Source organism: Shinella daejeonensis (genome assembly GCF_024281235.1).
Lineage (GTDB): Bacteria > Pseudomonadota > Alphaproteobacteria > Rhizobiales > Rhizobiaceae > Shinella > Shinella daejeonensis.
The window spans coordinates 1-113117 of record NZ_JAHWXY010000008.1; the positions used below are offsets into that span (position 1 = coordinate 1).

A 113117-nucleotide genomic window follows, 5' to 3' on the forward strand; every position below is an offset into this window, starting at 1 on the left:
TTCCTCTATCACCTCGAAGACAACACGGTGGCGGTCGGCTTCGTGGTGCATCTCAACTACAAGAACCCGTATCTTTATCCCTTCGAGGAGTTCCAGCGCTTCAAGACGCACCCGGCGATCCGCGGCACCTTCGAGGGCGGCAAGCGGCTCTCCTATGGTGCCCGCGCCATCACCGAGGGCGGCTACCAGTCGGTGCCGAAACTGTCCTTCCCCGGCGGCGCGCTGATCGGCTGCTCGGCCGGCTTCGTCAATGTGCCGCGTATCAAGGGCAGCCACAATGCGGTGCTGTCGGGCATGCTGGCGGCGGAAAAGCTGGCCGACGCCATCGCGGCCGGTCGGGCCAATGACGAGCCGATCGAGATCGAGAACGGCTGGCGCGACAGCGCCATCGGCTCGGACCTGAAGAAGGTGCGCAACGTCAAGCCGCTGTGGTCGAAGTTCGGCACGGCCGTGGGCGTCGCGCTCGGCGGGTTCGACATGTGGACGAACACGCTGTTCGGCTTCTCGGTCTTCGGCACGCTGAAGCACGGCAAGACCGACGCGGCCTCGCTGGAGCCGGCGGCCAAGCACAAGCGCATCGACTATCCGAAGCCCGACGGCGTGCTCACCTTCGACCGTCTCTCCTCGGTGTTCCTGTCGAACACCAACCACGAGGAAGACCAGCCGGTCCACCTTCAGGTGAAGGACATGGCCTTGCAGAAAGCGTCGGAACTCGATGTCTATGCCGGCCCGTCGACCCGCTACTGTCCGGCGGGCGTCTACGAATGGGTGGAGAAGGACGGCGAGGACGTCTTCGTGATCAACGCGCAGAACTGCGTGCACTGCAAGACCTGCGACATCAAGGATCCCAACCAGAACATCAACTGGGTGCCGCCGCAAGGGGGCGAAGGGCCGGTCTATCCGAACATGTAATGTTCGGGGAGGCGGGCTCGCACGGACCCCCGCATCAAGAGTGCGGCGAAGGCCCGGTCTATCCGAACATGTGAGTGCTGCGTTAGAGCGCGAATTTGTTTTGCTGCTAGATAGTGGCCAACGGTTCGATTCCGCTCAACCGCTTCACACTACAAGTCTCTGTGCGCTCAGGCCCCCGCAACCAGAATTGAAGAACAAGCCCCGTTGGAAACCCGACGGGGCTTTTTGCCGTTCTCGGCCAACAACATCATCGCGCCCAACGGGTGGAAACGTGCGGGAACTCAGTCAGCCGGGTGCATCCGTTTGTTGTTCGCGGGCTGACAAGCCGCGTGATCCGGTGACGAGGTGCTGGCGTATCGAGGCCGTGATCCCGGGGATCGATACGCCGGCGGGTCCCGGATGCGGACGGAATTGGCCGGGAAGAGAGGTTCTCCGGAGGGCTGCGGCTGTGCAGCCCATGGCAATGAGACCGGGCGGTGGCAGGCAGAACGGATCAGCGTCGCGCCGCGGCTTCCTCCAGGAAGGCGTTGAACTGTTCCTCGGGGACGAAGGAGCCGCCGGTCGTCCAGACCACATGCGTGGCTTGCGGCAGGTGGTCCCCGATACCGAGCCTCTGGCAGAAAGCGCGTCCCTGCGGATGGCGAACGAGGAAGTCGGGGCCTGCGAAGCCGGCCGCGGCCGAGGGTTCGAGGCGGATAGCCTGGGTTTCATGGGCGAGCAGCAGCCAGCGGAAGAGCGATCCGTCGTCGACCGTGAAGATGCCGGCCAGCATCTCCCGCATGACGTTTGCGACGAAGGCGGACATGCGGGCGACGGCCATGCCGTCGGCTTCCGTCCGGTTGGTGAGGCCGACATCGTAGACGGAAAGCAGATCCGTCGAGCCGCTCATCATCTGGACGAGCGCGCAGGGCGACTGGACCGGCTCGACGAAGAAGCAATGGACGTGATCGCCGAAGGCCTTCTTCGCGCCATAGGCCACGCCGCCGGGCGCGCCGCCGATGCCGCAGGGCAGATAGAGAAACAGCGGATGTTCGGCGTCGACGGCGATGCGGCGCTCCCGGAGCTGGTCGGCAAGCTCCTGCGCGGCGGCGCTATAGCCGAGGAAGAGCTGGCGCGACTGCTCGTCGTCGACGAAATAGATCGTCGGATCGCTTTCGGCGGCAAGACGCGCGTTTTCCACCGCCGTCGTATAGTCGGCCTCGTGCCGCACCACCTCGACGCCGAGCCGCGCCAGCCGCTCCACCTTCCAGGCCTTGGCGTCCGATGACATATGGACCGTGGCCCCGAAGCCGAGCGCGCGCGCCGCGATGCCGACGCTGAGACCCAGATTGCCCGTGCTGCCGACGGCGATCGTATGGCGGGAGAAGAAGGCTTTCGCCTCCGGGTCGGCGAGGCGGCGGATGTCCTGCCCGTCCTGCAAGAGGCCTTCGCGGATCGCCAGCGCCTCGGCGAAGGAGAAGACCTCGTAGACGCCGCCGCGCGCCTTGATCGATCCGGCGACCGGAAGTGCATTGTCGGCCTTGACGAAGACGCGGCCGTAGCCGACGCCGCCGTAGCCGAGCGCGTCGGACAGGCTGTCGAGCCCGATCAGTTCCGAGCGGATCCGGCCGTCCGTCGCCTGAAGCTCGGGAAAGCAGGCCTGAAGCAGCGGCGCGAGGCGCTTCCAGTTGGCTTCGGCCTCGTCCACCTGCGCCGGCTGCACCGGAAGGTCCGGATCATCGATAGCCCCGTCGCGATAGGCGGGATTGAGCCAGAGCGCCGGGCGGGCGGCGAGGACATCCGGGCGGGCGGGATCGTCAGGCAGAAGATGGGACATGGGAAAATCCATATTGGCGAAGCGTTGCAGGTGGCTTCAGACGGCCGCTCCGGCGTCGGAAATGCCGTCGATTGCGATGAACCCGGGTCGAAGCGACCTGAGTTCATAAGCGTGATCTCCTCCAGAAAGATAGAGCCGGATGCAGGCGGAAGGCCGCTGCCGGCTTTTCCTCATCCGCTCTTGAGCGGTTCCGGTTTTCACAGGCTCGGTAGAACCTCTCTCTTTTAGTCGCATTTCCGGCCGCCAAACCGCTGCGCACTTTTGCTGGAAATGCTCTAGCCCAGGCGTTCGGAGGCGTAGGATCCGGGCGAGGGCGGGAAGACGATGGTCCTGTTGCCGTTCAGGAAGACACGGCCGTGGATATGGGCGTGGATGGCCCGCGCCAGCACCTGGCTTTCCACGTCGCGGCCGAGACTGACGTAGTCGTCGGAGCTTTGCGCATGGGTCACGCGAACGGTGTCCTGCTCGATGATCGGACCCTCGTCGAGATCGGCGGTGACGTAATGCGATGTCGCGCCGATCAGTTTCACGCCGCGCTCGAAAGCCTGCTTGTAGGGATTGGCGCCCTTGAAGGAGGGCAGGAAGGAGTGATGGATATTGATGATGCGGCCGGACATCCTGCGGCACATTTCGTCGGACAGAACCTGCATGTAGCGGGCCAGCACGACGAGTTCCGCGCCGGCCTCCTCGACGATGCGCATCTGTTCGGCTTCGGCGTCGAGTTTGTTTTCCTTCGTCACCTTGATGTGATGGAAGGGAATATCATGGTTCACCACCAGCTTTTGATAGTCCATGTGATTGGAAATGACGCCGACGATGTCGATCGGCAGGGCGCCGATGCGCCAGCGATACAACAGGTCGTTGAGGCAATGGCCGAAGCGCGAGACCATCAGGACGACCTTGCGCTTGGCCGTCTCGTCGAAAAACTCGGCGTCGGCCTCGTATCTTGCGGCGGTATCGGCAAAGCCGTCGCGCAGCTCCTCGAGCGTGCGGCCTTCTTCCGACTGGAAGCTGATACGCATGAAGTAGCGGCCGGTGCTCTTGTCGTCGAACTGGGCGCTATCGGAAATATTGCAGCCGTTGCTTGCCAGATAGGTGGCGATGGCGGCGGTCACGCCCCGGATGGACGGGCAGGCGACGCGCAACGCATAACGATTGGAAGGAGCGGGCATGAAGCAGTCCTTTCGGGCCGGTCAATCGGCTTTGACGGGATGCTGGCGGCGAAAGGCCGTCAGCGTGTTCGACAGGAGGCAGGCGATGGTCATGGGGCCGACGCCGCCCGGAACCGGCGTGATGGCGCCTGCGTGGCGGGCTTCCTCGAAAGCGACATCGCCGACGATGCGGGATTTGCCGTCGCGCTCGACGCGGTTGATGCCGACATCGACGACCACCGCCCCCGGCTTGATCCAGTCGCCGCGCACCAGCCCCGGCCGGCCGGCGGCGGCAATGAGGATATCCGCCATGCGGCACAGTTCCGGCGTGTTCCGGCTGCGCGAATGGACGGTGGTGACGGTGCAGTTCTCGGAAAGCAGCAATTGCGCCATCGGCTTGCCGACGATGTTGGACTTGCCGATGACCACGGCGTGAAGACCGGACAGATCCGCGCCGAGGCGGTCCTTCAGCAGCATCAGGCAGCCGAGCGGCGTGCAGGGCACGAGCGCCGGCTGGCCGGTGGCGAGCCGGCCGGCATTGGAGATATGAAAGCCGTCGACGTCCTTGTCGGGATTGATCCCCTGGATGACGGCGCCGGCGTCGATATGGGCGGGAAGCGGCAGCTGGACGAGGATGCCGTGGACCTCCGGATCGGCGTTGAGCCGGCCGATCAACGTCATCAGTTCGTCCTCGGTCGTTTCTTCCGGCAGTTCGTATTTGAAGGAGCGCATGCCGGCCGCGACGGTCTGGCGATGCTTGGAGCCGACATAGACGGCGCTTGCCGGATCGGCCCCCAGCAGCACCACCGCAAGGCCCGGAACGTTTCCGGTCTCGTCCTTCAGCCTGGCCACGTCGACGCTGATCGTTTCCAGCAGTCCGGCTGCGAAGCGCTTTCCGTCGATGACGGCGGCGCCGGCCATTCTGTCCATTCCCATTGGGAGCCCTTTCGCATTGCGTGCGGCCCGCATGGCGCGGTTCGCGCCGGACCCGAGGCCCGCTTTCTCCGTAAGATGCGCCGCGTCCTTCGGGGGACGCGGCGACTGGCTGAGCGGGCGGAAAACCCGCGATCAGTGGGCGTAGACGGGGAAGGCCTCCGTCAGGCCGGCGACCTTCGCCTTCGCCTTCTCCACGACGGCGTCCGTCGTGCCGGCGGCTTCCGATTCGAGGACGTCGGCGATGATATTGCCGAGCGTGCGGAATTCATCTTCCTTCATGCCGCGTGTCGTGGCGGCCGAGACGCCGAGGCGCATGCCGACCCATTCCGGCGGGCGCGGGCTGTCGTTGGGGATCGGATTCTTGTTGGCGGTGATATTGGCACGCGCCAGAAGATCCTCGGCCTGCTTGCCGATCAGGCCCTTGCTCGACAGATCGACCAGAACGATGTGGGTGTCCGTGCCGCCGGATACGATACGAACGCCGCGGGCGATCAGCGTCTCGGCGAGAACCCGCGCATTGGCCTTGACCTGTGCGGCATAGACCTTGAAGTCGTCCCGCAGCGCTTCGCCGAGGCAGACCGCCTTGGCGGCGAGCACGTTGCTGTGGAGAGATCCCTGCACGCCGGGGAATACGGCCGACTGGAGCTTCTTGAACCAGGCCTCGTTGTTGGTGAGGATGAGGCCGCCGCGCGGACCGCGCAGCGTCTTGGTCGTGGTGCAGGTGACGATATCGGCATGCGGGAAGGGCGACGGATGGGCGCCGCCGGCGACGAGGCCGGCGATATGCGCCATGTCGACGAGGAACCAGGCGCCGACCTTCTTGGCGATCTTGCCCATGCGTTCGAAATCGAGTTCGCGCGGATAGGCCGAGCCGCCGGTGATCAGGAGCGTCGGGCGCACCTCTTCGGCGATCCGCTCCATCTCGTCATAGTCGATGACCTCGGTTTCCGGATCGACATTGTAGTTATGGGACTCGAACCAGCGGCCCGAGAGATTGCCCTTCATGCCGTGGGACAGGTGGCCGCCGGCGGCCAGGTCGAGAGAGAGAACCTTGTCGCCCGGCTTCAGCAGCAGGAAGAAGACGGCGAGGTTCGCCTGGGTGCCCGAATGCGGCTGTACGTTGGCATAGGCGCAGCCGAAAAGCTCTTTCGCCCGGTCGATCGCCGCCTGCTCGACGACGTCGACGAACTGGCCGCCGCCATGGAAGCGGTTGCCGGGGTAGCCTTCCAGCGTCTTGTTCGTCATCTCGTGGCCAAGCGCGTCCAGAACGGCGCGGCTGACGATGTTCTCGGAGGCGATGAGTTCGATCTGGTCCTGCTGGCGCCGGCGCTCGTTGTCGAGGGCTTCTGCCACGAGCGGGTCGCGTTCGTGAACCGGGGTATTGAAATAGGCTTTCGTCTGTTCGCTCATGACCTGTCTCCGGCGAAAGGGGAATGGTGACTCGGCGGCAGGCTAGCGAGGCAATCGATCCAGAAAAAGTTAATAATATTTGCACATGCGTTCTGATTTGCTAATGATTTAACGGATCGCTCAGGTGGAGGGAAGAATGGATCTGGCTCGATTGCGCGCGCTGCGGGAATTGTCGATCCGCAAGACGATGGCGGCGGTGGCGGAGGCGCTCTATGTCTCGCCCTCGGCGGTTTCCCAGCAGATCGCGCTTCTGGAGGAGGAAGTGGGGATCGACCTTATCGAGCGCCGCGGTCGCGGCGTCGAACTGACGCTGGCCGGCCGCCAGCTCGTGGAGCGGGCGGAACGGATCCTGATCGAGCTGGAATCCGCGCGCGCCGATATCGCGGAGCTGAAGAAGGTCATCGCCGGACAGCTGCGCGTGGCGGCCTTTCCCTCCGTGGCGGCGGCGGTGGTGGCGGGAGCGATCCAGGACCTCCACAGTCTCCATCCCCGCCTGACCGTGCAATTCGATGAAATGGAGCCCGCCGAAAGCCTGGCGGCCTTGCGGAGCTGGCAAACCGATATCGCGATCATCGATGATCTCAATGTGCCGCCGGGCGCGCTGGATCCCAATATCGAGACGATCCCGCTGATGGAGGACGTCTTCAATGTGATGGTCTCCCAGACGCATCCGCTGGCCGAGCAGCCGACCGTCATGCTGCGCCAGCTGCGCAACGAGCGCTGGGCTCTCGACACCGCGTCGTCGACCTATAACCGGATGATCACCGACGCTTGCCAGGAGGCCGGCTTCACGCCCGATATCGTTGCGCGCTGCAAGGGGTTCGAGGTGACGATCGCGCTCATTCGCGAGGGTTACGGCATTTCGATTCTGCCGGGCCTGAGAATTAGCTATGATCTCGAGGACGTCTGGGTGTGCAAGATCGAGCCGGAAATCCGGCGAAAGATTTCTCTCGCGTTCCGCAAAGGCGAGAAGCGCAGCCCGGCGGTTCAGGCTTTCATCGCCCGGGTCAACGAGCGGGTCGGCTCCCGCCGCCGGCTGTTTGCAGAAAGGCAGGAGCCGAAAGAGGCCGGCTGAGTCTGTCGGAAGCCGGGGGCCTCCTCCTGGAGTCCGCAGCAAGATTGAACATTTTTGCTAAATAGTATGTAAAGCAGAATTAAGTAGACCTGAATAAACCGCGTTCTTATCGTCAATTTGTCGATTGCTATGGGTTCGCGGACTGGATTAGGAAAGCGAGCTTAGGCCAACCGCGGGAACATTCGCTCCAGACGGCAAGAGCCGCTGTTGCCCTATCACCCATTCGTATTTCGGCAAGAGACCCGGGCTTTGCATCGTGATGCAGGCCGTTCGCGACATAACAGGGGAATGCAATGAAACTGATCAAGCTCCTTACGGCTGGCGTGTTCGCCGGTCTCGCCTTCACCGCGGGTCAGGCGTCGGCCTCCGTTCTCGATACCGTCAAGCAGCGCGGCACGCTGAATTGCGGCACCGACAATACCGCTCCCGGTTTCGGCTATCTCAATACGACGACGGGTCAGCTCGAAGGCCTTGACGTCGACTTCTGCAAGGCCGTTGCGGCCGCCGTCCTCGGCGATGCCTCGAAGGTCAAATTCGTCACGGTGACGGACAAGAGCCGCTTCGACGCGGTGCTGACCAACCAGGTCGACGTCGTCTTCGCCCATACGACCCTGATGCCGGCCCGCGAATCCTCGATTGCGGTCGACTTCCTGCCGATCAATTTCTATGACGGCACGGGCATCATGGTGAAGACCGATTCCGGCGTCGAGACGCTCGACGATCTCGACGGCGCCACCTTCTGCACCACGCAGGGCTCGATGACCGAGACCGTGCTGACCAGCACCTTCAAGGCGCGCGGCTGGCAGGATTCCAAGGTCCTCACCTATGAGAACCTCGAAAAGCTCTTCGCGGCGCTGAACTCCGGCCGCTGCAACGCCATGAGCACCGACAAGTCGGCGCTGGCCGCCTGGGCCGGCAATTCGCCGAGCCCCTCCGACTACGTGATCCTTCCCGACACGCTCGACAAGTCGCCCTTCGGCGGTTTCGTCGTGGCCAATGATTCCAAGTGGCGCAATGCGCTGCGCTGGACCATCTACGGCCTGTTCCAGGCCGAGGAGTCGGAGATCACCCAGGCCAATCTCGACGAGCATCTGACGAGCGAAGATCCCTTCGTCCAGCGGTTCCTCGGCGTGGGCGGCGGTCACGGCAAGGACTTCGGCCTTTCCGACGATTTCGTGGCGCAGGCGATCAAGGCGGTGGGCAACTACGGCGAAATCTACGCTCGTAACCTCGGTCCGGACACGCGGATGTATCTGGAGCGCAAGGGCACGCCGAACGCTCTGTGGACGCAGGGCGGGGCAATCTATTCGCCGCTTTGGAACTGATCCTTTCTCCTTGCTGAGCCGAGGCGGGTTACCCGCCTCGGTTTCTTTTTCGGTTCCCGGGAACGCGATATGGAAATGCATCAAGCGAACGTGGCCGGACCAGCGGCCGATGACGGTCTCCTGATCGCCCGGCGACGGCGCAACCGCATCCGGTATGAGGCCATCCAGTTTTCGATCATTGCCGCGGCGATCGTCCTGCTGATCCTTTTCGCCATCGCGGTGAAGGAAGGCCTCGCCCGGCACGGGATCCGGTTCAGCTTCTCGTTTCTCTGGGAAGCCGCCGGCTTCGACATCAGCGAAGGAAAGACCTTCGTTTTCGATGGCGGCTTCTGGCCCGCCTTTACCGAATTCACCTCGGACCGGCTGATCCTCCAGGCCTTCATCACCGGGATCGTCAATACGATCAAGGTCGCCGTCCTCGCCATCGTTCTCAGCACGGTGCTGGGGGTTCTGCTCGGCGTCGGCCGGCTTTCCACCAATTGGGTGGTGCGCAACCTTTCGTTCTGGTGCGTCGAATTCGTGCGCAACACGCCACTCCTGATCCAGCTCGTCTTCTGGTATTTCGCAGTGGTGCTGCATTTCCCGCCCATTGCTGCCGCCGCCAAATTCTACGGCGTCGTCATCAGCCAGCAGGGCCTCTATTTTCCCGCTGTCGTCTGGCAGGGTGCCGGTTCGCCGCTGGCCCTCGCGCTGGTGGCGGCAACCCTGGCGGCAGTCCTCGGACTGATCTTCGGCAAGCGCGGATCGATCCGCTGGATCTGTGCCGGCGCTGTCGTCCTGTTCGTCGGCGTCCTGTTCGCGACCGGAGGAATTGCGCTGGATTTCCCCGTGGCGTCGAAATTCCGGGCGCGCGGCGGTATCGGCATGAGCCCTGAAATGGCGGCTCTGCTGCTGGCGGTCGTCGTCAACACCGCATCCTATATCGCCGAAATCGTCCGTGGCTCGATCGATGCGCTGCCCAAGGGGCAATGGGAGGCGGCGGCCTCCCTCGGGCTGAACCGTCGCGACACCGTCAATGAGATCATCCTGCCGCAGGTCTTCCGGGTCGTGCTGCCGTCCTTCGGCAACCAGTATATCAGCCTGACGAAGAACACGGCGCTTGGCATCGCCATCGGCTATCCCGAACTTTTTAACATCTACGGCACCATCGCGAACCAGACCGGCCACAGCCTGGAAGGCATCGTGATCGTCATGATGTCCTATCTCATCCTGAGCTGGGCGATCAGCGCGGCCGTCGGCTGGGCCGATCGCCGGCTGGCCAAACGCGGAGCGACGCGATGATCGCCAGATCCCTGAAATGGACACGGCACAATCTTTTCGGCAAGCCGTTCGACGTCCTGCTTTCCCTCACGGTCATTCCCGGCGTCCTCTGGATGGTCTATCAGGCCGTGAGCTGGGCGTTGACGGCGGCGCGCTGGGACATCATCCCCCAGAGCCTTCGTGTCCTGATGATCGGGGTCTTCCCGGCCGATCAGGCTTGGCGCGCCTGGATCGCGATCGTGATCATCGCCATCCTTCTCGGTGCGGCGCTCGGCTGCGTCTTCGCCTTCAAGGGCCGTCATGCCGGCGCGCTGGTGCCGGTCTGGGCGGGATGCGCGGCGCTGGCGGGCATCGAGAACGTCACGAACGTGCTGCTGATCGCCGTCACCATCGCGGCCTTCGCCGGCGGCTGGGCGGTGGCGTCCCGGTTTCCGCCGGTTCGCAAGGCGCTTGTGCCGGCAAGCTTCATCGGCCTGATCGCTATTTTCGCGGTCATGGCGCCGCCCGGCGCCGGCCTCTGGGGCGGCCTGCTGCTCAGCATCCTGCTGACGCTGGTGACCGCCGTCCTGTCGTTGCCCATCGGCATCCTGCTCGCCTTCGGCCGCCGGAGCCGCTTTTCCGGCCTCCGCTGGATCTGCACGGGCTACATCGAGGTGATGCGCTCCGTGCCGCTGATCATGGTGGTCTACTGGATCTGGATCCTCATCCCGGTGCTGACGCCGCAGTTCAATCTGGCCGACGTCGTGCGCGGCATGATCGGCTTCACCCTCTTCTATTCGGCCTATGTCGCCGAATATGTCCGCAGCGGCCTTCAGGCTGTGCCGCGCGGCCAGACGGAGGCGGCCCGTTCCCTCGGCATGAGCGAGTTCGACATCAATCGCTCGATCGTGCTGCCGCAGGCCATTCGCGTGGTGGTGCCGCCGCTGGTCGGCAATGTGCTCGACATCTTCAACATGGCGCCGCTGGTCTTCATCATCGGTCTTACGGATTTCCTGCGCGCCGGTCAGATGATCCTCGCCAATCCGCAATTCGGCGATCGCACCTATGAAGTCTATTCGTTCCTGTTCCTTACCTATTTCCTCGTCGGCTCCCTGATCACCTTTGTGGCCCGCAAGCTTGAGGCGCACCTCGCAAGAGGCAGCCGATGACCGAAACGAACCCTGCCGGAGTCTGCTCCATGAACGCCATCGTCGAAATGAAGAACCTCAACAAGTTCTACGGAAGCCATCACGTTCTGAAGAACATCGATCTTTCCGTCGAGCGCGGCGAGGTCGTGGTGGTGCTCGGCGCCAGCGGCTCGGGAAAATCGACGCTGATCCGCTGCGTCAACGGTCTGGAGATGTACCAGAACGGCAGTCTGCTGGTCGACGGCTATCCCATGCCGGTCGAGGAGGATCGCCGGCTTGGCGGGGAGAGCGAGCTTGCCGCCATCCGCAAGGGCGTCGGAATGGTGTTCCAGCAGTTCAACCTGTTCCCCCACAAGACCGTCGTCGAGAACATCACCATCGCGCCGATGCGTGTGCGCAAGAAAACCAGGGCGGAAGCCGAAGCGACGGCGCTGAAGCTGCTCGACCGCGTCGGCCTGACGGAGCATGCGCACAAATATCCGGGCCAGCTTTCCGGCGGCCAGCAGCAGCGCGTGGCGATCGCCCGGTCGCTGGCGATGGAGCCGCATCTCATGCTCTTCGACGAGCCCACCTCCGCGCTGGACCCGGAAATGATCGGCGAGGTGCTCGACGTCATGCGTGAACTGGCGAGGGACGGCATGACCATGATGATCGTCACGCACGAGATGAACTTCGCGCGCGAGGTCGCCGACCGGATCATCTATATCGATCAGGGCTCCATCCTCGAAGTCGGCAAGCCCGACGCCTTTTTCGACAATCCGCAAAACGAGCGCGCCCGCTCCTTCCTCGCCCGCGTGCTCAAGCACTGAGCAGCGAAACGCCAGTCCGCCCGTCTCAGACGCGGATGCGTTCGAGGAGCGACTTGGAGACCGGGATGCCGAGGCGGTGGCTGGTTTCCCTTTCGCGGTAGCGGCGTTCGCCGGGCAGGCGGGCGTCTTGTTCGCGGAAACCCTGGAAGAGGCTCTCGGCCGCGTCCAACGGGTCTTCATCTCCCAGGATGCCGGGGGAAAAGGCGATGATCAGTTCGCCATGGCAGGGCGCAGCACTGGCGCCGGCGTCGAATTCCATCGAAACCCGGCTGGTGCGGTCGGCGATGAAGGGGCCGGCCATCAGTTCGATCATCGTCGCGAGCGCCGATCCCTTGTGGCCGCCGAAGGGCAGCATCGCGCCGGCGAGGATTGCCGCCGGATCCCGTGTGTCCTCACCGTCGGAATCGAGCCCCCAGCCCTCGGGCGTGGTCCGTCCCTCCTGACGGTAGCGCGCGATTTCGGCGCGGGCGGCGGCCGATGTCGCAAAATCGAAAACATAGGGCGGCGCGTCGCGGCGCGGCCAGGCGAAAGCGAGCGGATTGGTGCCGAGAAGCCCCTGTCGGCCGCCGCTCGGCGCGACCCACGCATGGGTCGGATTCATGGAAAGTGCGACAAGTCCGTGGTCGGCGATCGCCTCGACCACCGGCCAGAGCGCCGTCGAATGGAAGCCGTTGTTGACGGCGAGGATCGCCACGCCGAGCGTGCGGGCCTTTTCGACGAGGGAAGAAAGCCCTCGGTCCACCGCCAGGCAGGAAAACCCGTATTGCGCATCGATGCGGGTGATGGCGGCGCTCACATCCACGGGTTTGGGATCCGGCGTCCGGTTGAACCGCGGATGGGAGATGGTGTCGCGCGTGCCGGGCAACCGCTGCAAGCCGTGGGAGAGGCAGCCGTCGCGCTGGGCCGCCGTCAGGATCCGCGCCATCGAGCCCGCATGGTCGGCTCCAAGGCCGTGCGAGAGCAGGAAATCCGCCGCCAGCGCCAGAACCGCGCTTTCCGGCAGCCGGATGACCTCGTTCGAACCGTCTTGCGTCATGACAGCACTCCACTCCTCGTCTCTTGCCGCGCGATCGCGCCCGTTCTCCTTACCCCGCTTCCCGCGGTCGTCCAACTATGCGATCCGCCACCTTCAACCGATGCGGAAGGGTGCGGGATAGAAATGCTCCTCCAGGTTCACGCCGTCGCCGCCGCGATCCACCACCACGAAGTCGGTGACCGTATCGAGCGGCGTCAGGATGCCGTGCCAGACGTTGCGGCGGATGTTGACGCCCTGGCCGGGCGCGGTGCGGAAGGCGAGCGGAGCGGCGGGGCCATGCTCCGTCTCCTCCGCCACGACGACGAGGAAACCGTTGCCGGAAAGCGGAATGAAGGCCTGGCTGCCCAGCGGATGGCGTTCCACCATGTCGAGCGTGAGCGGCAGCGCATAGGGCTCGCCGCGCAAGAGGCTGATCAGTACCCGCGCCGCCTGTCCGGCCGTCTCGACGGTCGCCAGATCGTGATAGCGCATGCATTTGCCGGCGTTGATCGGAAAATGGGCGGCGCCGTCCCGTTCGATGACCTCGCCGAAGGGCGCAAAGGCGGCCCGCGTCAGCGGCTGGATCGAAATCGCTTTCATGCCACTGTCCTTCCTCATGCCGGCAGCATGTCGGAAAGGCGGAAAAAGGCGATCCTTTCCACCTGCCGGCACGCCGTTTCGAATTCGCTACCGCGGTCGTTGGCGATACGGCGCTCGAAGGCCGCAAGGATCTGCGCCTTGTCGAGCCCCCTGACCGCGATGATGAAGGGGAAGCCAAAGGTTTCGACATAGCGGGCGTTGAGCTGGGTAAAGCGCTGGCGCTCCGCGTCGGTCAGGGCGTCGAGCCCGGCGGACGCCTGTTCGGCGGTCGAGCTTTCCGTCAGCCGCCTGGCCTCGGCCAGCTTGCCGGCAAGATCGGGATGGGCGGTGAGAACGCCAAGCCGCTCCTTTTCGCTGGCCGCGCGGAACTGCCGGGTGAGCGCCGCATGCAGGCCGCCGGCGGTATCGTTTGCCGGGGAAAGCTCGTCGGCGAAAGCGCGCCGGGCGATCCAGTCGGAATGCTCGAAGACGCCGCCGTAGCGGGCGACGAAGGCCGCCTCGGAAAGTCGCGAGGGCCGTTCGGCGTCCGGGCGCGGCGGATGGGTTTTGCGCCAGTGTTCGGCGATGTCGATGCGCCGGGCGATCCACGCCTTTTCGTGGCTGCGGACATAGTCGACGAAGCGGGCGAGGGCGGCCGTCCGGCCGGGTCTGCCGGCAAGGCGGCAATGCAGCCCGATATTCATCATGGACGCACGGCCGGCGGCGCCTTCGGCATGGAGCGTGTCGAACGTATCCTTGAGATAGCTGAAGAACTGGTCGCCGCAATTGAAGCCCTGCGCCGTCGCGAAGCGCATGTCGTTGGTGTCGAGCGCATAGGGGATCACCAGTTGCCGGCGTCCGGCATGCTCGTGCCAATAAGGCAGGTCGTCGGCATAGCTGTCCGACACATAGGAAAAACCACCTTCCTCGGTGATAAGATCGACGGTATTGAGAGAGGAACGACCGGTGTACCAGCCGCGCGGGCGTTCGCCGGTCACCAGCCGGTGCAGGCGGATCGCCTCGCGGATGGCCTGCCGCTCCTCGTCGGGCGCCATGTCCTTGTGCTCGATCCATTTGAGGCCGTGCGAGGCGATTTCCCAGCCGGCGGCCTGCATGGCGGCGACCTGCGCCGGCGAGCGCTTCAGGGCCGTCGCGACGCCGTAGACCGTGACCGGCACCTGCCGCTCGGTGAACAGGCGGTGGAGACGCCAGAAGCCGGCGCGCGCGCCGTAGTCGTAGATCGATTCCATGTTCCAGTGGCGCTGGCCGGGCCAGGCGGCCGCGCCGACGATCTCCGACAGGAAAGCCTCCGAACCGGCGTCGCCGTGCAGCAGGCAGTTCTCGCCGCCTTCCTCGTAGTTGACGACGAATTGCACGGCGATATGCGCCCCGCCGGGCCAGGCGGCATCGGGCGGGGTCGGGCCATAGCCCAGCAGATCGCGCGGATAGCGCATGATACGGTCCTCCCAATAATGACGATGGGCAAATGTCTAGCCGCAAGCCGTGCTGGACATTCCCCTCGAAAATTTTGAAAGTCTCGAAGGAACCCGCTGCTTTTCCGGGGAAGCCGGGTGGCGGATAGTGGAAGCTGGAGAGCGCGGCGTGGAGGAGAAGACATGCAGGCACAAGTGCAACCGGGCGGCCGCCTGACAACCCATGTGCTGGATACGGCGCGCGGCAAGCCGGCCGAGGGTCTTCGCATCGAGCTGTTTTGCATCGAGGACGGCGCGGGCCGTCATCTCAAGACAGTCGTGACCAATGACGACGGACGCTGCGACGCGCCGTTGCTTGCCGGCGAAGCATTCAGGGCGGGAGTCTATGAACTGCGTTTCCACGCGGGCGACTATCTCGGCCGGGACGATGCCGGAACGCCGCTTTTTCTCGACGTGATCCCCATTCGCTTCGGCATCGCCGATTCATCGGCGCATTATCATGTGCCGCTGCTGATCTCTCCCTTCAGCTATTCGACCTATCGGGGGAGCTGATCCATGGCCGTCCGCATTCGAAACACCATCCGCTTCCTGCTGAATGATGGCGAAGTGTCGCTGTCGGATGTCCGGCCGGGGGAGACGCTGCTCGACTTCCTCAGGCTGGAGCGCCACCTCAAGGGCACCAAGGAAGGCTGTGCCGAAGGCGACTGCGGCGCCTGCACGGTGCTGGTCGGCCGGCTCACCCGCAACGGCGGCCTCGTCTATGAGAGCGTCAATGCCTGCATCCGCTTCGTCGGTTCGCTCGATGGCTGTCATGTCGTCACCGTCGAGCATCTTGCCGGCCGGGACGGTGCTCTGCATCCGGTGCAGCAGGCGCTGGTCGATTTCCACGGTTCGCAATGCGGCTTCTGCACGCCGGGCTTCGTCATGTCGCTCTACGGCCTGTGGATGCAGTCGCCCGAACCGACCGACCGGCAGATCGAGGAGGCGTTGCAGGGCAACCTCTGTCGCTGCACGGGCTATGAGCCGATCATCCGCGCCGCCCGGGCCATTTCCGGCTACGGTCCGGCGGGGGCGGACCCGCTGCTTGCGGAGCGCGAGCGGACCGTCGTCCGTCTGTCGGCTCTCAGGGACGGCGCCCGCGTCGAGATCGGCGAAGGCCGCGACCGGCTGGTCGTTCCGGCCGGTTCCGACGATTTCGCCGAGGTTCTGGAGAGCGAGCCGACGGCCACCGTGGTGGCCGGATCCACCGACGTCGGTCTCTGGGTGACCAAGCAGATGCGCGACATCGCGCCGACGATCTTCATCGCGGGGCTCGATGACCTGAAGGCGGTCTCGCTGAAGGACGGGGTCGTCACCATCGGGGCTGCCGTCACCTATACGGAGGCCGCCGGCTTCCTGTCGCAGTGCATCCCCGAACTCGGAACGCTGATCGCCCGCATCGGCGGTCAGCAGGTGCGCAACATGGGCACCATCGGCGGCAATATCGCCAACGGGTCGCCGATCGGCGACATGCCGCCGGCGCTGATCGCGCTTGGTGCGCGGCTGACGTTGCGCAAGGGGGTCGTGCGGCGTACCATTCTCCTGGAGGATTTCTTCATCGCCTACGGTCGGCAGGATCGCCAGCCGGGTGAATTCGTGGAAGCCGTCGAAGTGCCGCTTCCGGCTGCCGGCGAGGCCTTCGCCGTCTACAAGGTGACCAAGCGCCGCGACGAGGACATCACCGCGACCCTCGGCGCTTTCCGTCTCGCGCTTGCCGCCGACGGTACCGTGGCTTCGATCCACATCGCCTATGGCGGCATGGCGGCGACGCCGAAACGGGCTTCTGCCGTGGAGGCGGCGCTGGTCGGCCGGCCCTGGACGGAGACGACGGTGGAGGCGGCGATGCAAAAATATGCCGAGGACTTCACACCGCTGACCGACATGCGCGCCACCGCCGAATATCGCGCGCTGGCGGCAAGGAACCTGCTTCTGCGTTTCTATATGGAAACGACGGACGCCGGAACGCCGGCGCGGGTGTTCAGATATGAGGCTGCGTGAGCCATGAACAAGCACATCCCCAATTCCAATGCGAAAAAGATCGCCGGCGGCGTCCATTCCAGCCAGCGCCACGATTCCGCCCACAAGCATGTCGCCGGCACCGCCATTTACATCGATGACATCACCGAGCCTGCCGGCACGCTGCATGCGGGCCTCGGCCTGTCGGACGCAGCCCATGCCGTCCTGAAATCGGTCGACCTGTCGGCGGTGCGCGCCGCGCCGGGCGTGGTCGCCGTGCTGACCCATGCGGATGTGCCGGGGGTCAACGATATCTCGCCCTCCAATATGCAGGACGATCCGGTGCTCGCCGACGGCAAGGTCGAATTCCACGGCCAGCCGATCTTCTGTGTGATCGCCGGGACGCGCGATCAGGCCCGCCGCGCCGCGCGGCTTGCGAAGATCGAATATGAAGAACTGCCGGCGGTCATCGACATCTGGGATCTCGACGTCGAGACCCATCGGCAGGTCACCACGCCGCTGACGCTGAAGCGCGGCGATGCGGCAACGGCGCTGGCCGATGCGCCACGCCGCATCACGGGTCGCATGCGGCTTGGGGGGCAGGATCATTTCTATCTCGAAGGACAGGTCTCCCTTGCCGTTCCGGGCGAAGATGACGAGGTCACCGTCTATTGCTCGACGCAGGGACCGAGCGAAACGCAGCATATGATCGCCCACGCGCTCGGCGTGCCGAGCCATGCCGTGACGGTGGAGGTGCGCCGCATGGGTGGCGGTTTCGGCGGCAAGGAGACGCAGGCCAACCAATGCGCGGTGCTTGCCGCCATCGCCGCCCGGAAGCTGGGCCGCGCCGTCAAGCTGCGTCTCGACCGTGACGAGGACATGACCGCCACCGGCAAGCGGCACGATTTCGCCATCGACTATGACGTCGGCTTCGACGACGAGGGCCGCATCCTCGGCATCGACTACACGTTCGCGCTCCGGGCCGGTTTTTCCGCCGACCTGTCAGGCCCGGTGGGCGACCGGGCGCTGTTTCATTGCGACAACGCCTATTTCTTCCCGCATGTGCATGCGAAATCCGCGCCGCTCTATACCAATACCGTCTCCAATACGGCGTTTCGCGGTTTTGGCGGCCCGCAGGGCATGGTGGGAGCCGAGCGCGTCATCGACGAGATCGCCTTTGCCGTCGGCAAGGATCCGCTGGAGATCCGCAAGCTGAATTTCTACGATGCGATGGGCGTGGCGGGGACGCGCAATCTTACTCCCTATCACCAGAAGGTCGAGGACTGCATCATCCAGCGCATCGTCGCCGAACTGGAGGAAAGCGCCGATTACGCCGGCCGCCGCCGGGCGATCGCCGAGTTCAATGCCGCAAGCCGTCTCGTCAAGCGGGGCATGGCGCTGACGCCGGTGAAATTCGGCATCTCCTTCACCAAGACGGAATCGAACCAGGCCGGCGCGCTGGTCCATGTCTATACCGACGGCTCGGTGCATATGAACCACGGCGGCACCGAAATGGGCCAGGGCCTGCACCTGAAGGTGGCGCAGGTGGTCGCGGAGGAATTCCAGATCGACATCGACCGGGTGAAGATCACCGCCACCACCACCGCCAAGGTGCCGAACACCTCGCCGACAGCCGCCTCGTCCGGTGCGGACCTGAACGGCATGGCGGCGCAGAATGCGGCGCGGCAGATCAAGGACCGGCTGATCGACTTCGCCGCCAGGACGCACCGGATCGCGCGGGACCAGGTGGTGTTTCTGCCCAACCGGGTGCGCATCGGCAATCTGGAAATCTCCTTCAACGAACTGGTTCGGCAGGCCTATATGGACCGCGTCCAGCTTTCGGCAGCGGGCTTCTACAAGACCCCGAAGATCCATTGGGACCGCGCCAGGGGCCGCGGCCACGCCTTCTACTATTACGCCTATGGCGCGGCCTGTTCGGAGGTTTCCGTCGATACGCTGACCGGCGAATATGTGGTCGAGCGCACCGACATCCTGCATGACACCGGCCGCTCGCTGAACGCGGCGATCGATATCGGCCAGATCGAGGGCGGCTTCATCCAGGGCATGGGCTGGCTCACCACGGAGGAACTGTGGTGGGACGGCAAGGGGCGGCTTCGCACCCATGCGCCCTCGACCTACAAGATCCCGCTGGCCTCCGACCGGCCCAAGGTCTTCAATGTGGCGCTGACCGACTGGTCGGAGGCCTTCGAGCCGACGATCCATCGCTCCAAGGCGGTGGGTGAGCCGCCCTTGCCGCTCGGCCTTTCGGTGCTGCATGCGCTTTCGGATGCGGTGGCGAGCGTCGCGGATCACCGCATCTGCCCCCGCCTCGATGCGCCCGCCACGCCCGAACGGGTGCTGATGGCCGTGGAGCGCCTGAAGGCGGCGGCCAGGCAGGGATAGCAAGGTCCCGGCCATATGTCGGGCGTTTGAGTGGAAACGAGGAGAAAGGGTGCTGCCATGCCGGCATCGCGCGAGAATATCCGGGATTTCCTGCGCCGGGATCCGGCCGCCGTGCTGGTCGAGGTCACGGGCGTTGCCGGTTCCACGCCGCGCGATGCCGATGCCTGGATGCTGGTGTCGGAAACCGCGATCTTTGCGACCATCGGCGGCGGCCAGCTCGAATATATGGCGATCGATCAGGCGCGCCGGGCGCTCAGGTCCGGCCGGGCGGCGGACCCCATGGCCGTGCCGCTCGGTCCGGAGATCGGCCAGTGCTGCGGCGGCCGGGTCGGCCTCGCCTTCACACCGGTCGACGCGGCGCTCGCCGAACGACTGATCGCCCGCAGCGACCGGGAGATTGCGGCGCGCCCGCATGTCTACGTCTTCGGGGCCGGCCATGTCGGCGATGCGCTCGCCATGGCGCTCTCGCTTGCCCCGTTGCGGGTGGTGCTGGTCGATACGCGCGAGGACGAACTCGTCGCCTCCTGCGTGCCGAATATCGAAACCTGCCTGACGGCGATGCCCGAGGCGGTGGTGCGCGATGCGCCCTGCGGCAGCAGCTTCGTCATCCTGACGCATGATCACGCACTGGATTTCCTGATCGCCGCCGAGGCGCTGCGGCGTGCCGATGCCGCCTATGTCGGGATGATCGGCTCGAAGACCAAGCGCGCCACCTTCCGCAACTGGCTGACCCGCGAGACAGGCCGGCCGGAAACCTTCGAACGCCTGATCTGCCCGATCGGCGGAACGGCGGTCAAGGACAAGCGACCAAGCGTCATCGCAGCCCTTGCCGCCGCCGAGATCGTGACGGCCGCGCTGACGTTTGCCAAGGCCGGCGAGATGGTTCGATCGGGCTGACGGCGGGGTGGAGCCGATGCTTTTCCCGCCGCGCCCGCGGCCTCGTCAGCTTTCGGCTTCCGCGTCCTGCGGGCCGCCGGCCAGTATGCGACCGATCAGGCGCTGGCAGCGCTCGGCCATGAAATCGATCATCAGCCGCACCTTGGGATCCTGGAAACGCTTGTGCGGATAGATGGCGGCAAGCTGCACCGGCGTCGGCGGCGTCTCTTGCAGGATTTCCGTGAGCGTCCCGTCGTCGAGATGGTGCTTCACCTCGAACAGCGGCTTGTTGATGATGCCGCGTCCTTCCAGCGCCCATTGGGTGAGCACGTCGCCGTCGTCGCTGTCGTAGGGGCCGCCGACCTCGAACTTGCGTGCGCCCCCGGCGGTCTGCAAGGTCCAGTAATATTCCTTCGATCCCGGATAGCGCAGCAGGAGACAGTCGTGGCGGTCGGCGATCAGCGCATCCGCGTCGGCCGGCATGCCGCGCCGCTCCAGATAGGCCGGTGCGGCGCAAAGCACCCGCTCGCAATTGAGGATGCCGCGCATGCGCAGGTTCGAATCCTCCAGCACGCCGAGCTTGAAGGCCACGTCGACGCCCTCGCTCAGGATGTCGATATTGTGGTCGGACAGGCGCAGCCGCACCTCGATATCGCGATAGCGGTCGTGGAATTCGGGAACGCCCGGCGCGATCAGCCGGCGGCCGATGCCGAGCGGCGCGGTGATGCGCAGCGAACCCTTGGGGTTGCGCGAGAGGTCGGCGATGGCCGCCTCCGCCTCGTTCACCGCCTCGATGATCTTGACCGCGCCGTCGTAGAACACCCGGCCATGTTCGGTCGGCGAAAGCTTGCGGGTCGTGCGGTTGAAAAGCCGCACGCCGAGATGCCGTTCCAGTTCCTTGACGCGGTTGCTCGCCACCGCCGGGGTGACGCGCTGATCGCGCCCGGCCGCCGAAAGGGTTCCAAGTTCGACCACGCGAACGAAGACCCGCACATTATCGAGATAGGACATGGGTTCCTCTACCATATCGTATTGCAGGGCACAGCCGGACCTATCTTATAGTTTTTTTTGAAAGTGTTGGGGAATCACCGGGATTTCCGTGAAAATCATCCGGTGGCAGAAGACGATGTAACGTCTGGGAGGTCTTCATGTACGAATATGCCATCGCCTGGGACTGGCTGACATTCGCCATGCGCTGGCTGCATGTCATCACCGCCATCGCCTGGATCGGCTCGTCCTTCTATTTCGTCGCGCTCGATCTCGGCTTGAGAAAACATGCGGAACTGCCGCCCGGCGCCCATGGCGAGGAATGGCAGGTGCACGGCGGCGGCTTCTATCACATCCAGAAATATCTGGTCGCGCCGGACCACATGCCCGAGCATCTCATATGGTTCAAATGGGAAAGCTACGTCACCTGGCTGTCCGGTTTCGGCATGCTCTGTCTCGTCTATTACGCCGGCGCGGATCTCTATCTGATCGATCCGAATGTGCTCGACGTCTCCAAGCCGGTGGCGATCGCCATTTCGCTCGCCTCCATCGCGCTCGGCTGGATTTTCTACGACCTCATCTGCAAGTCGCCCTTCGGCAACGACAACACGCGGCTGATGGTCCTGCTCTATTTCATCCTGGTGGCGGTCGCCTGGGGCTATACGCAGTTGTTCACCGGCCGCGCCGCCTTCCTGCATCTCGGCGCCTTCACGGCGACGATCATGTCGGCCAATGTCTTCTTCATCATCATCCCGAACCAGAAGATCGTGGTGGCCGATCTCATCGCCGGCCGCACGCCCGACGCCAAATACGGCAGGATCGCCAAGCAGCGTTCGACGCATAACAATTATCTGACGCTGCCGGTCCTGTTCCTCATGCTGTCGAACCATTATCCGCTGGCCTTCGCGACCGCTTACAACTGGATCATCGCCTCGCTCGTCTTCCTCATGGGCGTCACCATCCGCCATTACTTCAATACCCGCCACGCCAATGCCGGCAATCCGACCTGGACCTGGCTGGTGACCGCCCTGCTCTTCGTCGCGATCATGTGGCTGTCGACGGTGCCGAAGGTGCTGACCGGCGAAGCGGACGAGACGAGGACGAGCGCCGCGAACACGCCCTTCCTGACGGCGGAGGCCTTTCCGCAGGTGCGCGACACGGTGCTCGGCCGCTGCGCCATGTGCCATGCCCGGGAGCCCGGCTGGGAGGGGCTGATCGTGCCGCCGAAGGGCGTCGTGCTGGAAACCGATGGCGACATCGCCGACCACGCCCGCGAAATCTACCTTCAGGCCGGCCGGTCGCACGCCATGCCGCCGGCCAATGTCACCCAGATTTCCGATAACGAGCGCCGCCTGCTCGCTGCCTGGTATGAAAACGCCGTCGACGGAGGAAAAACCCGATGAGCGATCTGATCATTCGCGGCCGCGTGCTGACCTTCCTGTCCGAACCGCAGGGCATCGATGATAGCGGGGCCTATCGCTACATCGAGGACGGCGCCGTGCTGGTGCGCGACGGCAGGATCGTCGAGACGGGCGACCATGCCGACATCCTCCGGCTTGCCGGTGCGGATGCGCGGGTGGCCGATCACCGTCCGAACCTCGTTCTGCCCGGTTTCATCGACGCGCATCTGCATTTCCCGCAGACGCAGGCGATCGCCTCCTACGGCGCGCAGCTTCTCGAATGGCTGAACACCTATATCTTCGTCGAGGAACAGCGGTTCCAGGACCCCGGGCATGCCGCGCTCGTCGCCGGCCGTTTCATGGATGAGCTGCTGGCGAACGGCACCACGACCGCCGCCGCCTATTGCTCGGTGCACCCGCAAAGCGTCGACGCCTATTTCACGGCGGCCGAGGCGCGGGGCATGCGGATGATCGGCGGCAAGGTGATGATGGACCGCAATGCGCCCGAAGGGCTGCGCGACACGCCGCAGCAGGGTTATGACGAGACGAAGCGGCTCATCGGGACCTGGCACGGCCGCGGCCGCGCCCATTATGCGATCAGCCCGCGCTTCGCCATCACCTCGACGCCGGAACAGCTGGAAATGAGCGGGGCGCTGGTCGCCGAGCATCCCGATTGTCATATACAGACGCATCTGTCGGAAAACCACGACGAGATCGCCTTCGCCACCGCGCTCTATCCGGAGGCGAAGGACTATACGGATATCTACGCCCGCTACGGACTGCTGACCGACAGGATGCTGCTTGGCCATTGCATCCATATGAGTGACAGGGAGATTTCGGTTCTGGCGGAAACCGGGGCCGTCGGCGTCTTCTGCCCGACGTCCAACCTGTTCCTCGGCTCCGGTCTGTTCGACCGTGACCGTTTCGACCGGCTCGGCGCGCGCTGGGCGGTGGCGAGCGATGTGGGGGCTGGCACCAGTTTCTCCATGCTGGAGACGATGGACGAGGCCTACAAGGTGCTGCACCTGCAAGGCCAGCGGCTGACGCCGTTCAGTTCCTTCTATCGCCTGACGCTTGGAAATGCCCGGGCGCTCGGTCTCGATGCCCATATCGGATCGCTCCATGCGGGCGCGGACGCCGATATCGTCGTTCTGGATGCGCGCGCCAAACCGGCGATGGAATTCCGCATGCGCCGGGCCGCCTCGCTTGCCGAGGAACTGTTCATTCTCCAGACGATGGGCGACGACCGCTGCGTCGCGGAAGTCTATGTCGCCGGCGCGGAGATGAAGGCGAAGACGGTGCCGGCGCGCGTTTACGAAACGGCCTGAGGCCGCCGTCCGCCCATCGCCCGGGTCAGGTCGTCGGCCGCCGTCCGGATTGCCGGGCCGAGCGTGGCGATCCGTTCGTCGGGCAGCCGCACGGCCGGTCCGGAAATCGAGATCCCGGCGATAGCCTCGCCATATTCATCGAAGATCGGCGCGGCCACGCAGCGCATGCCAAGCGTATGCTCCTCGTCGTCGATCGACCAGCCGCGCGCCCGGATCGCCGCGATGTCGGCCAGAAGGGCGGGCAGCGTATCGCAGGTCTTGCCGGTGAAGCGCTGGAGCGTGCGTCCGGAAAGCAGCGTCTCGACCCGGTCGTCCCGCCATGTCGAAAGGATCGCCTTGCCGATGCCCGAGGCGTGGATCGGGCCGCGTCGGCCGGGACGGAAGAAGGCGCGCATCGGCGCATGGCTTTCCACCTGCGAGATGAAGACCACGTCGCCCTCGTCCTCGATGGCGATATTGGCGGTCTCGCCGCAGTCTTCCATCAATTGCTTGAGAAAGGGCCGGCTGACCGTGCCGATCTTGCGGAAGCGCAGATAGGCCGTGCCGATCTCGAAGGCCTTGACGCCGATCGTCCAGGCCCCGGTCTCCGCGTCATGCGCCACCATCCCGTGACCGGAAAGCGAGGTCAGAAGGCGATGGACGGTGGAAGGCGCCATGCCGGAGCGCTCGGCAAGATCGGTCAGCACCGCGCCGTCGGCATTGGCGACGAGTTCCAGCAGCGTCAGGCTGCGGTCCAGCACCTGCACCGAGGAGGGGGCGGCATTCTCGCCGGCCTTGCGGCCCGGTCTGCCCCGCGTCTTTTCCCGATGCTCCGCCATCCGTCTTCTCTCCGTTGTTCCGGGATGCAGGCCCGGCCGTTCCGTTCATCGATCCGTCGCCATGGCATAGCCGTCTCGCGGCGATTATTCCAGATTCGTTGAAAATGTTTATTTCCATAGAATGGAATTGATTTCCATTTTGCTGTTGCGGTGTTGGCCGGATGCGCTAACCTCGGGGCAAGAGATGGAGGAAACCCCCATGACGAAGATGCGTGCGGTCGATGCGGCAGTCCTGATTCTGGAGAGGGAGGGCGTCGAATGCGCCTTCGGCGTCCCCGGTGCCGCGATCAATCCCTTTTACTCGGCGCTGCGGGCGCGGGACACGATACGTCATGTCCTTGCCCGTCATGTCGAGGGCGCAAGCCATATGGCCGAGGGCTATACGCGGGCGAAAGCCGGCAATATCGGCGTATGCATCGGCACCTCCGGCCCGGCCGGAACGGACATGATCACCGGCCTCTATTCCGCCTCGGCGGATTCGATCCCGATCCTCTGCATCACCGGCCAGGCGCCGCGCGCCCGGTTGACCAAGGAGGATTTCCAGGCCGTCGACATCGCCCGGATCGCCGAGCCGGTCACCAAATGGGCCACAACCGTCATGGAGCCGGCGCTGGTCCCCTTCGTTTTCCAGAAGGCGTTCCACCTCATGCGCTCCGGCCGTCCCGGCCCGGTGCTGATCGACCTGCCGGTCGACGTCCAGCTTGCGGAAATCGAGTTCGACATCGAAACCTATGCTCCGCTTGCGCCCTATAAGCCGGCGGCGACCCGCGCCCAGGCGGAAAAGGCGCTGTCCATGCTCAACGCGGCCGAGCGGCCGCTGATCGTCGCCGGCGGCGGCATCATCAATGCGGACGCCTCGGACCTGCTCGTCGAATTTGCCGAGATCACCGGTGTCCCGGTCATCCCGACGCTGATGGGGTGGGGCGCGATCCCCGACGACCATCCGCTGATGGCCGGCATGTGCGGCCTGCAAACCTCGCATCGCTACGGCAATGCGACGCTGCTTGCCTCCGATTTCGTCTTCGGCATCGGCAACCGCTGGGCGAACCGCCATACCGGAACGGTCGAGACCTATACCGAGGGCCGCACGTTCGTTCATGTCGATATCGAGCCGACTCAGATCGGCCGGGTCTTCGCGCCCGACTTCGGCGTTGTCTCGGATGCCGGCGCGGCGCTGAAGCTCTTCCTCGACGTCGCCACCGAATGGAAGGCGGCCGGCAGGCTCCGGGACTGGTCGGGCTGGGCGCAGGAATGCCGCGCCCGCAAGCGCACCATGCTGCGCAAGACCCATTTCGACCAGACGCCGCTGAAGCCGCAGCGCGTCTACGAGGAAATGAACAAGGCCTTCGGCCGCGACACCTGCTATGTCTCGACCATCGGTCTCAGCCAGATCGCCGGCGCGCAGTTCCTGCATGTCTACAAGCCGCGAAACTGGATCAACTGCGGCCAGGCCGGTCCGCTCGGCTGGACGCTGCCGGCTGCGCTCGGCGTTCGCGCCGCCGATCCGGATCGGCCGATCGTGGCGCTTTCCGGCGACTATGACTTCCAGTTCATGATCGAGGAACTGGCCGTCGGCGCACAGCACAAGCTGCCCTATCTGCATGTCGTCGTGAACAATTCCTACCTCGGCCTCATTCGCCAGGCCCAGCGCGGCTTCAACATGGATTTCGAGGTTTCCCTCGCCTTCGATAACATCAATGCCTCAGGGGATGCGGAGGCGGGCTATGGCGTCGACCATGTCGCCGTCGCCGAAGGGCTGGGCTGCAAGGCGATCCGCGTGCGCTCCGTCAACGAATGCCAGGACGCCTTCGCCCGCGCGATGGCGCTGATGGAGGAACACCGCGTGCCGGTGGTCATCGAGTTCATCCTCGAACGGGTCACCAATATCGCCATGGGCGCGGAGATCGATGCCGTGGTCGAATTCGAGGAACGCGCCGACAAGGACGGGGACGCTCCCACCGCAACGCTGGCCTTGCTCGACTGACGGCCGGACAGGAGAAAGACATGCCGAAATTCGCGGCCAATCTCACCATGCTTTTCACCGAAGCGCCGTTTGCGGAGCGTTTCGCGCTTGCCGCCGAAGCCGGCTTCAAAGGGGTGGAATATCTCTTCCCCTATGATTTCGACAAGGCGGCGCTGCGGCAGGCGCTCGACGACAACGGTCTTGAGCAGGTGCTGCACAATCTGCCGGCCGGCGACTGGGCGGCGGGCGAGCGCGGCATCGCGATCCTGCCCGACAGGACCGAGGAGTTCCGCCACGGCGTCGCGCTGGCGGCCGACTATGCCGCAGCGCTCGGCTGCGCCCAGGTCAACTGCCTCTCCGGCATCGTGCCGGAAGGCGTGGATGCGGCGATATTGCGCGCGACCTTCGTCGAGAACCTCGCTTACGCCGCCGCCGAACTTAGCCGGCACGGCATCCGTCTGCTGATCGAGCCGATCAACCGTTTCGATATTCCGGGTTTCTATCTGAACACCGTCGAACAGGCGGCCGGGATCATCCGCGAGGTCGGTGGCGACAACCTGTTCATTCAGTACGACCTCTATCACCAGCAGCGCACCGGCGGCGAACTGCTGGGCACGTTCGAACGTCACCGCGGTGACATCGCCCATATACAATTGGCCGACAATCCCGGCCGCCACGAGCCCGGCACCGGTGAGATCGCCTGGCCTTTCGTTTTCGCACGGCTCGCCGCGCTCGGCTACGACGGCTGGATCGGCTGCGAATACAAACCCCGCACCACCACGGCGGAAGGGCTCGGCTGGTTCGCCGGCGCGGACCGGCGCGACAGCGGCGCGGATATCATCGAGATGAGGAACTAGAGACCATGGCGAGAATCGGATTCATCGGCCTCGGCATCATGGGGACGCCGATGGCGCGTCATCTTCAGAATGCGGGCCACACGATCATCACCTCGAAATTCGTCGTCCCGCCGCGACAGGAACTGGTCGACAACGGCCTGCAAATCGTCGAGACGCCGAGGCTGCTTGCCGAAACCGTCGACACGATCATCCTGATGCTGCCGGACACGCCGGAAGTGCAGGACGTGCTCTTCGGTGAGAACGGCGTCGCCTATGGTCTTTCGGCCGGCAAGCTGGTCATCGACATGAGTTCGATCTCGCCGATCGAAACGAAGGCGTTCGCCGGCAGGGTCCGCGAGACCGGCGCCGAATATATCGACGCGCCGGTGTCCGGCGGCGAGGTCGGCGCGAGGAACGCCTCGCTCTCGATCATGGCCGGCGGCGCGCAGGAAAGCTTCGACCGCGCGTTGCCGCTCCTCCGGCTCATGGGCAAGAATATCACGCTGGTCGGGGATTGCGGCGACGGCCAGGTGACGAAAGTCGCCAACCAGATCATCGTCGCCCTGACGATCGAGGCGGTGTCCGAGGCGCTGGTCTTCGCCTCCAAGGCCGGGGCCGATCCCGCCCGCGTTCGCGCCGCGCTGATGGGCGGCTTTGCCTCCTCCCGTATTCTCGAAGTGCATGGCGAACGCATGATCAACCGCACCTTCGAGCCGGGTTTTCGCATCTCGCTGCACCAGAAGGACCTGAATCTGGCGCTTCAGGGCGCAAAGGCGCTCGGCGTCGCCCTGCCGAACACCGCCATGACGCAGGAGCTGTTCAATTCCTGCGCCGCGCATGGCGATAGCGGGCTCGATCATTCCGGTCTCGTCACGGCGCTCGAGCGCATGGCGAACCACGCCGTCGCATGACGGCGGGCCGGGCGGGGAGGGGAGCCCCGTCCGGCCAGGTTTTCCAGCCGATCGGAAGGCGATGCCTCTTGTTTCTTCCGCTCATCGGGGAGAAAGTGCCGGCCGCGAACGGGGGCCGCCGCCATGCCGTTCGCGACGTTGTACCGGAGGAAACCCATGCCGACCATCGCCGACCCCCGCGCCTTTCTGGAGGCGCTTTTTCATGCCGCGGTCGCCGCCGCCGACCCGGAAAAGGTGCTGGCTGCCCATCTGCCGGAAAAGCCGAAAGGCCGGACCGTGGTCGTCGGGGCCGGAAAGGGTGCGGCGCAGATGGCGCGCGCCTTCGAAAAATTGTGGCGCGGTCCCCTGGAAGGGGTGGTCGTCACCCGTTACGGCTACGCCGTGCCCTGCGAGCGTATCGAGGTCCTGGAGGCCGCCCATCCGGTGCCGGATGAAAACGGCCTGGCCGCGGCCGCCCGGCTCCTGCAAACGGTGCGCGGCCTCGGCCCGGACGATCTGGTCGTCGCGCTCGTCTGCGGCGGCGGATCGGCGCTGCTGCCGGCGCCGCCGGAGGGACTGACGCTTGAAGACGAGATCGCCGTCAACCGGGCGCTGCTGGCCTCCGGCATGCCGATTGCCGGCATGAACGCCGTGCGCAAGCAGGTGTCTCGCATCAAGGGCGGCCGGCTTGCGGCCCTTGCCCATCCGGCCCGCGTCGTCTCGCTGGTCGTTTCCGATATTCCGGGCGACGATCCCGCGCTCGTCGCCTCCGGCCCCACCGTGCCCGACCGCAGCACCCGCGCCGATGCGCTCCGCCTGATCGAGCGCTACGGCCTTGCGCTGCCGGAGGCCGTATTGCGCCATATTCGCGAGGGCGGCGAGGATGCGCCGACGCCGGACGATCCGCGCTTTGCCGGCCACGAGGTCCGCGTCGTGGCCTCCGCCGCCGTTTCGCTGGAAGCCGCAGCCGCCCTTGCCCGCCGTCAGGGCGTCGAGGCGGCGATCCTCTCCGATGCGATGGAAGGAGAGGCGTCCGAGGTTGGCCGGGTGCATGCCGCCATCGCCGCGGAGATCGCCCGCCGTAACCGGCCGTTCTCTAAGCCGGTCGTGGTGCTGTCCGGCGGCGAGACGACGGTGACGGTGAAGGGCAAGGGCAAGGGCGGCCGCAACGGCGAGTTCCTCCTGTCTTTTGCCTGCGGCATCGACGGGCTGGATGGTGTCTCGGCGCTGGCCGCCGATACTGACGGGATCGATGGATCGGAGGACAATGCCGGCGCCTTCGCCGATGGCGGCACGGTCGGCCGCCTTGCCGGCAAACGGCTGGATGCGGCGGAATTCCTCGCCCGCAACGATAGCTGGACGGCCTTCGATGCGCTCGGCGATCTTTTCGTGCCGGGGCCGACCGGCACCAATGTCAACGATTTCCGCGCCATCCTCGTGCAGTAAGGCGTCTTTCTCCCGGGCGAGAGTGCGGGGAACATCGCCGAAAGGCTGCCACGCGCGTGCGCCCTGAAACGATAAACGGCCCGGGATCCTTCGATCCGGGCCGTTCGCATGCTTGCCGGCAGTGACGGTCAGGCGGCCGGCTGACGCGTCTTGCGCAGATAGGGCAGGACCGTCTCGAAGGCGCCGAAACGGGCAATGGCGTCCTCGTTGGAAACCGCACCGGTGATGATCACGTCATCGCCCTGCTGCCAGTTGGCGGGGGTGGCGACCTGATGCTTGCTGGTGAGCTGGATGGAGTCGATGGCGCGCAGGATTTCCGCGAAGTTGCGGCCGGTGGTCATCGGATAGGTCAGGACAAGCTTGATTTTCTTGTCGGGTCCGATGACGAAGACCGAACGCACGGTGGCGTTGTCGGCGGGCGTGCGGCCTTCCGCGCTGTCGCCCGCGCCGGCCGGCAGCATGCCGTAGAGCTTGGCGACCTTGAGGTCGTTGTCGCCGATCAGCGGATATTCGACGTCGAAGCCGGTGGCGACACGGATGTCGTCCTTCCACTTGCCATGGCTTTCGACCGGATCGACGGAGATGCCGATGATCTTGACGCCGCGCTTGCGGAATTCGCCTTCGATGCCGGCCATCGCGCCGAGTTCGGTGGTGCAGACTGGCGTGAAATTCTTGGGATGCGAGAAGAGGACGGCCCAGCCGTCGCCGATCCAGTCGTGGAAGCGGATCGGGCCGACCGTCGTCTCGGCGGTGAAATCGGGGGCGGTGTCGTTGATACGCAGGCTCATGGTCTTCATCCCTTTCGCTGTCTTTCGGCGCTTGCAGGCGCTGCCCGGGGAGAGCGGATCTCCGTCGCGGCAAGGCGTCCGCGGCAAGCCGTTCAGGCGCTAGATAAACCGAAAAGACCGGGTTGCCTATAGCCGGCGGCCTTGCGCCGGCCCGGCCGGGAACGCAACTTTTGCGTCCTTTCGCGCCCTGCCGCCAAGCCGTTCGGCCAGACCCGCCGCCGGCGCGAAAAACGACCTCTCGGCCGCCCGAATTTGGAAAGGCGATTTTATTTCGCCCCGTCCGGGAAATCCGGCTTCGGCTCAAGAATGTCGGCGCGCCCGCTGGTCAGGTCGAGGATCATCCGCAGCGTCGCCTCCACCGTCGCCTCAGGCACCCGGAACGACAGCGTCGCGCCCGTGTCATGAAAGGTTTCCTGGTCCTTCAGCGCGTCGTCGAGGGTGGCAAGGCGCGCCTGCACCAGCGCAAGATCGGAAAAGCCGACCGACACGGTGATCGTCCTGCGTGCGACGACGGGCGTGCGCGCGGCGGCGCGCAGGCAGGACGCGGCAGTGCCGCCATAGGCGCGGATCAGCCCGCCGCTGCCGAGCAGGATGCCGCCGAACCAGCGCGTGACGACGACGAGCGTGCGGTCGAATTCCTGTCCGTCGATCGCCTGGAGGATCGGCTTGCCGGCGGTGCCGCCGGGCTCGCCGTCGTCGCTGAAGCGATAGGCCTGCCCGATGCGCCAGGCCCAGCAATTGTGGTTGGCGGAAGGATCGGAAATCTCGCCAAGCCGCGCTTTGGCCTCCGCTTCGTCCTCGACCGGAAAGGCGGCGGCGCGGAACCGGCTCTTGCGGATCTCCTGTTCGTAGGTTTCGGTGCGGTCGAGCGTATACAAGAAACGATATCCGGTGGCGTGGCGTTCGCTTCTTCCTTGCCGTGTCCGGGTGGCGGCATCAAGCCGCCGGGTGGCAGGAAACCGGTCTTTTCGCCCGTTTCCGCCGCAATGCCCGCCCCGGCGGCGGCGATTCATCCGGCTTTAAGAGTTTGCCGACACATGATGACGGGAACGGGCGAATGGATGTCCCGGGCCTGCTGTTTGAAGCCGGGCCTGCTGTTTGAAGAAGGTAAGCGCATGTCATCGAACAATCCGGCCATCTTCGTCTCGATGGTCGTCGCCACGCTCGGCCGGTCGAGCGAATTCGACGAGCTTCTTGCATCGCTTGCCGCCCTGAAGCGTCGCGATTTCGAGGTTATCGTCGTCGACCAGAATCCCGACGACCGCCTCGTTCCGATCATCGCGCGCTTTCAGGGCGTTCTCGATATCCGGCACCTGCGGCCAAAGATCCGGGGCCTGAGCCGGGCGCGCAATCTGGGAGCCGCCGAGGCGAAAGGGCAATGGATCCTCTTTCCGGACGACGATTGCTGGTATGCGCCCGATTTCCTCGACCGTTTCGCCGCGCTCGTCGCAAGCCGTCCGGCCGATTTCTACTGCGGCCGCGCCATCAATGCCGAGGGCGAGACGATCATGGCGCGCTTTCCCGCCGAGCCCGAAACGATCCGGCGCGAGAATGTCTGGACGACCCTGATCGAATGGGTGTTCTTCGTGCGCCGGGAGACCTTCGCCCGCTCGGAGGGTTTCGACGAGCAGCTGGGTGTCGGTGCGGGAACGCCCTGGGGCGCCTACGAGGGTCCCGACCTGGTGCTCAAGCTTCTCAAGGGTGGGGCGAGCGGTGTCTACGAACCCTCGCTGACCGGCTATCATCCGGACGAACGCGCCGGGCCGCCCTCGCCGGAAGCGGCGCGCAAGATGCGCAATTACGGCGCCGGTCTCGGTTATGTGATGCGCCGCCACGGCTACGGCTTCCTGACGTTCGCGCCGCATCTCCTGCGCCCGCTCGCCGGCATGTTCGTTTATACGGCGACGGGCCGGCCGAAGCTTGCCTATCGCTCGCGCCAGCTCCTGCTCGGCCGCTGGACGGGCTGGCGATCGGCCGCCTGACCCGTGAAACCGGAAACGACCTTAGAACGAAACCGCCGCCTCTATGCCGAGGCCCCGTATCTCGCCTGACGGGCGTCCGGTCCTGTCCGGCGCCAGCGGGGTGAGGCGCACGGTCTTCACATCGCCCGGCGCCAGATGGAACCAGTTGTCGGAAGGGCTGAAGCCCTTCGCCTCGATCATCACCGACTGGGCGAAACGATCCGCCGACAAGGCGAGCGCCCAGCCCGTCGCATCCTGTTCCAGCACCGCCGTCACCACGGCCGGGAAGATCGCGGCGCGCCGGCCTTGCGGAAAATGGAAGGCTTCGGCGAGCGTCGCGCCGTCGGCGTCCTTCAGCCGCGCCACCGTGACGTCATGGGCGGGCGGGCCGAAACGGAAGGCATAGGTCGTGTCGAAGAACGCGCCGAACAGCGCGGTCGCCGGCAGCGTGGCGTTAGAGCGGGGCGCAAGCGCCAGTTCCCGCCGGCCGCTGACGACCGGCTGCCGGCCGTGGCGAAGGCAGGAAAGCTCGATGGCGAGCGCCATGTCTTCGGGCTTTTCGTTGAGGACATGCAGATCAAGCCCGTTGGTGCCTTCGTCGGCAAGCAGGATCTGAACCGGCCGGAAGGCGCGGCGCAGGGCGTGCCAGGCGGGTTTCGGCATGCCGGCCGCGTCGACGACGCCCCAGCCGGGACCGGCGAGCAGGTCCTGAAAGGTCCAGACCAGCGCGCCGTTGCAGGTGGAGCCGGGTCGGCGCCATTCCGCGAAGGTCGCCTCCATCACCGCGCCGCTTGCCGCGCGGGAAAGATCGAGATAGCGCGCCGGATCCTCCCGGCGCAGGCGGGCGGGATCGACGTCATAAAGCAGCGCCAGATAGTGGTCGCGAATATCCTCGAAATCCCAGGATGCGTTGCGGTCGCGCGGCACCCGGGCCTTCCAGCGCGGATCGTGCACGGCCGGCACCGGCAGATGCGCATCGAGCGTCTGCTGTTCCGGCACATTGGCGAAGGCCAGGCTCTCGGCGGCGAAGCGCACATTGGCCCGGCGCGCGTCCTCCAGCGGCCGGCAATAGGCTCCGACGCCATAGTAATGGGTGACGCCGGCATCGGGTGAGAAGGGCATCGCCCCGCCGCTCGGCGAATTCTCCACATAGGGTACGTCCGCCCGATAGAGGGCGGCCAGTTCCGGCAGGATTTCGGTGGTGAGCGGGCCGCGACGGGCGCTTTCCGGCAGGCCGAGCATCGCCGCCTGCTGATCGATCTCGCTGCCGCCGCACAGGATGGAAAGCGACGGCGCGGCGGCTGTCGCATCGAGGAATTGCCCCACCTCGCGCCGCACGTCGGCAAGAAAGGTGTCGTCGCCGACCGGATAGTCGAAATTGGCGAACATGAAGTCCTGCCAGACCATCAGACCAAGCTCGTCGCAGAGCGCGAAGAAGTCCGGGCTCTCATAGACCATGGTGCCGCCGATGCGCAGCATATTCATGCCCGCCCGGGCCGCAAGTTGGAGCAGCGGCGCGTAGCGCGCCCGTTCGCCCGGCAGGTCGACGATGTCGGCGGTGGTCCAGACCACGCCGCGACAGAAGATGCGGACGCCGTTGACGTGGAGGGCGAAGTCGCGCCCGTCCGCTCCCCGGTCGATCTCGATGCGGCGAAAGCCGGTGCGGCCAAGCGGGCGGCGGGTGTCGCCGATCACCAGTTCGACCGGATGGAGCGCCGGGCGACCATGCGTATGCGGCCACCATGCCTCGACCTGCGGGATCGCGAGACGGGCGGAGAAGCACCCGTCCTCGCCGCGTCGCAGCGTCGCCGCGACGCCGGCGCATTCCACCGTCGGCGGGTCGTCGCAATCCAGCGTGAGGCGCACGTCGAGCTGCCCCGTTCCGTCTTCGAGCAGGCGGGCGGCGATATGCACGTCGCGCGGGTCGCGCGGTTCCTGCCGGACGAGGCGCACCGGTCGCCAGGGGCCGGCGGCATGGATTTCCGGGCACCAGCCCGGCATCCGGCCGAGCAGCGTGGTGCGCACGAGCCGCAGGCCTTGCGGCGTGATCATCTGCGGCCGCCAGCGCGCGCGGGGCCTGCGTTTTTCGATATGGGGTCTCAGCGCCCGGAAGCAGAGGGCGAGACGGTCCTGGCCGGAAAGCTCGATCGGCAGGCGATGGCGAACATACATGCTGCCCGACGAGAGGATCGGTACGCCATTCCAGTAGACCTCGCACAGCGTGGCGAGTCCGTCGAGGACAAGCTCCGCCGCGCCGGGAGGCTCGCCGGAAAGATCGAGCAGATACCAGGCGTCGAGATGGTCGAGCGGCGCGGGCGCGGCGCGATCGAACCGGCCCGCCCGTTCCAATGCGCCGGCGACGGTGCCGGGAACCGGCGCATCGATTGCGCCGTCGAGACCGGCAAGCCCGGCAGGATCCGCCACCGCTCCCGCCGGGGTCGTCAGCAGCCTCCAGCCCTCCGAAAGGCTCTTGCCATCCGCCGTCATGGCTTCTTCCTCAATCGAGACGCGCCGAAAGCGCGGCCATCAGCCTGTCCCAGGCCTCCACGGCCGGATCGAGCGCGGTGCCGAGCGGCTCGAATTTGCGGCGGGTCACGGCGCGAGCGAGCTGGAACTGCACCGATTTGGCGGTTTCGGAGATCTTTTTCGCGGCCTCCGCAGCGTCGCCGAGGCGGCCGTCCGGTGCGATCCAGTCGAAATGGGTTGCCGCCAGCTCGAAATTCGCGCCGAGCTGACGCAGCGTGTTGAACGCATATTTGTGGAAGAAGCCGAAGGGTCGCCCGGCCACGTCCTCCACCTGCGCGGGAAAGATGCTCGCGAAGGCGGCGACGGGATTGTCCTGCGGCCGGCGCTTGAAATGGAAGGCGAGCAGGCGGGCCGCCTCGCGGCGAAGATGGGCCTCGTCGGGGCGTGTGGAGGGGAGTTTCGCGAATTCCGCATAGGGCAGGAAGGGCAGGTCGTCCGGCCCGTCGTTGCGGTGGAACAGGCCGTCGAAATCCTCGCCCTCCAGGCGGAAGAAACCGCCGTTGTGAAAATAGTCGAGCACGCGGCCGTCGAGGTCGAGCCGGTTGATCGCCACCGTCGTCTTGCCGTGCTCCTGGCGGTAGGAGACGCCGCGGGTATCCGGCATGTAGTAGCTATCCATCTCCACAAGGCAGATCCGCCCGCGCGCAAGCTGCGCCAGCAGATGCGCCTCCACCCGGTCGTAGACGGCAAGCTCCGTGCAGCGGATGCCGTAGAGGGTTTCGAGATCCTCCAGCGGCACCTTGAAGAAGGTGAACTGGTCGCCCTCGAAATCCTGGGTCAAGGTGAAGCCGAGCATGGCCTCCGGCGCGGCGCCCCAGGCGTTCAGCACCTCGATCCACAGGTCGACGTAGCAATTCGTCTCCGGCCACATGCGCTCCGCGTCGTGGAGGGCGTGCGGCCGGTAGGTCTCGGGCGAAAGCCCGGGGAAGACCGTATCCATGTTCAGCCCGGGTATCCGAGCGCCTCGCGAACGGCTTGCGGCCATTCGGCGATCTCCATCCCGTGGCGCGAGAACAGTGCGAGCGCGATGCGTTCCAGGCCGAAACCGACGCAGGCGGTGTGCGCCACGCTGCCGTCTTCGAGCGTGAGGCCCCATTTCGCGCCGAAGGCGTCCTGATGATAGTTGAAGCTCATGCAGGCCGTCGGCTTGGCCGCCGAGGTGACGGGAATGAGCAGTTCGAACTTGAGGTTCTGGTCGCGCTGGTTGTTGGCCAGCATGCGCCCGGCACGGCCGAAGAACGGATCGTTGGCGACGTCGATCGCCACGTCGAGCCCGACCTTGTCCATCATCTCCAGCCCGCGATCCATCCAGCTCTGGCGGAAGTTCGTGACGTGTTCCTGCGTGCCCATGCAGACATATTCGCGCATGCGGAACAATTGCTGGCGGGCCGGATCGTTCGACGGTTCGTGGCGGAAGCAATAGGATTGCAGGTCGTAGAGCCCGCCGCCGGCCGGCAGCGGCCCGCGCCTGGCGATCGTCGGATAGAGCGGATAGCAGGCCGCCGGCGTCAGCACGATATCGGTGGCCTTCTGCTCCTGCGTCCAGTCGCTGCCGACCTCCATGCATTGCAGCAGGCTCATGTGGTCGAGGTCGCCGCCGCAGAAACTGTGCACGGTGCCGGCAAGCTGGGGAAAGCTCTTCATGTAGCCGCTGGTTTCGAAATGCGCGCGGTTCATGCCCGGCGGAAAGCGCATGGCCTCCGCGCCGTCGCCGCCGCCATAGGCGTCGATCATCCGCTCGAAGCGGGCGATCACGTCCTCGAAGGCGCCGCCGCGGCCGTAGAGGCCTTCGACGCCGGTGTCGATCAGCAGACCGGCGTCGAACAGGCGGTCGAGAAGGGAAGATTGCATATCCATGGTTTCACCCCGTCAGGCTGGTGTCCTGCTTGTGAACGAGCAGCAGGTTCGATGTATTGCCGAGAATGCGGTCGTTCGAGATCATGAGCTGCGCCGAATGGGCGTCGCGCAGATGCCGGCCGAGACTGTAGGGCGTGCCGTTCTTGTAGCCCATGATGCCGCAGATCAGCATGGCGTGGTTGACGATGGAAAGGATCGTCTCCGAGGAGGCGACCTTCACATTGTTCATCGTGACGGCGAAGCCCATGGAGGAAAGCCGGTCGGCATCCGCCCTGGCGGCCTCGTATTCCCCAAGGCCGGCGATGGTGTTCGACCTCACCAGTTGCAGAAGGTTGGAGGCTTCCGCCAGCCGCAGCGCGCCGGGCGGCGTGACGCCGGGGGTCTTGCGCGCGGCGGCGCGGACGAAGGCCTGCGCGCGGGCGACCGCGTTGACCGCGATGCCGTACCAGACCGCGCTCCACAGGAGATGCGAGGTGGCGAGCATTGACTGGGCGGCGATTTCGGCAAACGGTTTCGGCAGGATCTGCTCCGCCGGCGCTTCGCCCTGAAAGAGATAGCCGTCGGAACAGGTGCCGCGCATGCCGAGCGTGTCCCAGACATGGGTGCGCTCCAGCGTGTATTGGTCCCGGGTGAAGACGGTCATCACCTGATCGGCGGAGGCCGCATCCGCATGGGAGCGGGAGGTGACGAGAATCGCGTCGGCATGCGCGCCGTAGGAAATGACGGTCGCATCCTTGGTCAGCCGGCAACGGCCATCCGCAACCTCGATGGCGCAGATGCTGTTGCGCAGGTTGCCGCCGATGCCGCCTTCCGTCGTGGCGGAGGCGAGCAGCAGCTGCCCGTCGACGATGCGGCGCATGAAGGCGCGGTGCCAGTCGCTGTCGGCCCCGTGCGACACCAGGCTCGAAAGCTTGATGTGGTGCATGGCGAACACCATCGCGGCTGCCGAGCAGCCCTGGCCGATCAGCGAGCAGATCTCGGCGATATCGGAGAGGCCGGCGTCCTCGCCGCCCAGGTCCTCCGGAATCTGGATGGAAAGCAGGCGCTCGGCGATCATCGCGTCGACCGCTTCCTGCGGGAAGCGCGCGTCGACGTCCACCGTGTCGGCGTGCGCAGCGGCCACGGCGGCAACGCGCTGGGCGCGTGCGGCGAGGCTCGAACCGGCGCTCATGGTCATGCGACGGCTTCCCTGTCGCCGACCAGACTTCCCACCGCATCCGTGATGGCGGCGATGTTCTGGAAGGATTTGCGGTTCAGCAGGTTGTCGGGAAACTCCACGTCGAAGGCTTCCTCGACCGCCAGCATGACCTGCACGGAGGCGAAGGAGGAAAGGCCCGCCGCATAGAGATCGGCAGTGTCGGCAATCTGGTCGACCGGCATCGCAAGGCCGCCGTGTTTCGTCAGAATGTCACGAATCGTCTGTTGCATGGCCGTCGTCTCCTTCTTGCCGTTCGGTGTCCCGTGCACGTGGCAGGCGTATTCTTGCGGCAAGCAATAGCGCCGGGATCATAAGATCGGCTGAAAGGATATGGATAAGAATCGGTGAAAGGGAATTTCAGGACAACCACCGGGTGAGGGCGCTTCCGGCCGGGAAGACAGCGTTTTCCGGGAGGGCCCGCACTTTCCTTGCGCCGCGGGAGCGGAGAATTGAAGCTTTGTTAACCATCTTCTGGGAGCCTGTACCTATCGGTCGTCGTGCGTCCCGCCCGCACGGCGATATCCCTCAAACAGGCATGCCGGCCCATCTGGCGGCCATTCGGGCACGCGATGGATATCGACGTCTTTCAATTGCCGGCGATCATCTGGAGAAGGTTTCACTATGTGATCCTTTGCGTGCTGGTCTGCGTCCTCCTCGCACTCGCCTTCGTGCTGACGCAGAAGCCGTTCTATCGCTCGACGGCGGAAATCTACATCGACGTGCAGCGGGGGCCGGTGGTCGGCGCCGATACGGGGATCACGACGGATGCCCAGCAGGTGGTCGCAAGCCAGATCTACGTCCTGCAATCGCGCCATGTCCTCAGCGATGTGGTGAAGCGGCTGGAGCTCGAAAAGGATCCCTATCTTGCCGGCGGTCTGCGCGCCGCCGCCGGCGGCGATCCCGTCGATCGCGTGGTCAATGCGCTTCTCGACAACCTGATCGTCGAGCGGGCCGGCGATTCCTACGTCTTCTCCATTACCGTCAAGCATCGTGACGGCGAAACGGCCGCCCGTATCGCCAATGCCATCGGCGAGAGCTATCTGCATCTGTCCGACGCCTCCCATTTCGATGCCAGCGTCCGCACCTCCGAAAGCATCGCCGGACAGACGGTGGAATTGCGCAAGCGCGTGCTCGATGCGCGTGCGGCGGTGGAAAGTTTCCGTACGGAGAGCGGCCTGCTTAGCACCGGCCAGCAGGGTCTCATTACGGATCAGGAGCTTGCCGCGCTCAACCAGCAACTCATCGTTGCGCGCCAGCAGGCCGAACAACAGAAGACGGCCTATGAACAGGCGCACCAGCTCAACCTTTCCGCCGTGGAATCGGGAGCGATTCCGGAGGCGTTGCAATCGGCCGCGCTCACCGCGTTGCGCAATCGCTATGCCCTGATGCTCGACCGGCAGGCCGAGCTTGCCGCCAATCTCGGCAATGGCCATCCGCAGATGAAGGCGGTGCGCTCGCAGGTCGCCAGCATGAAATCGGCCGTCGAAGGAGAACTCGGCCGCATTCGTGAAATGACCGAGAACACCTACGAGCGCGCCAAGGCCAATCTCGATTTCGTGCAGAAGCGTTTTGACGAGCAGACCGCCGCCAACGGCGACAACGGCAAGCTTCGCTTCCGCCTGGCGCAATTGATCAGCGAGGCGGACGCCCTCGATGCGGTCTACAAGGCGTTTCTGACGCGCGCCGAGGAACTCGGTCGCCAGCAGGGTCTCGACAGCGGCAATTCACGGATCATCTCGCAAGCGGTTCCCTCCGGAAAGCCGATCCGTGCGCCACGCCTGCTGGTGCTGATCGCCGCGGTGCTGTTCGGCACGGCGGCCGGAGGGGCTCTTGCCGTGCTGCGGGAGATCCTGGCTGGCGGAAAACGCCCGGAAAGGGATCTGGAGGCGAAGACCGGCGCGCCCGTGCTTGCGGTCATCGAGAAGGAGCGGCAGGCCCCCGCCCGGCAGGGCTGGAGCGGAAAGCTCGCCCGCGTCGTCCCCTTCATCCGCGAGCCGGCCGGCCATGACGGTCCGCCGCGTATTTCCGGTTTCACCCGCGCAGCCTATCTTCTGGACGCGCAACTGACGGCGGACGGTCCCGTCGCCGTCGCGGTGCTGTCGGCTGGCGGCGCGGGCCGGGGCGTGGCCGCCATCGGCATCGCCGGGGAATTGCGTGCGCTCGGCAAGGACGTGCTCTTCGCCGACGGCCGTTTGCGCGCGCCCGAGCGCGGCCTGCTGCCGCGTTCGCACGGTTCTGTTCGCATCTCCACGGCGACCGCCCGGCTGCGGGACGGCGGGGAGCGTCCCGACCGGACGCAGGGCCTCGCCGATCTGTTGCAGATCCGGCGGCTTGGCGCGGGCGGCCTGCGTCAGGTGACGGCGCTGTCTTCGGCCCGCGTCAGCACGGCCGTCCGGGATATGCATGCCGATATTCTCGTTATCGATTGCTGCGGCACGCCGGCGGAAGCGAACCTGCCGGCGATCCTGCGCCGGGTCGATGCGATTGTCGTCGTTTCCGCCGCCGGTGCGGCTGGCGGTGAGACGCTCGACGCGCTCGTCGCCGAGATTGCGCCGTGGCGTGACCGCCTCGTCGGCAATATCCTTGTCGGCGACCGGGCGGCTTAGGGAGGCGGAGATGACCTATGCGTCCCCGGCCGGACGCCTGGACCTGGCGATGGCCCGCGACACGCCGGCCGCCGCGGCCGCGCGGCTTGTCGCGACGTTTGCGGTTATCGGCGGCCTCGTCTTCAACGCCGGCCTGTGTTTCGTCAACACCCGCGTCATGGGGATTTCCGAAAGTCATGTGATGATGGCGGAAATGGTCATCGTCGCCGCCGCCTTCCTTGCGGCGATGACGCGCCGGTCCGCGCTCTATCTGCTCGTCGCGGTCTTCGTCAGCTACATGATGCTGCTTTTCATGCTGCGGGGCGGTCAGATCAACCTCAAGTCGCTCCGCGACATCCTGATCCCCTTCGCCTTCTTCTTCCTCGGCCGTCGCATCGCCGATCCGCGCGTCGGCGACCGGCTGGTGATGGTCAGCGCGGTGATCGTCGTCGCCTTCGGCCTCTTCGAATACCTGTTCCTTGAGACCTTCCTCGATTACTTCAACGTCATCGGCTATTATCTCGCGCGCGGCTCGGTCTCGCTCAAGCAGACCTATGGCGAGACGCGCGGCCTGTTCATTTCCGGGGAACGGCCGGAAGCGCGGACCATCCTGCCCTTCCTCGGCCAGCATCGGGTGTCGTCGGTGTTCCTGGAGCCGGTCTCCATGGGAAATTTCGCGGTGGTGATCTATAGCTGGGCGCTCTTTCGCGGCCGGGCTTTCGCCGGCCGTTTCCTCGTCTTCGCCCTCGCCTTTGCGGTGGTGGCGCTGGCGGATGCCCGTTTCGGCCTCTACACCTGCCTCCTGGCGACGCTGCTCTATCCCGTCTATCGCTTTCTGCCGCGGCTTCTGTGGGGCGTGCTGCCCTTCCTGCTGCTCGCGGTGCTGGCGATCTATGGCATCACCTCCGTCGAGGGCGGCGGGCCGAACGATATCTCCGGCCGCTTCGCGGTGACGGCGCATATCCTGACGCAATTGTCGCCGGGTGTGGTGTTCGGTGTCGAGACGACGGATATCTTCGTCGCCGATTCGGGCCTGGCCTATTCGCTGACCGCCTTCGGCCTTTTCGGCTTCATCGCGCTGTGGATGCTCTTCGTGCATACACCTTTCGCCGATGCGAAGGCCTGGCGCTTCCATTCGATGATGATCGTCTATCTGCTGCTGCTGATGCTGATCAGCGACTCGTTCTATTCGATCAAGACGGCGGCGCTTCTGTGGTTCCTGCTCGGCGTTTCGGCGGTCGTGCGCTGGAGCGACCGGCCGGGCTGACAAACTGGCCGGCTACCGCCGAAGCGCCATGCAGCCGGCCTTGTCCGCGCCGGAAAGGACGGCCGCCGTCTGCGGCCTGTCCTCGCCATCGACGGGCTGGATGTTGAGCGGCTCCTCCTTCGGCCACCAGTCGCCGCCCGCCCAATAGGTCCATCCCAGCCAGACGTCGGCTTCGCGCGCCATCAGGTCCGTCATGCGCGAAAGCCCGTCGAGGCAGGCCTTGTCGGCCGAGCCGCCGAACTCGCCGAGAAAACCTCGCTGGCCGTTGCGGCGCAGCCATTGCGTGAAGCGTTCCAGCGCGGCGACCGCGTCGTCCGCCCGTGCGCATCCCGGCGTCGTGCCGGAAAAATCGTCGTCGAGATATTGATGGACTTCATAGGCGTAATTGTCCTGCGGGTCGCGGACGCCGAGCATGACGGTGCCGTTCGCCCCGCCCGGCCGCTCGTTTTCCCAGCTGTGGGCGCCCGACCAGATCGTCCCGGGCACAAGAACGAGGTTCTTCGCGCCCGTTTCGCGGATGGAGGCGATGGCTGCATTGGCGGCGGAAAGCCACTGCGTCGCGGTGACGTCGTAGGGTTCGTTCATCAGACCGAAGAAGACGCCGTCGTCCTTGCCGTAGTCTTCGGCGAGGCGACGCCAGAGGTCCGCGAAAGCGGCGTCGGGAAGGTCGGGCGTGCCGATCTGCGCCTTGCCGTAATAGCCGTAATTATGCGGATCGAGGATCACCGTCAGGCCGGCGCGGCGCAAGGCGGAGACAGCCTCGGCGAGCCGTTCGCGTTCCGCCGTGTCGAAGGCGCGGCCGGGATGCGGCTGCAAGCGTTCCCAGAGAAATGGCAGGCGGACGGCATTGAAGCCCTTGCCGGCGAAATAGGCGACCGCCTTTTGCGTGGGGTAGATATAGTCGCGTCCGTGGACACCCGCGCCGTCGCCGAATTCCGCACCCGCGAGATTGACCCCGCGCAGGCAGGCGGCCTGTGCCTGAAGCGGCAGCGCCAGTGCTATGGCGAAAGACAGTAGCCGGCTAAAGAAAATCTTGAGGGAAGGGCGCATGGTCGTCTCCGTTTCGGCGATGGCCGGGAGGGGTGCGCAGGCGCTATGCGCGACCGCCTCTTTCGGCAAGCCCGGTGGCCGGCAGGCGGCGGCGGCTGTCCTGAAGGATCGTGTGATAGACCTCCAGGTAGCGGTCGGCCACCCGTTCCCAGGAATAGGTTGCCGCTGCCGTCATCGCCGCGCGGCGATAGCCGGCCGGATCCTTTTCCAGCAGCGCGAAGGCGGCGGTCATGTCCGCGGCGGCCTTGCGGGCGTCGGAAAAGTCGCAAAGCCGGATTTCCGGATGGTTTCCGGCAAGATCGGCATAGGCGGTATTGGGGTGGAGAAGCGGCATCAGCCCGGCGCTCATCGCCTCGACGGCGACGAGGCCGAAACCCTCGTATTGCGAGGCGGAGGCAAAGAGCGAGACCTTGCCCAGAAGGTCGCGCACGGCGGCGTCCGGCAGGCCGGCGTGCAGGCCGATCCGGTCGCGCAGGCCCCGCGCCGCGATCATCGCGGCGACATCGTCGAGCGAATGATCGCCGGGCACGCCCACCACGTCGAGATGCCAGTCGGCATTTTCCGCGACAAGCTGCGTCATGGCGTCGAACAGCCGGTCGAGCCGCTTGTTGACGGAAAAACGGCCAATGGTCACCAGACGCCGTTGCGGCGCCGGTGCGCCGGCATCGGCGAATTTCGCCGTATCCGCGCCGTTGTCGATATGGACCACGCGCCGGCCGGCGACGGTTGCGAAGGTGCGGGCGTCCTGCGCGCTGCAACCGACGATGCCGCGATAGCCAAGCGAGGAAACGCGGGTGATCGTGTTGAACCAGATCTTTTTCAGGCCGGAGAATTTCGCCGTGTGGAAGAAGCCGCCATGGGTCGTGGCGACAAGCGGCCGGCGATGCAGCGGCCACCCCCAGGCAAGCGCGTCGAAGAAGAAGTCGACCGCATGGACATGCACGATGTCGGCGTCGCGGATATAGCGGAACACCTGCGGCGCGAGCGGGTAACGGCGGCTGCCGGAAAAGGGGATGCGCACCACCTCCACGCCGTCGATCGTCTCGCGGGCGGGCAGCGTGCGGTCGGGTGCGGAAAACAGCCGGTCGAGCGTGACGACGCGGACGCGGAAGCCGCGTGCCAGCAACTGTCCGGAAAGCTGGCGAACCACATCCTCCAGCCCGCCCCGGTTGGGCGCATATTGCCGCACGACCTGCACGGCGAGCGGTGCGGAGCGGGCGGGCGGCGGCGGAGCATGCATTCCGGTCATCCAGTCTCTGGCGGTTTCGGCCTATCCCGGCGAAGTGCGTCGATGGGGCGGGCCGGCGGGCGAGCAGGTCGCCCGTCCTTCCGGCCGATCAGAGACGATACGGTCTTAAGACCATGTTAAGACGGGATTGCCGTCGCCTCTCCGTGCAAAACAGGATTAAGAGTTTGCAAGCGCAAGCCCCTTGGGGAGAGGGGGACGCGTGGCGCGCCGCGCGCCGCTCAATGCGCCTCGTCCCAATTGTGCGCGGCGCGGGCGTCGACCTTCAGCGGCACCTTCATGGAAAGCGCCGGCATCGAGGCGTTCTCCATCACCTCGACGACGACCGGCACGGTTTGATCCACCTCGCCGTCCTCGACCTCGAAGATCAGTTCGTCGTGCACCTGCAACAGCATGCGTGCGCCAAGCCCGGCCTGTTGCAGCGCCGGTTCCATCCGGATCATCGCGCGGCGGATGATGTCGGCGGCCGATCCCTGGATCGGGGCGTTGATCGCCGCGCGCTCGTTGAAGGCGCGCATGGACGGATTCGAGGAGGCGATATCCGGATAATGGGCCCGGCGGCCGAAGATCGTCTCGACATAGCCGTGTTCGCGGGCGAAGGCCTTGGTCTTGTCCATATAGTCCCGGATGCCGGGGAAGCGCTCGAAATATTTCTTGATGTATTCGGCGGCTTCCGAGCGCTCGATGGAGAGCTGGTTGGCGAGGCCGAAGGCGGAGATGCCGTAGATGATGCCGAAGTTGATCGCCTTGGCGCGCCGGCGGATTTCCGCGGGCATGCCTTCGACCGGCACGCCGAACATTTCCGAGGCCGTCATGGCGTGAATGTCGATACCGTCGGCAAACGCCTGGCGCAGCTGGGGGATCTCGGCGACATGGGCGAGCACGCGAAGCTCGATCTGGCTGTAGTCGGCCGAGATCAGCTTGTGGCCGGGCGCGGCGATGAAGGCGGTTCGGATCTTGCGGCCCTCGGCCGTGCGCACGGGAATGTTCTGGAGGTTGGGATCGGAGGAGGAAAGCCGTCCGGTCGTCGTCGCCGCCAGCGCATAGGACGTGTGCACCCGTTTCGTGTCGGGATGGACGAAGCCCGGCAGCGCGTCGGTATAGGTGGATTTCAGCTTGGTGAGCTGCCGCCAGTCGACGATCCGGCGTGGCAGCGGAATGCCCTGCGCGGCAAGGTCCTCCAGCACCTGCGCCGAGGTCGACCACTGGCCGGTCCGCGTCTTCGAAGCGCCGGGCAACCCCATTTTTCCAAACAGGATGTCGCCGAGCTGCTTTGGCGAGCCGATATTGAAGCGCTCGCCGGCAAGCTCGTAGATCTCTTCCTCAAGGGCTGCGGCGCGCTGCGCCAGCTCGCCGGAAAGGCGCGAGAGCACCTGCCGGTCGATGGTGATGCCACGCTCCTCCATGCGGGCGAGGACGGGAGCCAGCGGGCGCTCCAGCCGCTCGTAGACGGCCGTCAGGCGTTCGCCGGCAAGGCGCGGCTTCAGCACGTGCCAGAGCCTCAGCGTCACGTCGGCGTCCTCGGCCGCATAGGTGGTCGCCCGTTCCAGATCGACCATGTCGAAGGTCTGCGCGTTCCTGCCGGAGCCGGCCACTTCCTTGTAGGGGATCGGCTTGTGCCCCAGCCAGCGCTCCGAAAGCGCGTCCATGCCGTGCGTGGTCGTGCCCGCGTCGAGTGCATAGGAGAGGAGCATCGTGTCGTCGAAGCTCTCAAGCTCGATACCGTGGCGGCGCATCACGAGATAGTCGTATTTGAGATTCTGGGCGACCTTGAGGACCGAGGGATCCTCAAGCAGCCCCTTCAGCCGATCGAGCGCCGCGCGCATCGGGATCTGTCCTTCGACCAGCCCGCCGCCGAGCAGGTCGCCGTGCCCGGTCTTGTGACCGAGCGGCACATAGGCCGCGCGGATCGTCGCGCCGGAAGGATCAAGGCTGTTGTCGGCGATCGCCAGCGACAGGCCGCACAGTTCCGCCTGCATGGGGTCGATCGATGTCGTCTCCGTGTCGAAGCCGACGATGCCGGCCTCGTGCGCGTCGGCGATCCATCGGTCGAGCGTTTCCAGATCGCGGATCGTCACATAGGCCGACCGATCGATCGGAAGCGCTGCGAAGCGCGCGGCCCGCGCCTTCGCCAGCGCGCCGGGCGTGGCCTCGTCCGGCAGGTCCGTGTCCGGCGCGACTGCGGGCGTCTTTCCGCCGGCGTCTTTCCTGTCGAGATCCGGCCCGCGCGCCTGCGCGCCCCATTCGACCGGGACGTCGGCCGGATCGATGGCGCTGGCATCGCAGTCGCAGGCCTCCGCCACCCGCCGGGTCAGCGTGTTGAACTCCATGGTTTTCAGGAAGGCAATCAGCTTTGCGCCGTCCTGCGGATGCAGGATCAGCGCGTCGAGCGGCACGTCGAGGGGTGTCTCCGTCTCCAGCGTCACAAGCCGTCGCGACAATAAAACCAGTTCGCGGTTTGCGATGATGTTTTCGCGCCGCTTGACCTGCTTGATCTCTTCGGCGCGGGCCAGCAGCGTGTCGAGATCGCCATATTCGGCGAGAAGCTGGGCGGCCGTCTTGGGGCCGATGCCGGGAACGCCGGGAATATTGTCGGTCGAATCACCGGTCAGCGCCTGTAGATCGATCATCTTTTCAGGCGGCACGCCCCATTTCTCGATCACCTCGGGAACGGAGATCTGCTTGTCCTTCATGCCGTCGTACATCGACACCTTGTCGGTGACGAGCTGCATCAGATCCTTGTCGGAGGAGATGATGGTGACATCCGCGCCTGCCGCCTCGGCAAGCCGCGAATAGGTGGCGATCAGGTCGTCGGCCTCATAACCCTCCTTCTCGATGCAGGGCAGGTTGAACGCCCGCGTAGCGTGGCGGATGAGGCCGAACTGCGGAATCAGGTCTTCCGGCGGCGCGGTGCGGTTCGCCTTGTACTGGTCGTAGAGATCGTTGCGGAAGGTCTTCGAGGAATAGTCGAAGATGACGGCGAAATGGGTCGGCGCCACCCCGAGATCGGTGTTGCGGGCATCCTTCAGGAGCTTCCACAGCATATTGCAGAAACCCGACACGGCATTGACGGGCAGTCCGTCCGATTTGCGGTTGAGCGGGGGAATGGCGTGGAAGGCGCGGAAGATGAAGCCCGAGCCGTCGACGAGGAAGAGATGATCACCGTTTTTCATGCGGAAATGGATAGCGCGGGCGGCTGGCGGCGTCCATCTTTCATTCGTATTTCGGCTCGCCGAAGGGTCACGCCAACGTTACCGATTTGTAATTTTCACGCGGACCGGAATCCCTTGAAAAGCCACATTCCCGGCCACAAATAACAACCATCGGCAGATTAAAAGCCGTTGTCTGGCATTCCGGCCCGTCCCCCGCCGCGCCAGACGAGGACAAAGGCCTTATCCCCCCTCTCCGGGCCTTTGTCCATTATTCGAAGACGCCGCCGCGACGCGCCTCCCGTCGCCGGCGGCGTCTTCAATTGCGCGGGTCGCTGGCTGTCATTCTTCCCGTCCGTCCGCTCGCATCCCTCGCGTTCCGGCCCCCGAAGCGCCTGCGTTCTTGTCTTCCCCCGGAAACAGGCATAGCCTTGCCCCATGGATTTTGACCGGAGGGAGTCGGCAGCCTATCTCGCCAGCCTGTTGGCGAAGGAGGCTTCTCGCGCCTTGCAGGAGCATGCCGGGGACGCCGGTCTTGCGCCCGGCCAGTTTCCCGTCCTGCTCGAACTGTGGAACGGCGACGGGGTGACCCAGCGCGAGCTTGTCGACCGCCTCGATATCGAACAGGCGACGATGGCCAGCACGCTGGCCCGCATGGAGCGGGACGGGCTGGTGTCGCGCCGCCGGCATCCGACGGACAGGCGGGCGCAACTGATCTTCCTCACGGCGCGCGGCCGCAATCTGCGGGAAACGGCCGTGACGGCGGCTCAGGCGACGGAAGACGCCCTGTTCCAGGGCTTTCGCCAGTTCGAGCGCGCCCTTCTCCTCGAATATATGCGCATGACGCTCGCCAATCTCGGCCGCCGCCGCAGATCGTGATGCTCCATGTGCGACATCGGGTTTGCCCTGCCCTGCGCGATCGGTCTAATGTTCGCTTGTCATCAAGGGATTCGATCATGACCAACCTTCTGCCCGTGCTTGATCGCGCCAGCGCGAACGTTTCGGCGAGCCTCGAGCGCCTGTTCGAACTCGTGCGCATCAGGTCCATCTCCACCGATCCGGCCTATAAGGCGGAATGCCGGCGCGCCGCGGAATGGTTGGTGACGGAACTGCGCTCGCTCGGCTTCGACGCGACGGTGCGCGACACGGCCGGCCACCCGATGGTCGTCGCCCATCATGAAGCGGGCCGGCCGGATGCGCCGCATGTGCTTTTCTACGGGCATTACGATGTCCAGCCGGTCGATCCGCTCGATCAGTGGGACCACGATCCCTTCGAGCCCGCCGTGCGCGACATGCCGGGAGGCCGCCGCATCATCACCGGCCGCGGCACCTCCGACGACAAGGGCCAGTTGATGACCTTCGTCGAGGCTTGCCGTTCCTACAAGGAAACGACGGGGTCGCTGCCCTGCCGCGTGACGATCCTGTTCGAGGGCGAGGAGGAGTCCGGTTCGCCCTCGCTGAAACCTTTCCTGGAGGCGAACGCGTCCGAACTGACGGCGGATTTCGCGCTCGTCTGCGACACCAGCATGTGGGATGCCGATACGCCGGCCATCGCCGCCGGCCTGCGCGGCCTCGTCGGCGAGGAAATCGTCGTGCGGGCGGCCGATCGCGACCTCCATTCCGGTTATTTCGGCGGTGTCGCGGCCAATCCGGTTCATATCCTGGCCGATGTGCTCGCCGGCCTGCACGATGCGGATGGCCGCGTCACGCTCGACGGCTTCTACGAGGGGGTCGAGGAGACCCCGGCCGCCATCCTTGCCGACTGGGAGGCGCTCGGCTGCACGGCGGAGAGCTTTCTCGGCGAGATCGGCCTTTCCATTCCCGCCGGCGAGAAGGATCGCTCGGTGCCGGAACTGACCTGGGCGCGCCCGACCGCCGAAGTGAACGGCATCACCGGCGGCTATACGGGCGAAGGCTTCAAGACGGTGATCGCCGCGGAAGCATCCGCGAAGATCTCCTTCCGCCTCGTCGGCAAGCAGGACCCGGCGCGGATCCGCGACAGTTTTCGCGCCTATGTGCGCTCGCGCCTGCCGGCCGACTGCTCCGTGACCTTTCATGCCCACGGTGGCTCGCCGGCCATCCAGCTTCCCTACGATTCGCCGCTTCTCAACAAGGCGAAGGCCGCGCTCTCCGCGGAATGGCCGAAGCCCGCCCTCGTCATCGGTATGGGCGGCTCGATCCCGATCGTCGGTGATTTCCAGAAGATGCTCGGCATGGAATCGCTGCTTGTCGGCTTCGCGCTTTCCGACGACCGGATCCACTCCCCGAACGAGAAATACGAACTGCGCTCCTTCGAAAAGGGAATCCGGTCCTGGATCCGCATCCTGGCGGCGCTCGAAAACCGTTGAAGCAACCGGAAAGACCGAAAGGCGGAGGGCGTTCGGCGTTCGGCCGGAAAGGAAGGCGATGGCATTTTCAGGATGGATCAAGCCGCAGGCGCAGCGCCGGCGGCCTCCCGTGAAGGGAGCGACGGCATGAAGCGGATCGGAAAATTCTTCTGGCCGCTCGTCAGTACCATCGCAATCATCGTTTCGATCTATATTCTCTACAAGGACCTTCGCGGCCTGTCGCTCGACGAATTCCTGGCGAGCCTTCAGGCCATCCCCTATTCGGGGTGGTTGCTGGCGATGGGCGCGACGTTTGTCGCCTATGCGGCGCTCGCCGGCTACGACCATCTGGCGCTGGAGCATATCGGCCACCGGGTCTCGCTGTGGTTCATCACCGTCACCTCCTTCACCACCTATGCGCTTTCGCACAATATCGGCGCCTCGGTCTTCTCCGGCGCGCTCGTGCGCTACCGTGCCTATACGTCGAAGGGACTTTCGGGGTCGGAGGTGGGCCTTCTGGTCGCCTTCTGCTCCTTCACCTTCTTTCTCGGAACGGTGATGATGTTCGGGCTCGTGCTGGTTCTGGAACCCGAGATCATCGAGCGTTTCGCCGATTTCCTGCCGATCGAAGCCGCATTTTCTACCGGCTGGCTGATCCTCGCGCTGGTCGGGCTCTATGTCGTCGGCAGCCTCGTCGGCTTCCGGCCGCTTCGCACCCGCTGGTTCAAGCTGGAATATCCGAAGCCCTCGCTGGTTTTCCGCCAACTCGCCATCGCCCCGGTCGAACTGCTCGGCGCGGCGGCGATCATCTATTTCGTGCTTCCGGCCGAAGGCAATCCCGGCTACTTCGTCGTGCTGGGCATTTTTCTCGCCTCCTTTTCCGTCGCCCTGCTTTCCCATGCCCCGGGCGGGATCGGCGTTCTGGAACTGGTGTTCATCGCCGGCCTGCCGGAGATGGATCCGGCGGACGTGCTGGCGGCGCTTGCCGTCTTCCGGCTCTTCTACCTGATCGTTCCCTTCGTGATCGCGCTTTTCGTGATTCTCGTGTTCGAACGGGCGAACTTCCTGGCGCGCTTGAAATCGGGTGATGAATAGGCAGAATGCGATCATTCCGGTTCATCTGTCGTTCAGCCGAGATATTCCATTCTGTCACCCGTCTTGATTGCTTGCAGTAGGTGAAAACCAGGAGATCGATATGAAGAACATGATCAAGGGCGGTATTGCCGCGGCACTTGCCGCCGCGATGTTCGCAACGACCTTCGTTCCGGTGCAGGCGACGGCCGTGCCGCTGCCGAAGATCGGGGTTTCGCAGTCGACGGACGTCGAGCAGGCCCAGTACCGCCGCGATCGCCGGGGCTGGCACCGCGGCCATCGCGGTTACCGTCACCATCGTCCCGGCTATCGCCGTCATTCGGACGGCTGGTGGTATCCGCTGGCCGCCTTCGGAGCGGGCGCGATCATCGGTGGGGCCATCGCCAACGACGGCTATGCACGGCCTCCCCGCAACGCCGGCATCAATCCGCGTCACACCGACTGGTGCTATGCGCGCTACCGGTCCTACCGGGCCTACGACAATACGTTCCAGCCTTATAACGGGCCGCGCCAGCAGTGCTATTCGCCCTATTTCTGAGAACGAAGATTTTCGGGCGGCCCGGGGCCGCCCGAAAAGCATCGGGCCCATCGTGTTCGCTCCGGCCCTCCAGGCTTCTCCCGCATCTTCCTCCTGCTTAACGCCCCCTTAAATCGCCGTAATTAAGGTTCAGACGACGGCGACAACGACGAGGGCATATCCACCGCGCATGGCAGGCAACCGTAAATCCGGGCGTATCGAACCTTCGTTCGAGAGCGCCGCGCCTCGCGACGATGACGATTTCCATCTCGATGCGGACGAGCGTGTCGTCGGCGGACCGGGCAAGCGCAAGGCGAAAGCCGCCGGCGGCAGGCGTGGCCGCCGCGATCCGGCATCATCGCGTGGTCGCCGCGGTTCTGCGGGCGGTTTTCCGCGTCTTCTGCGCCGCCTCGTCTATTGGTGCCTGGTGCTCGGCCTGTGGGGCGCGATGGGCCTTGGCGGCCTTTTCCTCTATTATGGCGCGCGCATGCCGAGCGCCACGAGCTGGTCGATTCCCGATCGCCCACCGAATGTGAAGATTCTCGCGGTGGACGGCACCGCCATCGCCAATCGCGGGACGACGGGCGGCGAGGCGCTCTCGCTGGAAACCATGTCGCCCTATATTCCGCAGGCCGTCATCGCCATCGAGGACCGGCGCTTCTACTCCCATTTCGGCGTCGACCCGCTGGGCCTTGCCCGCGCCATGCTTGCCAATGTCACGTCCGGCCGGATGGTGCAGGGCGGCTCGACGCTGACGCAGCAGCTCGCCAAGAACCTGTTCCTGTCGCCCGAGCGCACCCTGGAGCGCAAGGTGCAGGAAGTGCTGCTCGCCTTCTGGCTGGAACATAAGTATTCCAAGGACCAGATCCTCGCGATGTATCTGAACCGCGTGTTCTTCGGTTCCAATTCCTACGGCGTCGAGGCAGCGTCGCGGCGCTATTTCGGCAAGTCGGCGCGCGACGTGAACCTCGGTGAGGCGGCGACGCTCGCGGGCCTGCTGAAAGCGCCTTCGCGCTTGTCGCCGGCGCGCAATCCGGAGGCGGCGGAAGCGCGCGCGCAGGTGGTTCTTGCGGCCATGCGCGAAGAGGGTTTCGTCACCGACAGCGAGATCAAGACCGCGATGTCGCAGACGCCGGCCCGCGCGCGTAGCTATTGGTCGGGCGCCGAGCACTATGCCGCCGACATGGTGATGGCCCAGCTTTCCGGCATGATCGGCGACGTCACCGAGGATCTGGTGATCGACACCACCCTCGATCTCGACCTGGAAAGGAAGGCCGAGGAATCGCTCGTCGCCATCCTCGATGCGGACGGTGCGAAACTCGATGTGTCGCAGGCCGCGCTCGTGTCGATCGACGGGACGGGTGCGATCCGCGCGCTGGTCGGCGGCCGCGACTATGCCGCAAGCCAGTTCGACCGCGCCTCCCGGGCCAAGCGCCAGCCGGGTTCGGCCTTCAAGCCTTTCGTCTATGCCGCCGCGCTGGAGGCCGGCCGTTCGCCGCTTTCGGTGCGTAATGACGCGCCGGTGAAGATCGGCAAATGGACGCCCGAGAACTACGACCAGAAATATCGCGGCGAGGTCACGCTTTCTTCCGCGCTCACCCATTCGCTCAACACCATCGCCGCCCAGCTCGTCATGGAGGTCGGTGCGGAGGAGGTGGTGAAGCTTTCCCGCCGGCTGGGTATCGAATCGGAGCTTCAGGCCAATGCCTCCATCGCGCTCGGCACGTCGGAGGTGACGCTGGTGGAACTGACCGCCGCCTATGCGCCCTTCATGAACGGCGGCTACAAGGCGACGCCGCATATCATTCGCCGCGTTTCGACCGCAAGCGGCCGGGTGCTTTATGAAAACACCTATGACAATCCGCCCCGGGTGCTGGCGCCGGAGATCGTCGCCATGATGAACGGGATGATGACCCGCGTCATCACCGAGGGAACCGGCCGGAATGCCCGTATCCCCGGCTGGCAGGCGGCCGGCAAGAGCGGCACGACGCAATCCTTTCGCGACGCCCTTTTCGTCGGCTACACCAGCAATCTGACGACCGGTGTCTGGTTCGGCAACGACGACGGCAAGTCGATGCGGAAGGTGACGGGCGGCGGCTTGCCCGCCAAGGCCTGGAGCAGCTTCATGACGGCGGCCCATGCCGGCCTTGCGCCTTCTCCGCTTTTTGGAACCGTGCCCTCCGCCCCGCCGACGCCGGATCCGCCGCGCGAGGAAGGCCGGGATCCGCTCTACGATCTCGTCTCCCGGGCGCTCGGCGTCGGTGACCGTCCGCTGGACGATGCGGTCGCCGGACAGGAGCCGGGTTCCACGGTGGCGATCGGCGACGGCCCCGTTCCGCCCGCAGAGGTGGGCGGCGGATCGTCGGGCGCGAAACGCACGACACTTCTCGATATTCTCGTCGGCGGCTAGAGGATCCGTTTCACCGCAATGGCGCACCGGCTCCGCTTGACGGGACGGGGAGGCGCAACCACATTGCCGGAGAAGCGGAAGGGCGGTTCCGCCGGAGGGCTGATTTCAGGCGCTTTGCGCCGCCGCGCTCTCTTGCAGTCGTCCGGGCCGCTCCTTATATACGCCGCAAGAGCGCGGTTTGAACTGCGCTTTCGCGTAAGGACCATACGACTAGGTGCTGCCAAACGAATGCCTGAACGGGTTCCGGCAGTTCGCTTCAAGGAGAGAATGAATGGCTAAAGTAATCGGTATCGACCTCGGAACGACCAATTCCTGCGTCTCCGTCATGGACGGCAAGGATGCGAAAGTCATTGAAAACGCCGAAGGCGCCCGCACGACGCCCTCCATGGTCGCCTTCAGCGACGATGGCGAGCGGTTGACCGGCCAGCCGGCCAAGCGCCAGGCGGTCACCAATCCGGAGAATACCCTTTTCGCCGTCAAGCGCCTGATCGGCCGCCGCTACGACGACAAGCTCGTCGAGAAGGACAAGCATCTCGTTCCCTACAAGATCGTCAAGGGCGATAACGGCGACGCCTGGGTCGAGGCGCAGGGCAAGGACTATTCCCCCTCCCAGATTTCCGCGATGATCCTTCAGAAGATGAAGGAAACCGCCGAATCCTATCTCGGCGAAAAGGTCGAGAAGGCCGTCATCACGGTTCCCGCCTATTTCAACGACGCCCAGCGTCAGGCGACCAAGGACGCCGGCAAGATCGCCGGCCTTGAGGTTCTGCGCATCATCAACGAGCCGACGGCGGCAGCCCTTGCCTATGGCCTCGACAAGAAGGACGGCCGGACCATCGCCGTCTACGACCTTGGCGGCGGCACCTTCGACATCTCGGTTCTGGAGATCGGCGACGGCGTCTTCGAGGTGAAGTCCACGAACGGCGATACCTTCCTCGGCGGCGAGGACTTCGACATGCGTCTCGTCGAATATCTCGCGGCCGAGTTCAAGAAGGATCAGGGCATCGACCTGAAGAACGACAAGCTGGCCCTTCAGCGCCTCAAGGAGGCCGCCGAGAAGGCGAAGATCGAATTGTCTTCCGCGCAGCAGACCGAGATCAACCTGCCGTTCATCACGGCGGACGCCTCCGGTCCGAAGCACCTGACGATGAAGCTGTCGCGCGCCAAGTTCGAAAGCCTCGTCGACGATCTCGTCCAGCGCACCGTCGCGCCATGCAAGGCGGCCCTCAAGGATGCCGGCGTTTCGGCGGCCGAGATCGACGAAGTCGTTCTCGTCGGCGGCATGAGCCGCATGCCGAAGGTGCAGGAGGTCGTCAAGCAGCTGTTCGGCAAGGAGCCGCACAAGGGCGTCAACCCGGATGAAGTGGTCGCCATGGGCGCCGCCATCCAGGCCGGCGTCTTGCAGGGCGACGTCAAGGACGTTCTGCTGCTCGACGTGACGCCGCTGTCCCTCGGCATCGAAACGCTGGGTGGCGTCTTCACCCGTCTGATCGACCGCAACACGACGATCCCGACGAAGAAGTCGCAGACCTTCTCCACCGCGGAGGACAACCAGTCGGCCGTGACCATCCGCGTTTCGCAGGGCGAGCGTGAAATGGCCGCGGACAACAAGCTGCTTGGCCAGTTCGACCTCGTCGGCATTCCGCCGGCCCCGCGTGGCATGCCGCAGATCGAGGTCACCTTCGACATCGACGCCAACGGCATCGTGCAGGTCTCGGCCAAGGACAAGGGCACCGGCAAGGAGCACCAGATCCGCATCCAGGCGTCCGGCGGTCTGTCCGATGCCGACATCGAGCAGATGGTCAAGGATGCCGAGGCCAATGCCGAAGCCGACAAGCAGCGCCGCGAGACCGTCGAGGCGAAGAACCAGGCCGAAAGTCTGGTCCATTCGACGGAGAAATCGCTCGGCGAATATGGCGACAAGGTTTCCGCCGATGACCGCAAGGCCATCGAGGAGGCGATCGCCGCCCTGAAGTCGGCCGTCGAGGCGTCCGAACCGGATGCGGAGGACATCAAGGCGAAGACCAACACGCTGATGGAAGTCTCCATGAAGCTCGGTCAGGCGATCTATGAAGCCCAGCAGTCCGAGACGGCCGAGACCGCCGAGGGCGGCGCGGAGGCGGGCGATAACGTCGTCGACGCGGACTATGAAGAAGTCAAGGACGACGACGATCGCAAGCGGTCGGCCTGACCTGCCGAAACTGTAGAGAGCCCGTCCGCGATTTATCGCGGGCGGGTACTTTGGTAAGGCGTCACGGCGCAGATTCCGGCATATACGACGATCCCGTGACATTGCGGCGGCTTTTGGCGGATGCCGGGCGGCCGGAGCAGCAGGACAACGTGTCGAAGGGATCGGCTGCGGCGGCGGCTTTTGACAAGCGACGCGGTGTCGGCGCGCAAGAGGCTCGAAGAACACGGGTGTCGATATCTCTTTGTTAGGATCGCCAACGAATGGCAAAAGCTGATTTTTACGAGACGCTCGGCGTCTCCCGGACCGCCGATGAGAAGGAACTGAAGAGCGCCTTCCGCAAGATGGCGATGAAGTACCATCCCGACAAGAATCCGGGCGACGCATCGGCCGAGCAGACGTTCAAGGACGTCAACGCGGCCTATGAAACGCTGAAGGACCCCCAGAAACGCGCGGCTTACGATCGTTTCGGCCATGCGGCCTTCGAACAGGGCGGCATGGGTGGCGGCGCCGGCGGTTTCGGCGCAGGCGGATTTTCGGACATCTTCGAGGATATTTTCGGGGAAATGATGGGGGGCGGCCGTCAGCGCCGCTCTGCCGGCGGCCGCGAGCGCGGCGCTGACCTGCGGTACAATATGGAGATCTCGCTGGAGGAAGCCTACTCCGGCAAGGCCGCGCAGATCCGCGTCCCGACGTCGATCACCTGCGATGTCTGCACCGGTTCGGGCGCCAAGCCCGGCACCAGTCCCAAGACCTGCGCCACCTGTCAGGGCTCCGGACGCGTGCGGGCGGCGCAGGGCTTCTTCTCGATCGAGCGCACCTGCCCCACCTGTCACGGCCGCGGCCAGACGATCAGCGATCCCTGCGGCAAGTGCCACGGCCAGGGCCGCACGACCGAGGAGCGCTCGCTTTCCGTCAACATTCCGGAAGGCATCGAGGACGGCACGCGCATCCGGCTTTCCGGCGAGGGCGAGGCGGGCCTGCGCGGCGGTCCTTCTGGCGACCTTTATATCTTCCTGTCGGTGAAGCCGCACGAATTCTTCCAGCGCGACGGCGCGGATCTTTATTGCGCGGTGCCGATCTCGATGACGACGGCGGCGCTCGGCGGCACCTTCGATGTCGGCACGCTCGACGGTTCGAAGTCGCGCGTCAGCGTGCCGGAAGGCACCCAGGCCGGCCGCCAGTTCCGGCTGAAGGGCAAGGGCATGCCCGTCTTGCGGTCCAGCCAGGTCGGCGACCTCTATATCCAGATCCAGATCGAAACGCCGCAGAAGCTCACCAAGCGTCAGCGTGAACTCCTGCGGGAATTCGAGGAGATATCCTCCCAGGACAATAATCCGGAATCGTCGGGCTTCTTCGCCCGCATGAAGGAATTCTTCGACGGCTGAGGCGGCATTCTCACGGGATCTTTCCCCGTGGGTCTGCTTTTGCGGGTCTTCGCTCTACCCGGCGGGGATGGACCAGGCCGTGCCGCTTACTTGCCGACGGACGACACCATCATGGCGTCGCCGTTCTCGATGGAAACCCAGCGGCCCGCATGGAAGCTCGCCTGCCGCTTCAGGTAGCGGTAGGGCGTCGCGGTCCAGGGCTTCACCGCGTCGTCGAGATTGTCGAGGATGAAGTCGCCTTCCGTGGTGCGCACGGTCAGAACGGCATGGCCCTCGCCGTCCGGCTTGCGCACGACCGTGATGAGCAGGTCACCGACGGAAAATCCTTTTTCGATCAGCATCTTGCGCTTCAGGAGTACGAAGTCCTCGCAGTCGCCCGCCTCTTCGGGATAGGACCAGAATTCGTCCTGTCCGTAGAGGTCCCTGTCGGTCATCGGAGTGATCGTGCCGTTGACCTCGGCGTTGACCTCGCGGATGACGGACCAGCCATAGGCGGTGACCCGGGCCGGCGTATTGTTGCGCACGCCGGCCCGGCATTCGTCGGCGTGGGTTTCGCAGAATTCGTAATGGCCGATGGGTTGCGAGGTGATCGCGCCGACCCGCATGGACTGCGCGGAGGCGGCCGGTGCCGTGTAAGCGGAAGGAGAAGAAACGAGCAGGGCGAAAATCGCCGCAATCCCCGCCTTCGCACCGAACATCTGCGCCATGAACCGTCCCCTATCGTTAACAAAAGGTTAAGGTTCGGGAGGCGGTGCCGTCAATCGTCAAGTTCGGATATGCGATATTATGGTTAAAATGCGCCGTGAGGCGGGCGGGATCGCCTCATCCGGTTCTTGCCAGCGCCTCGGCCGCTTCGAGGATCTTCGCGATATCCTGCGGCCGCGCGAGCCGATGGTCGCCATCCCGGATCATCGTCATCACGACATCGTCGCCGGCAAGATGCTCCATCAGCCGCACGGCGTGGGCATAGGGCACGTCCGGATCGGCCATCCCCTGGAGGATATGGACGGGGCAGCCGGTCTCGATGATCCCGGTCAGGACCCGGTTCCTGCGGCCGTCCTCGATCAGCCCCAGCGTATAGATGTTCGGATCGGGGCCATAGGGGGTGGGTTCCTCCAGCCGGCCGTCTTCGATCAGCGTGCGGCGTTCCGCCTCGGTGAGCTTCGGCTCGATCAGCTCGGAGGTGAAGTCCGGTGCGGGCGCGATCAGCACGAGGCCGGCGATCCCGACGCCGCCACGCCTGGAAAGTTCGCTTGCCGCGCGCAGGGCGATCCATCCGCCCATGGACGAGCCGACGAGGATCGCGCGGCGGGTGCCGATCGTCTCGCGGGCATGGTCGATGACGGCCAGTGTTTCTTCCAGCCAGCGTGAGATGGTGCCGTCGACGAAAGCGCCGCCGGACGCGCCGTGTCCGGAATAATCGAAGCGTATGCAGCCTGTGCCGAGCCGTTCGGCAAGGCCGGCGATCTCCACCGCCTTCGTGCCGCTCATGTCCGAGCGATAGCCGCCGAGCCAGATGAAATGGGCAAGCGTATTGTCCGTTTTGGGCGTAACGACCTGCATGGCGATTTTCCGCCCGTCGTCTTCCATCGTCAGGAATTCGGGATTGGTCTTGTCCGTTGCAGGTGCCGTCATGCCGCTTTTCCTCCGTCTGTGCCGATGCGCAAGGGCTTGCGCGCAGATGATCGCGCTCCAGCTAGACCAGATTCGTTTCCGCAAGGACAGGTGGTGATTTTTTCCGCGCGCCATGCTATTGACTTCCCGCGCGTGCTCGTTCCATAGGCCGCCGACCGCCTGCGGGGCGGGGTGGCGACCCGGGCAGCGCGCCTATTCAGACCTTTAATTGAAACAGTTCGAGGAGAACACGACCATTCGCAGACCCTTCAAAGCGGAAGGCCCCGTCAAGGACGGCCCGCGTTCCAACAAGGAGATCCGGATTCCCCGGGTCCAGCTTATCGATGCCGAGGGCACGAATCACGGCACCGTTTCCACCGATCAGGCGCTCCAGATGGCCGAAGAAGCCGGCCTCGATCTCGTGGAGATCGTGCCGAACGCCGAACCGCCAGTCTGCAAGATCCTCGACCTCGGCAAGCTGAAATACGCCAACCAGAAGAAGGCGGCCGAAGCGCGCAAGAAGCAGAAGGTCGTCGAACTCAAGGAAGTCAAGATGCGTCCCAACATCGACACCCATGACTATGAGGTGAAGATGAGGGCGATGAACCGCTTCTTCGCCGAGGGCGACAAGGTCAAGGTGACATTGCGTTTTCGCGGCCGCGAAATGGCCCACCAGGAAATCGGCATGAAACTGCTGATGCAGGTGAAGGAAGATACCCATACCATCGCCAAGGTCGAGTCCGAGCCGAAGCTCGAGGGCCGTCAGATGATGATGGTGCTTGCACCGAAATGAGCTTTTATGCGCGGCGTGAAAGCGCCCTGCGCGAAGCCGCCCTTTTTCGGGCGGCTTTTTCTTGCCGTCGCCTGCGTGACGCAGGATTCCGGTTGCGCTTGTAGAGCGCTTCGGTTACAAGACGCACCGTCTGAACGGTCCGGCAGGGCATGCCGTGGCCGTTCTTTACGCTGGGGACGCGTCTCGTCAACCGTCCCGAACCAAAAGAATGGAGTAGCAAAATGCCCAAGATGAAGACGAAGTCGTCTGCCAAGAAGCGGTTCAAGATCACCGCGACGGGCAAGGTCATGGCGGCTGCCGCAGGCAAGCGCCACGGCATGATCAAGCGTACCAACAAGTTCATTCGCGACGCGCGCGGCACCATGGTGCTGGCCGACGCCGATGGCAAGAAGGTCATCAAGAACTACCTGCCTAACGGCGGCGGCATCTGAGCCGGTTGGAACGATATAAGGAGATCATGACATGCGCGTGAAAAGAGGCACCACCGGCCACGCCAAGCACAAGAAGGTCCTGAAGGCCGCCAAGGGTTTTTACGGCCGTCGCAAGAACACGATCCGCGCCGCCAAGGCAGCGGTGGACCGTTCCAAGCAGTACGCCTACCGCGACCGCAAGGCCAACAAGCGCAATTTCCGTTCGCTGTGGATTCAGCGCATCAATGCCGCCGTGCGCGAGCACGGGCTGACCTATGGCCGTTTCATCGACGGTCTGAACAAGGCTGGCATCGAAGTCGACCGCAAGGTCCTGTCTGACATGGCGATCCATGAGACGGCCGCTTTCGGCGCGCTCGTCGCGGCCGCCAAGACGGCGCTGGAGTACCTCAAGGAATCCGGCACGGAAAACGAGTTCGAAGCCGCCGTAAGCTGACCGGCGCGCCACAACTCGCAGAGTTTATTTTGTTGTGAAGCCCGCGCCGGGAAACCGGCGCGGGTTTTTGCTTGAGAGGGCCGACGCAAGTGCAGGGCAGGGACGGAACGCTGAAGGATTTTGCCATTCCCCCGCAGGTGACGCCAGCGGATGTCGAGAGGCTTCTGGCCGTGCTCGCGCGCGGTGCGCGGCGTATCGAGCGGGTGGAGCTTTCCTCCGGCGCGGTGTGGATCAAGCGCTATGGCCGGAAAAGGGCGCTCGTCGGGATGCGGGCGCAGAACGCTCTGGCCCGCCTGTTTCGCCAGCCGTTTCTGCGGGCCTCCCCCCGGCTGGCGCCGTCCGCGATGGTCGGGCGGGAAATACGGCGCATCGCGCTGTTCCGGGAGCGCGGCCTGCCGGTCCCTCATGTTCTCTACCGATCCGCAGGCGCGGTGGTGCTTTCGGACGCCGGCAGCACCGTCAGCATGCGGCTTGCCGCCCTCAGGACGAGCGACCCTGTCGCCCATGAGGACCTGCTCGTCGCCTGCGCGGCCGATCTCGGCGCTCTCCACGGCAAGGGCCTGTGCCACGGCCGGCCGCACCCGCGCGACTTCTTCCTGGAAAACGGCCGCATCGGCTTCATGGATTTCGAGGAGGAGCCGGAAGCCGTCATGCCGCTCGCCATGGCCCAGGCACGCGACCTGTGGCTGCTTTTCCTCCAGCTGACGCAGCGGGCGCTTGAAGGCGATGCGACCCTCGACCGGGCCTTCGCCGCATGGGAGACGGCGGCGCCGGCGGCTGCGCGACGGGAGCTTGGCGCTCTGGTCGGCTTCCTCGGCAAGTTTTTATCCCTCACCCGATTGATCGGGCGGATGCACATGGGTAGTGATCTGCGACGCTTCCTTGCCGCAACCCGCTATCTGTCGCGGGTTTGCGAGATCCCTCGCCCGGCTGGTGCCAGCAAAGCAGGTAAAGATGACTGAACTCGATACTCTTGAACATCAGCTCATGGCCGACGTGGCCGCCGCCGGGGACGAGGCGGCCATCGAGGCGGTCCGTGTCGGCGCCCTCGGGAAGAAAGGCTCGGTCTCCGAGCTTCTGAAGACGCTGGGCGGCATGTCGCCGGAAGAGCGCCAGACACGCGGTGCGGCGATCAACGCGCTGAAGAGCCGCGTGGCCGATGCGATCGGCGCGCGCAAGACGGTGCTGCGCGATGCGGCGATCGAGGCGCGTCTCCTGGCGGAGACGGTGGACGTCAGCCTGCCGGTGCGCGCATCGCCCGCCGAGCGCGGCCGCATCCATCCGATCAGCCAGATCGTCGACGAGATCACCGCGATCTTCGCCGATATGGGCTTTTCCATCGCCGAAGGCCCGGATATCGAAACGGACTATTATAATTTCACGGCGCTGAATTTCCCCGAGGGCCATCCGGCCCGTGAAATGCACGACACGTTCTTCTTCCCGGCCGATGAGACGGGCGAGCGCAAGGTGCTGCGCACGCATACCTCGCCGGTGCAGATCCGCACGATGGAGGCGCAAAAGCCGCCGATCCGCATCATCATCCCCGGCAAGACCTACCGGCAGGATTCGGACGCCACCCATTCGCCGATGTTCCATCAGGTCGAAGGCCTTGTGGTCGATACGAAGGCGAATGTCGCCAACATGCGCTGGGTGCTGGAGGAATTCTGCAAGGCCTTCTTCGAGGTCGATGGCGTCACCATGCGCTTCCGCCCGTCCTTCTTCCCGTTCACCGAGCCGTCCTTCGAGGTCGACATCCAGTGCGACCGCTCGTCAGGCCCGATCGTCAAGTTCGGCGAGGGTACGGACTGGATGGAGATTCTCGGCTGCGGCATGGTCCATCCGAACGTGCTGCGCGCCGGGGGGCTCGACCCGGACGAATATCAGGGCTTTGCCTGGGGCATGGGCCTCGACCGCATCGCCATGCTGAAATACGGCATGCCGGACCTGCGCGATTTCTTCAACGCCGACGTCCGCTGGCTCAGCCACTACGGCTTCCGCCCGCTCGACATGCCGACCCTGTTCGGCGGTTTGAGCGCATAACCGGCACCCAAGGAGAAAACCATGAAATTCACGCTCTCCTGGCTGAAGGATCATCTCGACACCGACGCCACGCTCGACGAGATCTGCGAGCGCCTGACGGCGATCGGCCTCGAAGTGGAGGAGGTCGACGACAAGGCGGCCTTCAGGCCGTTCGTGATCGCCAGGGTCGTCTCGGCCGAACAGCATCCGAATGCCGACAAGCTGCGCGTCCTGATGGTCGATACCGGCAAGGGCGATCCCGTCCAGGTCGTCTGCGGCGCGCCCAACGCGCGTGCCGGCCTCGTCGGCGCGTTCGCGGCGCCCGGCACCTATGTGCCCGGCATCGACGTGACGCTTGCCATCGGCACCATTCGCGGCGTCGAGAGCCGCGGCATGATGTGCTCGGAAAAGGAGCTGGAAATCTCCGACGACCACGACGGCATCATCGACCTGCCCGATGACGCGCCGGTCGGCGAAAGCTATGCCGCCTATGCCGGCCTCGATGATCCGGTCATCGAGATCAACCTGACGCCGAACCGTCCGGACTGCACCAGCATTTTCGGCATCGCCCGCGATCTTGCGGCCTCCGGCCTCGGCACGCTGAGGACCCCGAAGCCCCCGTCCTTCGAGGTGGAAGGCGAGACGCCGGTCAAGGTAAGGCTCGATCTCGGCGGCGACGGTCACCTGTGCCCCGGTTTCGCGCTCCGGATCGTGCGTGGCGTGAAGAATGGTCCAAGCCCGCGCTGGATGCAGCAGCGGCTGCTCGCTATTGGCCTTCGTCCGATCAATGCGCTCGTCGACATCACCAACTACATGACCTTCGACCAGGGCCGTCCGCTGCACGTCTTCGATGCGGCGAAGGTGAAGGGCAATCTCACCGTGCGCCGGGCGAAGGATGGCGAGACGGTGCTGGCGCTCGATACCCGCGAATATACGCTCAACCCCTCCAATATCGTCATCGCCGACGACAACGGTATCGAATCGATCGGCGGGGTCATGGGCGGCGAGAAGTCCGGCTGCGATGGGAACACCACCGACGTGCTGATCGAATCGGCGCTCTGGGACCCGATGAACATCGCCCGGACCGGCCGCTCGCACGGCATCATCACCGATGCGCGCTACCGCTTCGAACGCGGTGTCGATCCGGAATACATGGTGCCGGGACTGGAGCGGGCGACCGAACTGGTGCTGGAGCTTTGCGGCGGCACGCCGGCGGAGGCCGACGTGGTCGGTTACAGGGGATATTCCGCAAGGGCCGTCGATTTTCCCGTCTCCGAAGTGAAGCGCCTGACGGGTCTCGATGTCTCGTCAGACGAGAGCGTGGATGTCCTCACGCGCCTCGGCTTCACGGTGACGGGATCCGGCGAGCGCGTCTCCGTCGCCGTTCCCTCCTGGCGTCCGGATATCGACGGCAAGGCGGATCTGGTGGAAGAGGTCATGCGCATCCACGGCGTCGACAAGATCCGCCCGGCCCCGCTCGAAAGCCATGGCGCGGTGAACGGCCGCATCCTGACGACGCTTCAGATCCGGTCGCGCCTCGCCAGACGCGCGCTCGCCGCGCGCGGCATGCTGGAAGCTGTCACCTGGTCCTTCATCCCGAAGGCGCAGGCCGAGCTTTTCGGCGGCGGCGCGGCGTCGCTCTCGCTTGCAAACCCGATCGCCGCCGACATGTCCGACATGCGCCCCTCGCTGTTGCCCGGCCTTTTGTCCGCCGCCCGGCGCAATGCCGACAAGGGTTATGGCGATGTCGCGCTTTTCGAAGTGTCCGGGACATATGAGAACGACCGTCCGGAGGGCCAGCGCCGCGTCGCCGGCGGTGTGCGCCGCGGCACCGCTTCGCTTGCCGGTTCCGGCCGCCTCTGGTCCAATGCGACGAGGGGGGGCGGCAAGCCGGTCGACGTCTATGACGCCAAGGCCGATGCGCTTGCGGTGATCGAGGCCTGCGGCCTGCCGATGGGCAATGTCCAGATCAAGCCCGGCGCGCCTGCATGGTATCATCCGGGCCGCTCCGGCACGATCCGTCTCGGTCCGAAGATCGTGCTCGGCACCTTCGGCGAGTTTCATCCGAAGGCGCTTGCCGCGCTCGATGTGTCCGGTGCGCTTTGCGGTTTCGAGATTTTCATCGACGCCATGCCGGAGCCGAAGAAAAAGGCGACCCGCACGAAGCCGGCGCTCGATCTTTCTCCGTTCCAGGCCGTCCGGCGCGACTTCGCCTTCGTCGTCGACAGCACGGTGGAGGCGGGAGCGATCGTGCGCGCCGCAACCGGTGCCGACCGCAAGCTGATCACCGCGGTCAACGTCTTCGACGTCTTCGAGGGGGCATCGCTCGGCGAGGGCCGGAAGTCGATCGCGATCGAAGTGGTCATCCAGCCGACCGACAAGACGCTGACCGACGAGGATTTCGAGGCTCTGACGGCCCGCATCGTGGGGAATGTCGTCAAGTCGACGGGCGGTGTCCTGAGAGCCTGACCGCATCCGCTGAATGCCGGAAAGCGGCCGGCCATGACAGACGCGGGCGCGCGACATTGCGCGCCCTTTCTCGTTTCGAAAAGTTTCCGGGCCTATGCCCCGGCCTCATCGAGCATGGCCATCTGTCCGGCGTCGAGCTTCAGCGTGGCTGCTTTCACGAGGCTGTCGAGCTGGGCGAGACTGGTGGCGCTGGCGATCGGCGCCGTCACCGCGGGCTTGGCCATCAGCCAGGCAAGGGCGATTTCCGCGGGCTTTGCGCCCGTCTGCGCGCTGACGGCGTCGAGCGCGGCGAGCACCCGCAGGCCCTTGTCGTCGAGATAGGCGGGGATATCGCCGCCGCGCGCCTTGCCTTCGGCGTCGGCGGCCGCGCGGTATTTTCCGGTGAGGAAACCCTTGGCGAGGCTGAAATAGGTGATGACGCCCAATCCCTCCTCAAGGCACAGTTCGGCCAGCGGGCCTTCGAAAGCGGCGCGGTCGTAGAGGTTGTATTCCGGCTGGAGCGCGCCGTAGCGCGGCAACCCCGCGCGGTCGGCGGCCTCGAAGGAGGCGCGAAGCTGGCCGGCGTCGAGATTGGACGCTCCGAAGGCGCGCACCTTGCCGGCCTTCACCAGATCCGCATGGGCCTCCAGCGTTTCCTCATAAGGGGTCTCAGCATCCGGCCAGTGCGAAAGATAGAGATCGATATGGTCGGTCTGGAGCCGCTTCAGCGAGTTCTCGACGGCCTCGACGATCCACTCCCGGCGCAGGTCGGTGCGGCCCTGCCCCATGTCCGATCCGACCTTGGTGACGATTACCACCTTGTCGCGGGATATACCGGACCGCTTCAGCCATTTGCCGATGATCGCCTCGGATTCGCCGCCCTCATGACCGGGCGCCCAGCGGGAATAGACGTCGGCGGTGTCGATGGCGTTGAAGCCCGCGCCGGCAAAGGCGTCGAGCAGATCGAAGGACGTCTTCTCGTCGGCGGTCCAGCCGAAGACGTTGCCGCCGAAGACGAGGGGGGCGATGGATAGGCCGGTCTTGCCGAGGGGACGAAGCTGCATGGAATACCTCCAGGGTCGGGGATTGAACGGCGATGCGGGGAACATAGGTTGGCGCGGGCGGGATTGCACGCCGGAAGGGGTGATTTTTTAACCCCGCAGGGCGCGGGCTTGCGAGGAACGGGCCTCATGGCTAGTCTTCCTGCGCATTCGAATGAGGAGGGCGTCATGCTGCGTTTCGGAATCCTGTCTACCGCCAGAATCGGCCGCGAACTGGTCGTGCCGGCCATTCAGGATGCGGAGAATTGTATCGTGACCGCCGTCGCGAGCCGGGACGGCGCCAGGGCCCGCGCCATGGCGGATCGGTTTTCCGTGCTGCACGCCTTCGGTTCCTATGAGGAAATGCTCGCGTCCGATACGATCGACGCGGTCTATATTCCGCTGCCGACCTCGCAGCATGTCGAATGGTCGATCCGGGCCGCCGACGCCGGCAAGCATGTGCTCTGCGAGAAACCCATCGCCCTGAAGGCCGACGAGATTTCGCAACTGATCGCCGCGCGCGAGCGCAACGGCGTGTTGATCTCCGAAGCGTTTATGGTCACCTACAGCCCGGTCTGGCACAAGGTGCGCTCGCTGCTCGCCGAAGGTGCCATCGGCCGCCTGCGCCATGTGCAGGGAGCCTTCACCTATTTCAACCGCGATCCGTCCAACATGCGCAACGTGCCGGCGCTCGGCGGTGGCGGCCTGCCGGATATCGGCGTCTATCCGACGATCACCACGCGTTTCGCCACTGGTCAGGAGCCGCTGCGCGTGCAGGCGAATACCGATCGTGATGCGGATTTCGGCACGGATATCTATTCCAGCGTCCGCGCCGATTTCGGGAGCTTCGAGCTGTCCTTCTATATTTCCACCCAGCTTGCCCACCGGCAGGTCATGGTGTTCCATGGCGACAAGGGTTTCATCGAGGTGAAGTCGCCCTTCAACGCCGACCGCTACGGGGCGGAGGAAATCGAACTTTCCAGCCAGAACCGCGGCGGATCCCGGGTTTTCCGTTTCCCGGACGCCCGCCAGTACCGGCTTCAGGTCGAAGCTTTCACCCGCGCGGCGCGTGGAGAAAACGCGGAAGTGGTGACGCTCGAGAACTCCCTCGGCAACCAGAAGCTCATCGATGCGATCTATCGCGCCAGCGAGAAGGACGGCTGGGAGCCGGTCTGACGGGATCAGGCCGCCTGCGTCGTGCCGGTCTGCTGGTCCGCGATAGCGGCCCTTGCGGCCGGCCGGCGGCCGGAAGCGGGCACGGGCAGGCTCATGTAATGGATGCGCAACTGCTCGATGCGCGCGCGGGCGAGTGAATCGAGGATCACCCCGGCGGAAAACATCAGGAAGGCGATCATCATCAGCGCCATCGAGAAGATCCAGGTTGGCAGCCGTTCTACGAATCCCGTCTGGAAATAAACGGCGACCACCGGCGCCATGAAGAAGAGACTTGCCAGCATGAAGCCGCTGGCGATCGCCGCAAAGGAGGCGAAGGGCCGCGTTTCCTTCATCAGCATGGCGAACATCCAGAGGATCCGCGCGCCGTCGCGGAAGGTGGAAAGCTTGGAATGCGATCCCTCGGGCCGTCGGCCGTAGTCGAGTTCCACCTCGGCCACCGGCAGGCGCAGCCGCAAGGCGTGCACCGACATTTCCGTCTCGATCTCGAAACCGCCGGAAATGGCCGGGAAACTCTTGGCGAAACGGCGGGAGAAAACGCGGTATCCGGAAAGGATATCGGTGAATTCGTCCCCGAACAGCTTGCGGAAAATGAGGTTGAACAGGCGGTTGCCGAAGGCGTGGCCGTGACGCCCGGCGTCGGCGTGCACGCCGCGGCGCGTGCCGACCACCATGTCGGCGCCCTCGGCGATCAGCGTATCGATGAGGCTCGGGGCGTCGCCGGGCGCATAGGTTCCGTCGCCGTCGGCCATCACGTAGATATCGGCCTCGATGTCGGAGAACATCCGGCGCACGACATGGCCCTTGCCCTGCCGTGGCTCTCTCAGGACCGTCGCGCCGGCAAGCGTCGCCCGCAGCGCCGTCGAATCGGTGGAATTGTTGTCGTAGACATAGATCCGGGCGGAAGGCAGGGCGGCGCGGAAAGCGCTCACCACGTCGCCGATCGTGCCGGCCTCGTTGTAGCAGGGCAGCAGGACGGCGATATCGGGATGTTCCGTCACGGCCTGGTTCTCCATTGCGCGAACCGCCATGCGCCGTCCGCGGTTTTACTATTTCTTGAGAAGGTTAAGGCTAGGTTTCGCGCAACTTCCAGGAGTAGAAAAAGGAACGGATGTGCCGAACATCACGCCTGCCGTCCTGTCTTCGGCTCCCCCCGCTCTAACGGACGACAACGGGGTGGTGCTGCGGGTGACGGCGTTCTATGCGTTGGCCGCCATTGTGCTCGTGCTGGCGCTTTCGCTGCCCTTCGCCACCGATTATGTCGGGCCGGACAACGACGATGTGATGCGCCTCGTGATGGTGCGCGATCTGCTGGCGGGGCAGGGCTGGTTCGACACGACGCAATATCGCCTCGGCCTTGCGGGCGGCACGCTCATGCACTGGTCGCGCCTCATCGACCTGCCGATCGCCAATCTTGTCGGTGTCTTCTCGATCGTTCTCGATCAGCCGCGGGCGGAAGCGCTGGCGCTTGCCGTCTGGCCGGCGCTGCTCATCGTGCCGCTGCTTTACGGCATCGGGCTTGCGGCGTTCCGGCTGGGCGGCAGGGCGGCCATGCATGCAAGCCTGGTGCTGACGGTTCTGCTGGTTCTGGCGATCGGCCGCTTCGATCCGGGTGCCATCGATCATCATAACGTGCAGCTCGTGGTGATCGCGCTGCTTGTCGCCATGCTGCTCGATCCCGCCATGCGCGCGCGCGATCACGGGATCGCCGGTGTCCTTGCGGGGCTCGCAATCGCCATCGGCGCGGAGACGACGCCGCTGGTGGCCGTCGTCTGCCTCGCCCTGGCGCTGCGCTGGCTTGTCCGGGGGGCGGTCTTCCGCGCCGCAGCCGCCGCCTTCGGTCTCGCGCTGGCTTCAAGCGTCACGCTCGTCTTCTTCGCCACCGTCCCGCCTTCGCGCTATGGCGCGGTCACCTGCGACAGCCTTTCCTACGGGTTCTATGCGCTTGCGGTCTTCGGCGGCGGCGCCTTGTTCCTTCTGGCGGCGCTGGCAAGCCGTCGGCCGTTTGCCGGCCGGCTTCTGGCGCTCGCCGCGGCCGGCGGCGTCATGGCGGCGGCGGTGCTCGCCATCGCGCCGCAGTGCCTTGCCAACCCGCTCGATACGCTGGATCCGCTGCTGAAGACCTTCTGGCTTTCGGGGGTCGTGGAGGCGCAATCGGCCCTCGCCCAGTTCCGTATCGATCCGGGTTCCCTCGGCGGTTTCTACGCGCCGGGGCTTCTGGCCCTTGCCGTCTGCCTCTGGCGTATCCGGCGCAAGGATCGCCGCGAGGCGCATATCCTGCTCTTCGCCCTGATCCTCGTCGCCTTGGCGATCGCGCTGATCCAGATCCGCGGCGCGATCTTCTCCAATCTCCTGTCGGTGCTGCCGCTCGGCCTGATGATCGCCGACCTGCGCCGCGCCGCCAATGCCGAGCCGGAAAACTCAAGACGGGGCCTTGCCTTCCTCGGGTTGACGCTTGCCTCCGTGCCGGCCGTCTGGGCGATTGCCGGAATGTTGCTGCCCGGTCCTTCGCGGGTGCGGCTGGAGACGGCCCTTTCCGGATCGGTCCGCTCGTCCTGCATCGACCCTGCGGCCGTCGGGGCGATCGCGGCGGAGCCTGCCGGCGTGGTGGCCGCGGCCTCCAATCTCGGTGCGCCGATCCTGCGTCACAGCGTCCATCGGGTGCTTTCCGCGCCCTATCACCGCAACCAGGGCGGCATGCTGACGGAACTGCATATCGGCCTGTCGGAGCCCGGCCGGGCCGAGGCTTTCCTGCGTGGTGCGGGGGTGACGCTCGTCGCCCTCTGCACCGTCGATTCGCAGGTTCGCGATATCGCCGACGCCGAGCCGGACGGCCTTTACGCCACGCTCCTCAAGGGCGTCGTGCCGGCCTATCTCGACCCCGTCGGGATGGCCGCCGGGTCCGCGCTGCGGCTCTACCGGGTGCGGCCTGACGATTGACATCGTCTGGGGATGCCCGCGCGACGCCGCTGTCTTCCGGCGGCAAAGCCGGTAAACTTCCCGCCATGAGCTTCTTTGCCGACAATGATTCGTCTTCCAATCTCACCGAATATTCGGTGTCGGAACTCTCCGGCTCGATCAAGCGCACGGTGGAGCAGGCCTTCGATCAGGTGCGGCTGCGGGGCGAGGTTTCGGGCTATCGCGGCCCGCATTCCTCCGGACACGCCTATTTCTCGCTGAAGGACGAACGGGCCCGCATCGATGCGGTGATCTGGAAAGGCAATTTCTCGAAACTGCGCTTCAAGCCGGAAGAGGGCATGGAGGTGATCGCCATCGGCCGCGTCACCACCTTCCCCGGCTCCTCCAAGTATCAGATCGTCATCGATACGCTGGAGCCGGCGGGCGCCGGCGCGCTGATGGCGCTGCTTGAGGAGCGCCGCCGCAAGCTCGCCGCCGAGGGCCTGTTCGACGCCGCGCGCAAGAAACCGCTTCCCTTCCTGCCGATGGTGGTCGGCGTTGTCACATCGCCGACCGGAGCGGTCATCCGCGATATCCTGCACCGTATCGCCGACCGTTTTCCGCTGCATGTGATCGTCTGGCCGGTCAAGGTGCAGGGCGAGGGCTCGGGCGAGGCGGTAGCGGCGGCCATCGACGGCTTCAACGCCCTTTCGTCGGAGGGCCTGGTGCCGCGGCCGGATGTGCTGATCGTCGCGCGCGGCGGCGGCAGTCTCGAGGACCTCTGGAGCTTCAACGACGAGATCGTCGTGCGGGCGGCCTCGGCCTCGGCGATCCCGCTCATTTCGGCGGTCGGTCACGAGACGGACTGGACGCTGATCGATCATGCCGCCGACCGCCGTGCGCCGACGCCCACCGGAGCCGCCGAGATGGCGGTGCCGGTCAAGGCGGAGCTTGAGGCCCGGATCGCTTCTCTCGCTGCGCGGCTTGCGGGCGCGGCCATGCGGCAGATGGACAATCGCCGGCAGGGCCTGCGTGCGCTCGCCCGTGCGCTTCCCTCGATCGACCAGCTTCTCGCGCTGCCGCGCCGCCGTTTCGACGAGGCCGGCGCCGGCCTCGGGCGCGGCTTGCAGATGAACACGCTGAACAAGCGCCGCTCCTTCGAGCGTGTCGGCGCGCATCTGCGATCCGACATGCTGCTTGCCCGCCTTGCCGAGCGCGGCCGGAGGGTGGCGGAGCACATGCAGCGGGCCGAACGGCTGCTGGAGCGCCGCCTCGATCAGGCGCATGCCCGTCTTTCGGCCCTCGACGTCTCGCTGCGCGCCGCGCCGGCGCGGTTTTCCGGCGCGGCGGAGCGGCGGCGCGAGCGGCTGGATATGCTTGTCCGGCGGGGTGAGAGCGCGCTTTCCGGCGACTTTGCCCGGCGGCGGGCGCTGGTGCTGGCGCAGGGCCGGATGCTCGAATCGCTTTCCTGGCGCAATGTCCTGAAGCGCGGCTATGCGGTGGTGCGCGATGAGACCGGCGCGCCGGTGAGCGGGGCGGCGGGCCTTGGCCCGGGCCGCGCTGTCGCCATCGAATTTTCCGATGGCCTCGTCGAGGCGGTGACCGGCTCGGGCGGCGGAACGCCCCGCCGTAAGGCAGAAAAGCCGGAGACGGGCAAACCCGCGCCGCGGCAGGGCTCGCTGTTTTGAGCGTCGGCCGGCGCTATTCGCCGCCCTGGGCCGCCCGCTTGTAGGCGGCTTCCAGCCCGTGGAAGATGGCGCGGCCGATATTCGCCTCCATCATCGCGGAAAGCCCGGCGGCGGTGGTGCCGCGGTATTCCATGAAGAGATCGACGATATCGGCCGGTGTCTGGCGCAGCTGGGCCATCTGGGTCGCCGCCCCGAGAAAGAGCTGGCGCACGGCGATTTCCGCCGTTTCGGGATCGATGCCCTTTTCGACGGCATGATGGATCATCGTGTCGGCGAAGAGCGCGGGAAAAGCCGCGCCCGAACCGGTGAGCGCGGTGAAATAATCGAGATGGCTCTCGTCGTACAGATAGTGGACGCGGCCGGAAGCCGAGAAAAAGGCCTCGATGAACTCCACCTCGTCATCGCGCACATCTTCCGTCGCGCACCAGGGCGTGAAGGACAGGCGCTGTTCGGCGCAGGCGTTCGGCATGGCGCGCACGATGCGCACCGCGCCGAAACGATGGGCGATCTCGTCGGCGCTGACGCCGGCCATGACGGAAAGGACGAGCCTCCCGCGCAGGTCGATATCGAGATCCTCGAGATCGGCAGGCCGGATCGACAGCATCACCACGTCCGAGGCGTCGACCAGCGCGCGGTTGTCGGTGGTCGTGTGAACGCCCGGCCAGTCCTCGAATCCGGAGATCGCCCCCGACCGGGAGGAGAGGACGAGGTCCGGCGGCGCGATCAGGCCGTCGGCGAGCACCGGCCGGAGGAGCGCCCCGGCAAGCCAGCCGCCGCCGCCGATGACGCCGAGATGGGTCATGCCCATTCGCCTCCGCGCATGACCGCAACGCGGCTTCCGTCGGCGTATACGCCATCGACGTCCACCGTGCCGGAGCCGATCATCCAGTCGATGTGGATGAGGCTTTCATTGCCGCCCTGCGCGCGGATCTGTTCCGGCGAGAGGTTCGCGCCGTCGAGGAAGCACTTGGAATAGCATTGGCCGAGCGCGATGTGGCAGGAGGCGTTCTCATCGAACAGCGTGTTGTAGAAGAGGATGCCGCTTGCCGAGATCGGCGAGGAGTGCGGCACGAGCGCCACCTCGCCGAGCCGGCGTGCGCCCTCGTCGGTATCGAGAACCTTGGCGAGCACCGCTTCGCCCCGCGAGGCCTTCGCCTCGACGATGCGGCCGCCCTCGAAGCGCACCTGGATGTCGTCGATCAGCGTCCCCTGATGCGAGAGCGGCTTGGTGGAGGAGACATGGCCCTCGACGCGCAGGGCATGCGGCGTCGTGAAGACTTCCTCGGTGGGAATATTCGGATTGCAGGTGACGCCGTTCTTCGCCGTGGAGGCGCCGCCGTGCCATTCGTGGCCATCGGCGAGCCCGACCGTCAGGTCCGTGCCCGGCCCGGTGAAATGCAGAGCGGAAAACCGTCGATCGTTGAGCCATGCCGAGCGCTTCGCCAGGCCGGCGTTATGGGCGGCCCATGCCGCGACGGGATCCTCCACATCGACGCGCGAGGCGGCGAAGATCGCGTCGGCGAGCCTGCGGACCGCGACCGCCTCCGGTTCGTTCGGGAACACCTGTTTTGCCCAGGAGGGATTGGGATAGGAGACGATGTTCCAGTTGATGTCGAAATTGGCGATCTTCTCCAGCGCCGGCTTGTAGGCGGTGGAATTGGCCTTGTTGGCGCGCGCGACCTTCCCCGGGTCCTCGCCGGAAAGAAGCATCGGATTGTCGCCGGCGATGGCCAGACGCGCCGCGCCGCCGGCGTAGGCTCTGGCCATGCCTTCGTAGAGCCAGTCCGCCGCCCGGTCGAAGCTCTCGTCCGGCGCATGAGCGTAGCGCGCCAGCGTCGTCTCCTCGTCAGAATAGAAGGTGCTGACAAGGCCCGCGCCGGCGATATAGGCGTGCCTGGTGATGAGCCGGGCAAGCGGCAGCGCGGCGACGGGCGCGGTCATCACGAGATCCTGCCCCTTTTGCAGTTGCAGGCCGACCCGTACGGCGACTTCGGCGAGCTTGTCGAGTTTGATGGGGTCGACGGCGGGAGCGGAGAAAGCGGTTTCGGTCATGGCATGCCTGTCTGTTCGCAAATGGATGGGCAAGCTTAGTGCGCCGGACGGCGGATGAGAAGACGCAATGCGATCAGGCGGATCAGGCGACGAGCGAGGCGGCGATGGCCTTCAGCGCCGCCTGCGCGTCTTGCGGCGAAAGCCGGACCTGGAGCCCGCGCTGGCCGCCGTTGATGTAGACGGCGGCATGGCCAAGGGCTTCTTCCTCGATTGCCGTCGGCACCGGCTTCTTCTGCCCGAAAGGGCTGATGCCGCCGACATGATAGCCGGTGATCCGCTCGGCATCGGCGGGTTTCATCATATGCGCGGCTTTTCCCCCGAAGGCGGCGGCGAGTTTCTTCATGCTCACCTCCCGGCTGGAAGGAACGATGATGCAGACCGGTTTGCCGTCCACCTCCGCCATCAGCGTCTTCAGGACGCGCGACGCGTCCTCGCCGATCGCGTCGGCCGCCTGGAGACCGATGCGGTCGGCGCCCGGATCGTAGTCATAGGTGTGGACGGTGAAGGAAAGGCCGGCCTTCACGAGCGCCTGGGTCGCCCGGGTGGTTCTGGACATCGCGGTTTCCGCTCAGAAAAGGCTTTCATAGATTTCCGGCTTGAAGCCGGCGGTAAGCGCGCCGTCGCGGTCGAGGATGGGCCGCTTGATCATCGAGGGCTGCGCCTGCATCAGGGCGATCGCCCTGGCTGCGTCGAGATCCTGCCGTTCCGCCTCGGGCAGCTTGCGGAACGTGGTCCCGGCGCGGTTGAGAACGGTTTCCCAGCCGAGCGCCGCCACGAAGCGCTCCAGGCTCGTCGCGTCGATACCCTCGGTCTTGTAATCGTGGAACCGATAGGTGATGCCGCGGCCGTCGAGCCAGGCGCGCGCCTTCTTCATCGTGTCGCAATTCTTTATGCCGTAGATCGTGACGGTCATTAAGATCTCCATGGTTGCAAGTGGGCCTGCCTGAGCCTTCCGAACGTTCAGAGGCTGCGGAACTTCTCCGCGACGGTCTCGACCTCAAGGCTTTTCAGCCCGGCGATATTGATACGGCCAGAGGCGGGCATATAGATCGCGTGTTCATCGCGCAGCCGTGACACGTCCGCCGCATCGAGCGGCAGCAGCGAGAACATGCCTTCCTGATCGGCGATGGCCTCGAGCGCCGGCCAGCGCTGCGCGAGGCTGGCGGAAAGCCGCGTGCGGATCGCCGTGATACGCTGCCGCATGCCTTCAAGCTCGGCCATCCAGTCGGCCTTCAGCGTCTCGTCGCCGAGAATGGCGCTGACGATGGCCGAGCCGTGATCGGGCGGCATGGAATAGTTCACGCGCGCGAAAGCCGCCAGGTTGGTGCGCACGGAAAGCGCTGCGGCGGGCGTCTCGCAGACGGCATAGACGGCGCCGGTGCGTTCGCGATAGAGCCCGAAGGACTTCGAGCAGGACACCGCCACCAGCGCTTCGGGGACGGATGACAGCAGCATGCGCAGCCCGGCCGCGTCCTCGTCAAGGCCGCGGCCGAAGCCCTGATAGGCGATGTCAATAAGCGGAATGAGGCCGCGCGCGGCGATGATGTCGCAGACCATGCGCCATTGCGCCGTCGAAAGGCCGGCTCCGCTCGGATTGTGGCAGCTTGCATGCAGCAGAACGGCCTCGCCGCGCGCAGCCTGCGACAGGGCGTCCGTCATACGCTCGAAAAGCACGGTCTGCGAGGGAATGTCGAAGAAGGGATAAGGGGCGAGCGAAAGGCCTGCGGTCTCGAAGATCGCGGCGTGATTGGACCAGCCCGGCAGGCCGAGCCGCACGGTTCCGGCGCCGGTCTTGGCCAGCAGGTCCGCGGCGATCCGCAGCGCGCCGGAACCGCCGGGCGTCTGGAGCGTGGCAATCGCGCGGCCCCGGCCTTCGGCCCCCGCCGTCAGTTCCCAGAGACGCTCGAGGAAGACGGCGTCGCCTTCCGGTCCCACATAGGCCTTGGTCGCCTGTGTCTCGACAAGCCGCCGTTCGGCGGCCTTCACCGCGCGCAGGATCGGCGTCGCGCCCGTCTCGTCGCGATAGACGCCGACGCCGAGATCGACCTTGCCGGGACGCGTATCGGCGCGGAAGAGCCCGATCAGGGCGAGCAATGGATCATCGGGCTGGCGGGCAAGCGTCTCGAACATGGCGTCGTTTCTCGCAAAGGGTGAACGGAAGGGCGCTGGACCCTAGGCCAAAGGCGCGACAAAATCGACCGGCAACTTGCCCGAAAGCGGGCTTTCCGGCATTTTCCGCGCCGCTGCGGTTGCGGCGCGTGTCCGTGCCCCCATATGATGGGACAAGGCCACGAGGAAAATTTGGTGGACAGGAACAACAACGCAAAGCTCGCGCCGGCGGCGCTGCTGACGGCCATCCGCAAACGGCGGGGCCATCGGTCGGCGGAAAACAATCGCCCCGGCGATACCGTCATTGCCTCCTATAATGTGCACAAATGCGTGGGCGTCGACCGCCGCTTCGATCCGCAGCGCACGGCGGCCGTCATTGCCGAGATGGACGCCGACGTCATCGCCATCCAGGAAGCCGACAAGCGGTTCGGCAAACGCTCGGGCCTGCTCGACCTGGAGGCGCTGGAGCGCGATTGCGGCCTCGTTCCGGTGCCGATCACCGCGCTGTCGTCTTCCGGCCATGGCTGGCACGGCAATATGATCATGATCCGCAAGGGTGCGGTTTGCGCCGTCCGGCAGTTGAAGCTGCCGGGCGTCGAGCCGCGCGGCGCGCTGGTGGTGACGCTGGATTTCCCCACGGGCCGCCTGCGGCTGGTCGCCGCCCATTTCGGCCTGCTCAGGCGCTCGCGCGAGCAGCAGGCGATGGCGGTTCTTGCCTCGGTCGCCGAGGATGAGAACATGCCGACGCTGCTCGTCGGCGATCTCAACGAATGGCGTGTCGGCGACCGCTCCTCGCTCTCCCGCCTGAAGCCGGTCTTCGATCCGGTCGCTGGCGCGGTGCCGAGTTTTCCCTCGCGCTTTCCCGTTCTGGCGCTCGATCGGGCGCTCGGCCATCCGCACGACCTCGTCACCTCCCTTGACGCCCACGACACGCCGCTGGCCCGCATCGCCTCCGACCATCTGCCGATCAAGGCGCATATCGACCTCAAGGCGATATGGGAGCGCTCCTACGGCAACGAGCTTACAGATAGGGTGAGCCAAGCCATGTGACGCGCTCGATAAGCCGACGCAGGAAAGGCCGCGCGCGCAAGGCGTCGAGCTTCACCTGCTCCGCCTGGGAAAGAGCAAGGGCGATGCGCCTGCCGATCAGGTCGGCGAAGGGGCCGTCGATCACCTCGATGTCCACCTCGAAGTTCAATCGCAGCGAGCGCTGGTCGATATTCGACGAGCCGATATAGCTCCAGACGCCGTCGATCACCGTGAGCTTGGAGTGGTTGAAGGTTCCGGCGGACCGCCAGATGCGGCACCCCGCCTTCAGGAGCTGGTCGAATTGGGCGGTCATGGCGAGATCCACCAGCTTGAGATTGTTGACGGCGGGAACGACGATGTCGATCTCCACGCCACGCCGGGCGGCGGTGGCGATGGCGCTGATCAGTTCCCGGTCGGGCAGGAAATAGGGCGACATGATGTGGATGTGCCGCTTGGCAATGGAGACGGCTCCCATCAGCATGCGATGGTTGCTTTCGACGCTCTTGTCGGGGCCGGAAGAAACCACGCGCGCCAGCATGCCGTTTCCCGGCGCATCCGGCTGTGCGGGGATCTGCCAGGCAGGACCCGCCAGCACCCGCCCGCCGGAAAAGCGCCAGTCCTCATAGGCGGTGCGGAACAGATCGCGGACAATCGGCCCGGTCACGCGGAAATGCGTGTCGAGCGCGGCGGCCTCGCCGGCATGGACGGTGGAAAAGCCGGCGCGGATGTTGAGGCCGCCGGTGAAGCCGACGGCGCCGTCGACGACCAGGATCTTGCGGTGGGTGCGCAGGTTCGCATAGGGCAGCCGGAGGCCCATGACGATATTGCCGTTGAACACCTCGACCGGCACGCCGGCGCGGCGCAGGTCCGCCACGATGGAGGGGATGGAATAGCGCGCGCCGACCGCGTCGATCACCACCCGGACCTCCACTCCCCGCCGCACGGCCGCCGCAAGGGTCTCGACGAAGCGTCTGCCGACCGCGTCCCGGTCGAAGATATAGGTTTCCAGCAGGACCGAGCGTTTCGCCTGCCCGATCGCCTCCAGCATCGCGCCATAGGCCTCGTCGCCGTTGGAAAGCATGGCGATGCGGTTGCCGCTGGTGAGGCGGCCGCGGCTGACGTTGTCACCGAGCCGCTGCATGGCGGCGAGCGCCCCGCCAAAGGCGGATTGCACATGCTCGCCGGAGACCTCGTGACCGGTCTTCGGGTGGCCGTCGGCCAGCAGACCCTCGCGGCCGAGGTTGAGCGTCTTGCGGCGGATGCGGTTGACGCCGGCGATGGAATAGAGCAGCGCGCCGACAACGGGCGACAGCATGATGACGCCGACCCAGCCGATTGCCGCCCGCACTTCCTCCTTCGTCATCGTCGCATGAATGGCCGCCGGAACGCCGAGGACGAGCGACAGGACGACGAGGATATGCGGCCAATAGGCATAGAAGGTGTCGAGCATGTGCGCGCGGATCGTCCTTTCTGATCGGCGGCGGAATGTGCCGTCGACTATATATCGTCTTCGCCGCGACAATTGCGAGAGGGGCTATTGCATGGAAACGGCTGCGGAAAAGATCGCCCGGCCAGTGAAAAACGGGTTGATCCCCGTCGGCCGGGGGAGGATCCTGCGGGAGAATGGATGGAAGGAGAGACGGCCATGTCGAAAGCGGCCGGTCATCTGGTTTTCGAGACGGCGGGCGGGCCGTGCGGCGTCGCCTGGAGCGGTGCGGGCATTTTGCGTTTCCAGCTTCCCGCCGCCGATGCGGCGGCGGTGCGCCGTCTGCTCCTGCGCGACGGCGCGGTCGCCGGGACGGGGGCGCCGCCGGATTTCGTCCGTGCCGCCGTTACCGCCGTCCAGCGCTATTTTTCCGGCGAGGCCGTGGATTTCACCGATGTGCCGCTGGACCTTTCGGCGGAAAGCGGGACCTTCCGGACGATCTACGCCGAGACGCGCCGCCTGCGCTGGGGCGAGACGACGACCTATGGCGCGCTTGCCCGGGCGGTCGATGCGGGGCCGGAAGGCGCGCGCCTCGTGGGCCAGGCCATGGCGCGCAATCCGGTGGCGCTCATCATTCCCTGCCACCGGGTTCTGGCGGCCGGCGGCCGGGTCGGCGGTTTTTCCGCTCCGGGCGGCGCGCAGGCGAAGCTGAAGATGCTGGCGCTGGAGGGTATCGGTGTCGGACCGCCGCCCTCCGCCCAGCGCGCCTTCGGTTTCTGACGCGGCCGGCCGGTGGCGGCCGTGTCCACGAAAGCAAAGGGGGCCACGCTCGCCGCGCGGCCCCGTTGCTTTCGTTTGCGGTCAGCCGTTCCGTAGCGGCACCTGTTTTCTTAGCCGCATTTCCGGGCGCAAAACCGTTTCACACTTTTGCTGGAAATGCTCTATTCGGCGAAGAAGGCGAAGCGGATCACGAAGAGGACCGCCACGATCAGCGTTGCCGGATGGATGGCGCGCCATTGGCCGGTGAAGGCTTTCAGCACGACATAGCTCACGAAGCCGAAGGCCAGTCCGTTGGCGATGGAATAGGTGAACGGCATGGCGAGCGCCGTCAGCGCCGCCGGCGCCGCTTCCGTCAGTTCCTCCCATTCGACGTCGACCAGTTCGCGGATCATCAGGCAGGCCACATAGAGCAGCGCCGGCGCTGTCGCATAGGTCGGCACGGAGCCGGCCAGCGGCGCGATGAACAGGGCGGCGAGAAACAGCACGGCGACGACGAGGGCGGTAAGGCCGGTGCGGCCACCGGCCTGTACGCCGGACGCGCTTTCGACATAGGCGGTGGTGCTGCTCGTGCCGAGCATCGAACCGGCGACGATGGCGGTGCTGTCGGCCAGCAGCGCGCGGCCGAGACGGTTCGGCTTGCCTTCCTCGATGAGCTTCGCGCGCTTGGCGACGCCGATCAGCGTGCCGGTCGCGTCGAAGACCTCGACGAGCACGAAGACAAGGATGACGTGCAGCAGGCCGCCGTGCAGCGCGCCGACGATGTCGAGCTGGAAGAAGGTGGGCAGGATCGAAGGCGGCGCCGAGACCAGGCCCTGAAATTCGCTGACGCCGAGGAACCAGGACAGCACGGTGACGGTGAGGATGCCGATCAGGATGGAGCCCTTGACCCGCAGCGCATCGAGCACGGCGATGATGAAGAAGCCGAGGATCGCCAGGAGCGGCCCCGTCGCGGTGAGTTCACCGAGCCCGACGAGCGTTGCGGGATTGGCCACGACGATGCCGGAGCTTTTCAGCGCGATGATGCCGAGGAACAGGCCGATACCGGCGGCGATCGCGCTCCGGAGGGAATGCGGGATGCCGTCGATCAGCCAGCGCCGGATGCCGGTGACGGTCAGGATCACGAAGATCATGCCCGAGATGAACACCGCGCCCAGCGCCTGCTGCCAGGTGAAGCCCAGTGCGGCGACCACGGTGAAGGCGAAGAAGGCATTGAGTCCCATGCCGGGAGCCATGGCGATCGGCCAGTTGGCGACGAGCGCCATGATGGCCGAGCCGAGGGCGGCGGCCAGACAGGTCGCGACGAAGACCGCGTCGCGATCCATCCCGGTCGATGACAGGATATCCGGGTTGACGAAGATGATATAGGACATCGTGAGGAACGTCGTCAGGCCGGCCACCAGTTCGGTGCGGACGGACGTGCGGTGCTCACTGAGCTTGAAAAGCCGTTCAAACATGTTTTCTCCCCCCAATGGCGAACGCCAGGGGCGTCGCCTTGCATTGACAGCCGGCCGGGCATCTCCTCCGTCCGTCCGGCCGCAGGCGGCCGCTTCGCCGGGGAAGCCTGCCGTCCGCAAGTCCGGCATAGTGCTTTTTGTCACGCTTTTGCGCCAGACGGCAATTGCCGTGAATTTCGACGAAAGTCTTTCAGGAAATGCGCGCCGTCGCGATCGCCGGCCCCGTGCCTATTCGCAGACGTCGACCCACTGCGCCGAAACGAGTTCGGCCATGCGAAGCGGGGCGATGCGCACCGCCGCATTGGTCGCGCCTGCCGCCGGCACCACCTCGGTGAAGGGCCGCAGCGATTCGTCGCAATAGACGGCAAGTGCGGACGGCAGGCCGAAGGGGCAGACGCCGCCCGGCGGATGGCTGGTCGCGGCGATCACCGTATCGGCGTCCAGCATGCGCGGCTTGCCGCCGAAACGGTCCTTGAACTTGCGGTTGCTGAGCCTCGCGGTTCCGCTGGTCACGAGCAGCAGGACGTCTTCGCCGACCCTGAGGCAGATGGTCTTGGCGATCTGTTCGGGCGCAACCGAATGGGCGGCAGCCGCCAGTGCGACGGTGGCGGAGCTTTCCTCCGTGACCAGAACGGGGATATCGGGAGCATGCTGCTGGAAAAAGGCGCGGACGGATTCAAGGGACATGGATATCGAAAGCTTGCGAGGGTTCGGCGGCTGGAACGTCTGGTGGTCACGGATAAGGGCCGATTCGGCCGGCCGTCATGAAAGCACAAAAACAGTGCCCGCGCCGCCATCATTTGCGCCCATGCGCCACCAGAACCCATCTCACAGGACGCACCATCCCGCCGGGGACTGTGATCGACTATGAAAAAGGGATGAAAAGCGAACGCAATCAATGCGTTCTGAATGGAATGGTGCCCAGGAGAGGACTCCTGATGGTTGCGTATCATATTGAATATATTGAACCATCTTAATGTCTGAATGTATATGGCCCGTGCCTTGACCCGTGCTGCGTCAAATCAACGATTGAGAGAAGTTGCCGATGCGTTGAACCTTATGTGATTTCGATACCCATGCCGATCCTGATTTGACGATCTCGACCCTGATGCTGCCCGTCCGCGCCGACCCTGCTGCTTCGATGGCTTCCGAGGGGATTTGTAACAACTCGACATGCAGAGGCTTCGTTTCGATGAGGCCCACCACCGTGCATTTCTCATGTGCGACCGGGGCAGAAAACACGTAGCTCCCGTCGTCTTCCTTGAGACCGTAGCTCACATGGAAGCGGTGCTGCTTCCCCTTGATGATCGAATAGAAATGAACGGCATCGCGGTTCGGGTCGTCTTCCTCGGGGAAGGCGCATTGCCAGCCTGCCATCTGGACGAAGCCCATGACCACGTTGACGCTCGCGTCAGCAGCCGCGTTGAAGTGCTTCTTCTCGGCAAAGTCGAGTTCGGGAATATCGCCGTTCGCCAGCCATGCGCTGTCCACGCCGAGCACCTTGGCCAGCATGAGCAGCTTCTGGTTCCGGGGGCGGCCCCGGCCGTGATACCAGCGGTATGCTGTCTGAAGACTCACGTTGATGCCGTTCATCTTCATCTGCTGCATTATCCAGGTCGATCGACCCTTGTCAGCCGGCATGTCTCTGATCTTGTCGCATGCGATTTTCATTCGTCTGGCGAATGCGGGATCAACATCCGGCTCCCTCGCCAGATCGATATCTTCGTCCGTTAGGTCCTTTGCGTCTCGTGCGGCGATCATAGTCAAATTCCCTGAGCTGTCCTATTGTGCTGCAGGTAGGGCCGCGCGCGGAGGAAGTAAAATTAAAAGTTAGAAATAACTTTGAGAGTTACTTGTATCATTAACGAATAGCTAAGGGATTTCGCTGTGTTTTGCGTCAGATCGGGTACGGTTCACAAACGGTCGGGTATTTTGTGAGCCGTACCTTGGACCGTACATCGGCTATGACTGCAAGCCAAATGCACTGAAACAGATAGGCACGGACTAAAACAACGTCTTCGCGGAAATCCTTTTGTTTTGAATTCCCTATGTCCAATTTTCGGGACGCAGGGTGGTGTTTTAAACACCTTGAAACAAAAGGAATGGTGCCCAGAAGAGGACTCGAACCTCCACGCCTCGCGGCACAGGTACCTGAAACCTGCGCGTCTACCAATTCCGCCATCTGGGCGACGGAGAGGCATGTACGAGGACGGCCGGCTGCTGTCAACAGGCATTTTGAAGTTTTCGCGACGGCCTGGCGGATTGGTCAGCGCGCCGCCGCCCACTCGCGGATGCGCCGGAGCCCGGCATTCAGAAGCGCTGCTGCGGACGCGTCGTTTTCGGCTTCCACGTAGCAGCGCATTTCCGGGGCGTTGCCGGAGGGGCGGAAGTGGATGATGCGGCCGTCTTCAAGCGTCACGCGCAGGCCGTCGATATCGCTCGTTTCAAGCGGTGCGCCGAGCGGTGCGAGAAAGGCCGACAGCGCCCCCGCGCCGGAGCGCAGCTCGGCCATCAGCGCAGCACTTGTCTCGACAGGAAAATTCTCCAGCCTGTCGCTTGCCGCGACCGGCAGGCCGAAGCCTGCGGCAATTTCCGAAAGCGGGCGCCTTTCCCCGGCAAGCAGGGAAAGGACCGCAAGAACGGGCAGCAGGCTGTCGCGCGTCGGCAGCGGCGCGAGCACGCCTCCGTTGACCGAAAAGGCGGTGGCGGTCAGCGTGCCGCCGTTCGCCTCGAAGCCGGCCACGGCGGTTTGGCCGGCCGCGACCGCCTCGTTCATCGCGGCGATCACATAGGGCGAGCCGACCCGGGTGCGCAGAACCCGCGCGCCAAGCGCCGTTTCGAGGCCGGAATTGGAGGTGACGGGGGTGGCGACGGCGGTCGCGCCGAGGAAACGGCTTGCGATAAGGCCGAGAAGATCGCCGCGAAGCGGCATGCCGGCCTCGTCGGCGATGAGCGGCCTGTCGCCATCGCCGTCGGCCGAGACGATCGCGTCCAGCCGCTCGGCCTGCGCCCAGCCGGACAGCAGCGCCACGGTTTCGGCAGAGACGGCCTCCGTATCGACGGGAATGAAGGTTTCGGAATGCCCGAGCGGAATAATGTCCGCCCCATAGCGGGAGAGAATGGAGACAAAGAGGTCGCGCGCCACCGTGGAATGCCGGTAGACGCCGATCCTGAGGCCCTTGAGGCGGTCGGTGGGTAATAGCGCCAGATTGCGGGCTTCGTAGAGCGAGAGTGTCTCGGCGCTCAGGTCTTCCGGCGTGATGCGGGCAGGGGCGGCCATCCCCGCGCTGCGGATCGCCTCGGCGGCGCGGGTGATGGCGGCCTCGTCGTCCTTGTCGATTTCGCCGTCCGGCCGGTAGAATTTTATGCCGTTGCGGTCGGCCGGAATATGGGAGCCGGTCACCATCAGGCAGGCTGCCCGGCGGGCAAGCCCCATCAGCGCCAGCGCCGGCGTCGGCGGCGTCCCGCAATCGGCGGGATGCAGGCCCTCGGCATGGAGCGCATCCATCGCGATTGCCGCGATCGTCGGGCTGGACTCGCGAAAATCCCGCCCGACCAGCACCGTGTCGCCCGGCTTCGCCTGTCCACTCTCAAGCAGGTGCCGGGCGAAGGCGCGCACATAAAGGGCGCTTGCCGGCCCGGCGAGTTCGCTGGAGAGGCCTCGAAGGCCGCTGGTGCCGAATTTGAGGCTCATAGCGCTTCCTGTTTTTCCCGGCGAACGCCGGTTCACCACCGATCCGACATCAATAAAACAAAAAGCCTGAACGTAATGCAAATCAGGGACGCAACGGGACAACGAGCCCGATATGTCTGAGGAACCGACATGTCCGCAATTCAAAATGTCATTTTCGGCTGCGCAATAACCGCCGCCTCGACCTTCGCGCCGCTCGGCGCATCGCAGGCCGCTCCGTTCCCCATGCCCGACGTCCAGACGGAGGGCAACGGCGCGTTGACGAAGGTCCAGGCTTTCTGCTTCGGTTACCATTGCGGCTGGGAGCGCCGCCATTACCGGCCACGGTATTATTATCGCGACCACTACCGCCTGCGGCCCTACTATCGTCCGCGCTACGAGCGGCCGCGCTATTACTACGGCGGCGGCAGGGCGCATGTGCGCTGGTGCCTGAACCGCTACCGCACCTATAATCCCGCCACCGACCGCTATCATGCGGGGCGCGGGATCTATCGGGTCTGCTATTCGCCCTACCGCTGAGGCAGGCGACGCCGGCGGCGGGCTTTGTCCCGCTGTCGGTCAGGCGTCGGTTGTGCCGCTGCGGTCGACGTGACCGAGATCGCGCTGCGGATCGATAATGTCGCGGACACGCTGCTTGAGCTCTTTCGCGCCGGGAAAGCCGCCGTCGCGTTTGCGCTCCCATATCAGGGTCTCGTCGACCCGGATTTCGAAACTGCCGCCGGTGCCGGGAATGAGCGCCACCTCCGCGAGGCTGTCGGAAAAGGTCGACAGCAGTTCCTGCGCCATCCAGCCGGCCCGCAGCAGCCAGTTGCACTGGGTGCAGTAGAGAATGGAAACACGAGGCCTTGCATCGGACATGGACGTCTCCTCTGTATCGCGGAGGCCCACGCGGGCCGTTCCCCGGGGAGACGCGTTCCTCACGGAAATGTCAATGCATTTTATCGCCGATTGATCGGCAGGCGCTTGTCCCGGGGCTCTATCCGGTCGAATGTGTGCGATGCAACATCACCAGCAGGAGCCCCGATGACCGAGCCCGCCACCAATCGCCCCCGTCTGATCCTGCCGTCGCTTGGCGGCCTCTATGCGGCGCTGGGGGAAAGCGCGGAAACCCTCCTGCGCCTTGCCGCCGGCCTGCTTCTCGTCAGCCACGGCTACGGCAAGATCCTCAATCCCTTCGGTGCAAGCGGCATGGTCGAAAGCCTGGGCTTTTATCCCGGCGCGCTCTGGTCGCTGCTTCTGGCGATAACCGAGTTCTTTGGCGGCATCCTGATTGCGATCGGCCTTTTCACCCGTCCCGCGGCCTTCGCCGCGACGATCGTTCTGGCGGTCACCGTCTATTTCCACGGCGTGGTTCAGGGTGAAGGCATCGGCGGTGCGGAGAAGTCGATTCTCTGGACGCTGATCCTGTTCTTCTTCGCCATCCGCGGATCCAACGCCCATTCGGTCGATGCCCGGATCGGCCGCCAGTTCTGAGGCAATTTCGGGTCTTACCGGAAGTTTTCGAGGCATCTGGCCGGTGGTCGCATCCACCGGCTGACCAGCGCAATCAACGCTTCGCCGTCATAGGGCTTCATGATCACCGGCAGGTCTTCGAGCGTGGCGAGACCCTGTCCCGCCCGGTCGTTGGCGGTGGTCAGGAGCAGCGGCACGCCGGCTTTTCGCAGGCGGTCGATGCGCGGGGCCGCCTCCGCCGCGTCGAACGGCAGGTCCAGCAGGCAAAGGTCGATTTTTGCCAGCGATGGCGCGTCCCACCGGTCGAACTGATCCGGCTGCAACAGCGTGGTGCGGCAGGCGATTGCCGAGGTGATGAGATATTCCGCATCGAGCGCGACCAGAAATTCCGGCTCGACGATCAGGATATGCGGTGATGACGTCTGCATGTCGTCGTTTCCTTGCGTCGCCGCCCTTCCGGACGGGGGCATGCAATCTGCGTCGCCCCGACGCCGCCGTCATTTAAAAAAGACATAGAGCCTTTCCAGCAAAAGCGTGAAACGGTTTTGCATCCGGAAATGCGGCTGGAACAAAGAGATGGAGCGGTTCTACCGCTTCAGTGAAAACCGGAACCGCTAGAGGCCCGGCGGAACAAGCCGTGGCATGCGACGTTTGCCATCGCGAGGGTCGGGGTCTTGCGAAGGCCGGCGGGCCGAATGGCAGGGGGCGGGAATGGCGAATGGCACGGCGGAACGGCACACGCGCTGGCGTACCCCCTGTTTCAAGTGTCCGTTGCGGAAGCTTGAGGTTTTCCGCGATTTCAGCGCCGAGGAACTGGAATTCGTCTCGCATTTCAAGGCGGGAGAGCTTTCCGTCGCGCGCGGGGCGACCGTCCTTGTGGCGGAGACCCATAGTCCCCATCTCTTCACCCTGCTGTCCGGCTGGGCCTTCCGCTACAAGCTTCTGCCGGACGGGCGGCGGCAAATTCTCAACTATGCGCTGCCCGGCGATCTCATCGGCCTGCAAAGCGGCCTGATGGGGGAAATGGACCATTCCGTCGAGGCGCTGACGCCGCTGACGCTCTGCGTCTTCGAGCGGTCGCGGCTGGAAAGGCTTTTCGAGAGGCATCCCTCCCTCGCTTACGACATCACCTGGATCGCCGCAAACGAGGAGCGCATCCTCGACGAGCATCTGCTGAGCATCGGGCGGCGCTCCGCGCTGGAGCGGGCGGCCTATCTGCTTTCCTTCCTGCACCAGCGGGCGCGCGCCCTCGGGGAGGCCGCGGAAGACGACCGGCGTTTCATTCCCGTCACGCAGCAGCATGTCGCAGATACGCTCGGCCTTTCGCTTGTCCATACCAACAAGACCCTGCGCCGGCTGGCGCAGCGCAAGCTTGCAAGCTGGAAGGACCGGGGTTGCGAGATCGAGGACGCCGAGGGCCTGCTTGCCCTTTCCGGTTGGGACGGGCTGACGCGGCAGCCCCGGCCCTTCATCTGACGCTGGCCGGATTTCAGGCGACGTCCCAATAAAGCGGGAACATCGGGTCGAAGACAGTCACCGGTCCCGCCCCCGTATCGCGCCGGGCAGGAAAGACGACCGGCGTGTCCCGGCGCAGGAGCCGGATCCGCTCCTCGTTCGGCGGCAGGCCGTACCAGGCCGGCCCGTGGAGCGAGGTGAAGGCTTCGAGGCGGTCGAGGGCGCCTTCCTCCTCGAAAACATGGGCCAGGCAGCTCATGGTGTTGATCGACGTATAGATGCCGGCGCAGCCGCAGCCGCATTCCTTGAGCGGATCGGCATGGGGAGCGGAATCGGTTCCGAGGAAGAAATGTGCGTCGCCGGAGGTGGCGGCCTCGCGCAGCGCCAGCCGATGCTCCTCGCGCTTGGCGACCGGCAGGCAATAATAATGCGGACGGATGCCACCGACGAGGATGGCGTTGCGATTGATGATGAGATGATGGGTGGTGATCGAGCCGGCAAGATTGGCCTTGGCCGTGCGGATATAGTCGACGCCGTCCTTCGTCGTGACATGCTCCATGGTGATGCGCAGCTCCGGCAGCCGTTCGCGCAATGGATCGAGCACCGTTTCGATGAAGACGGCCTCGCGGTCGAAGATGTCGATCTCGGGCGTCGTCACCTCGCCGTGCACGCAGAGCGTCAGGCCGATCTTCGCCATTCGTTCCAGTACGGGCATCACCTTCGCGAGATCGCGCACGCCGCTGTGCGAATTGGTCGTGGCGCCAGCGGGATAGAGCTTGACCGCCCGGATCAGCCCGCTGCGGTGGCCCGCCTCCACGTCGTCGGGATTCGTGTGCTCGGTGAGATAGAGCGTCATCAGCGGTTCGAAGCGGTCGCCTTGCGGAAGGGCGTCGAGAATGCGCTGGCGATAGCCGGCCGCATCGTCCGTGGTCACCACCGGCGGCACCAGGTTCGGCATGATGATGGCGCGGGCGAAATGCCGGCTGGTGTCGCCGATCACGCCGGCCAGCATCGCGCCGTCGCGCAGGTGCAGGTGCCAGTCGTCGGGGCGGCGGATCGAAAGTTCGGTAAGGGTCGTATCGCGCATCTGGTCGTCTCCCGCTTCTGCCGGCTGCGATAGCATCGTCAGGCCCGCGCGACAATCGCCGGATCGCTCTTGAACGGAACGGCCGCCCGTGATTGTCTCCGGCCGGTTCGAGCGGAAAGGATGCCTCATGCGCGTGCTGGTGGTGGAAAACGACAGGGTGACGGAACTCGGCCGGATCGGCGCGGCGCTTTGCGAGGCGGGGGCGACGCTCGACATCTGCCGGCCGCATGCCGGTGAGCCGATCCCCGGCGACGATCGCGCCCATGACGCGATCATTGTCATGGGTGGCCCGCAGAATGCGCTCGACGACGAGCGCCACCCCTATCTTCCGGCGCTGAGCCGGCTGATGCGCCGGTTCGGCGAAGAGGACAAGTCGGTGCTCGGCGTCTGCCTCGGCAGCCAGCTTCTGGCCCGCGCCTATGGGGCGGAAAACCATATCGGCGTGGCGACCGAATTCGGCTGGTGCGACGTGTCGCTGACGGCCGAAGGCCGGGCCGATCCGGTCCTGTCGGCTGCCGCCGACCGCTTCGCGATCTTCCAGTGGCACAGCGATACGTTCGCGTTGCCGCAGGGCGCGGTGCGGCTTGCCGAAAGCGACGTGGCCGCAAACCAGGCCTTCCGTATCGGACGTGCGGTCTATGGCACGCAGTTCCATTTCGAGGCCGACCGCGCGGTGGTCGACCTGTGGGTCCGGAATTTCCCCGAAACGGTCGAGGCGCTGTCGCCCGGCTGGCTGGAGCGGCGCGCGGGGCTGGCGACCGAATATGGACCGGCCTCCGAGGCGACGGGCCTTGCGCTTGCCCGCGCCTGGGTGACGACCGTTCAGGCCCGTTCTGGAAACGGCGGGCGCAAGTGATCGCCTTTTCACCGGCAGCGGTCTAGGCGCGCGCGTCTTTTTGGGTATATGCTGGCCGGCAGAGTGAAGATGAAGCCTTGAAACATCATCCCGCCAGTCCTGGAACGCCGTTTTCGGCCTTTGCGGCAGCGCCCGCAACGGCACGCTGCTCCTGCGGGACCCTTCGCTCCTCTCCCTTCTTCATCGGCCGGTCAGCCGCCCCGCGCTTGCGGTTGCATGGTGCCGCCAAGACGAGGATTTCCGATGGCCGGACCGATTGAGCAATTCGAGATCAAGCCCATTGTCCCCCTGGAAATGGGGGGGATCGACCTCAGCTTCACCAATGCGTCCGCCTATATGGTGCTGACCGTCGGGGTGGCGGGGGCCTTCCTGCTGCTGGCGACGGGCCGGCGGGGACTGGTGCCCGGCCGCTGGCAATCCGCCGCCGAAATGGTCACGGAATTCGTGGCGACGACGCTGCGCTCGAATGCGGGCGAAAAGGGGATGCGCTTCTTCCCGCTCGTCTTCTCGCTGTTCATGTTCATCCTCACCGCCAATCTGGTCGGCATGTTTCCCTATGCCTTCACGGTGACGAGCCAGCTGATCGTCACCTTCGGACTGGCGATGCTGGTTTTCGCCACCGTGACCCTTTACGGCCTCGCCCGGCATGGCTTCGGCTTCCTGAGGCTTTTCGTGCCCGAGGGCGTGCCACTCATCCTGACGCCGATCATCGTGCCGATCGAGACGATCTCCTATCTGTCCCGGCCGGTCAGCCATTCCGTCCGTCTCTTCGCGGTCATGCTGGCGGGTCATATCACGATCAAGGTGTTTGCCGGCTTCGTCGTGTCGATGGGCGGCTTCGGCGCGCTCGGGATGCTGGGCGCGGTGCTGCCCTTCGCCATGACGGTGGCGCTGACGGCGCTGGAATTCCTGATGGCGGCCATTCAGGCCTATGTCTTCACCATGCTGACTTGCATGTATCTCAACGACGCGCTGCATCCGCACCACTGAGGCGCGTTGCTTCGAAACTGGCGCGCAAGGATGTGGCTTCGCCGGCCTATTCGTCGCCCATCTTGAGTGCTGCGATGAAGGCTTCCTGCGGGATTTCCACCTTGCCGAACTGGCGCATGCGCTTCTTGCCTTCCTTCTGCTTTTCCAGAAGCTTGCGCTTGCGGGTGGCGTCGCCGCCGTAGCATTTGGCAGTCACGTCCTTGCGCAGCGCCCGCACGGTCTCGCGGGCGATGACCTTGCCGCCGATGGCCGCCTGGATCGGGATCTGGAACATATGCGGCGGGATCAGTTCCTTCAGCTTCTCGCACATGGTGCGGCCGCGCCGGTCGGCTGCGGAACGGTGAACGAGCATGGAAAGCGCGTCGACCGGCTCGCCATTGACGAGGATCGACAGCTTGACGAGGTCGCTCTCGCGATAATCCGCCAGATTGTAGTCGAAGGACGCATAGCCCTTGGAGATCGACTTCAGCCGGTCGTAGAAGTCGAAGACCACCTCGTTGAGCGGCAGTTCGTAGGTCAGCATCGCGCGGCTGCCGACATAGGTGAGTTCCGTCTGGATGCCGCGCCGGTCCTGGCAAAGCTTCAGGATGCCGCCGAGATATTCGTCCGGCGTCATGATCGTCGCCTTGATCCAGGGCTCGCGGAATTCGGAAATCTTCACGATGTCCGGCATGTCGGCCGGGTTGTGCAGTTCCTTCTCGGTGCCGTCGGTCATGGTGAGCTGGTAGACGACGGAAGGCGCCGTGGCGATCAGGTCGAGGTCGAATTCGCGCGAAAGGCGCTCCTGGATGATCTCGAGATGCAGAAGGCCGAGGAAGCCGCAGCGGAAGCCGAAGCCGAGGGCCGCCGAGCTTTCCATCTCGAAGGAGAAGGAAGCGTCGTTGAGGCGCAGCTTGCCCATGGCCGAGCGCAATTCCTCGAAGTCGGCGGCATCGACCGGGAAGAGACCGCAGAACACCACCGGCTGGGCCGGCTTGAAGCCCGGCAGGGCCTTGTCCGTCGGACGCCTGTCGTCGGTGATCGTATCGCCGACGCGCGTATCGGCGACCTCCTTGATGGACGCGGTGATGAAGCCGATCTCGCCGGGGCCGAGCGAATCCATGGCGACCATCTTCGGCGTCAGCACGCCGACGCGCTCGACGGAATATTTCGCACCCGTTCCCATCATGCGGATGGACTGGCCCTTGTTGAGCCGGCCCTCGATGACGCGCACGAGCACCATGACGCCGAGATAGGTGTCGTACCAGCTGTCGACGAGCAGCGCCTTCAGCGGCGCTTTCTCGCCGCCTTCGCTCTTCGGTGCGGGCAGGCGCTCGACGATGGCTTCCAGCACGTCCGGGATGCCGAGGCCGGTCTTGGCCGAAATGAGCACGGCATCCGAGGCGTCGATGCCGATCACCTCTTCGATCTGTTCCTTGATGCGGTCGGGTTCGGCGGCCGGAAGGTCGATCTTGTTGAGCACGGTGACGAGTTCGTGGTCGTTGTCGATCGCCTGATAGACGTTGGCGAGCGTCTGGGCCTCCACGCCCTGGCTGGCGTCGACGACGAGCAGCGAGCCCTCGCAGGCCGACAGCGACCGCGAGACTTCATAGGCGAAGTCGACGTGACCGGGCGTGTCGATGAGGTTCAGCACATAGGTCTCGCCGTTCTGCGCCTTGTAATGCAGGCGCACGGTCTGGGCCTTGATGGTGATGCCGCGCTCGCGCTCGATCTCCATATTGTCGAGGACCTGCGCGCTCATTTCGCGTTCGGCAAGGCCGCCGCAGGCCTGGATCAGCCGATCGGCAAGCGTCGACTTGCCGTGGTCGATATGCGCGACAATCGAGAAATTGCGGATGTGATCGAGGGGCGTCGAAGAATTGGTGCTCATGCGCGCCATATAGCAGCGGGCAACACGCAGGCAAAGCGGTAAATGAACGCTTCGTTCACCATCCCGCTCACGGTTCCCGGGGCGGTTCGCCTTCCACGAGCGCGCCGGCGTTCGGCACCTGGGCGCTCCTGAGCTCGAAGTTCTCGCGTTCTTCGGGCGGCACCGTCTCGCGGCGGCGCAGCCGCGTGGCGACGAACACTCCATAGGTGAGCGCGACGGCGATCACCGCATAGATGAAGGTGTGATCGCCGAGGACCGGCGTCAGCGCCGTCACCCCGAGCGGCACCAGCGTCGCGGAGACCGACCAGGCCACGAGCATGGTGGAGGCGAGCGGCACGAAATCCTCCGGATCCGTCCGGTCGTTGGCGTGGGCGTTGGCGATGGAATAGACCGATTCCGTAGCGCCCGCCCAGATCGCATAGACGAAGATCAGCAGCAGGAAAGCCTGGAACGTGACGAAGAGGGCGGCGACCGCCGCGCCTGCGATGAGCAGGCAGGTGGCGATCAGGACGATGCGCCGGTCGATGCGGTCGGACAGCAGGCCGAGCGGGTACTGCACGAAGAGCAGGCCGAACTGCATGGAAAACATCAGCAGCGCCACATCCGACTGGCTCACCTTCTGGCTTGTCGCGAAGATCGGCGTGAACCCCTGCACCACCATGGAAAGGCCTCCGGCGGCGAGGATGCCGGCAAGCGCCACCGGAGAATTGCGCCAGGCCATGGCGAAGTCGAGGCTGACGCGGGCGGGCGGCGGCGGCGTCGGCAGGCGGGTCAGGCCGATCGGCAGCAGCGCCAGCGTCGTCGACAGGATGGTGATGAGCGGCGCCAGATTGCCCTCCGCAGGCAATTGCCCGAACAGCCAGGCTCCGACGCCGAGCCCGAGCAGATAGGTCATGTAGAAGAACGACATGGCCTTGCCGCGCCAGCGGTTGTCGCTGGCGTGGTTGATCCAGCTCTGGGCGATGATGAAATTGGCGTTTCCGGCCGCGCCGTAGATGCCGCGCGCCAGCACCCAGACGAGCGGATTGAGACCGAGGGCGACCAGCACCGCGGCGAGGATCACCAGCGCGAGAGAGCAGGAGAAGGCGCGGGCGTGTCCGACCCGCCGGATGACCGGTCCGGCGATGATGCAGCCGATCAGCCCGCCGAAGGCAATCGCCGTCACCGCGGCGCCCGAGGACCAGTCCGGTGCGCCGGAAAGCGTCAGGACATAGGGCACATAGGCGAGCATGATGCCGTTGCCGATCGCCACGAAGGTCATGGAGACGACGATGGCGGTAATGGAAAAGAGCGAAGAAGCCCGCACCGCCGGTCCCGTCATCTATTTCTCCCCGTTTCGATTCGACGTCGCCACCATAGCGGGAGGGGGCGTGGCGCATTGTCGCCGCAGCGCCATGGTGAAAATAATTTTCCCTCCTTCATCTGGCCCCGGTGCGGCTGCGCCGACGCGCCCGGCGGTTGCCTTGCGGCAAAAATGCACTAACGTCGCGCCGGGAGAATTCGAGGAAGGGAGCCTTTCGTGCGCGTCATATTTTCCGAGGATCACAAGCTCAGGAATGCCCGGACCGAACTGTTCGGGGGCGAACTGGTGCCGCCCTTCGAAGCCCCGTTCCGGGCGGAGTGGATCCTGGCGGCGGTGAAGGAGGCGGGGTTCACCGACGTGTCCGCGCCGCATGCGCACGGGCTTGAAACCGCGCTCAAGGTGCATGACGCCGGCTATCTCGCCTTTCTCGAAACGGCCTGGGAACGCTGGGTGGCCGCTGGCTACAAGGGCGAGGCCATCGCCACCTCGTTTCCCGTCCGCCGCACCTCGCCGCGCATCCCGACCGATATCGAGGGCGTGCTCGGCTACTATTGCAACGCTTCCGAAACGGCGATCTCGCCGGGCACCTGGGAGGCGGCCGTCTCGTCCATGCGCTCCGCCGTCACCGCCGCCGATATCGTAGCGGAAGGCGCGGCGTCCGTCTTCGCCCTTTGCCGCCCGCCGGGTCATCATGCCGGCATTGACAGTTTCGGCGGCTATTGCTTCATCAACAATGCCGCCGTCGCCGCCCAGCGCCTGCTCGACAAGGGAGCGGGCAGGGTGGCGATCCTCGATGTCGATTTCCATCACGGCAACGGCACCCAGGACATCTTCTACGACCGCGCGGACGTCTTCTTCGCCTCGCTGCACGGCGATCCCGCCGATGCCTTCCCGCATTTCCTCGGCTATGCGGAGGAGACCGGCAAGGGGCCGGGCGAGGGCATGACGCGCAATTATCCGATGCCGCCCGGCACGCCCTATGCCGTCTGGGGCGAGGCGCTGGCCGATGCGTTGAAGCGGATCGCCGCCTTCGGCGCGGAGGCGATCGTCGTCTCGCTGGGGGTCGACACGTTCGAGAAGGATCCGATCTCCTTCTTCAAGCTGGCCACGCCGGATTTCCTCGCCATGGGGCGGGCGATCGCCGGAAGCGGCGTTCCGGTGGTGGTCTGCATGGAGGGCGGTTACGGCGTTGAGGAAATCGGCCTCAATGTCGCCAATGTGCTGCGGGGCATCGAGGGCTGACGCCGGTCGCCCCGACTATGGATTTTTCGCCATGTGCGCTCCTGCGGGACGCGCAGGCAGGATGGCGGGCCCGGTCGATCCCGGGCCGCAGGGAGACGGGATGGCCGATCAGCAGGCGATAGTGGAAAAGGGCGGCAGATTGCCGGGTGCCGGCAATGCGGGGCTCATGTCCGGCGTCGCGCTCTGCCTTCTTTCCATGGCGAGCATCCAGTTCGGCGCGGCCTTTTCCGCGGTCGCGATCATGGATTACGGCGCTTTCGCCACCACCTTCCTCCGGCTGGCGCTGGCCGCCGCAATCCTGACGGCCATCGTGCGGCCGCCGCTGCGCCGGTACAATCGGGCGCAATGGCTGAGCGCGCTGGCGCTCGGCGTCACCATCGCCGGCATGACGCTCAGCTTTTTCACCGCCATCGAGCGTATTCCGCTGGGGCTTGCCGTCGCCATCGAATTTCTCGGCCCGCTGGCGGTGGCGACCGTGACGCTCGGCGGCGGATGGCGTCTTCTCTGGCCGGCCGCGGCGCTTGCCGGTGTCGGGCTCCTGTCGCGGGACGGCCAGGGCTGGATCGGCGATCCCGCCGGCATGTTCTTCGCCTTCGTCGCCGCCGTCGGCTGGGGCGCCTATATCGTGCTCGTGAAGCGTTCCGGCCGTCTTTTTACCGGGCTGGAAGGGTTGACGATGTCGCTGCTCGTGGCGACCGCCGCCGCTGCGCCCTTCGGGCTGTGGCAGGCGGGCGCGGCGATGAATCCGGAGGGGCTCACGCGTATGCTGGGCCTTGCCGTCATGGTGCCGCTCCTGCCCTATGCGCTGGAGATGACGGCGCTGCGCCGCATGCCGCTCGCTGCCTTCGGCATCCTGATGAGCCTGGAACCGGCGCTCGGCGCGATGGCGGGGTTCCTCGTCCTGGAGCAGTCGCTGACGGCGTTCCAGATGCTGGGAACGGCGCTGGTGGTGGCCGCAAGCGTCGGCGTGACTTCCGCCGGGGCGCGTGAAAAATAGGGTTTTTCCGGCTCTTTCCTGTTTCCGCCGCAATCGCTAGGTTGAAGCAGAATCATCCGGAACTGTTTGGGGACCCCTTGATGTACAAGAAATGCGCGATTGTCGCGACGGCCGCGATCTTTCTCTCCGCCTGCACGACGACCGACCCGTATACGGGCGAACAGAAGATGTCGAACACCTCCGGCGGCGCGCTGATCGGCGCGGGCCTCGGGGCCGCATCCGGCCTTCTGATCGGCAAGAACCCGGTCCAGCGGCGCAATGCCGCGCTGATCGGCGCGGGTATCGGCGCGCTGGCGGGCGGCGCCGTCGGCAACTATATGGACACCCAGGAAGCCGAACTGCGCGCCCAGCTCGAGGGTTCCGGCGTCTCGGTCACCCGCGCGGGAGACCGCATCATCCTCAACATGCCGTCGAACATCACCTTCGCGACCGATCAGGACCAGGTCATTCCGGCCTTCTATCGCACGCTCGATTCGGTGGCCATCGTGTTGCGCAAATTCGACAAGACGCTGATCGACGTCGACGGCCACACCGACTCGACCGGCAGCGCCCAGTACAACCTCGCCCTGTCGGAACGCCGCGCCGTCTCCGTCGCCAATTATCTGGCCTCGGCCGGCATCGACACCCGCCGCATGTCGGCGATCGGCTACGGTCTGGATCGGCCGGTCGCCTCCAACGCCACGGAAGCCGGCCGGGCCGAAAACCGTCGCGTCGAGATTTCCATCTCGCCGCTCAAGGGCTGATCCGCTCTTTCGCAAAGACGTGAAGGGCTTTACGGCCCCTCACGGTCCGCCCATTCCAGCCGCTTGTAGTCGAAGCCGTATTTCAGTGTCGGCTTGACGATCTCGAAATAGGGCGAGAGGTCGAAATCGCGCGGCGTATAGAGCGAATGATGGCGGATATGCAGGATTTCCTCGCGGGAATAGGGCGAGGAGGCCGCCGTCTCGCCGGGCGCGCGCTCGACCTGCGGCAGGATCGGATAGCGGATCTGCTCGAAGGCTTCGGCGATCAGCGTCGAACATATCGCGCGGGTCGGATCGCCGGAACCGAAGGCGATCATCCGCCGCCGCCAGCGCACCGGGATCGGCGGCGTCGGCAGGAAATAGCGCAGCATGTCGAGGATGTTCTTCGTATCGTACTTCAGGCCGAGCCTTGAAACCATGAAGGCGATCACCGCATCGCGATCGTCCGGCGTCAATCCCAGGGGCCGGCAGATGCGGGTATTGTAGGTGCGGTATTTCGACAGCGGCACCGCAACGCACCCCTCTCCCAGATTGACCTCTATGAGCTGCGGCCGGTCGGTTGCCGGCCGTGTCGCCTGGTCGAGGGTCAGCGGTATCTCGTCGCCGACGAAGAGGGCCGCGTGCGACCATGTCGACTGGGTGAGATATTTGATCGCCGCCGATACCTTCTGATTGCCTTCGATAAGCAGGACGTCGCCGGGCCGGAGCGTGCGCGCCAGCGTTTCCGGATCGGAAGGCGTATAGGGCTCATAGCCGGATGTCTGCTGCTGCAACCGGGTGGCGACCATCCGGCCGATCCGGTCGAGATAGGTGTCGGCGCTGGCGGGAAGCGGTCGGAGAGGGGATGTCACGAAGGGTATCCGTCAGGGCGCTGCATCGGCTTCATGCCCGCATCTTTGCCATGGCGGCGGGCCGGTGTCGAGCTTGACCGGGCGATACCAGTGCCTATATTTAGAATTATTCTAAACTAGAAAGGCCGTCGATGCTCTCCCGCTTCTTCCGTTCCGCCAAACGCAGCCTGGAGTCGCTCAGCGAACAGGAAATTCTGGCGCTCGCCATTTCCTCCGAGGAGGATGACGCGCGCATCTATCTCGCCTATGCCGACATGCTGCGGGGGAGTTATCCCCATTCGGCGCGTGTCTTCGAGGAAATGGCGGAGGAGGAAAACCATCACCGCCGGCAGCTGATCGACCGGCATATGGCCCGTTTCGGCAGCCGCATTCCGCTGATCCGCCGCGAGTTCGTGCGCGATTTCCCGGAGCGCAAGCCGGATTGGCTTGTCGCCAACATGCCGCTGGACAGGATCCGCGAGCAGACCGAGGCGATGGAGGCGTCGGCCCATCGTTTCTATCTGGAGGCGGCGGCGCGCACGCAGGATGCGGCGACGCGCAAGCTGCTCGGAGATCTGGCGCTGGCGGAAAAATCCCACGAATCGCTGGCGCGCCGTCTGGGCGAGACGCTGGTGCCGGCCGATGCGAAGGATGAGGAAGACATGACCGCGCGGCGGCAGTTCCTGCTCACCTATGTGCAGCCGGGGCTTGCCGGCCTGATGGACGGATCGGTCTCGACGCTCGCGCCGATCTTCGCGGCCGCCTTCGCCACGCAGGACACCTGGCAGACCTTTCTCGTCGGCCTGTCGGCGTCGGTCGGCGCCGGCATCTCCATGGGCTTCACCGAAGCCGCCCACGATGACGGCAAGCTTTCCGGTCGCGGTTCGCCGCTGCGTCGCGGGCTTTCCTCCGGCATCATGACGACCATCGGCGGGCTCGGCCACACGCTGCCCTATCTCATTCCGGATTTCATGCTGGCGACGATCATCGCCATCGCCGTCGTTTTCGTCGAGCTCTGGGCGATCGCCTTCATCCAGAACCGCTACATGGACACGCCCTTCTTCCGGGCGGCGATGCAGGTCGTGCTCGGCGGCGGCCTGGTGCTGGCCGCCGGCATCGTGATCGGCAACGCCTGACGGGCGATCCGGCGCGGGCCGCGGTCAGGCGGCGGCGCGCAGCAGCGATAGCCGGCCATCGGCCTCCACATGGACCTCGACGTTCTCGTAGCCGTCGAGTGTCGGGTGGGTGGTTTCGATTGGGTGGGTATGGGTGGCGATGATGACCGCGACGCTTGCGCCGGCGCTTTCACCGGCGCGAACGCCCGCCGGCACGTCCTCGAAGACGACGCAGTCGGCCGCTTCCACGCCGAGCCGTCTTGCGCCCAGCAGGTAGCCGTCGGGGGCGGGCTTGCCGGCCTCGACGTCCTCTGCCGTCACGATGACGGCGGGCACCGGCAGGCCGGCGGCGGCCAACCGGCGGCGCGCCAGCGCGATGGGCGCCGAGGTGACGATGCCCCAGCGATCCGCCGGCAGCGATGCGAGGAAGCGGGCAGCGCCGGCAATCGGCACGATCCCGTCCACGTCCTCGATCTCGCGCCGCTCGATTTCCTTTGCCTCGGCCTCGGCATCGACGCCCGGCAGGGCCAGCCTGCGGATGGTGTCGATGCCGCGCACGCCGTGCATGGTCGGCAGGAAGGCGGCGACGTCGAGCCCGTGGCTGAGCGCCCAGGCGCTCCACACGCGCTCGGTGGCGGGGATCGAGTTGATGAGGGTGCCGTCCATGTCGAACAGGAAGGCGGAAAAACTCTTTTCGAAAAGGCGCGTGCGGGAGAGCAAAACGAGGATCCTTGCAGTCTCGGGGAGGTTCGCCCTGACCTACAGCAAAACACCGTGAAAGGGAAATTGCGTGCGCCTCGCCATCATTGCCCTCTTTTGCTTTCCCGGCCGGCGGGCTTGCAATCACGCCGCCTCCGGCATAGCTGTCTTGCCGAACGATCCGGACACGCGATGCCCCAGAAGGTTTTTCTTTCCCGCCTCAAGCTTGCGGATTTCCGCAATTACGCCAGCCTGTCGCTGGCGCTCGACGGGCGGCATGTGGTGCTGACCGGCCAGAACGGCGCGGGCAAGACCAATCTCATGGAGGCCGTCTCCTTCCTCTCGCCCGGCCGGGGGCTGCGCCGCGCCGCCTATGGCGACATACCGCGCGCCGGCAGCGGCAACGGCTTTTCCGTCTTCGCGACGGTGGAAGGCATGGCGGGCGAGGTCGATATCGGCACGGGAACCGAGGGCGGCGAGGAAGGGCAGGCGCGGCGGCTGCGCATCAACGGCACGCCGTCCCGCACCGTCGACGAACTGCTCGATCATCTGCGCATTCTCTGGCTGACGCCCGCCATGGACGGGCTTTTCACCGGCCCCTCGGCCGATCGCCGCCGCTTTCTCGACCGGCTCGTCCTGTCGCTCGATCCCGAGCACGGACGCCGCGCCGTCGACTACGAGAAGGCCATGCGCGGCCGCAACCGGCTTCTGTCCGAACCGCGCCCCGATCCGGCCTGGCTGACGGCGCTGGAGCGGCAGATGGCCGAGCTGGGTATTGCGCTCGCCCATGCCCGCCACGAACTCGTGGGGCTTCTCGCCGGCCTCGTCGAGGCGGCGCGTGACGACGGCCCTTTTCCATCGGCCGTCCTTGGTCTTTTCGGCTTTCTCGACGGCGAATGGCTGCGCCCGGCCTATGAGATCGAGGAGATCTATCTGGCGCTGCTGCGCGAGGGCCGCTATCGCGACGCGGCCGCCGGCCGCACGCTGGAAGGGCCGCATCGCGCCGATCTCGTCATCCGCCACCGGGAAAAGGACATGGAGGCCGGACGCTGCTCGACGGGCGAACAGAAGGCGTTGCTCATCGGCCTCATCCTCGCCCATGCCGGTCTTGTGGCGGGCATGACCGGGCATGCGCCGGTGCTGCTTCTCGACGAGATCGCCGCCCATCTCGATGCGGGCCGCCGCGCCGCGCTCTTCGACCGGGTCGATGCGCTCGGCGGCCAGGCCTTCATGACCGGGACGGACCGTGCCATGTTCGGGGCGCTGGGCGAGCGCGCCCAGTTCCTGACCGTCGCCAACGGAGAGGTCTCGTCATGACCGACGCCCTGACGCCCGACGAGATCGAGCGCTACCGCCGCCATATCGTGCTGGCCGAGATCGGCGGCGCGGGCCAGCAGCGGCTGAAGCGGGCGAGCGTGCTCATCATCGGGGCGGGCGGCCTCGGCGCGCCGGTCATCCAGTATCTCGCCGCCGCCGGCGTCGGCCGGCTCGCGGTGATCGATGACGATACGGTCTCGCTGTCCAATCTCCAGCGCCAGGTGATCCATGAGACGGGAACGCTCGGCGCGATGAAGATCGAAAGCGCCGCGGCAAGCGTCGGGCGGCTCAATCCCCATGTCCGCTTCGAGGGCATGGACACGCGCCTCACGCCGGAAAACGCCGCCGGACTTCTCGCCGGTTTCGATCTGCTGATCGACGGCTCCGACAATTTCGACACCCGCTATGCGGCTGCCGATGCTGCGGAAGCGGCGAAAATGCCGCTCGTCGCCGGTGCGGTCGGCCGTTTCGACGGTTCGCTCACGGTGCTGAAACCCTATGAGACCGGTGCGGACGGGCGGCGCAATCCGGGCTATCGCGATCTCTTTCCCGCGCCGCCTCCGCCCGGAACGGTGCCCTCCTGCGCCCAGGCCGGCATCGTTGGCGCGCTTACGGGCGTCGTCGGCACGCTGATGGCGATGGAGGCGATCAAGCTCCTGACGGGCGCCGGCGAGCCGCTCGTCGGCCGGCTCCTGCTTTACGACGGCCTGTCGGCGCGTTTCGAGACGCTGCGCTACCGGCGGCGTCAGGCCGATCGGATCCGGGTTCCGTGAATGTCGGCGGGAAAGGGCCGGATGTTTTGCGGATGTTTCCGGAAAACTAGACCCGGTTCGGCAACACGCGGTCCGGCGGGCGGTGGCCGTCGAAGAAGGTACGGATGTTGATGACCACCTTCTCGCCCATGTCGATGCGTCCTTCGATGGTGGCCGAACTCATATGCGGCAGGAGAACGACCTTGCCCTCCGTGGCGAGCCGGACGAGTTTCGGATCGATTGCCGGCTCCTTCTCGAAGACGTCGAGGCCGGCGCCGGCGATCCGGCCTTCGCGCAGGCATTTGATCAGCGCGCTCTCGTCGACGATGCCGCCGCGCGCCGTGTTGACGATGTAGCTCGTCGGCTGCATCAGCTCCAGCCGCCTTGCGGACAGGAGGTGGTAGGTCGCCGGCGTCGACGGGCAGTTGACGGAAACGATGTCGACGCGGGCCAGCATCTGGTCGAGACTGTCCCAATAGGTCGCTTCCAGCCCGTCCTCGGTTTCCGGATGGGCGCGATTGCGGTTGTGGTAGTGGATGGAAAGCCCGAAGGCCTTGGCGCGCCGGGCCACCGCCGTGCCGATCCGCCCCATGCCGACGATGCCGAGCCGCTTGCCGTGGATGCGCCGTCCGAGCATCCAGGTCGGCGACCAGCCGGCCCAGTCGCCCTTGCGGTCGGCAAGGATGCGCGCGCCTTCGGCCAGCCGTCGCGGCACGGCGAGGATCAGCGCCATCGTCATGTCGGCGGTGTCTTCCGTCAGCACGTTCGGCGTATTGGTGACGGTGATGCCGCGGCGCGCGGCCGCCTCCACGTCGATATTGTCGACGCCGTTGGAGAAGCTGGCGATCAGTTTCAGCTGCGGCCCCGCCTGTTCGATCAGCGCCGCGTCGATGCGGTCGGTCAGCGTCGGCACCAGCACGTCGAACGTCTTGACCGCGGCGACCAGCTCGGGCTGGGTGCGCGGCGCGTCGTCGATGTTCAGCTCGGCGTCGAACAGCTCCCGCATCCGGGTCTCCACCACGTCGGGCAGGCGGCGGGTGATATAGACCTTCGGCTTTTTCTTCTGCGTCATGGCATGATCCAGCGTGCTGTTGACGGGTCCTTAACTAAGTTGGGCAAGGATTGCTTCATCAGAGGCATTTTCTACCAGACCCGGTCGCGAAGACAATCCGCTCTCGTCGACGGTCCAGCGATTTGCGATGTCGCCCGCCGGTACGGCAGCCCGATGCCCGCTCTTCATTCGAACGGATCCCGTCATGCCGAAATTCGTCGTTCGTCTCAGCATTGCCGCTCTCGCCGGGGTCCTTGCCGTCGGTGGGGGGTTGGAAATCGCCCATGCGCAGGTGGCCAAGGGCCCGAGTGGTCTGCCGTTGCCGCGCTTCGTCAGCCTCAAGGCCAAGAGCGTCAATCTCAGGGTCGGCCCGAGCATCGACTACGCCGTCGCCTGGCGCTATCTGAAATCGGGCGTGCCGGTCGAAATCGTCCAGGAATACGATAACTGGCGCCGCGTGCGTGACGCCGACGGCACCGAGGGCTGGGTCAATCAGGCGCTGCTTTCGGGCGACCGCACCGCCGTCACCGCGCCATGGATGCGCGGCAAGGGCGAGGATGTCTTCGTCAACATGCGCCGGGAGGCGCTGTCCGGCAGCGCCGTCGTCGCCCGGTTGCAGCCCGGCGTCGTCGTGCGGGTGGGCGAATGCAATGGCGACTGGTGCCGCGCAGAGGTCGAGGGCGCGAGCGGCTGGGTTTCCCAGAACGAGATCTGGGGCGCCTATCCCGGCGAGGCCTTCAAATAGGCCTCATCCGCCGCCAGCGCCGAGACGAGAAACGGGGAAGACGGATCAGACAAGCCCCGCCTTCTTCGCCTCCGCGGATAGCGACAGCATGGGCCGCGGCCCGACCTGCCCGATGACGAGGCCGGCGGCGAGACTGCCGAGCCGGCCGCAGTCGGCAAGCGACCGCCCTGCGGTATAGCCGTAGAGGAAGCCGGCGGCGTAGAGGTCGCCTGCGCCGGTGGTGTCGACCACATCGGCGACGGCGATCGCCTCCACCCTCGTGCGCTCCGCACCCCTGACGATGATCGAACCCTCCTCGCTCATCGTCACGGCGGCAAGCCGGCAATCCTGCGAAAGGCGCGAAATCGCCTCCTCGAAGTCCCCGGTCTCGTAGAGGGCCAGAGCCTCCGCGCGGTTGGCGAAGACGATGTCGATCGTTCCGGAGCGCATGAGGTCGAGGAATTCGTCGCGGTAGCGCTGCACGCAGAAACTGTCGGAAAGCGTCATCGACATTTCCCGGCCGTTGGCATGCGCGATGCGGGCGCATTCGCGGATCGCGTCCTTGGCGCGGGGCGGATCCCAGAGATAGCCCTCGAAATAGGTGACCTTGGCCCCGGCCACCACCTCCGGCTCCACATCCTCCGGCCCGAGTTCCACGCAGGCGCCGAGATAGGTATTCATCGAACGTTCGCCGTCGGGCGTCACGAAGATCATGGAACGGGCGGTGGGCGGTGCGCCGGCCAGTGGCCGGGTTGCGAAATGTACGCCCTGGGCGCGGATGTCATGGGCGAAGATGCCGCCGAGCTGGTCGTCGGAAACCTTGCCGAAATAGGCGGCGCGTCCCCCGAAGCTGGCGATCCCCGCCGCCGTGTTGCCCGCACTGCCGCCCGAGGCCTCCAGCGCCGGCCCCATGCGCGAATAGAGCAGTTCCGCCCGCTCCGCGTCGATGAGGTTCATCGCGCCCTTGATGATGGCGTTGTCGGTGAGGAAGGCATCGTCGCAGCGCGCGATGATATCGACGATCGCATTGCCGACCGTCAGAACGTCGAATGTGGTCATGCGGATATCCGTCTCCGTGGGTAAGAGCCGGGAACCGGTCATAGCCGAAATTGCCGGACATGGAAGCAAAAAGGCCGCCGCGCCGTTTGCGGCGGGCGGCCCTGCGGGTTCGGGCGAAGCGGATCAGTCCTTGGCGCGTTCGACGTAGGAGCCGTCTTCCGTTGCGATGACGACGCGCGTGCCGGCCGAGACATGCGGGGGGACCATGGTCCGCACGCCGTTCGACAGCATCGCCGGCTTGTAGGAAGACGATGCCGTCTGTCCCTTCACGACCGGTTCGGTTTCCATGATCTCCAGCGTCACATGACGGGGCAGGTCGAGGGCGATGGCGACGCCTTCGTGCACCGACAGCACCACCGTCATGCCTTCCTGAAGATAGGCCTTGAGATCGCCGACGTCTTCGGCGGACATGGTGAGCTGGTCGTAGGTTTCCGGATTCATGAAGTGGTAGCCGTCGCCGTCCTCATAGAGGAAATTGTGCTCCCGGTCCTCGACGAAGGCGCGCTCGACCTGCTCGGTCGTGCGATAGCGTTCGGAAACCTTCACGCCGTCGGAAATGCGGCGCATGTCGACCTGCGTGACCGGCGTGCCCTTGCCGGGGTGGAAGTTTTGCGCCGTCAGCACGACATAGAGCTTGCCGTCGACATCGAGCACATTGCCCTTGCGGACGGAAGAAGCGATGACCTTTACCATAAGACTTCCCTGTAACTGGTCTTGTAACTGGATTTGGCGCGTCGTAGAGGACAACCCTGACGGTTTTCTCCGGACGCGGAAAAATGCGCTTTCGGGGCGCAACTAACCTATATTCCGGCAAAACACCAGTCTGTCCGCCACAGCGGCCGAAGAAACCTTTTGAGATGAGCGTGAAAAACCCTGCCCCTTCGCCCTGGTGGACCCCCCATGTCCATGCCGATCGCCGGCCGTTCCTGATGGCGCGAAACCGGATCCAGGCAGCGCTCAGGGCCTGGCTCGCCGAACGCGATTTCATCGAGGTGGATACGGCGACCTTGCAGGTCTCGCCCGGCAACGAGGCGCATCTCCACGCCTTTCGCACCGAGGCGATCGGCCATTCGGGCGTGCCGACGCCGCTCTATCTGCATACGTCGCCGGAATTCGCCTGCAAGAAGCTTCTGGCCGCCGGCGAGCGGCGTATCGCCTGTTTCGCCCATGTCTATCGCAACCGCGAGCGCGGCCCGCTCCATCATCCCGAGTTCACCATGCTCGAATGGTATCGGGCGGGGGAGAGCTACGAAACGCTGATGACGGATTGCGCCGTTTTCCTGCGTCTTGCGGCGGAGGCCGGAGGCGCTGGCAAGCTGACGTTCCGCGGGGCCGATTGCGATCCGGCGCTTGAGCCGGAACGGCTGACGGTGGCGGAGGCCTTTTCCCGCTTCGCCGGCATCGACATGCTGGCCTCCGTGCGGGCCGATGGTTCGACCGATCGTGACAGACTGGCCAGCGACATGCGCCAGGTGGGGTTGCGAGTGGCCGGCGACGACACCTGGGCCGATCTCTTCAGCCGCGTCCTGGTGGAGAAGGTGGAGCCGCAGCTCGGCTTCGGCCGGGCGACGATCCTTTGCGAATATCCGGCCGCGGAAGCCGCCCTTGCCCGTCCCGCGCCGCACGACCGGCGGGTTGCCGAGCGTTTCGAACTCTATGCCTGTGGCGTGGAACTCGCCAATGCGTTCGGCGAACTGACCGACCCTGCCGAGCAGCGGCGTCGCTTCGGTCTGGAAATGGCCGAAAAACAGCGTGTCTACGGCGAGGCCTATCCGCTTGACGAGGATTTTCTCGCCGCGCTTGCGATCATGCCGGACGCAAGCGGCATCGCGCTCGGCTTCGACCGGCTGGTGATGCTGGCGACCGGCGCGTCGCGTATCGATCAGGTGCTCTGGGCGCCGGTCGCGGAGACGGCCCCGTGACGGCGGCGCGCAGTCTGAAGACGGTCGGCGATCTTGCCGCCGCCGGCCTGCTGCCGGAGGACCGCCTGACGGCTGCGGCGGCGGTCGCCGGGCGCTATGCCATCGCCGTGACGCCCGCCGTCGCGGCGCTCGTCGATCCGGCCGATCCGGCCGATCCGATCGCACGCCAGTTCCTGCCCGATCCGGCCGAACTGGTGACGCTGCCGCAGGAGCGCGCCGACCCGATCGGCGATCTGGCGCATAGTCCCGTCGAGGGCATCGTCCACCGCTATCCCGACCGGGTGCTGCTGAAGGCGGTGCATGTCTGCCCGGTCTATTGCCGTTTCTGCTTCCGCCGCGAGATGGTCGGGCCGGAAGGTCTCGGCACGCTTTCGCCGGACGCTCTCGATGTGGCGCTTTCCTATATCGCCGGAAGGCCGGAGATCTGGGAGGTGATCCTGACCGGCGGCGATCCGCTGGTGCTCTCGCCGCGCCGGCTGGAGGAGATCATGCTGCGGCTGGCGGCGATCCCCCATGTCCGCATCGTGCGTTTTCACACCCGCGTCCCGGCGGTCGATCCCGAGCGCGTCGATGCCGCGCTGATCGCCGCGCTGAAGGCGAGCGGCAAGACCGTCTACGTGGCGCTTCACGCCAATCATCCGCGCGAATTCACGGAGGCCGCCCGCGCCGCCGTGGCGCGCATCGCCGATGCCGGCATTGTCCTGCTCAGCCAGACGGTGCTCCTGAAGGGGGTGAACGACGATCCGGCCGTCCTTGCGGAACTGATGCGCACCTTCGTCGAGAACCGGGTGAAGCCCTACTATCTGCATCACCCCGATCTGGCGCCCGGAACCGCGCATTTCCGCCTGACGCTCGCCGAAGGCCGGGCGCTGGTCACCGCCCTGCGCGGCCGTATCTCCGGCCTTTGCCAGCCGGCCTATATCCTCGATATTCCCGGCGGTCACGGCAAGGTGCGCGCCGACGCGCCGGAAGTGGAGGAGGCCGGCGACGGTTGCTTCCGCCTGCGTGATTTTCGCGGCGTCGCTCATTTCTATCCGCCCGAATAGGTATTTCTATCCGCCAGAATAGGCGCTGCTACCCGCCGGAACAGGGGTTCCGGCGCGGGAAGGTCAGAATTCTTCCCACTCGCCTTTTTCCCCCGTGTCCTTCGTTGCGCCGAAGGCGCGGGCGATCTTGTCGCCGAGCGCCAGTGCCGGCGAGGCGACCGGGCGGGCGCCTGTCGCCGCCGGCTTGACGTTCCACTGGCCGGGCGAGCGGCGGACCGGCTCGCCGGTCGAGGGGAGCGGCGTGGGCACGATGTGGAGCTGTGGCGAGAGATGGGCCGGCGCCTGCGCGCTACGGCCTGCCGATATGCCGTCAGCGACCACGAAACGGTCGATCAATGCGTTGAGCGCCTGGACTTCCGTGGCCAGTTCATGGCTGGCGGCCGTCGTTTCCTGCACGATTTCGCGATTGCGCTGGCGGCCCTGGTCCATGGCGTTGACGGCTTGGCTGATCTCCTGCAACCCGGCCGATTGCTCGCGCGCCGCATCGACGATCGCCGTGACGTGGTCGTCGATCTCCCGCACTTCCTTCACGATGGCGCCAAGCGAGGTCCCGGTCTCGCCGACCAGCGCCACGCCGTCGCGCACCTGATTGCCCGACGTGGTGATCAGCGTCTTGATCTCGCGTGCGGCCGTGGCCGAGCGCTGCGCCAGCTCGCGCACCTCCTGCGCGACGACGGCGAAGCCCTTGCCGGCCTCGCCGGCGCGTGCCGCCTCGACGCCCGCGTTGAGCGCCAGCAGATTGGTCTGGAAGGCGATGTCGTCGATCACCCCGATGATATTGCCGATTTCCCGCGATGAATTCTCGATGGCCTGCATGGCGGAAATGGCGCGATGGACCACCTTGCCCGATTCTTCCGCACCGTTGCGCGTGCGGTCGACGAGACGTCCGGCCTCCTCGGCGCGGTGGGCCGAGTTGCGCACCGTGGCGGTGATCTGCTCCAGCGCGGCGGCGGTTTTCTCGACGGAGGCCGCCTGTTCGTCCGTGCGGCCGGAGAGATCGTCGGCGGCGGCGCGGATACGGCCTGCGCCGGCGTCGATCGCGCGGGCATTGTCGCCGACGTCCCGGAGCGCGTCGCCGAGCCGGGCGACCGAGGCATTGAAGTCCTCCCGCAGCCGGTCGAGATCGCCGTCGAAGGGTTTCTCGATGCGGCAGGTCGTGTCGCCGGCGGCCAGCTTGCCGAGCGCCGCGCCGAGGTGCGCAACGGCCTGCTGCACGCGGCCGCTGTCGCGCGTGCGCTCGGCCTCGCGCGCCTGACGTTCGCCTTCGGCCTGTTGCCGGTCCTCCTCGCCCTGCCGTTCCAGGCGCTGCCGCTCGGCGGCATTCTCGCGGAAGACGGAGACGGTGGCGGCCATGTCGCCGATTTCGTCCTTGCGTCCGACATGGGGAACCGTGGTGGAAAGATCGCCCGCCGCAAGGCGTTTCATCGCGCCGGCAAGCGCCCCGAGCGGCCGGGTGACCCGGCGGTTGACGACGAGGATCGCCAGAAGCGCCAGTCCGACGGAAACGGCGAGCGACGCCCAGGTGAGCGCGAAGGCGGTGCCTTCCTCGGCGCGGGCCGAAAGGATCGCCTCTTCGGTGAGCGCCCGGTTGCGGGCGACCAGCCCGTCGAGCGCGGCGGTGATCGCCTCGGCGTTCGTGCGCATCGATCCCTTGTAGATATCGAGCGCCGGCCCCTTGGCGGCGAGTGCGGAAAACTGCACGAGCTGTGCGGCGTCCTCCAGATAGGCGGACAGGGTGGCCCTGATGTCCTCGACGGCGCTGGCGGCCGCGGCGTCCCCGCCATTGGCGCCGGCATAGGCGTCGACCCGTTCCGAGAAGGCCTGCACCCGTTCCCCGATCAGGGCCTCGATACGGCCGATCTCGTCGGGGTCCATCGACAGCATGTGTTCGGGATAGGTGGCGTTGAGCGCGGCGAAGGCGTGGCTCAGTTGCAGGATCGCGCTCATCTGCGGCACGCGCTCGGCCCCGATGTGCTCGACATGGCCGGTGATCGCGGAAAGCGAACGGATCGCGACGCCGCCCTGAAGCGCGCCGAGCGCGACCATCAGGACGAAAAGGGCTGGCAGCAATCGGCTGATCCGGAGGTGGCGCATGGCGGTTTCCTGCTGTTCGTCTACGCTACGGGATGGCGGTTGGGCGTGGAGCTTAGAAGCGCGCGTTTAACGGCGGCTTAATGCGTGCAATACGGCATCGTCTTGCCGGACGATTTTCCACACCCCATATGCCGGCGGACCGGATTTCCGATACGGAGCCCCTTCATGATCCTCCAGGCCACCCGCCTTTCCCTCGCCAATCTCTTCGATTCCCGCACGCGCGGCGTTTTCTGGAAGGTGCTCGGGCTCACGTTGCTTGCGCTTTCCGTCCTGTGGTTCGCGCTGCGCGAAAGCTTCGTCGCTTTCGTCTGGCCCTGGCTTCAGGCGGCGATGATGCCGCAACTGCCGGACTGGGCCGGCTGGCTGGCCGTGGTCTTCGGCATTCTGGCAAGCCTCGGCCTCGCCGTGGCGTTGAGCCTGCTGCTGGCGCCGGTGACGGCGCTTGTCGCGGGGCTCTTCCTCGATGACGTGGCGGAGGTGATCGAGCAACGCGACTATCCCCTCGATCCGCCGGGCGCGGCGCTGCCGCTTGGACAGGCGATCGCCGGTTCGGTGAAATTCCTCGGCGTGGTGGTCCTCGCCAATCTTCTCGCCCTCTTTCTCCTGTTCGTTCCGGGCGTGAACCTCGTCGCTTTCTTCCTCGTCAACGGTTACCTGCTCGGGCGGGAATTCTTCGAATTCGCGGCGATGCGTCACCGCACGCCGCATGAGGCGCGGCAGTTTCGCGCCAAACATGCCCCGACGGTGCTGCTTGCCGGGCTCCTGATCGCCGGCTTCCTCGCCGTGCCCCTCGTCAATCTGCTGACGCCGCTCTTCGCCGCCGGCCTGATGGTGCATCTGCACAAGGCGCTGAGCCGCCGGGATCCGGCCTTCGGCACGATCAGGGCGTAGGGCCGAAAAGCTGCGGCGGCAGTTCGACGAGCGGCGCGGGAATGTCGCAGGTCTTTTCCGGCGACTTGCAGAGGTCGGCGATGACGCAGCGCTCGCACTCCGGCTTGCGCGCCTTGCAGCAATAGCGCCCGTGCAGGATCAGCCAGTGGTGGGCGTGATAGAGATATTCGTCCGGGATGAGGCGGAAGAGCCGCTCTTCCACCTCGTCCGGCGTCTTGCCGGGGGCGAGGCGCAGGCGGTTGGCGATGCGGAAGATATGGGTGTCGACGGCGAGCGTCGCCTGGCCGAAGGCCATGGAAAGAACGACATTGGCGGTTTTTCGCCCGACGCCCGGCAGCGTCATCAGTTCCTCGCGGGTCCGCGGCACCTCTCCGCCGAAATTCTCGATGAGAATGCGGCTGAGCGCGATGACGTTCTTCGCCTTGTTGCGGTAGAGGCCGATCGTCCTGATATGGTCGCGCAGCCGTTCCTCGCCGAGCGCCAGCATCTTTTCCGGCGTGTCGGCGACGGCGAAAAGGGCGCGCGTCGCCCGGTTGACGCCGGCATCCGTCGCCTGTGCCGACAGAGCCACGGCGACGACGAGCGTGAACGGATTGACATGCTCCAGTTCGCCCTTCGGTTCCGGCCGCTGCACCGAGAAGCGCCGGAAAATCTCCTTCAGTTCGGCCTGTGAATAGAGGCTGCGGGGACGTCTGGCGGTACTCTTGCGGCGCGGCGGCGCGGCCGCGCCGTTCTTTTTCTGTTTCACGTTTTCCATGATGCTTCTATAGTCTTGCCCCATGACCCAAGGCAATCTCGACAATGGAATGAACGAACGGCCGGTGTTCTCGGCGGAGCTGCATCCCTATCGCTCGCTCGGTCGCAACGGTCATCGTATCTTCTTCCTGATCGCCGGGGCGCTGAGTTTCGCCCATATGGCGGTTTTCCTGCTGTCCGGCGCCTGGCCGATCGTGTTTTTCTTCGGGCTGGATTTCGTGGCCCTGTTCGGCGCCTTCTGGCTGAACAACCGTGCGGCGCAGGCGCGCGAATTCGTGTCTCTGTCGCGCACCAATATCTCCATCCGCAAGGTCAGCCCCTCGGGGCGCGAAACGGAACATGTTTTCAACCCGTTCTGGGCGCGCTTCCTGGTTTCGCGCAAGGCGAAGATCGGCATCACCGCCATGCATGTCCGCGGGCAGGGCCGGGAGACGGACGTCGGCACCTTCCTGCCGCTCGATGACCGGGAGCGGTTCGCCACGGCTTTTTCCGGCGCGCTTGCCCGGATCAAGCGGGGATATTAACGCGTTCAATCGGCCCGCCCCGGACGCCGGCGCAGGAATCGGGTGGCGGTGACGCCGCCGGCGTGCTTTTCTCGCGGTACAGGAGAAGAACGATGAATATTGCCGCGACCCTGCAATCCGACATCACGCCCGGTGGCGACGACTACGAGACCGTGCGCCGGGTCATCGAGATGATCAGCGAGGACTATCGTGCGCAGCCGGGTCTGGATGACATCGCGCGCCGTCTCGGCCAGTCGCCGACGCAGCTCCAGAAGACCTTCACCCGCTGGGCCGGCCTTTCGCCCAAGGCTTTCCTTCAGGCCGTCACCCTCGATCACGCCAAGCGCCTGTTGCGGCAGGAGGCCCTGCCTCTGCTCGAGACGAGCCTGGAGGTGGGCCTGTCCGGTCCGGGCCGCCTGCACGATCTCTTCGTCACCCATGAGGCCATGTCGCCCGGCGAGTGGAAGGCCCGGGGGGCGGGGCTGACGATGCGCTGGGGGCTGCATCCCTCGCCCTTCGGCCATGCGCTGGTGATGATCACCGAGCGCGGGCTTGCCGGGCTCGCCTTTGCGGATGCGCCGGACGGCGACGACGCCTTTGCGGATATGGCGCGCCGCTGGCCGAACGCCGCCTATGTGGAGGACCGCGAGGCCACTGCGGCCTATGCCCGCCGCATCTTCGATCCCGGCCGCTGGCGGGCGGAAGAACCCTTGCGGGTGGTTCTGATCGGTTCGGATTTCCAGGTCCGCGTCTGGCGGGCGCTGTTGCGCATCCCGCTCGGCCGCGCCGTCACCTATTCCTCCATCGCGGAGGATCTCGGGCAGCCGACCGCGTCGCGCGCCGTCGGCGCCGCGGTCGGCCGCAACCCGATTTCCTTCGTCGTGCCCTGCCACCGCGCCCTCGGCAAGAGCGGAGCGCTCACCGGCTATCACTGGGGCCTGACGCGCAAGCGCGCCATGCTCGGATGGGAAGCGGGAAGGGCCTGAGCGGGAGCCGAACGGCACCGGTGGATAGCAAGGCCCTCCATCCGGCCGTTCGGGCCGTCTTCTGAATGCTGGCGGGAAGGCGGCGGCAGGACACCGCCCTCCGCCCTTTCCGAAGGGCGGCGCTCAGTGCGCGCCGGACATGTCGCCGAGCACGTCCTTGGATTTCACCGTCGAATCGGCGTTCAGCGTGTAGACCATCGGCACGCCGGTCGCCAGGTTGAGTTTCAGGATCTCTTCCCGCGTCAGCCGGTCGAGCACCATGACGAGCGAGCGCAGTGAATTGCCGTGGGCGGCGACGAGCACCTTCTCCCCGCGCAGCACGCGCGGCAGGATCTCCGTCAGGTAATAGGGCCAGACGCGTGCGCCCGTATCGCGCAGGCTTTCGCCGCCCGGCGGCGGAACGTCGTAGGAGCGGCGCCAGACATGCACCTGCTCCTCGCCCCATTTGGCGCGGGCGTCATCCTTGTTGAGGCCGGAAAGGTCGCCGTAATCGCGCTCGTTCAGCGCCTCGTCGCGGATGGTCGCAAGGCCGGCCTGGCCGATCTCGTCGAGGATGATGTCGAGCGTCTTCTGCGCGCGGGTGAGCACCGAGGTGAAGGCGACGTCGAACCGGATGCCGGTTTCGGCGAGCGCCTTGCCGCCGGTCTTCGCCTCTTCGACGCCGAGGTCCGTCAGGTCGGGATCGCGCCAGCCGGTGAAGAGATTCTTCAGGTTCCATTCGCTCTGGCCGTGGCGAACGAGCACGAGGGTTCCGCTCATGGTTTGTCTCCGGATTGGGTTTTCAGTTGAGCCCGAGCACGTCGAGCATGGAGTAGAGGCCGGGTTTGCGGTCGCGCGCCCAGAGGGCCGCCCGAACGGCGCCGCGGGCGAAGATCGAGCGGTCCGTGGCGCTGTGCGACAGGGTCACCGTCTCGCCTTCGCCGGCGAGCAGCACCGAATGCTCGCCGATCACCGAGCCGC

Annotated in this window: 101 protein-coding genes and 1 tRNA gene (1 of these 102 running past the window's edge); 54 read left to right on the top strand and 48 right to left on the bottom strand. The window is 65.5% G+C overall.

Going from position 1 to position 113117, the window contains the following annotated elements:
* Window positions 1–912, top strand: a 912-nt coding sequence (locus KYK29_RS16785) for an electron transfer flavoprotein-ubiquinone oxidoreductase (protein ID WP_254692051.1), incomplete at its 5' end; no start/stop codon positions are given.
* A 493-nt stretch (window positions 913–1405) separates the two neighbouring features.
* On the opposite strand, the gene dsdA is transcribed toward KYK29_RS16785, so the two are convergent.
* The 4 genes from dsdA to KYK29_RS16805 all read right to left on the bottom strand — a co-directional run bounded on the left by dsdA (window position 1406) and on the right by KYK29_RS16805 (window position 6225).
* Window positions 1406–2728: a D-serine ammonia-lyase gene (gene dsdA / locus KYK29_RS16790; RefSeq protein WP_254692052.1), complete on the bottom strand. Its 1323-nt coding sequence runs from the start codon at window positions 2726–2728 to the stop codon at window positions 1406–1408.
* Window positions 2729–3003: 275 nt separating this feature from the next.
* Window positions 3004–3900 (bottom strand): formyltetrahydrofolate deformylase, encoded by an 897-nt coding sequence (gene purU / locus KYK29_RS16795; protein ID WP_254692053.1) that lies wholly within the window; start codon window positions 3898–3900, stop codon window positions 3004–3006.
* A gap of 21 nt (window positions 3901–3921) precedes the next feature.
* Window positions 3922–4815, bottom strand: coding sequence for a bifunctional methylenetetrahydrofolate dehydrogenase/methenyltetrahydrofolate cyclohydrolase FolD (gene folD, locus KYK29_RS16800; RefSeq protein ID WP_254692054.1), 894 nt, complete (start codon window positions 4813–4815; stop codon window positions 3922–3924).
* A 132-nt stretch (window positions 4816–4947) separates the two neighbouring features.
* Window positions 4948–6225, bottom strand: coding sequence for a 2-methylserine hydroxymethyltransferase (locus tag KYK29_RS16805; RefSeq protein WP_254692055.1), 1278 nt, complete (start codon window positions 6223–6225; stop codon window positions 4948–4950).
* Between the two features lie 136 nt (window positions 6226–6361).
* Here KYK29_RS16805 and KYK29_RS16810 point away from each other — a divergent pair, with 136 nt between their 5' ends.
* From KYK29_RS16810 to KYK29_RS16830, 5 genes are all read left to right on the top strand, one after another.
* Window positions 6362–7300: a LysR family transcriptional regulator gene (locus KYK29_RS16810; protein ID WP_254692056.1), complete on the top strand. Its 939-nt coding sequence runs from the start codon at window positions 6362–6364 to the stop codon at window positions 7298–7300.
* Window positions 7301–7593: 293 nt separating this feature from the next.
* Window positions 7594–8625: a transporter substrate-binding domain-containing protein gene (locus tag KYK29_RS16815; RefSeq protein WP_254692057.1), complete on the top strand. Its 1032-nt coding sequence runs from the start codon at window positions 7594–7596 to the stop codon at window positions 8623–8625.
* 69 nt (window positions 8626–8694) lie between these two features.
* Window positions 8695–9906: an ABC transporter permease subunit gene (locus tag KYK29_RS16820; RefSeq protein WP_254692058.1), complete on the top strand. Its 1212-nt coding sequence runs from the start codon at window positions 8695–8697 to the stop codon at window positions 9904–9906.
* Window positions 9903–11033 carry an amino acid ABC transporter permease gene (locus tag KYK29_RS16825; RefSeq protein ID WP_254692059.1) on the top strand — a complete coding sequence of 377 codons (1131 nt, stop codon included), beginning with the start codon at window positions 9903–9905 and terminating at the stop codon, window positions 11031–11033. The genes KYK29_RS16820 and KYK29_RS16825 overlap by 4 nt, the downstream gene beginning before the upstream one ends.
* Window positions 11034–11062: 29 nt before the next feature.
* A complete protein-coding gene (locus tag KYK29_RS16830) occupies window positions 11063–11821 on the top strand; it encodes an amino acid ABC transporter ATP-binding protein (RefSeq protein WP_302795601.1) in 759 nt (252 codons plus the stop codon).
* Between the two features lie 25 nt (window positions 11822–11846).
* Here the strand turns inward: KYK29_RS16830 and KYK29_RS16835 are convergent, their stop codons facing one another.
* The 3 genes from KYK29_RS16835 to puuE all read right to left on the bottom strand — a co-directional run bounded on the left by KYK29_RS16835 (window position 11847) and on the right by puuE (window position 14869).
* Window positions 11847–12857 carry an Ldh family oxidoreductase gene (locus KYK29_RS16835; protein WP_254692060.1) on the bottom strand — a complete coding sequence of 337 codons (1011 nt, stop codon included), beginning with the start codon at window positions 12855–12857 and terminating at the stop codon, window positions 11847–11849.
* A 93-nt stretch (window positions 12858–12950) separates the two neighbouring features.
* Window positions 12951–13436 carry an ureidoglycolate lyase gene (locus KYK29_RS16840; RefSeq protein ID WP_254692061.1) on the bottom strand — a complete coding sequence of 162 codons (486 nt, stop codon included), beginning with the start codon at window positions 13434–13436 and terminating at the stop codon, window positions 12951–12953.
* 14 nt (window positions 13437–13450) lie between these two features.
* Window positions 13451–14869 carry an allantoinase PuuE gene (gene puuE / locus KYK29_RS16845; protein WP_254692062.1) on the bottom strand — a complete coding sequence of 473 codons (1419 nt, stop codon included), beginning with the start codon at window positions 14867–14869 and terminating at the stop codon, window positions 13451–13453.
* A gap of 162 nt (window positions 14870–15031) precedes the next feature.
* On the opposite strand from puuE, the gene uraH reads away from it, so the two are divergent.
* From uraH to xdhC, 4 genes are read left to right on the top strand one after another with little or no spacing between them, the layout of a single operon-like run.
* Window positions 15032–15400: a hydroxyisourate hydrolase gene (uraH, locus tag KYK29_RS16850; protein WP_254692063.1), complete on the top strand. Its 369-nt coding sequence runs from the start codon at window positions 15032–15034 to the stop codon at window positions 15398–15400.
* 3 nt (window positions 15401–15403) lie between these two features.
* Window positions 15404–16885: a xanthine dehydrogenase small subunit gene (gene xdhA, locus KYK29_RS16855; RefSeq protein WP_254692064.1), complete on the top strand. Its 1482-nt coding sequence runs from the start codon at window positions 15404–15406 to the stop codon at window positions 16883–16885.
* Between the two features lie 3 nt (window positions 16886–16888).
* Entirely contained in the window at window positions 16889–19246 is a 2358-nt protein-coding gene (gene xdhB / locus KYK29_RS16860) for a xanthine dehydrogenase molybdopterin binding subunit (protein ID WP_254692065.1), read from the top strand.
* 57 nt (window positions 19247–19303) lie between these two features.
* Entirely contained in the window at window positions 19304–20143 is an 840-nt protein-coding gene (gene xdhC / locus KYK29_RS16865) for a xanthine dehydrogenase accessory protein XdhC (protein WP_254692066.1), read from the top strand.
* Window positions 20144–20188: 45 nt separating this feature from the next.
* On the opposite strand, the gene KYK29_RS16870 is transcribed toward xdhC, so the two are convergent.
* Window positions 20189–21133 carry a LysR family transcriptional regulator gene (locus KYK29_RS16870; protein ID WP_254692067.1) on the bottom strand — a complete coding sequence of 315 codons (945 nt, stop codon included), beginning with the start codon at window positions 21131–21133 and terminating at the stop codon, window positions 20189–20191.
* Window positions 21134–21270: 137 nt separating this feature from the next.
* Here KYK29_RS16870 and KYK29_RS16875 point away from each other — a divergent pair, with 137 nt between their 5' ends.
* Window positions 21271–22512: a urate hydroxylase PuuD gene (locus KYK29_RS16875; RefSeq protein ID WP_254692068.1), complete on the top strand. Its 1242-nt coding sequence runs from the start codon at window positions 21271–21273 to the stop codon at window positions 22510–22512.
* Entirely contained in the window at window positions 22509–23837 is a 1329-nt protein-coding gene (guaD, locus tag KYK29_RS16880) for a guanine deaminase (protein WP_254692069.1), read from the top strand. The genes KYK29_RS16875 and guaD overlap by 4 nt, the downstream gene beginning before the upstream one ends.
* Here the strand turns inward: guaD and bhcR are convergent.
* Window positions 23822–24655, bottom strand: coding sequence for an HTH-type transcriptional regulator BhcR (gene bhcR / locus KYK29_RS16885; protein ID WP_254692070.1), 834 nt, complete (start codon window positions 24653–24655; stop codon window positions 23822–23824). The two genes, guaD and bhcR, sit on opposite strands and share 16 nt — an antisense overlap.
* A gap of 199 nt (window positions 24656–24854) precedes the next feature.
* Here bhcR and gcl point away from each other — a divergent pair, with 199 nt between their 5' ends.
* From gcl to KYK29_RS16905, 4 genes are all read left to right on the top strand, one after another.
* Window positions 24855–26639 carry a glyoxylate carboligase gene (gene gcl, locus KYK29_RS16890; protein WP_254692071.1) on the top strand — a complete coding sequence of 595 codons (1785 nt, stop codon included), beginning with the start codon at window positions 24855–24857 and terminating at the stop codon, window positions 26637–26639.
* Between the two features lie 20 nt (window positions 26640–26659).
* Window positions 26660–27475 carry a hydroxypyruvate isomerase gene (gene hyi, locus KYK29_RS16895; protein WP_254692072.1) on the top strand — a complete coding sequence of 272 codons (816 nt, stop codon included), beginning with the start codon at window positions 26660–26662 and terminating at the stop codon, window positions 27473–27475.
* Between the two features lie 5 nt (window positions 27476–27480).
* Window positions 27481–28365, top strand: coding sequence for a 2-hydroxy-3-oxopropionate reductase (locus KYK29_RS16900; protein WP_254692073.1), 885 nt, complete (start codon window positions 27481–27483; stop codon window positions 28363–28365).
* A gap of 156 nt (window positions 28366–28521) precedes the next feature.
* Window positions 28522–29790: a glycerate kinase type-2 family protein gene (locus KYK29_RS16905; RefSeq protein ID WP_254692074.1), complete on the top strand. Its 1269-nt coding sequence runs from the start codon at window positions 28522–28524 to the stop codon at window positions 29788–29790.
* Window positions 29791–29918: 128 nt separating this feature from the next.
* Here KYK29_RS16905 and KYK29_RS16910 read toward each other — a convergent pair whose 3' ends face one another.
* Window positions 29919–30578 carry a peroxiredoxin gene (locus tag KYK29_RS16910; protein WP_254692075.1) on the bottom strand — a complete coding sequence of 220 codons (660 nt, stop codon included), beginning with the start codon at window positions 30576–30578 and terminating at the stop codon, window positions 29919–29921.
* A gap of 266 nt (window positions 30579–30844) precedes the next feature.
* Window positions 30845–31456 carry an IMPACT family protein gene (locus tag KYK29_RS16915; RefSeq protein WP_254692076.1) on the bottom strand — a complete coding sequence of 204 codons (612 nt, stop codon included), beginning with the start codon at window positions 31454–31456 and terminating at the stop codon, window positions 30845–30847.
* 237 nt (window positions 31457–31693) lie between these two features.
* On the opposite strand from KYK29_RS16915, the gene KYK29_RS16920 reads away from it, so the two are divergent.
* The gene (locus tag KYK29_RS16920) at window positions 31694–32560 is read left to right on the top strand and encodes a glycosyltransferase family 2 protein (protein WP_254692077.1); all 867 of its coding nucleotides are present in this window, start codon (window positions 31694–31696) and stop codon (window positions 32558–32560) included.
* 21 nt (window positions 32561–32581) lie between these two features.
* Here the strand turns inward: KYK29_RS16920 and KYK29_RS16925 are convergent, their stop codons facing one another.
* From KYK29_RS16925 to KYK29_RS16945, 5 genes are read right to left on the bottom strand one after another with little or no spacing between them, the layout of a single operon-like run.
* A complete protein-coding gene (locus KYK29_RS16925) occupies window positions 32582–35026 on the bottom strand; it encodes a glycoside hydrolase family 2 protein (protein ID WP_254692078.1) in 2445 nt (814 codons plus the stop codon).
* A gap of 10 nt (window positions 35027–35036) precedes the next feature.
* On the bottom strand, window positions 35037–36005 hold the full coding sequence (locus tag KYK29_RS16930; protein ID WP_254692079.1) for a DUF1839 family protein: 969 nt from the start codon (window positions 36003–36005) through the stop codon (window positions 35037–35039).
* A 2-nt stretch (window positions 36006–36007) separates the two neighbouring features.
* Window positions 36008–36922 (bottom strand): amino acid--[acyl-carrier-protein] ligase, encoded by a 915-nt coding sequence (locus KYK29_RS16935; RefSeq protein ID WP_254692080.1) that lies wholly within the window; start codon window positions 36920–36922, stop codon window positions 36008–36010.
* Between the two features lie 4 nt (window positions 36923–36926).
* Window positions 36927–38099: an acyl-CoA dehydrogenase family protein gene (locus KYK29_RS16940; protein ID WP_254692081.1), complete on the bottom strand. Its 1173-nt coding sequence runs from the start codon at window positions 38097–38099 to the stop codon at window positions 36927–36929.
* Complete coding sequence (locus KYK29_RS16945; protein ID WP_254692082.1) at window positions 38096–38350, bottom strand: acyl carrier protein; 255 nt, start codon at window positions 38348–38350, stop codon at window positions 38096–38098. Before KYK29_RS16945 ends, KYK29_RS16940 begins: the two co-directional genes overlap by 4 nt.
* 339 nt (window positions 38351–38689) lie before the next feature.
* On the opposite strand from KYK29_RS16945, the gene KYK29_RS16950 reads away from it, so the two are divergent.
* The gene (locus KYK29_RS16950; RefSeq protein ID WP_254692083.1) at window positions 38690–40726 is read left to right on the top strand and encodes a GumC family protein; all 2037 of its coding nucleotides are present in this window, start codon (window positions 38690–38692) and stop codon (window positions 40724–40726) included.
* Between the two features lie 10 nt (window positions 40727–40736).
* The gene (locus tag KYK29_RS16955) at window positions 40737–41972 is read left to right on the top strand and encodes a UDP-phosphate alpha N-acetylglucosaminyltransferase (protein WP_254692084.1); all 1236 of its coding nucleotides are present in this window, start codon (window positions 40737–40739) and stop codon (window positions 41970–41972) included.
* A gap of 12 nt (window positions 41973–41984) precedes the next feature.
* Here the strand turns inward: KYK29_RS16955 and KYK29_RS16960 are convergent, their stop codons facing one another.
* The 3 genes from KYK29_RS16960 to polA form a co-directional block, all read right to left on the bottom strand.
* Window positions 41985–43022: a glycoside hydrolase family 5 protein gene (locus tag KYK29_RS16960; RefSeq protein ID WP_254692085.1), complete on the bottom strand. Its 1038-nt coding sequence runs from the start codon at window positions 43020–43022 to the stop codon at window positions 41985–41987.
* Between the two features lie 43 nt (window positions 43023–43065).
* Entirely contained in the window at window positions 43066–44271 is a 1206-nt protein-coding gene (locus KYK29_RS16965) for a glycosyltransferase family 4 protein (protein ID WP_254692086.1), read from the bottom strand.
* Window positions 44272–44489: 218 nt separating this feature from the next.
* A complete protein-coding gene (polA, locus tag KYK29_RS16970; RefSeq protein ID WP_254692087.1) occupies window positions 44490–47441 on the bottom strand; it encodes a DNA polymerase I in 2952 nt (983 codons plus the stop codon).
* A gap of 414 nt (window positions 47442–47855) precedes the next feature.
* On the opposite strand from polA, the gene KYK29_RS16975 reads away from it, so the two are divergent.
* From KYK29_RS16975 to dnaJ, 7 genes are all read left to right on the top strand, one after another.
* Window positions 47856–48296, top strand: coding sequence for a MarR family winged helix-turn-helix transcriptional regulator (locus KYK29_RS16975; protein WP_254692088.1), 441 nt, complete (start codon window positions 47856–47858; stop codon window positions 48294–48296).
* Between the two features lie 77 nt (window positions 48297–48373).
* Window positions 48374–49765 (top strand): M20/M25/M40 family metallo-hydrolase, encoded by a 1392-nt coding sequence (locus tag KYK29_RS16980; RefSeq protein WP_302795596.1) that lies wholly within the window; start codon window positions 48374–48376, stop codon window positions 49763–49765.
* Between the two features lie 126 nt (window positions 49766–49891).
* Window positions 49892–50839 (top strand): lysylphosphatidylglycerol synthase transmembrane domain-containing protein, encoded by a 948-nt coding sequence (locus tag KYK29_RS16985; protein ID WP_254692089.1) that lies wholly within the window; start codon window positions 49892–49894, stop codon window positions 50837–50839.
* Window positions 50840–50939: 100 nt separating this feature from the next.
* Complete coding sequence (locus tag KYK29_RS16990) at window positions 50940–51374, top strand: BA14K family protein (RefSeq protein WP_437437269.1); 435 nt, start codon at window positions 50940–50942, stop codon at window positions 51372–51374.
* A 169-nt stretch (window positions 51375–51543) separates the two neighbouring features.
* Window positions 51544–53763, top strand: coding sequence for a transglycosylase domain-containing protein (locus tag KYK29_RS16995; RefSeq protein ID WP_254692090.1), 2220 nt, complete (start codon window positions 51544–51546; stop codon window positions 53761–53763).
* Window positions 53764–54034: 271 nt separating this feature from the next.
* A complete protein-coding gene (gene dnaK, locus KYK29_RS17000; protein ID WP_254692091.1) occupies window positions 54035–55954 on the top strand; it encodes a molecular chaperone DnaK in 1920 nt (639 codons plus the stop codon).
* A gap of 260 nt (window positions 55955–56214) precedes the next feature.
* The gene (dnaJ, locus tag KYK29_RS17005) at window positions 56215–57339 is read left to right on the top strand and encodes a molecular chaperone DnaJ (protein WP_254692092.1); all 1125 of its coding nucleotides are present in this window, start codon (window positions 56215–56217) and stop codon (window positions 57337–57339) included.
* 86 nt (window positions 57340–57425) lie between these two features.
* Here the strand turns inward: dnaJ and KYK29_RS17010 are convergent, their stop codons facing one another.
* Together KYK29_RS17010 and KYK29_RS17015 are read right to left on the bottom strand one after the other, a co-directional pair.
* Window positions 57426–58046 carry a transglutaminase-like cysteine peptidase gene (locus KYK29_RS17010; protein WP_254692093.1) on the bottom strand — a complete coding sequence of 207 codons (621 nt, stop codon included), beginning with the start codon at window positions 58044–58046 and terminating at the stop codon, window positions 57426–57428.
* A 115-nt stretch (window positions 58047–58161) separates the two neighbouring features.
* A complete protein-coding gene (locus tag KYK29_RS17015; protein WP_254692094.1) occupies window positions 58162–58974 on the bottom strand; it encodes an alpha/beta hydrolase in 813 nt (270 codons plus the stop codon).
* Between the two features lie 235 nt (window positions 58975–59209).
* Between KYK29_RS17015 and infC the strand changes: the two genes are divergently transcribed.
* The 6 genes from infC to pheT all read left to right on the top strand — a co-directional run bounded on the left by infC (window position 59210) and on the right by pheT (window position 65098).
* Window positions 59210–59746, top strand: a complete 537-nt coding sequence (infC, locus tag KYK29_RS17020; protein WP_254692190.1) for a translation initiation factor IF-3 — start codon at window positions 59210–59212, stop codon at window positions 59744–59746.
* Between the two features lie 221 nt (window positions 59747–59967).
* Window positions 59968–60177 (top strand): 50S ribosomal protein L35, encoded by a 210-nt coding sequence (gene rpmI, locus KYK29_RS17025; RefSeq protein ID WP_254692095.1) that lies wholly within the window; start codon window positions 59968–59970, stop codon window positions 60175–60177.
* 31 nt (window positions 60178–60208) lie between these two features.
* Window positions 60209–60610 (top strand): 50S ribosomal protein L20, encoded by a 402-nt coding sequence (gene rplT / locus KYK29_RS17030; protein WP_254692096.1) that lies wholly within the window; start codon window positions 60209–60211, stop codon window positions 60608–60610.
* A gap of 89 nt (window positions 60611–60699) precedes the next feature.
* Window positions 60700–61572 (top strand): BUD32 family EKC/KEOPS complex subunit, encoded by an 873-nt coding sequence (locus KYK29_RS17035; protein WP_254692097.1) that lies wholly within the window; start codon window positions 60700–60702, stop codon window positions 61570–61572.
* Complete coding sequence (pheS, locus tag KYK29_RS17040; RefSeq protein WP_254692098.1) at window positions 61565–62650, top strand: phenylalanine--tRNA ligase subunit alpha; 1086 nt, start codon at window positions 61565–61567, stop codon at window positions 62648–62650. The genes KYK29_RS17035 and pheS overlap by 8 nt, the downstream gene beginning before the upstream one ends.
* A 21-nt stretch (window positions 62651–62671) precedes the next feature.
* Window positions 62672–65098 carry a phenylalanine--tRNA ligase subunit beta gene (gene pheT, locus KYK29_RS17045; RefSeq protein ID WP_254692099.1) on the top strand — a complete coding sequence of 809 codons (2427 nt, stop codon included), beginning with the start codon at window positions 62672–62674 and terminating at the stop codon, window positions 65096–65098.
* 92 nt (window positions 65099–65190) lie between these two features.
* On the opposite strand, the gene KYK29_RS17050 is transcribed toward pheT, so the two are convergent.
* Complete coding sequence (locus KYK29_RS17050; protein WP_254692100.1) at window positions 65191–66141, bottom strand: aldo/keto reductase; 951 nt, start codon at window positions 66139–66141, stop codon at window positions 65191–65193.
* A gap of 165 nt (window positions 66142–66306) precedes the next feature.
* Between KYK29_RS17050 and KYK29_RS17055 the strand changes: the two genes are divergently transcribed.
* Window positions 66307–67293: a Gfo/Idh/MocA family protein gene (locus KYK29_RS17055; protein ID WP_254692191.1), complete on the top strand. Its 987-nt coding sequence runs from the start codon at window positions 66307–66309 to the stop codon at window positions 67291–67293.
* A gap of 5 nt (window positions 67294–67298) precedes the next feature.
* Here KYK29_RS17055 and KYK29_RS17060 read toward each other — a convergent pair whose 3' ends face one another.
* Window positions 67299–68321, bottom strand: a complete 1023-nt coding sequence (locus KYK29_RS17060) for a glycosyltransferase (protein WP_254692101.1) — start codon at window positions 68319–68321, stop codon at window positions 67299–67301.
* An 82-nt stretch (window positions 68322–68403) separates the two neighbouring features.
* Between KYK29_RS17060 and KYK29_RS17065 the strand changes: the two genes are divergently transcribed.
* Both KYK29_RS17065 and xseA read left to right on the top strand, forming a co-directional pair.
* Entirely contained in the window at window positions 68404–70230 is a 1827-nt protein-coding gene (locus KYK29_RS17065) for a hypothetical protein (RefSeq protein ID WP_254692102.1), read from the top strand.
* Window positions 70231–70295: 65 nt separating this feature from the next.
* Window positions 70296–71876: an exodeoxyribonuclease VII large subunit gene (gene xseA / locus KYK29_RS17070; protein WP_254692103.1), complete on the top strand. Its 1581-nt coding sequence runs from the start codon at window positions 70296–70298 to the stop codon at window positions 71874–71876.
* Between the two features lie 13 nt (window positions 71877–71889).
* Here the strand turns inward: xseA and KYK29_RS17075 are convergent, their stop codons facing one another.
* The 5 genes from KYK29_RS17075 to KYK29_RS17095 all read right to left on the bottom strand — a co-directional run bounded on the left by KYK29_RS17075 (window position 71890) and on the right by KYK29_RS17095 (window position 76058).
* Window positions 71890–72678 carry a pyrroline-5-carboxylate reductase family protein gene (locus KYK29_RS17075; protein ID WP_254692104.1) on the bottom strand — a complete coding sequence of 263 codons (789 nt, stop codon included), beginning with the start codon at window positions 72676–72678 and terminating at the stop codon, window positions 71890–71892.
* On the bottom strand, window positions 72675–73928 hold the full coding sequence (locus KYK29_RS17080) for an aminopeptidase (protein WP_254692105.1): 1254 nt from the start codon (window positions 73926–73928) through the stop codon (window positions 72675–72677). Before KYK29_RS17080 ends, KYK29_RS17075 begins: the two co-directional genes overlap by 4 nt.
* A gap of 82 nt (window positions 73929–74010) precedes the next feature.
* Window positions 74011–74484 (bottom strand): Cys-tRNA(Pro) deacylase, encoded by a 474-nt coding sequence (gene ybaK, locus KYK29_RS17085; protein WP_254692106.1) that lies wholly within the window; start codon window positions 74482–74484, stop codon window positions 74011–74013.
* 12 nt (window positions 74485–74496) lie between these two features.
* The gene (locus tag KYK29_RS17090) at window positions 74497–74841 is read right to left on the bottom strand and encodes an ArsC family reductase (protein WP_254692107.1); all 345 of its coding nucleotides are present in this window, start codon (window positions 74839–74841) and stop codon (window positions 74497–74499) included.
* Between the two features lie 47 nt (window positions 74842–74888).
* A complete protein-coding gene (locus KYK29_RS17095) occupies window positions 74889–76058 on the bottom strand; it encodes an amino acid aminotransferase (protein WP_254692108.1) in 1170 nt (389 codons plus the stop codon).
* A 174-nt stretch (window positions 76059–76232) separates the two neighbouring features.
* Here KYK29_RS17095 and KYK29_RS17100 point away from each other — a divergent pair, with 174 nt between their 5' ends.
* Entirely contained in the window at window positions 76233–77087 is an 855-nt protein-coding gene (locus KYK29_RS17100; RefSeq protein ID WP_254692109.1) for an endonuclease/exonuclease/phosphatase family protein, read from the top strand.
* On the opposite strand, the gene KYK29_RS17105 is transcribed toward KYK29_RS17100, so the two are convergent.
* Window positions 77059–78516, bottom strand: a complete 1458-nt coding sequence (locus tag KYK29_RS17105; protein ID WP_254692110.1) for a phospholipase D-like domain-containing protein — start codon at window positions 78514–78516, stop codon at window positions 77059–77061. The two genes, KYK29_RS17100 and KYK29_RS17105, sit on opposite strands and share 29 nt — an antisense overlap.
* A 195-nt stretch (window positions 78517–78711) precedes the next feature.
* Here KYK29_RS17105 and KYK29_RS17110 point away from each other — a divergent pair, with 195 nt between their 5' ends.
* Entirely contained in the window at window positions 78712–79272 is a 561-nt protein-coding gene (locus KYK29_RS17110; protein WP_254692111.1) for a methylated-DNA--[protein]-cysteine S-methyltransferase, read from the top strand.
* Window positions 79273–79433: 161 nt separating this feature from the next.
* Here KYK29_RS17110 and KYK29_RS17115 read toward each other — a convergent pair whose 3' ends face one another.
* The 5 genes from KYK29_RS17115 to KYK29_RS17135 all read right to left on the bottom strand — a co-directional run bounded on the left by KYK29_RS17115 (window position 79434) and on the right by KYK29_RS17135 (window position 84420).
* Window positions 79434–80726, bottom strand: a complete 1293-nt coding sequence (locus KYK29_RS17115) for an NCS2 family permease (protein ID WP_254692112.1) — start codon at window positions 80724–80726, stop codon at window positions 79434–79436.
* Between the two features lie 228 nt (window positions 80727–80954).
* On the bottom strand, window positions 80955–81413 hold the full coding sequence (locus KYK29_RS17120; protein ID WP_254692113.1) for a YbaK/EbsC family protein: 459 nt from the start codon (window positions 81411–81413) through the stop codon (window positions 80955–80957).
* Between the two features lie 330 nt (window positions 81414–81743).
* Entirely contained in the window at window positions 81744–82487 is a 744-nt protein-coding gene (locus KYK29_RS17125) for a hypothetical protein (RefSeq protein ID WP_254692114.1), read from the bottom strand.
* Between the two features lie 342 nt (window positions 82488–82829).
* A tRNA-Leu gene (locus tag KYK29_RS17130) sits at window positions 82830–82914 on the bottom strand.
* Between the two features lie 78 nt (window positions 82915–82992).
* Window positions 82993–84420 carry a phosphomannomutase gene (locus KYK29_RS17135; protein ID WP_254692115.1) on the bottom strand — a complete coding sequence of 476 codons (1428 nt, stop codon included), beginning with the start codon at window positions 84418–84420 and terminating at the stop codon, window positions 82993–82995.
* Between the two features lie 129 nt (window positions 84421–84549).
* Here KYK29_RS17135 and KYK29_RS17140 point away from each other — a divergent pair, with 129 nt between their 5' ends.
* On the top strand, window positions 84550–84936 hold the full coding sequence (locus KYK29_RS17140; protein WP_254692116.1) for a BA14K family protein: 387 nt from the start codon (window positions 84550–84552) through the stop codon (window positions 84934–84936).
* A gap of 39 nt (window positions 84937–84975) precedes the next feature.
* Here KYK29_RS17140 and KYK29_RS17145 read toward each other — a convergent pair whose 3' ends face one another.
* Window positions 84976–85275, bottom strand: coding sequence for an Rdx family protein (locus KYK29_RS17145; protein ID WP_254692117.1), 300 nt, complete (start codon window positions 85273–85275; stop codon window positions 84976–84978).
* Between the two features lie 165 nt (window positions 85276–85440).
* On the opposite strand from KYK29_RS17145, the gene KYK29_RS17150 reads away from it, so the two are divergent.
* Complete coding sequence (locus KYK29_RS17150) at window positions 85441–85890, top strand: DoxX family protein (protein WP_254692118.1); 450 nt, start codon at window positions 85441–85443, stop codon at window positions 85888–85890.
* Between the two features lie 14 nt (window positions 85891–85904).
* On the opposite strand, the gene KYK29_RS17155 is transcribed toward KYK29_RS17150, so the two are convergent.
* Window positions 85905–86297 carry a hypothetical protein gene (locus KYK29_RS17155; protein WP_254692119.1) on the bottom strand — a complete coding sequence of 131 codons (393 nt, stop codon included), beginning with the start codon at window positions 86295–86297 and terminating at the stop codon, window positions 85905–85907.
* Between the two features lie 283 nt (window positions 86298–86580).
* Here KYK29_RS17155 and KYK29_RS17160 point away from each other — a divergent pair, with 283 nt between their 5' ends.
* Complete coding sequence (locus KYK29_RS17160) at window positions 86581–87345, top strand: Crp/Fnr family transcriptional regulator (protein ID WP_254692120.1); 765 nt, start codon at window positions 86581–86583, stop codon at window positions 87343–87345.
* Window positions 87346–87358: 13 nt separating this feature from the next.
* On the opposite strand, the gene pyrC is transcribed toward KYK29_RS17160, so the two are convergent.
* A complete protein-coding gene (gene pyrC, locus KYK29_RS17165; RefSeq protein ID WP_254692121.1) occupies window positions 87359–88411 on the bottom strand; it encodes a dihydroorotase in 1053 nt (350 codons plus the stop codon).
* 127 nt (window positions 88412–88538) lie between these two features.
* Between pyrC and KYK29_RS17170 the strand changes: the two genes are divergently transcribed.
* A complete protein-coding gene (locus KYK29_RS17170; protein WP_254692122.1) occupies window positions 88539–89267 on the top strand; it encodes a type 1 glutamine amidotransferase in 729 nt (242 codons plus the stop codon).
* A gap of 243 nt (window positions 89268–89510) precedes the next feature.
* Window positions 89511–90257: a F0F1 ATP synthase subunit A gene (locus tag KYK29_RS17175; protein WP_254692123.1), complete on the top strand. Its 747-nt coding sequence runs from the start codon at window positions 89511–89513 to the stop codon at window positions 90255–90257.
* A 46-nt stretch (window positions 90258–90303) separates the two neighbouring features.
* On the opposite strand, the gene lepA is transcribed toward KYK29_RS17175, so the two are convergent.
* Window positions 90304–92136, bottom strand: coding sequence for a translation elongation factor 4 (lepA, locus tag KYK29_RS17180; protein ID WP_254692124.1), 1833 nt, complete (start codon window positions 92134–92136; stop codon window positions 90304–90306).
* 58 nt (window positions 92137–92194) lie between these two features.
* Window positions 92195–93448, bottom strand: coding sequence for an MFS transporter (locus KYK29_RS17185; protein ID WP_254692125.1), 1254 nt, complete (start codon window positions 93446–93448; stop codon window positions 92195–92197).
* A gap of 198 nt (window positions 93449–93646) precedes the next feature.
* On the opposite strand from KYK29_RS17185, the gene KYK29_RS17190 reads away from it, so the two are divergent.
* The 3 genes from KYK29_RS17190 (at window position 93647) to KYK29_RS17200 (ending at window position 96412) form a co-directional block, all read left to right on the top strand.
* Complete coding sequence (locus KYK29_RS17190; RefSeq protein ID WP_254692126.1) at window positions 93647–94672, top strand: histone deacetylase family protein; 1026 nt, start codon at window positions 93647–93649, stop codon at window positions 94670–94672.
* A gap of 100 nt (window positions 94673–94772) precedes the next feature.
* The gene (locus KYK29_RS17195; RefSeq protein ID WP_254692127.1) at window positions 94773–95669 is read left to right on the top strand and encodes an EamA family transporter; all 897 of its coding nucleotides are present in this window, start codon (window positions 94773–94775) and stop codon (window positions 95667–95669) included.
* Window positions 95670–95749: 80 nt separating this feature from the next.
* Window positions 95750–96412, top strand: a complete 663-nt coding sequence (locus tag KYK29_RS17200; protein ID WP_254692128.1) for a YiaD family glycine zipper/OmpA-like lipoprotein — start codon at window positions 95750–95752, stop codon at window positions 96410–96412.
* 29 nt (window positions 96413–96441) lie between these two features.
* On the opposite strand, the gene KYK29_RS17205 is transcribed toward KYK29_RS17200, so the two are convergent.
* The gene (locus KYK29_RS17205; protein WP_254692192.1) at window positions 96442–97200 is read right to left on the bottom strand and encodes a C40 family peptidase; all 759 of its coding nucleotides are present in this window, start codon (window positions 97198–97200) and stop codon (window positions 96442–96444) included.
* Window positions 97201–97394: 194 nt separating this feature from the next.
* Between KYK29_RS17205 and mbfA the strand changes: the two genes are divergently transcribed.
* Entirely contained in the window at window positions 97395–98378 is a 984-nt protein-coding gene (mbfA, locus tag KYK29_RS17210) for an iron exporter MbfA (protein WP_254692129.1), read from the top strand.
* Between the two features lie 24 nt (window positions 98379–98402).
* Here mbfA and KYK29_RS17215 read toward each other — a convergent pair whose 3' ends face one another.
* Complete coding sequence (locus tag KYK29_RS17215; protein ID WP_367881006.1) at window positions 98403–99077, bottom strand: HAD-IA family hydrolase; 675 nt, start codon at window positions 99075–99077, stop codon at window positions 98403–98405.
* 171 nt (window positions 99078–99248) lie between these two features.
* Here KYK29_RS17215 and recF point away from each other — a divergent pair, with 171 nt between their 5' ends.
* Complete coding sequence (gene recF / locus KYK29_RS17220; RefSeq protein WP_254692130.1) at window positions 99249–100373, top strand: DNA replication/repair protein RecF; 1125 nt, start codon at window positions 99249–99251, stop codon at window positions 100371–100373.
* Window positions 100370–101146, top strand: coding sequence for a molybdopterin-synthase adenylyltransferase MoeB (gene moeB, locus KYK29_RS17225; protein WP_254692131.1), 777 nt, complete (start codon window positions 100370–100372; stop codon window positions 101144–101146). Before recF ends, moeB begins: the two co-directional genes overlap by 4 nt.
* Window positions 101147–101192: 46 nt before the next feature.
* Here the strand turns inward: moeB and KYK29_RS17230 are convergent, their stop codons facing one another.
* Window positions 101193–102197 carry a 2-hydroxyacid dehydrogenase gene (locus KYK29_RS17230; protein ID WP_254692132.1) on the bottom strand — a complete coding sequence of 335 codons (1005 nt, stop codon included), beginning with the start codon at window positions 102195–102197 and terminating at the stop codon, window positions 101193–101195.
* Window positions 102198–102381: 184 nt separating this feature from the next.
* Here KYK29_RS17230 and KYK29_RS17235 point away from each other — a divergent pair, with 184 nt between their 5' ends.
* Window positions 102382–102921 (top strand): SH3 domain-containing protein, encoded by a 540-nt coding sequence (locus KYK29_RS17235; protein WP_254692133.1) that lies wholly within the window; start codon window positions 102382–102384, stop codon window positions 102919–102921.
* 45 nt (window positions 102922–102966) lie between these two features.
* Here KYK29_RS17235 and KYK29_RS17240 read toward each other — a convergent pair whose 3' ends face one another.
* Both KYK29_RS17240 and efp read right to left on the bottom strand, forming a co-directional pair.
* Window positions 102967–103959 (bottom strand): adenosine kinase, encoded by a 993-nt coding sequence (locus tag KYK29_RS17240; protein WP_254692134.1) that lies wholly within the window; start codon window positions 103957–103959, stop codon window positions 102967–102969.
* Between the two features lie 123 nt (window positions 103960–104082).
* Entirely contained in the window at window positions 104083–104652 is a 570-nt protein-coding gene (gene efp, locus KYK29_RS17245) for an elongation factor P (protein ID WP_254692135.1), read from the bottom strand.
* Window positions 104653–104816: 164 nt separating this feature from the next.
* Here efp and epmA point away from each other — a divergent pair, with 164 nt between their 5' ends.
* Window positions 104817–105881 carry an EF-P lysine aminoacylase EpmA gene (gene epmA / locus KYK29_RS17250; RefSeq protein ID WP_254692136.1) on the top strand — a complete coding sequence of 355 codons (1065 nt, stop codon included), beginning with the start codon at window positions 104817–104819 and terminating at the stop codon, window positions 105879–105881.
* Window positions 105878–106927: a lysine-2,3-aminomutase-like protein gene (locus KYK29_RS17255; RefSeq protein WP_254692137.1), complete on the top strand. Its 1050-nt coding sequence runs from the start codon at window positions 105878–105880 to the stop codon at window positions 106925–106927. Before epmA ends, KYK29_RS17255 begins: the two co-directional genes overlap by 4 nt.
* Window positions 106928–106990: 63 nt before the next feature.
* Here the strand turns inward: KYK29_RS17255 and KYK29_RS17260 are convergent, their stop codons facing one another.
* Window positions 106991–109021, bottom strand: a complete 2031-nt coding sequence (locus tag KYK29_RS17260) for a methyl-accepting chemotaxis protein (RefSeq protein WP_302795598.1) — start codon at window positions 109019–109021, stop codon at window positions 106991–106993.
* Window positions 109022–109186: 165 nt separating this feature from the next.
* Here KYK29_RS17260 and KYK29_RS17270 point away from each other — a divergent pair, with 165 nt between their 5' ends.
* A complete protein-coding gene (locus KYK29_RS17270; RefSeq protein ID WP_254692138.1) occupies window positions 109187–109912 on the top strand; it encodes a sulfate transporter family protein in 726 nt (241 codons plus the stop codon).
* On the opposite strand, the gene nth is transcribed toward KYK29_RS17270, so the two are convergent.
* Window positions 109902–110669: an endonuclease III gene (nth, locus tag KYK29_RS17275; protein ID WP_254692139.1), complete on the bottom strand. Its 768-nt coding sequence runs from the start codon at window positions 110667–110669 to the stop codon at window positions 109902–109904. The two genes, KYK29_RS17270 and nth, sit on opposite strands and share 11 nt — an antisense overlap.
* A gap of 22 nt (window positions 110670–110691) precedes the next feature.
* Here nth and KYK29_RS17280 point away from each other — a divergent pair, with 22 nt between their 5' ends.
* Both KYK29_RS17280 and KYK29_RS17285 read left to right on the top strand, forming a co-directional pair.
* A complete protein-coding gene (locus tag KYK29_RS17280) occupies window positions 110692–111192 on the top strand; it encodes a DUF2244 domain-containing protein (protein ID WP_254692140.1) in 501 nt (166 codons plus the stop codon).
* Window positions 111193–111284: 92 nt separating this feature from the next.
* Window positions 111285–112157, top strand: a complete 873-nt coding sequence (locus KYK29_RS17285) for a methylated-DNA--[protein]-cysteine S-methyltransferase (RefSeq protein ID WP_254692141.1) — start codon at window positions 111285–111287, stop codon at window positions 112155–112157.
* A 123-nt stretch (window positions 112158–112280) separates the two neighbouring features.
* On the opposite strand, the gene KYK29_RS17290 is transcribed toward KYK29_RS17285, so the two are convergent.
* The gene (locus tag KYK29_RS17290) at window positions 112281–112916 is read right to left on the bottom strand and encodes a 2,3-bisphosphoglycerate-dependent phosphoglycerate mutase (protein ID WP_254692142.1); all 636 of its coding nucleotides are present in this window, start codon (window positions 112914–112916) and stop codon (window positions 112281–112283) included.
* A 22-nt stretch (window positions 112917–112938) separates the two neighbouring features.
* A protein-coding gene (gene dapB / locus KYK29_RS17295) for a 4-hydroxy-tetrahydrodipicolinate reductase (RefSeq protein WP_254692143.1) crosses the window boundary here: on the bottom strand, window positions 112939–113117 show its final stretch. 640 nt of this gene lie beyond the right edge of the window; the window shows 179 of its 819 coding nt (coding positions 641–819); its start codon lies beyond the right edge, outside the window; its stop codon occupies window positions 112939–112941.

Coding starts and splice junctions, on each gene's coding strand:
- KYK29_RS17230 (WP_254692132.1), bottom strand. CDS start 102,197: ATGACGCAGAAGAAAAAGCCGAAGGTCTATATCACCCGCCGCCTGCCC.
- epmA (WP_254692136.1), top strand. CDS start 104,817: ATGAGCGTGAAAAACCCTGCCCCTTCGCCCTGGTGGACCCCCCATGTC.
- KYK29_RS16965 (WP_254692086.1), bottom strand. CDS start 44,271: ATGACCGGAATGCATGCTCCGCCGCCGCCCGCCCGCTCCGCACCGCTC.
- KYK29_RS16815 (WP_254692057.1), top strand. CDS start 7,594: ATGAAACTGATCAAGCTCCTTACGGCTGGCGTGTTCGCCGGTCTCGCC.
- ybaK (WP_254692106.1), bottom strand. CDS start 74,484: ATGTCCAGAACCACCCGGGCGACCCAGGCGCTCGTGAAGGCCGGCCTT.
- recF (WP_254692130.1), top strand. CDS start 99,249: ATGCCCCAGAAGGTTTTTCTTTCCCGCCTCAAGCTTGCGGATTTCCGC.
- KYK29_RS17090 (WP_254692107.1), bottom strand. CDS start 74,841: ATGACCGTCACGATCTACGGCATAAAGAATTGCGACACGATGAAGAAG.
- KYK29_RS17240 (WP_254692134.1), bottom strand. CDS start 103,959: ATGACCACATTCGACGTTCTGACGGTCGGCAATGCGATCGTCGATATC.
- folD (WP_254692054.1), bottom strand. CDS start 4,815: ATGGGAATGGACAGAATGGCCGGCGCCGCCGTCATCGACGGAAAGCGC.
- KYK29_RS16805 (WP_254692055.1), bottom strand. CDS start 6,225: ATGAGCGAACAGACGAAAGCCTATTTCAATACCCCGGTTCACGAACGC.
- KYK29_RS16820 (WP_254692058.1), top strand. CDS start 8,695: ATGGAAATGCATCAAGCGAACGTGGCCGGACCAGCGGCCGATGACGGT.
- xdhA (WP_254692064.1), top strand. CDS start 15,404: ATGGCCGTCCGCATTCGAAACACCATCCGCTTCCTGCTGAATGATGGC.
- xdhB (WP_254692065.1), top strand. CDS start 16,889: ATGAACAAGCACATCCCCAATTCCAATGCGAAAAAGATCGCCGGCGGC.
- nth (WP_254692139.1), bottom strand. CDS start 110,669: ATGGAAAACGTGAAACAGAAAAAGAACGGCGCGGCCGCGCCGCCGCGC.
- xdhC (WP_254692066.1), top strand. CDS start 19,304: ATGCCGGCATCGCGCGAGAATATCCGGGATTTCCTGCGCCGGGATCCG.
- KYK29_RS17105 (WP_254692110.1), bottom strand. CDS start 78,516: ATGCTCGACACCTTCTATGCCTATTGGCCGCATATCCTCGTCGTCCTG.
- KYK29_RS17260 (WP_302795598.1), bottom strand. CDS start 109,021: ATGCGCCACCTCCGGATCAGCCGATTGCTGCCAGCCCTTTTCGTCCTG.
- mbfA (WP_254692129.1), top strand. CDS start 97,395: ATGCTCTCCCGCTTCTTCCGTTCCGCCAAACGCAGCCTGGAGTCGCTC.
- KYK29_RS17015 (WP_254692094.1), bottom strand. CDS start 58,974: ATGACGGCACCTGCAACGGACAAGACCAATCCCGAATTCCTGACGATG.
- dnaK (WP_254692091.1), top strand. CDS start 54,035: ATGGCTAAAGTAATCGGTATCGACCTCGGAACGACCAATTCCTGCGTC.
- KYK29_RS16825 (WP_254692059.1), top strand. CDS start 9,903: ATGATCGCCAGATCCCTGAAATGGACACGGCACAATCTTTTCGGCAAG.
- KYK29_RS16995 (WP_254692090.1), top strand. CDS start 51,544: ATGGCAGGCAACCGTAAATCCGGGCGTATCGAACCTTCGTTCGAGAGC.
- KYK29_RS16840 (WP_254692061.1), bottom strand. CDS start 13,436: ATGAAAGCGATTTCGATCCAGCCGCTGACGCGGGCCGCCTTTGCGCCC.
- KYK29_RS16985 (WP_254692089.1), top strand. CDS start 49,892: ATGAAGCGGATCGGAAAATTCTTCTGGCCGCTCGTCAGTACCATCGCA.
- rplT (WP_254692096.1), top strand. CDS start 60,209: ATGCGCGTGAAAAGAGGCACCACCGGCCACGCCAAGCACAAGAAGGTC.
- KYK29_RS17235 (WP_254692133.1), top strand. CDS start 102,382: ATGCCGAAATTCGTCGTTCGTCTCAGCATTGCCGCTCTCGCCGGGGTC.
- polA (WP_254692087.1), bottom strand. CDS start 47,441: ATGAAAAACGGTGATCATCTCTTCCTCGTCGACGGCTCGGGCTTCATC.
- KYK29_RS16835 (WP_254692060.1), bottom strand. CDS start 12,857: ATGACGCAAGACGGTTCGAACGAGGTCATCCGGCTGCCGGAAAGCGCG.
- pheS (WP_254692098.1), top strand. CDS start 61,565: ATGACTGAACTCGATACTCTTGAACATCAGCTCATGGCCGACGTGGCC.
- KYK29_RS16870 (WP_254692067.1), bottom strand. CDS start 21,133: ATGTCCTATCTCGATAATGTGCGGGTCTTCGTTCGCGTGGTCGAACTT.
- KYK29_RS16830 (WP_302795601.1), top strand. CDS start 11,063: ATGAACGCCATCGTCGAAATGAAGAACCTCAACAAGTTCTACGGAAGC.
- guaD (WP_254692069.1), top strand. CDS start 22,509: ATGAGCGATCTGATCATTCGCGGCCGCGTGCTGACCTTCCTGTCCGAA.
- KYK29_RS17080 (WP_254692105.1), bottom strand. CDS start 73,928: ATGACCGAAACCGCTTTCTCCGCTCCCGCCGTCGACCCCATCAAACTC.
- purU (WP_254692053.1), bottom strand. CDS start 3,900: ATGCCCGCTCCTTCCAATCGTTATGCGTTGCGCGTCGCCTGCCCGTCC.
- puuE (WP_254692062.1), bottom strand. CDS start 14,869: ATGCGCTATCCGCGCGATCTGCTGGGCTATGGCCCGACCCCGCCCGAT.
- KYK29_RS16925 (WP_254692078.1), bottom strand. CDS start 35,026: ATGACGGCGGATGGCAAGAGCCTTTCGGAGGGCTGGAGGCTGCTGACG.
- KYK29_RS17075 (WP_254692104.1), bottom strand. CDS start 72,678: ATGACCCATCTCGGCGTCATCGGCGGCGGCGGCTGGCTTGCCGGGGCG.
- KYK29_RS16955 (WP_254692084.1), top strand. CDS start 40,737: ATGACCTATGCGTCCCCGGCCGGACGCCTGGACCTGGCGATGGCCCGC.
- KYK29_RS16920 (WP_254692077.1), top strand. CDS start 31,694: ATGTCATCGAACAATCCGGCCATCTTCGTCTCGATGGTCGTCGCCACG.
- KYK29_RS16810 (WP_254692056.1), top strand. CDS start 6,362: ATGGATCTGGCTCGATTGCGCGCGCTGCGGGAATTGTCGATCCGCAAG.
- KYK29_RS17170 (WP_254692122.1), top strand. CDS start 88,539: ATGCGCGTGCTGGTGGTGGAAAACGACAGGGTGACGGAACTCGGCCGG.
- KYK29_RS17055 (WP_254692191.1), top strand. CDS start 66,307: ATGCTGCGTTTCGGAATCCTGTCTACCGCCAGAATCGGCCGCGAACTG.
- KYK29_RS16990 (WP_437437269.1), top strand. CDS start 50,940: ATGAAGAACATGATCAAGGGCGGTATTGCCGCGGCACTTGCCGCCGCG.
- KYK29_RS17095 (WP_254692108.1), bottom strand. CDS start 76,058: ATGTTCGAGACGCTTGCCCGCCAGCCCGATGATCCATTGCTCGCCCTG.
- KYK29_RS16910 (WP_254692075.1), bottom strand. CDS start 30,578: ATGAGCCTGCGTATCAACGACACCGCCCCCGATTTCACCGCCGAGACG.
- KYK29_RS17145 (WP_254692117.1), bottom strand. CDS start 85,275: ATGTCCGATGCAAGGCCTCGTGTTTCCATTCTCTACTGCACCCAGTGC.
- KYK29_RS17205 (WP_254692192.1), bottom strand. CDS start 97,200: ATGGTCGCCACCCGGTTGCAGCAGCAGACATCCGGCTATGAGCCCTAT.
- xseA (WP_254692103.1), top strand. CDS start 70,296: ATGAGCTTCTTTGCCGACAATGATTCGTCTTCCAATCTCACCGAATAT.
- KYK29_RS17270 (WP_254692138.1), top strand. CDS start 109,187: ATGATCCTCCAGGCCACCCGCCTTTCCCTCGCCAATCTCTTCGATTCC.
- KYK29_RS17110 (WP_254692111.1), top strand. CDS start 78,712: ATGTCGAAAGCGGCCGGTCATCTGGTTTTCGAGACGGCGGGCGGGCCG.
- bhcR (WP_254692070.1), bottom strand. CDS start 24,655: ATGGCGGAGCATCGGGAAAAGACGCGGGGCAGACCGGGCCGCAAGGCC.
- dnaJ (WP_254692092.1), top strand. CDS start 56,215: ATGGCAAAAGCTGATTTTTACGAGACGCTCGGCGTCTCCCGGACCGCC.
- KYK29_RS17200 (WP_254692128.1), top strand. CDS start 95,750: ATGTACAAGAAATGCGCGATTGTCGCGACGGCCGCGATCTTTCTCTCC.
- KYK29_RS16960 (WP_254692085.1), bottom strand. CDS start 43,022: ATGCGCCCTTCCCTCAAGATTTTCTTTAGCCGGCTACTGTCTTTCGCC.
- rpmI (WP_254692095.1), top strand. CDS start 59,968: ATGCCCAAGATGAAGACGAAGTCGTCTGCCAAGAAGCGGTTCAAGATC.
- moeB (WP_254692131.1), top strand. CDS start 100,370: ATGACCGACGCCCTGACGCCCGACGAGATCGAGCGCTACCGCCGCCAT.
- KYK29_RS16935 (WP_254692080.1), bottom strand. CDS start 36,922: ATGGATATGCAATCTTCCCTTCTCGACCGCCTGTTCGACGCCGGTCTG.
- KYK29_RS16900 (WP_254692073.1), top strand. CDS start 27,481: ATGGCGAGAATCGGATTCATCGGCCTCGGCATCATGGGGACGCCGATG.
- uraH (WP_254692063.1), top strand. CDS start 15,032: ATGCAGGCACAAGTGCAACCGGGCGGCCGCCTGACAACCCATGTGCTG.
- KYK29_RS17160 (WP_254692120.1), top strand. CDS start 86,581: ATGGCGAATGGCACGGCGGAACGGCACACGCGCTGGCGTACCCCCTGT.
- KYK29_RS17150 (WP_254692118.1), top strand. CDS start 85,441: ATGACCGAGCCCGCCACCAATCGCCCCCGTCTGATCCTGCCGTCGCTT.
- KYK29_RS17290 (WP_254692142.1), bottom strand. CDS start 112,916: ATGAGCGGAACCCTCGTGCTCGTTCGCCACGGCCAGAGCGAATGGAAC.
- KYK29_RS16945 (WP_254692082.1), bottom strand. CDS start 38,350: ATGCAACAGACGATTCGTGACATTCTGACGAAACACGGCGGCCTTGCG.
- KYK29_RS16975 (WP_254692088.1), top strand. CDS start 47,856: ATGGATTTTGACCGGAGGGAGTCGGCAGCCTATCTCGCCAGCCTGTTG.
- KYK29_RS16875 (WP_254692068.1), top strand. CDS start 21,271: ATGTACGAATATGCCATCGCCTGGGACTGGCTGACATTCGCCATGCGC.
- KYK29_RS17135 (WP_254692115.1), bottom strand. CDS start 84,420: ATGAGCCTCAAATTCGGCACCAGCGGCCTTCGAGGCCTCTCCAGCGAA.
- KYK29_RS17140 (WP_254692116.1), top strand. CDS start 84,550: ATGTCCGCAATTCAAAATGTCATTTTCGGCTGCGCAATAACCGCCGCC.
- efp (WP_254692135.1), bottom strand. CDS start 104,652: ATGGTAAAGGTCATCGCTTCTTCCGTCCGCAAGGGCAATGTGCTCGAT.
- KYK29_RS17115 (WP_254692112.1), bottom strand. CDS start 80,726: ATGTTTGAACGGCTTTTCAAGCTCAGTGAGCACCGCACGTCCGTCCGC.
- gcl (WP_254692071.1), top strand. CDS start 24,855: ATGACGAAGATGCGTGCGGTCGATGCGGCAGTCCTGATTCTGGAGAGG.
- KYK29_RS16930 (WP_254692079.1), bottom strand. CDS start 36,005: ATGGATACGGTCTTCCCCGGGCTTTCGCCCGAGACCTACCGGCCGCAC.
- lepA (WP_254692124.1), bottom strand. CDS start 92,136: ATGGCGCGCATGAGCACCAATTCTTCGACGCCCCTCGATCACATCCGC.
- KYK29_RS17285 (WP_254692141.1), top strand. CDS start 111,285: ATGAATATTGCCGCGACCCTGCAATCCGACATCACGCCCGGTGGCGAC.
- KYK29_RS17280 (WP_254692140.1), top strand. CDS start 110,692: ATGACCCAAGGCAATCTCGACAATGGAATGAACGAACGGCCGGTGTTC.
- KYK29_RS16950 (WP_254692083.1), top strand. CDS start 38,690: ATGGATATCGACGTCTTTCAATTGCCGGCGATCATCTGGAGAAGGTTT.
- KYK29_RS17185 (WP_254692125.1), bottom strand. CDS start 93,448: ATGACGGGACCGGCGGTGCGGGCTTCTTCGCTCTTTTCCATTACCGCC.
- pheT (WP_254692099.1), top strand. CDS start 62,672: ATGAAATTCACGCTCTCCTGGCTGAAGGATCATCTCGACACCGACGCC.
- pyrC (WP_254692121.1), bottom strand. CDS start 88,411: ATGCGCGATACGACCCTTACCGAACTTTCGATCCGCCGCCCCGACGAC.
- hyi (WP_254692072.1), top strand. CDS start 26,660: ATGCCGAAATTCGCGGCCAATCTCACCATGCTTTTCACCGAAGCGCCG.
- KYK29_RS17195 (WP_254692127.1), top strand. CDS start 94,773: ATGGCCGATCAGCAGGCGATAGTGGAAAAGGGCGGCAGATTGCCGGGT.
- KYK29_RS17060 (WP_254692101.1), bottom strand. CDS start 68,321: ATGGCGGTTCGCGCAATGGAGAACCAGGCCGTGACGGAACATCCCGAT.
- dsdA (WP_254692052.1), bottom strand. CDS start 2,728: ATGTCCCATCTTCTGCCTGACGATCCCGCCCGCCCGGATGTCCTCGCC.
- KYK29_RS17010 (WP_254692093.1), bottom strand. CDS start 58,046: ATGGCGCAGATGTTCGGTGCGAAGGCGGGGATTGCGGCGATTTTCGCC.
- KYK29_RS17050 (WP_254692100.1), bottom strand. CDS start 66,141: ATGCAGCTTCGTCCCCTCGGCAAGACCGGCCTATCCATCGCCCCCCTC.
- KYK29_RS17120 (WP_254692113.1), bottom strand. CDS start 81,413: ATGTCCCTTGAATCCGTCCGCGCCTTTTTCCAGCAGCATGCTCCCGAT.
- KYK29_RS16980 (WP_302795596.1), top strand. CDS start 48,374: ATGACCAACCTTCTGCCCGTGCTTGATCGCGCCAGCGCGAACGTTTCG.
- KYK29_RS17125 (WP_254692114.1), bottom strand. CDS start 82,487: ATGATCGCCGCACGAGACGCAAAGGACCTAACGGACGAAGATATCGAT.
- KYK29_RS16940 (WP_254692081.1), bottom strand. CDS start 38,099: ATGACCATGAGCGCCGGTTCGAGCCTCGCCGCACGCGCCCAGCGCGTT.
- KYK29_RS17155 (WP_254692119.1), bottom strand. CDS start 86,297: ATGCAGACGTCATCACCGCATATCCTGATCGTCGAGCCGGAATTTCTG.
- KYK29_RS17175 (WP_254692123.1), top strand. CDS start 89,511: ATGGCCGGACCGATTGAGCAATTCGAGATCAAGCCCATTGTCCCCCTG.
- KYK29_RS16905 (WP_254692074.1), top strand. CDS start 28,522: ATGCCGACCATCGCCGACCCCCGCGCCTTTCTGGAGGCGCTTTTTCAT.